General features: G+C 41.8%; 112 protein-coding genes, 5 tRNA genes and 1 riboswitch (1 of these 118 running past the window's edge). Of the genes, 80 read left to right on the forward strand and 37 right to left on the reverse strand.

Features of this window, described 5'->3' with window-relative positions; genetic code table 11:
- The 5 genes from DQW11_RS10795 to DQW11_RS10825 form a co-directional block, all read left to right on the forward strand.
- Window positions 1-232, forward strand: partial view of an NAD(P)H-dependent glycerol-3-phosphate dehydrogenase gene (locus tag DQW11_RS10795; RefSeq protein WP_113924080.1) — the 3' end only. 827 nt of this gene lie to the left of the window's left edge; 232 of the gene's 1,059 nt are visible here — the last part of the coding sequence; the start codon falls outside the window, past its left edge; it ends in the stop codon at window positions 230-232.
- A 121-nt stretch (window positions 233-353) separates the two neighbouring features.
- Window positions 354-1,643 carry an APC family permease gene (locus DQW11_RS10800; protein ID WP_113924225.1) on the forward strand — a complete coding sequence of 430 codons (1,290 nt, stop codon included), beginning with the start codon at window positions 354-356 and terminating at the stop codon, window positions 1,641-1,643.
- Window positions 1,644-1,724: 81 nt separating this feature from the next.
- Window positions 1,725-2,405: a hypothetical protein gene (locus tag DQW11_RS10805; RefSeq protein ID WP_113924081.1), complete on the forward strand. Its 681-nt coding sequence runs from the start codon at window positions 1,725-1,727 to the stop codon at window positions 2,403-2,405.
- A 1,066-nt stretch (window positions 2,406-3,471) separates the two neighbouring features.
- The gene (locus DQW11_RS10820; RefSeq protein ID WP_113924084.1) at window positions 3,472-4,308 is read left to right on the forward strand and encodes a purine-nucleoside phosphorylase; all 837 of its coding nucleotides are present in this window, start codon (window positions 3,472-3,474) and stop codon (window positions 4,306-4,308) included.
- A 22-nt stretch (window positions 4,309-4,330) separates the two neighbouring features.
- A complete protein-coding gene (locus tag DQW11_RS10825; protein WP_113924085.1) occupies window positions 4,331-5,134 on the forward strand; it encodes a purine-nucleoside phosphorylase in 804 nt (267 codons plus the stop codon).
- Between the two features lie 182 nt (window positions 5,135-5,316).
- On the opposite strand, the gene frr is transcribed toward DQW11_RS10825, so the two are convergent.
- From frr to DQW11_RS10840, 3 genes are all read right to left on the reverse strand, one after another.
- Window positions 5,317-5,877, reverse strand: a complete 561-nt coding sequence (frr, locus tag DQW11_RS10830) for a ribosome recycling factor (protein WP_113924086.1) — start codon at window positions 5,875-5,877, stop codon at window positions 5,317-5,319.
- Between the two features lie 13 nt (window positions 5,878-5,890).
- Entirely contained in the window at window positions 5,891-6,601 is a 711-nt protein-coding gene (gene pyrH / locus DQW11_RS10835; RefSeq protein WP_113924087.1) for a UMP kinase, read from the reverse strand.
- Between the two features lie 103 nt (window positions 6,602-6,704).
- On the reverse strand, window positions 6,705-7,199 hold the full coding sequence (locus DQW11_RS10840; protein WP_113924088.1) for an acetyl-CoA carboxylase biotin carboxyl carrier protein subunit: 495 nt from the start codon (window positions 7,197-7,199) through the stop codon (window positions 6,705-6,707).
- A 50-nt stretch (window positions 7,200-7,249) separates the two neighbouring features.
- Between DQW11_RS10840 and DQW11_RS10845 the strand changes: the two genes are divergently transcribed.
- The 50 genes from DQW11_RS10845 to eno all read left to right on the forward strand — a co-directional run bounded on the left by DQW11_RS10845 (window position 7,250) and on the right by eno (window position 43,925).
- Entirely contained in the window at window positions 7,250-9,865 is a 2,616-nt protein-coding gene (locus DQW11_RS10845; protein WP_113924089.1) for a M1 family metallopeptidase, read from the forward strand.
- Window positions 9,866-10,018: 153 nt separating this feature from the next.
- Window positions 10,019-10,101 (forward strand) — tRNA-Tyr (locus tag DQW11_RS10850).
- Between the two features lie 51 nt (window positions 10,102-10,152).
- Window positions 10,153-10,225: transfer RNA gene (locus tag DQW11_RS10855), tRNA-Gly, on the forward strand.
- 34 nt (window positions 10,226-10,259) lie between these two features.
- Window positions 10,260-10,331 (forward strand) — tRNA-Thr (locus DQW11_RS10860).
- A 60-nt stretch (window positions 10,332-10,391) separates the two neighbouring features.
- Window positions 10,392-11,579 (forward strand): elongation factor Tu, encoded by a 1,188-nt coding sequence (gene tuf, locus DQW11_RS10865; RefSeq protein ID WP_113924090.1) that lies wholly within the window; start codon window positions 10,392-10,394, stop codon window positions 11,577-11,579.
- Window positions 11,580-11,693: 114 nt separating this feature from the next.
- Window positions 11,694-11,764 (forward strand) — tRNA-Trp (locus tag DQW11_RS10870).
- A gap of 18 nt (window positions 11,765-11,782) precedes the next feature.
- On the forward strand, window positions 11,783-11,971 hold the full coding sequence (gene secE / locus DQW11_RS10875) for a preprotein translocase subunit SecE (RefSeq protein WP_106566657.1): 189 nt from the start codon (window positions 11,783-11,785) through the stop codon (window positions 11,969-11,971).
- A gap of 13 nt (window positions 11,972-11,984) precedes the next feature.
- Window positions 11,985-12,542, forward strand: coding sequence for a transcription termination/antitermination protein NusG (nusG, locus tag DQW11_RS10880; RefSeq protein ID WP_113924091.1), 558 nt, complete (start codon window positions 11,985-11,987; stop codon window positions 12,540-12,542).
- Window positions 12,543-12,545: 3 nt separating this feature from the next.
- Complete coding sequence (rplK, locus tag DQW11_RS10885; protein ID WP_113924092.1) at window positions 12,546-12,989, forward strand: 50S ribosomal protein L11; 444 nt, start codon at window positions 12,546-12,548, stop codon at window positions 12,987-12,989.
- A 10-nt stretch (window positions 12,990-12,999) separates the two neighbouring features.
- The gene (gene rplA, locus DQW11_RS10890) at window positions 13,000-13,698 is read left to right on the forward strand and encodes a 50S ribosomal protein L1 (RefSeq protein ID WP_113924093.1); all 699 of its coding nucleotides are present in this window, start codon (window positions 13,000-13,002) and stop codon (window positions 13,696-13,698) included.
- Window positions 13,699-13,700: 2 nt separating this feature from the next.
- On the forward strand, window positions 13,701-14,237 hold the full coding sequence (rplJ, locus tag DQW11_RS10895) for a 50S ribosomal protein L10 (protein WP_113924094.1): 537 nt from the start codon (window positions 13,701-13,703) through the stop codon (window positions 14,235-14,237).
- 55 nt (window positions 14,238-14,292) lie between these two features.
- A complete protein-coding gene (gene rplL, locus DQW11_RS10900; protein WP_113924095.1) occupies window positions 14,293-14,676 on the forward strand; it encodes a 50S ribosomal protein L7/L12 in 384 nt (127 codons plus the stop codon).
- 153 nt (window positions 14,677-14,829) lie between these two features.
- Window positions 14,830-18,705, forward strand: a complete 3,876-nt coding sequence (gene rpoB / locus DQW11_RS10905) for a DNA-directed RNA polymerase subunit beta (RefSeq protein WP_113924096.1) — start codon at window positions 14,830-14,832, stop codon at window positions 18,703-18,705.
- A 47-nt stretch (window positions 18,706-18,752) separates the two neighbouring features.
- Window positions 18,753-23,066 (forward strand): DNA-directed RNA polymerase subunit beta', encoded by a 4,314-nt coding sequence (gene rpoC, locus DQW11_RS10910; RefSeq protein ID WP_113924097.1) that lies wholly within the window; start codon window positions 18,753-18,755, stop codon window positions 23,064-23,066.
- 69 nt (window positions 23,067-23,135) lie between these two features.
- Window positions 23,136-23,465: a DUF3467 domain-containing protein gene (locus DQW11_RS10915; protein ID WP_113924098.1), complete on the forward strand. Its 330-nt coding sequence runs from the start codon at window positions 23,136-23,138 to the stop codon at window positions 23,463-23,465.
- A 100-nt stretch (window positions 23,466-23,565) separates the two neighbouring features.
- Window positions 23,566-23,991 carry a 30S ribosomal protein S12 gene (gene rpsL / locus DQW11_RS10920; protein WP_113924099.1) on the forward strand — a complete coding sequence of 142 codons (426 nt, stop codon included), beginning with the start codon at window positions 23,566-23,568 and terminating at the stop codon, window positions 23,989-23,991.
- A gap of 18 nt (window positions 23,992-24,009) precedes the next feature.
- Window positions 24,010-24,477 carry a 30S ribosomal protein S7 gene (gene rpsG / locus DQW11_RS10925; RefSeq protein WP_113924100.1) on the forward strand — a complete coding sequence of 156 codons (468 nt, stop codon included), beginning with the start codon at window positions 24,010-24,012 and terminating at the stop codon, window positions 24,475-24,477.
- Between the two features lie 6 nt (window positions 24,478-24,483).
- Window positions 24,484-26,601 (forward strand): elongation factor G, encoded by a 2,118-nt coding sequence (gene fusA, locus DQW11_RS10930; RefSeq protein WP_113924101.1) that lies wholly within the window; start codon window positions 24,484-24,486, stop codon window positions 26,599-26,601.
- A gap of 13 nt (window positions 26,602-26,614) precedes the next feature.
- Window positions 26,615-26,920, forward strand: a complete 306-nt coding sequence (rpsJ, locus tag DQW11_RS10935) for a 30S ribosomal protein S10 (RefSeq protein WP_009183381.1) — start codon at window positions 26,615-26,617, stop codon at window positions 26,918-26,920.
- A 250-nt stretch (window positions 26,921-27,170) separates the two neighbouring features.
- Window positions 27,171-27,803 (forward strand): 50S ribosomal protein L3, encoded by a 633-nt coding sequence (gene rplC / locus DQW11_RS10940; protein ID WP_113924226.1) that lies wholly within the window; start codon window positions 27,171-27,173, stop codon window positions 27,801-27,803.
- A gap of 4 nt (window positions 27,804-27,807) precedes the next feature.
- Window positions 27,808-28,437, forward strand: a complete 630-nt coding sequence (gene rplD / locus DQW11_RS10945; protein ID WP_113924102.1) for a 50S ribosomal protein L4 — start codon at window positions 27,808-27,810, stop codon at window positions 28,435-28,437.
- A gap of 4 nt (window positions 28,438-28,441) precedes the next feature.
- Window positions 28,442-28,729 (forward strand): 50S ribosomal protein L23, encoded by a 288-nt coding sequence (gene rplW / locus DQW11_RS10950; protein WP_113924103.1) that lies wholly within the window; start codon window positions 28,442-28,444, stop codon window positions 28,727-28,729.
- 13 nt (window positions 28,730-28,742) lie between these two features.
- Window positions 28,743-29,567: a 50S ribosomal protein L2 gene (rplB, locus tag DQW11_RS10955; protein WP_113924104.1), complete on the forward strand. Its 825-nt coding sequence runs from the start codon at window positions 28,743-28,745 to the stop codon at window positions 29,565-29,567.
- Between the two features lie 2 nt (window positions 29,568-29,569).
- Window positions 29,570-29,848: a 30S ribosomal protein S19 gene (gene rpsS, locus DQW11_RS10960; protein WP_113924105.1), complete on the forward strand. Its 279-nt coding sequence runs from the start codon at window positions 29,570-29,572 to the stop codon at window positions 29,846-29,848.
- Between the two features lie 2 nt (window positions 29,849-29,850).
- Window positions 29,851-30,240, forward strand: a complete 390-nt coding sequence (gene rplV, locus DQW11_RS10965) for a 50S ribosomal protein L22 (protein WP_113924106.1) — start codon at window positions 29,851-29,853, stop codon at window positions 30,238-30,240.
- Between the two features lie 9 nt (window positions 30,241-30,249).
- On the forward strand, window positions 30,250-30,990 hold the full coding sequence (rpsC, locus tag DQW11_RS10970; RefSeq protein WP_113924107.1) for a 30S ribosomal protein S3: 741 nt from the start codon (window positions 30,250-30,252) through the stop codon (window positions 30,988-30,990).
- Between the two features lie 23 nt (window positions 30,991-31,013).
- On the forward strand, window positions 31,014-31,433 hold the full coding sequence (gene rplP / locus DQW11_RS10975) for a 50S ribosomal protein L16 (RefSeq protein ID WP_113924108.1): 420 nt from the start codon (window positions 31,014-31,016) through the stop codon (window positions 31,431-31,433).
- Between the two features lie 7 nt (window positions 31,434-31,440).
- Entirely contained in the window at window positions 31,441-31,635 is a 195-nt protein-coding gene (gene rpmC, locus DQW11_RS10980) for a 50S ribosomal protein L29 (protein ID WP_113924109.1), read from the forward strand.
- Window positions 31,636-31,642: 7 nt separating this feature from the next.
- Complete coding sequence (rpsQ, locus tag DQW11_RS10985) at window positions 31,643-31,906, forward strand: 30S ribosomal protein S17 (protein ID WP_113924110.1); 264 nt, start codon at window positions 31,643-31,645, stop codon at window positions 31,904-31,906.
- A 2-nt stretch (window positions 31,907-31,908) separates the two neighbouring features.
- Window positions 31,909-32,277 (forward strand): 50S ribosomal protein L14, encoded by a 369-nt coding sequence (rplN, locus tag DQW11_RS10990; RefSeq protein ID WP_113924111.1) that lies wholly within the window; start codon window positions 31,909-31,911, stop codon window positions 32,275-32,277.
- A gap of 2 nt (window positions 32,278-32,279) precedes the next feature.
- On the forward strand, window positions 32,280-32,624 hold the full coding sequence (gene rplX, locus DQW11_RS10995; protein ID WP_113924112.1) for a 50S ribosomal protein L24: 345 nt from the start codon (window positions 32,280-32,282) through the stop codon (window positions 32,622-32,624).
- On the forward strand, window positions 32,617-33,171 hold the full coding sequence (rplE, locus tag DQW11_RS11000; RefSeq protein WP_113924113.1) for a 50S ribosomal protein L5: 555 nt from the start codon (window positions 32,617-32,619) through the stop codon (window positions 33,169-33,171). Before rplX ends, rplE begins: the two co-directional genes overlap by 8 nt.
- Before the next feature lie 8 nt (window positions 33,172-33,179).
- Complete coding sequence (gene rpsN, locus DQW11_RS11005; protein ID WP_113924114.1) at window positions 33,180-33,449, forward strand: 30S ribosomal protein S14; 270 nt, start codon at window positions 33,180-33,182, stop codon at window positions 33,447-33,449.
- A gap of 85 nt (window positions 33,450-33,534) precedes the next feature.
- Complete coding sequence (rpsH, locus tag DQW11_RS11010) at window positions 33,535-33,930, forward strand: 30S ribosomal protein S8 (RefSeq protein ID WP_113924115.1); 396 nt, start codon at window positions 33,535-33,537, stop codon at window positions 33,928-33,930.
- Window positions 33,931-33,939: 9 nt separating this feature from the next.
- Entirely contained in the window at window positions 33,940-34,497 is a 558-nt protein-coding gene (gene rplF, locus DQW11_RS11015; protein WP_113924116.1) for a 50S ribosomal protein L6, read from the forward strand.
- Between the two features lie 5 nt (window positions 34,498-34,502).
- Window positions 34,503-34,853, forward strand: a complete 351-nt coding sequence (gene rplR / locus DQW11_RS11020; protein ID WP_113924117.1) for a 50S ribosomal protein L18 — start codon at window positions 34,503-34,505, stop codon at window positions 34,851-34,853.
- An 8-nt stretch (window positions 34,854-34,861) separates the two neighbouring features.
- Complete coding sequence (rpsE, locus tag DQW11_RS11025) at window positions 34,862-35,380, forward strand: 30S ribosomal protein S5 (protein WP_113924118.1); 519 nt, start codon at window positions 34,862-34,864, stop codon at window positions 35,378-35,380.
- 4 nt (window positions 35,381-35,384) lie between these two features.
- Entirely contained in the window at window positions 35,385-35,564 is a 180-nt protein-coding gene (gene rpmD / locus DQW11_RS11030; protein ID WP_232826722.1) for a 50S ribosomal protein L30, read from the forward strand.
- A gap of 2 nt (window positions 35,565-35,566) precedes the next feature.
- Entirely contained in the window at window positions 35,567-36,013 is a 447-nt protein-coding gene (gene rplO, locus DQW11_RS11035; RefSeq protein WP_113924120.1) for a 50S ribosomal protein L15, read from the forward strand.
- 4 nt (window positions 36,014-36,017) lie between these two features.
- Window positions 36,018-37,340 carry a preprotein translocase subunit SecY gene (secY, locus tag DQW11_RS11040; RefSeq protein ID WP_113924121.1) on the forward strand — a complete coding sequence of 441 codons (1,323 nt, stop codon included), beginning with the start codon at window positions 36,018-36,020 and terminating at the stop codon, window positions 37,338-37,340.
- Entirely contained in the window at window positions 37,337-38,110 is a 774-nt protein-coding gene (map, locus tag DQW11_RS11045; protein ID WP_113924122.1) for a type I methionyl aminopeptidase, read from the forward strand. Before secY ends, map begins: the two co-directional genes overlap by 4 nt.
- 2 nt (window positions 38,111-38,112) lie before the next feature.
- A complete protein-coding gene (gene infA / locus DQW11_RS11050; protein ID WP_009034195.1) occupies window positions 38,113-38,331 on the forward strand; it encodes a translation initiation factor IF-1 in 219 nt (72 codons plus the stop codon).
- A gap of 6 nt (window positions 38,332-38,337) precedes the next feature.
- Window positions 38,338-38,454, forward strand: a complete 117-nt coding sequence (gene rpmJ, locus DQW11_RS11055; protein ID WP_113924123.1) for a 50S ribosomal protein L36 — start codon at window positions 38,338-38,340, stop codon at window positions 38,452-38,454.
- A gap of 5 nt (window positions 38,455-38,459) precedes the next feature.
- Window positions 38,460-38,837, forward strand: coding sequence for a 30S ribosomal protein S13 (gene rpsM, locus DQW11_RS11060; RefSeq protein ID WP_113924124.1), 378 nt, complete (start codon window positions 38,460-38,462; stop codon window positions 38,835-38,837).
- Between the two features lie 15 nt (window positions 38,838-38,852).
- Window positions 38,853-39,251 (forward strand): 30S ribosomal protein S11, encoded by a 399-nt coding sequence (gene rpsK, locus DQW11_RS11065; protein ID WP_084118500.1) that lies wholly within the window; start codon window positions 38,853-38,855, stop codon window positions 39,249-39,251.
- A gap of 20 nt (window positions 39,252-39,271) precedes the next feature.
- Entirely contained in the window at window positions 39,272-39,874 is a 603-nt protein-coding gene (gene rpsD, locus DQW11_RS11070) for a 30S ribosomal protein S4 (protein ID WP_113924125.1), read from the forward strand.
- Between the two features lie 30 nt (window positions 39,875-39,904).
- The gene (locus DQW11_RS11075) at window positions 39,905-40,894 is read left to right on the forward strand and encodes a DNA-directed RNA polymerase subunit alpha (protein ID WP_113924126.1); all 990 of its coding nucleotides are present in this window, start codon (window positions 39,905-39,907) and stop codon (window positions 40,892-40,894) included.
- A gap of 6 nt (window positions 40,895-40,900) precedes the next feature.
- On the forward strand, window positions 40,901-41,395 hold the full coding sequence (rplQ, locus tag DQW11_RS11080) for a 50S ribosomal protein L17 (protein WP_113924127.1): 495 nt from the start codon (window positions 40,901-40,903) through the stop codon (window positions 41,393-41,395).
- A 126-nt stretch (window positions 41,396-41,521) separates the two neighbouring features.
- On the forward strand, window positions 41,522-42,619 hold the full coding sequence (gene carA / locus DQW11_RS11085; RefSeq protein WP_113924128.1) for a glutamine-hydrolyzing carbamoyl-phosphate synthase small subunit: 1,098 nt from the start codon (window positions 41,522-41,524) through the stop codon (window positions 42,617-42,619).
- Between the two features lie 22 nt (window positions 42,620-42,641).
- Window positions 42,642-43,925, forward strand: a complete 1,284-nt coding sequence (eno, locus tag DQW11_RS11090) for a phosphopyruvate hydratase (protein WP_113924129.1) — start codon at window positions 42,642-42,644, stop codon at window positions 43,923-43,925.
- 184 nt (window positions 43,926-44,109) lie between these two features.
- On the opposite strand, the gene DQW11_RS11100 is transcribed toward eno, so the two are convergent.
- The 5 genes from DQW11_RS11100 to DQW11_RS11120 all read right to left on the reverse strand — a co-directional run bounded on the left by DQW11_RS11100 (window position 44,110) and on the right by DQW11_RS11120 (window position 49,957).
- Window positions 44,110-44,817, reverse strand: a complete 708-nt coding sequence (locus DQW11_RS11100; RefSeq protein WP_113924131.1) for a gluconate 2-dehydrogenase subunit 3 family protein — start codon at window positions 44,815-44,817, stop codon at window positions 44,110-44,112.
- Window positions 44,818-44,827: 10 nt separating this feature from the next.
- Complete coding sequence (locus tag DQW11_RS11105; RefSeq protein WP_113924132.1) at window positions 44,828-46,570, reverse strand: GMC oxidoreductase; 1,743 nt, start codon at window positions 46,568-46,570, stop codon at window positions 44,828-44,830.
- Between the two features lie 139 nt (window positions 46,571-46,709).
- Window positions 46,710-47,723: an ABC transporter ATP-binding protein gene (locus DQW11_RS11110; RefSeq protein ID WP_113924133.1), complete on the reverse strand. Its 1,014-nt coding sequence runs from the start codon at window positions 47,721-47,723 to the stop codon at window positions 46,710-46,712.
- 49 nt (window positions 47,724-47,772) lie between these two features.
- Window positions 47,773-48,804, reverse strand: coding sequence for an iron ABC transporter permease (locus DQW11_RS11115; RefSeq protein WP_113924134.1), 1,032 nt, complete (start codon window positions 48,802-48,804; stop codon window positions 47,773-47,775).
- A complete protein-coding gene (locus tag DQW11_RS11120; protein ID WP_113924135.1) occupies window positions 48,794-49,957 on the reverse strand; it encodes an ABC transporter substrate-binding protein in 1,164 nt (387 codons plus the stop codon). The genes DQW11_RS11115 and DQW11_RS11120 overlap by 11 nt, the downstream gene beginning before the upstream one ends.
- A 118-nt stretch (window positions 49,958-50,075) precedes the next feature.
- Window positions 50,076-50,292, forward strand: a riboswitch (cobalamin riboswitch).
- A 288-nt stretch (window positions 50,293-50,580) separates the two neighbouring features.
- Here DQW11_RS11120 and DQW11_RS11125 point away from each other — a divergent pair.
- Window positions 50,581-52,428 carry a TonB-dependent receptor gene (locus DQW11_RS11125; protein WP_198669882.1) on the forward strand — a complete coding sequence of 616 codons (1,848 nt, stop codon included), beginning with the start codon at window positions 50,581-50,583 and terminating at the stop codon, window positions 52,426-52,428.
- Window positions 52,425-53,486 carry a YncE family protein gene (locus DQW11_RS11130; protein ID WP_113924137.1) on the forward strand — a complete coding sequence of 354 codons (1,062 nt, stop codon included), beginning with the start codon at window positions 52,425-52,427 and terminating at the stop codon, window positions 53,484-53,486. The genes DQW11_RS11125 and DQW11_RS11130 overlap by 4 nt, the downstream gene beginning before the upstream one ends.
- 81 nt (window positions 53,487-53,567) lie before the next feature.
- Here DQW11_RS11130 and DQW11_RS11135 read toward each other — a convergent pair whose 3' ends face one another.
- The 4 genes from DQW11_RS11135 to DQW11_RS11150 all read right to left on the reverse strand — a co-directional run bounded on the left by DQW11_RS11135 (window position 53,568) and on the right by DQW11_RS11150 (window position 57,372).
- The gene (locus tag DQW11_RS11135; protein WP_113924138.1) at window positions 53,568-54,491 is read right to left on the reverse strand and encodes an aspartate carbamoyltransferase catalytic subunit; all 924 of its coding nucleotides are present in this window, start codon (window positions 54,489-54,491) and stop codon (window positions 53,568-53,570) included.
- A 7-nt stretch (window positions 54,492-54,498) separates the two neighbouring features.
- Window positions 54,499-55,041, reverse strand: a complete 543-nt coding sequence (pyrR, locus tag DQW11_RS11140) for a bifunctional pyr operon transcriptional regulator/uracil phosphoribosyltransferase PyrR (protein ID WP_113924139.1) — start codon at window positions 55,039-55,041, stop codon at window positions 54,499-54,501.
- A 277-nt stretch (window positions 55,042-55,318) separates the two neighbouring features.
- Complete coding sequence (locus DQW11_RS11145; RefSeq protein ID WP_113924140.1) at window positions 55,319-56,968, reverse strand: transcriptional regulator; 1,650 nt, start codon at window positions 56,966-56,968, stop codon at window positions 55,319-55,321.
- Window positions 56,965-57,372 (reverse strand): EVE domain-containing protein, encoded by a 408-nt coding sequence (locus tag DQW11_RS11150; RefSeq protein ID WP_113924141.1) that lies wholly within the window; start codon window positions 57,370-57,372, stop codon window positions 56,965-56,967. Before DQW11_RS11150 ends, DQW11_RS11145 begins: the two co-directional genes overlap by 4 nt.
- Before the next feature lie 103 nt (window positions 57,373-57,475).
- On the opposite strand from DQW11_RS11150, the gene DQW11_RS11155 reads away from it, so the two are divergent.
- The 4 genes from DQW11_RS11155 to DQW11_RS11170 all read left to right on the forward strand — a co-directional run bounded on the left by DQW11_RS11155 (window position 57,476) and on the right by DQW11_RS11170 (window position 60,705).
- The gene (locus tag DQW11_RS11155) at window positions 57,476-59,182 is read left to right on the forward strand and encodes a helix-hairpin-helix domain-containing protein (RefSeq protein WP_113924227.1); all 1,707 of its coding nucleotides are present in this window, start codon (window positions 57,476-57,478) and stop codon (window positions 59,180-59,182) included.
- 12 nt (window positions 59,183-59,194) lie between these two features.
- Window positions 59,195-59,482 carry a hypothetical protein gene (locus DQW11_RS11160; RefSeq protein ID WP_113924142.1) on the forward strand — a complete coding sequence of 96 codons (288 nt, stop codon included), beginning with the start codon at window positions 59,195-59,197 and terminating at the stop codon, window positions 59,480-59,482.
- A gap of 108 nt (window positions 59,483-59,590) precedes the next feature.
- Entirely contained in the window at window positions 59,591-60,244 is a 654-nt protein-coding gene (locus tag DQW11_RS11165) for a YiiX/YebB-like N1pC/P60 family cysteine hydrolase (RefSeq protein WP_113924143.1), read from the forward strand.
- Window positions 60,245-60,285: 41 nt separating this feature from the next.
- Window positions 60,286-60,705: a hypothetical protein gene (locus DQW11_RS11170; RefSeq protein WP_113924144.1), complete on the forward strand. Its 420-nt coding sequence runs from the start codon at window positions 60,286-60,288 to the stop codon at window positions 60,703-60,705.
- Between the two features lie 32 nt (window positions 60,706-60,737).
- Here the strand turns inward: DQW11_RS11170 and DQW11_RS11175 are convergent, their stop codons facing one another.
- From DQW11_RS11175 to DQW11_RS11185, 3 genes are read right to left on the reverse strand one after another with little or no spacing between them, the layout of a single operon-like run.
- Complete coding sequence (locus DQW11_RS11175) at window positions 60,738-62,114, reverse strand: putative oxidoreductase C-terminal domain-containing protein (protein ID WP_232826723.1); 1,377 nt, start codon at window positions 62,112-62,114, stop codon at window positions 60,738-60,740.
- Between the two features lie 4 nt (window positions 62,115-62,118).
- The gene (locus DQW11_RS11180; RefSeq protein ID WP_113924145.1) at window positions 62,119-63,489 is read right to left on the reverse strand and encodes a Gfo/Idh/MocA family protein; all 1,371 of its coding nucleotides are present in this window, start codon (window positions 63,487-63,489) and stop codon (window positions 62,119-62,121) included.
- A 26-nt stretch (window positions 63,490-63,515) separates the two neighbouring features.
- The gene (locus DQW11_RS11185; RefSeq protein WP_113924146.1) at window positions 63,516-64,487 is read right to left on the reverse strand and encodes a DUF6807 domain-containing protein; all 972 of its coding nucleotides are present in this window, start codon (window positions 64,485-64,487) and stop codon (window positions 63,516-63,518) included.
- Window positions 64,488-64,563: 76 nt separating this feature from the next.
- Between DQW11_RS11185 and DQW11_RS11190 the strand changes: the two genes are divergently transcribed.
- Window positions 64,564-65,493 (forward strand): ThuA domain-containing protein, encoded by a 930-nt coding sequence (locus DQW11_RS11190; RefSeq protein ID WP_113924147.1) that lies wholly within the window; start codon window positions 64,564-64,566, stop codon window positions 65,491-65,493.
- A 215-nt stretch (window positions 65,494-65,708) separates the two neighbouring features.
- Here DQW11_RS11190 and tnpA read toward each other — a convergent pair whose 3' ends face one another.
- The 5 genes from tnpA to DQW11_RS11210 all read right to left on the reverse strand — a co-directional run bounded on the left by tnpA (window position 65,709) and on the right by DQW11_RS11210 (window position 70,817).
- On the reverse strand, window positions 65,709-66,158 hold the full coding sequence (gene tnpA / locus DQW11_RS11195; protein WP_113924148.1) for an IS200/IS605 family transposase: 450 nt from the start codon (window positions 66,156-66,158) through the stop codon (window positions 65,709-65,711).
- Window positions 66,159-66,239: 81 nt separating this feature from the next.
- Window positions 66,240-66,380, reverse strand: coding sequence for a hypothetical protein (locus tag DQW11_RS22260; RefSeq protein ID WP_157966097.1), 141 nt, complete (start codon window positions 66,378-66,380; stop codon window positions 66,240-66,242).
- A gap of 327 nt (window positions 66,381-66,707) precedes the next feature.
- Window positions 66,708-68,987, reverse strand: coding sequence for a xanthine dehydrogenase family protein molybdopterin-binding subunit (locus DQW11_RS11200; protein ID WP_113924149.1), 2,280 nt, complete (start codon window positions 68,985-68,987; stop codon window positions 66,708-66,710).
- Between the two features lie 25 nt (window positions 68,988-69,012).
- Window positions 69,013-69,471: a (2Fe-2S)-binding protein gene (locus DQW11_RS11205; protein ID WP_113924150.1), complete on the reverse strand. Its 459-nt coding sequence runs from the start codon at window positions 69,469-69,471 to the stop codon at window positions 69,013-69,015.
- Window positions 69,472-69,527: 56 nt separating this feature from the next.
- Window positions 69,528-70,817, reverse strand: coding sequence for a Gfo/Idh/MocA family protein (locus DQW11_RS11210; RefSeq protein WP_113924229.1), 1,290 nt, complete (start codon window positions 70,815-70,817; stop codon window positions 69,528-69,530).
- Window positions 70,818-71,019: 202 nt separating this feature from the next.
- Between DQW11_RS11210 and DQW11_RS11215 the strand changes: the two genes are divergently transcribed.
- Window positions 71,020-71,877 (forward strand): hypothetical protein, encoded by an 858-nt coding sequence (locus DQW11_RS11215; protein ID WP_113924151.1) that lies wholly within the window; start codon window positions 71,020-71,022, stop codon window positions 71,875-71,877.
- 322 nt (window positions 71,878-72,199) lie between these two features.
- Window positions 72,200-72,273, forward strand: a tRNA-Asn gene (locus tag DQW11_RS11220).
- A gap of 77 nt (window positions 72,274-72,350) precedes the next feature.
- On the opposite strand, the gene DQW11_RS11225 is transcribed toward DQW11_RS11220, so the two are convergent.
- The gene (locus tag DQW11_RS11225) at window positions 72,351-73,526 is read right to left on the reverse strand and encodes a Gfo/Idh/MocA family protein (protein ID WP_198669883.1); all 1,176 of its coding nucleotides are present in this window, start codon (window positions 73,524-73,526) and stop codon (window positions 72,351-72,353) included.
- A gap of 617 nt (window positions 73,527-74,143) precedes the next feature.
- On the opposite strand from DQW11_RS11225, the gene DQW11_RS11230 reads away from it, so the two are divergent.
- Window positions 74,144-74,923: a hypothetical protein gene (locus tag DQW11_RS11230; RefSeq protein ID WP_157966098.1), complete on the forward strand. Its 780-nt coding sequence runs from the start codon at window positions 74,144-74,146 to the stop codon at window positions 74,921-74,923.
- Window positions 74,924-74,961: 38 nt separating this feature from the next.
- Here DQW11_RS11230 and DQW11_RS11235 read toward each other — a convergent pair whose 3' ends face one another.
- Both DQW11_RS11235 and DQW11_RS11240 read right to left on the reverse strand, forming a co-directional pair.
- On the reverse strand, window positions 74,962-75,213 hold the full coding sequence (locus DQW11_RS11235) for a hypothetical protein (protein WP_113924153.1): 252 nt from the start codon (window positions 75,211-75,213) through the stop codon (window positions 74,962-74,964).
- Window positions 75,214-75,349: 136 nt separating this feature from the next.
- Window positions 75,350-77,443, reverse strand: a complete 2,094-nt coding sequence (locus DQW11_RS11240; RefSeq protein WP_113924154.1) for an acylase — start codon at window positions 77,441-77,443, stop codon at window positions 75,350-75,352.
- Between the two features lie 518 nt (window positions 77,444-77,961).
- Between DQW11_RS11240 and DQW11_RS11250 the strand changes: the two genes are divergently transcribed.
- Window positions 77,962-80,391, forward strand: a complete 2,430-nt coding sequence (locus DQW11_RS11250; RefSeq protein ID WP_113924156.1) for a TonB-dependent receptor — start codon at window positions 77,962-77,964, stop codon at window positions 80,389-80,391.
- A gap of 161 nt (window positions 80,392-80,552) precedes the next feature.
- Here DQW11_RS11250 and DQW11_RS11255 read toward each other — a convergent pair whose 3' ends face one another.
- From DQW11_RS11255 to DQW11_RS11275, 5 genes are all read right to left on the reverse strand, one after another.
- Window positions 80,553-81,047 carry a cupin domain-containing protein gene (locus DQW11_RS11255; protein WP_113924157.1) on the reverse strand — a complete coding sequence of 165 codons (495 nt, stop codon included), beginning with the start codon at window positions 81,045-81,047 and terminating at the stop codon, window positions 80,553-80,555.
- Window positions 81,048-81,189: 142 nt separating this feature from the next.
- Window positions 81,190-82,509 (reverse strand): prolyl oligopeptidase family serine peptidase, encoded by a 1,320-nt coding sequence (locus DQW11_RS11260; protein ID WP_113924231.1) that lies wholly within the window; start codon window positions 82,507-82,509, stop codon window positions 81,190-81,192.
- Between the two features lie 142 nt (window positions 82,510-82,651).
- Window positions 82,652-82,906 (reverse strand): CotH kinase family protein, encoded by a 255-nt coding sequence (locus tag DQW11_RS11265; RefSeq protein WP_113924158.1) that lies wholly within the window; start codon window positions 82,904-82,906, stop codon window positions 82,652-82,654.
- Window positions 82,907-83,224: 318 nt separating this feature from the next.
- A complete protein-coding gene (locus DQW11_RS11270; RefSeq protein ID WP_113924159.1) occupies window positions 83,225-85,606 on the reverse strand; it encodes an ABC transporter permease in 2,382 nt (793 codons plus the stop codon).
- Window positions 85,607-85,798: 192 nt separating this feature from the next.
- Window positions 85,799-87,256: a CotH kinase family protein gene (locus DQW11_RS11275; protein WP_113924160.1), complete on the reverse strand. Its 1,458-nt coding sequence runs from the start codon at window positions 87,254-87,256 to the stop codon at window positions 85,799-85,801.
- Window positions 87,257-87,426: 170 nt separating this feature from the next.
- Between DQW11_RS11275 and DQW11_RS11280 the strand changes: the two genes are divergently transcribed.
- The 3 genes from DQW11_RS11280 to DQW11_RS11290 all read left to right on the forward strand — a co-directional run bounded on the left by DQW11_RS11280 (window position 87,427) and on the right by DQW11_RS11290 (window position 90,701).
- Window positions 87,427-88,245, forward strand: a complete 819-nt coding sequence (locus tag DQW11_RS11280; RefSeq protein ID WP_157966099.1) for a helix-turn-helix domain-containing protein — start codon at window positions 87,427-87,429, stop codon at window positions 88,243-88,245.
- Window positions 88,246-88,507: 262 nt separating this feature from the next.
- The gene (locus DQW11_RS11285) at window positions 88,508-89,206 is read left to right on the forward strand and encodes a response regulator transcription factor (RefSeq protein WP_113924162.1); all 699 of its coding nucleotides are present in this window, start codon (window positions 88,508-88,510) and stop codon (window positions 89,204-89,206) included.
- Window positions 89,207-89,234: 28 nt separating this feature from the next.
- Window positions 89,235-90,701: a sensor histidine kinase gene (locus tag DQW11_RS11290; protein ID WP_113924232.1), complete on the forward strand. Its 1,467-nt coding sequence runs from the start codon at window positions 89,235-89,237 to the stop codon at window positions 90,699-90,701.
- A 484-nt stretch (window positions 90,702-91,185) separates the two neighbouring features.
- Here DQW11_RS11290 and DQW11_RS11300 read toward each other — a convergent pair whose 3' ends face one another.
- From DQW11_RS11300 to DQW11_RS11315, 4 genes are read right to left on the reverse strand one after another with little or no spacing between them, the layout of a single operon-like run.
- Window positions 91,186-91,629, reverse strand: a complete 444-nt coding sequence (locus DQW11_RS11300; protein ID WP_113924164.1) for a DM13 domain-containing protein — start codon at window positions 91,627-91,629, stop codon at window positions 91,186-91,188.
- Window positions 91,630-91,640: 11 nt separating this feature from the next.
- Window positions 91,641-92,303 carry a Crp/Fnr family transcriptional regulator gene (locus DQW11_RS11305; protein ID WP_113924165.1) on the reverse strand — a complete coding sequence of 221 codons (663 nt, stop codon included), beginning with the start codon at window positions 92,301-92,303 and terminating at the stop codon, window positions 91,641-91,643.
- The gene (locus tag DQW11_RS11310) at window positions 92,300-93,169 is read right to left on the reverse strand and encodes a hypothetical protein (RefSeq protein WP_113924166.1); all 870 of its coding nucleotides are present in this window, start codon (window positions 93,167-93,169) and stop codon (window positions 92,300-92,302) included. The genes DQW11_RS11305 and DQW11_RS11310 overlap by 4 nt, the downstream gene beginning before the upstream one ends.
- Before the next feature lie 47 nt (window positions 93,170-93,216).
- Window positions 93,217-93,660 carry a DM13 domain-containing protein gene (locus tag DQW11_RS11315; protein WP_113924233.1) on the reverse strand — a complete coding sequence of 148 codons (444 nt, stop codon included), beginning with the start codon at window positions 93,658-93,660 and terminating at the stop codon, window positions 93,217-93,219.
- 333 nt (window positions 93,661-93,993) lie between these two features.
- Between DQW11_RS11315 and DQW11_RS11325 the strand changes: the two genes are divergently transcribed.
- Complete coding sequence (locus DQW11_RS11325; RefSeq protein WP_198669884.1) at window positions 93,994-96,111, forward strand: beta-L-arabinofuranosidase domain-containing protein; 2,118 nt, start codon at window positions 93,994-93,996, stop codon at window positions 96,109-96,111.
- A 24-nt stretch (window positions 96,112-96,135) separates the two neighbouring features.
- On the opposite strand, the gene DQW11_RS11330 is transcribed toward DQW11_RS11325, so the two are convergent.
- The gene (locus DQW11_RS11330; protein ID WP_113924235.1) at window positions 96,136-96,744 is read right to left on the reverse strand and encodes an alpha-ketoglutarate-dependent dioxygenase AlkB family protein; all 609 of its coding nucleotides are present in this window, start codon (window positions 96,742-96,744) and stop codon (window positions 96,136-96,138) included.
- Between the two features lie 736 nt (window positions 96,745-97,480).
- On the opposite strand from DQW11_RS11330, the gene DQW11_RS11335 reads away from it, so the two are divergent.
- Window positions 97,481-97,846, forward strand: a complete 366-nt coding sequence (locus DQW11_RS11335; RefSeq protein WP_113924168.1) for a BlaI/MecI/CopY family transcriptional regulator — start codon at window positions 97,481-97,483, stop codon at window positions 97,844-97,846.
- Complete coding sequence (locus tag DQW11_RS11340; protein ID WP_113924169.1) at window positions 97,846-99,465, forward strand: M56 family metallopeptidase; 1,620 nt, start codon at window positions 97,846-97,848, stop codon at window positions 99,463-99,465. Before DQW11_RS11335 ends, DQW11_RS11340 begins: the two co-directional genes overlap by 1 nt.
- A 129-nt stretch (window positions 99,466-99,594) precedes the next feature.
- Here DQW11_RS11340 and DQW11_RS11345 read toward each other — a convergent pair whose 3' ends face one another.
- Window positions 99,595-101,250, reverse strand: coding sequence for a sulfatase family protein (locus DQW11_RS11345; protein ID WP_232826730.1), 1,656 nt, complete (start codon window positions 101,248-101,250; stop codon window positions 99,595-99,597).
- 317 nt (window positions 101,251-101,567) lie between these two features.
- Between DQW11_RS11345 and DQW11_RS11350 the strand changes: the two genes are divergently transcribed.
- The 4 genes from DQW11_RS11350 (at window position 101,568) to DQW11_RS11365 (ending at window position 105,913) form a co-directional block, all read left to right on the forward strand.
- The gene (locus tag DQW11_RS11350) at window positions 101,568-102,434 is read left to right on the forward strand and encodes a hypothetical protein (protein WP_232826724.1); all 867 of its coding nucleotides are present in this window, start codon (window positions 101,568-101,570) and stop codon (window positions 102,432-102,434) included.
- Between the two features lie 393 nt (window positions 102,435-102,827).
- The gene (locus DQW11_RS11355) at window positions 102,828-103,724 is read left to right on the forward strand and encodes a helix-turn-helix domain-containing protein (protein WP_113924171.1); all 897 of its coding nucleotides are present in this window, start codon (window positions 102,828-102,830) and stop codon (window positions 103,722-103,724) included.
- 377 nt (window positions 103,725-104,101) lie between these two features.
- Window positions 104,102-104,689: a hypothetical protein gene (locus DQW11_RS11360; protein WP_157966100.1), complete on the forward strand. Its 588-nt coding sequence runs from the start codon at window positions 104,102-104,104 to the stop codon at window positions 104,687-104,689.
- An 81-nt stretch (window positions 104,690-104,770) separates the two neighbouring features.
- A complete protein-coding gene (locus DQW11_RS11365) occupies window positions 104,771-105,913 on the forward strand; it encodes a helix-turn-helix domain-containing protein (protein ID WP_113924173.1) in 1,143 nt (380 codons plus the stop codon).
- A 295-nt stretch (window positions 105,914-106,208) separates the two neighbouring features.
- Here DQW11_RS11365 and DQW11_RS11370 read toward each other — a convergent pair whose 3' ends face one another.
- Entirely contained in the window at window positions 106,209-107,198 is a 990-nt protein-coding gene (locus DQW11_RS11370; RefSeq protein WP_113924174.1) for a WD40/YVTN/BNR-like repeat-containing protein, read from the reverse strand.
- Between the two features lie 579 nt (window positions 107,199-107,777).
- On the opposite strand from DQW11_RS11370, the gene DQW11_RS11375 reads away from it, so the two are divergent.
- The 3 genes from DQW11_RS11375 to DQW11_RS11385 all read left to right on the forward strand — a co-directional run bounded on the left by DQW11_RS11375 (window position 107,778) and on the right by DQW11_RS11385 (window position 111,413).
- Window positions 107,778-109,046, forward strand: coding sequence for a DUF5692 family protein (locus DQW11_RS11375; protein WP_113924175.1), 1,269 nt, complete (start codon window positions 107,778-107,780; stop codon window positions 109,044-109,046).
- Between the two features lie 187 nt (window positions 109,047-109,233).
- Window positions 109,234-110,415 (forward strand): BamA/TamA family outer membrane protein, encoded by a 1,182-nt coding sequence (locus DQW11_RS11380; RefSeq protein WP_232826725.1) that lies wholly within the window; start codon window positions 109,234-109,236, stop codon window positions 110,413-110,415.
- Window positions 110,416-110,555: 140 nt separating this feature from the next.
- Complete coding sequence (locus DQW11_RS11385; RefSeq protein WP_157966101.1) at window positions 110,556-111,413, forward strand: alpha/beta fold hydrolase; 858 nt, start codon at window positions 110,556-110,558, stop codon at window positions 111,411-111,413.
- Between the two features lie 205 nt (window positions 111,414-111,618).
- Here DQW11_RS11385 and DQW11_RS11390 read toward each other — a convergent pair whose 3' ends face one another.
- Entirely contained in the window at window positions 111,619-112,839 is a 1,221-nt protein-coding gene (locus DQW11_RS11390; protein ID WP_113924178.1) for a DUF5692 family protein, read from the reverse strand.
- Between the two features lie 202 nt (window positions 112,840-113,041).
- Window positions 113,042-114,202, reverse strand: a complete 1,161-nt coding sequence (locus tag DQW11_RS11395) for a baeRF7 domain-containing protein (protein WP_113924179.1) — start codon at window positions 114,200-114,202, stop codon at window positions 113,042-113,044.
- A 401-nt stretch (window positions 114,203-114,603) separates the two neighbouring features.
- On the opposite strand from DQW11_RS11395, the gene DQW11_RS11405 reads away from it, so the two are divergent.
- Entirely contained in the window at window positions 114,604-115,074 is a 471-nt protein-coding gene (locus DQW11_RS11405; protein WP_113924181.1) for a hypothetical protein, read from the forward strand.
- Window positions 115,075-115,343 lie beyond the last annotated feature (269 nt).

Raw genomic sequence — 115,343 nt, forward strand, 5'->3', positions numbered from 1 at the left:
GGGCTACAGATTGGCACAAGGGGAGAAGCTCGATGATATTCTTGACACCATGGAAGAAGTAGCAGAAGGCGTAAACACCATCAAACTCATCAAAGCCTTTGTCGAGGGAACCGGAATGCGGGCCCCTATCACCGAAAACCTATACAAAGTCCTTTTTGAAGACCTTAAGATTGAAGAAGCATTGCAATATTTAATGAAGTATCCATTTAGCGTGGATGTGGATTTTCTTTAGTTTGGTTATTGGATTAAGGGGTTATTTGGTTAAAGGTTAATTGGTTATTGTTTAATTGTAGAAAGGTGAAGTTGGTTTGGTTGGGAGAATATGATTGAAAGTAATCACAAAAGAAGATAAATTGGCAAATTCACCCACAACACTCAAGCGCGGAATTCAAAGATGGGATTTGGTTTTTCTGATCATCAACTCCGTGATTGGGGCCGGGATTTTTGCCTTGCCTGCCAAAGTATTTGCCTTATCGGGAGTATATTCCATTTTGGCTTTTGTGGTTTGTGCTTTGGTCATGGCAGTTTTGATTTTGGTTTTTGCTGAAGTCAGTTCCCGTTTTGAACAGACCGGAGGCCCTTATCTCTATGTTCATACTGCTTTTGGGCCGATTCCGGCATTTATTATCGGGTGGCTGTTGATGCTGACGAGGTTGTTTAGCTATGCCACCCTGATCAATCTGATGGCCTTATACCTTTCTTTTTTTTCTGAAAGCTTCAACCAACCTGAAGTCAGGATAGCCATCATCATTTTCATAACTGCCTTGATTGCCTACTTCAATTGGATTGGGGTGAAAAATACTGCAAGGGTCAGCAATGTCCTGACTGTGGCAAAGCTTTTTCCTTTGGCCATGTTTATCATTGTAGGATTATTTTACATTGATTTTGACCTGATGAAAGGTCAGCCTGTTCCCACATTGAAAGATTTTTCTGCTTCGACCTTATTGTTGGTGTTTGCTTTTGGAGGTTTTGAGGCCGGTTTGGTCAATAGCGGTGAGATCGTCAATCCAAGGAAAAATCTTCCTTTTGGTTTATTGACGGCAGCGGCGGTCATCGCGGGGTTTTACATCCTAATCCAGGTTGTTTCTATTGGAACACTTCCGGATTTGGCCACATCAGAAAAACCACTTGCAGATGCAGCCACTGTTTTTATGGGTTGGTATGGGGGACTCTTCATTACGGTCGGTGCCGTTATTTCCATTTTGGGAACCTTGAATGTGCAGATTTTGAGCGGGTCTAGGTTGCCTTTTGCACTCAGTCAAGAAAATCAGTTGCCAAGGTTGTTTGGAAAAATCCACCCACGTTTTGCGACACCATATATTTCCATTCTATTTTTCTCTGCGCTTGTCGCTTTTGTGGCCATTGTTTGGGGATTTATGAGTTCGTTGGCAGTTAGCGTTATTTCGAGACTCATTCTTTATGCTTTGGTCTGTGCTTCCTTGATCAAACTTCGAAAGAAAAATCCTGAGGGTGACTTTTTCAAAATACCGTTCGGAAACTACTTTGCATTGGCTGGAATTGGGGCCACAATTTGGTTGCTATCAGGGACAAAATCTGAAGAAATCTGGGACACAGCACTTTGGACAGCTTTGGGATTGGTGATTTTTGGGATTCATCATTTTGCCAAAAATATTTCAAAATAATAAGGAATTATTCATACTAAGGACTCTTGATTTAATTCAAGTTTTAAGATATTTGCTGTTGAACCATAAAAGTCCCATCCTATGAAAAAAATCTTCACAACTATTTTTGTCATTACTTTTGCTCTTTCTGCCACTTTTGCCCAAACCAAAACAGTGACCACAGAGAACAAACCTTATTTCACTTCAGGAGGTGAGTGGATTTTCTCCACAGGAACCCTTCAAAACAACAACAACGTACTCAGGTTTTCTCCGGTCATCAACTTACAGACCCTCCTCAATTTTGACAAAAGTGAGTCTTTTGGCTGGTTTACTGGGGTAAATATCCGAAACGTCGGATTCATTTTTGATGAATCGGCTTCGGTCAGAAAGAAAGTAAGAAATTACAATCTGGGTATCCCTTTGGGCATCAAATTGGGTCACATGGATGACCGGTTTTTCTTTGCCGGATACGAGTTTGAAATCGCGATGAATTATAGAGAAAGGACTTTTGTCGATGAAGTGAGGACTGAAAGGTTCAGTGTATGGTTCAGTGACCGTGTCAATACTGTGCAACATGCTGTTTTTATTGGCTATACCTTGCCGAGAGGAACAAGTATCAAAGCCAAATATTACCTAACCTCGTTTTTCAACCAAGGGTTTACCGCCTCGGATGGAGATGGCGGCACTTTCCAACCTTATGCCGGATTGGATGCCAATATTTTCTACGTTTCCTTGAATTTTGCTTTGTTCAAAAAATGGGAATTGGTTGCTTTGGAGGATTGATTTTAATCTGGCCCAAACAAAGAAGCCCCGCCATTTGGCGGGGCTTTTTTGTTTTGAAAATTCTCAAGCCAATATACTTCCAAAAGGTGCATATTGTATCTACACTCAGCCTGTGATGGGGGACAGGGAAAAAACCTTCTTGGGTGAAGATTGGCGAAGGAGCTAAGATCAGTTTTTAACTACGCCTTTTTATTTTTTTGAATTTGTAATTCAATAAACTACAATTACCTTTCGATTAGAGGTTTTTGATTTGTATTCAATTTCAAATTGAATATGATAAAAGGGTGGAATTGCAAATTACATCCAGTCCTAGCATCAGGCGTTTGACTACACCCAGGTGGGGAGAAGTTCTTGATGCCCAAGTTAAAAAACTTAATTCGGGCGTAAAATTCGCGATTGATCAATCTAAAGAAGGCTAAAGGTTATGAATAAGATAATTGGAATTATTATATTAGTGGGAGTTTACTTTTTGGCTAGGGATGTTCTAAAAAAGGTCAAACCAGAAGATAAAGGAGAAGGTATAAAGATCGAAAAAATTAGAACTGGGGGTGGGACTTTGCTTTTACTGCTGTTAGCAATATTGCATTTAGTTACAGATGCTTCCTTTTGCGAGCTTTACCCTGCTTTTTGTGGTCGTTTCCCAAGCTTTTGCGAGAATTTCCCCTTTCTGTGCCGATGATTGTCCCTCTCTACCCTTGTGGACTCTATTTTTCAATAACCTGGGCCGCGGTGCATGGGGATTTGTTTAAGTATAAAAATCAGAGATGCACCTTGCCCGGGGCTAATAATATTTCGCCCACTTCGGGGCTGAATGTTGATAAAGAGTCGGGGATAGAAATTGGAGTGGATAACAAATTCTGTAATCTTAAACTTTTGAAAAAATTCTATTTTGGAACACCTGTGAGGAGGAAGATCCGCCGCGGCGGAACGGATCGGCGCAGGCATTGTTTGCGGATTGGATAGAGTTTTTAACCTAGTGTGGTTTACATTTTGTAGCCTGAATTATACTCATTATTTGTGGGTAACAAAATTCTCGAATTCCCTACCTTAGGGAAATTTTTAATCCATGACACAAGCATCTTCACCATCCTATTCTGAGCAAATACAGACTGCTTATGAATATATCCAAAACCTGTTTCCCAAATCCCCTCAGGTAGGCATTATCCTTGGTACCGGTCTGGGCCAATTGATCCAAAACATGGAGATTGAACTGGAAATCCCATATGATGCCATTCCTTTCTTTCCTGTTTCGACAGTGGAAAGCCACAAAGGAAAACTGATTCTTGGTAAGCTTTCAGGGAAATCTGTTGTGGCCATGCAGGGGAGATTCCATTATTATGAAGGGTACTCGATGAAGGAAGTGACCTTTCCCGTCAGGGTGATGAAAAAGCTGGGAATTGAGCAGCTGATTGTGTCCAACGCAGCCGGTGGCCTCAATCCTGAATATGGGATCGGCGAATTGATGATTATCAATGACCATATTGATCTTTTTCCTGAAAATCCGCTCCGAGGCAAAAACCTGGAGGAGTTTGGAGTACGCTTTCCGGATATGTCTGAGCCTTATGATTTGTCTTTGGTCCAAAAAGGTCTGGAGATCGCGGCTGCAAACGGATTGAAAGTCCATCAGGGAGTCTATGCTGCTGTACAGGGTCCCAACCTTGAAACCAAAGCGGAATACAAATACCTCAGAACCATCGGTGGTGATGCGATAGGGATGAGTACCATCCCCGAAGTCATAGTGGCAAGGCATATGGAACTGCCGGTATTTGCAATGTCTGCGATTACTGACCTTTGCTCTCCTGGAAAAGTCCGCAAGATCAGTCTTGCCGAAGTATTGGCCGGTGCTGCCAAAGCCGAACCTGGAATGAGTCTGATCATTAGGGAAATTGTAAAATCACTTTAATCATTATTTTCTGACGCATTCCATGCTGACAAAAGAACAGGCTGCAATTGATTTTTTGAAGTCACAGATAACGGAATATCCCGAAACTGCCATCATTCTAGGTTCGGGCCTTGGGGGATTGGTGGATGAAATCCAAGTTGAAAAAAGAATCCCCTATTCAAAGATTCCCCATTTTCCTGTTGCAACTGTTGAAGGGCATGGAGGAGATTTGATTTTCGGAAAGTTGGAAGGTGTGGCTGTGTTGGCAATGAATGGACGTTTTCATTATTATGAAGGCTATGAAATGGCCGATGTGGTTTTTCCTTTACGGGTCATGAAGTTGATTGGGATAAAAAAATTGATTGTCACCAATGCTGCAGGAGGATTGAATGAGGACTTTGAGGCAGGGGATTTGATGCTGATTGAGGATATGATCAGTCTTTTTCCTGATAACCCATTGCGTGGAAAAAATCGGGAGGTGTTTGGGCCTAGGTTTCCGGATATGAGCGAACCATTTGATCTAAGTTGGTTAGAAAAAACCAAATCCGAAGCCCTGAGATTGGGAATCAAGCTGAAAACAGGAACCTATATCGGACTGCAGGGTCCAAAGTTGGAAACCAAAGCCGAGATCAGGTATTGTAGGATTATTGGCGGAGATGCGGTAGGAATGAGTACCGTTCCTGAAGTCATTGCCGCCAACCATATGGGCATAAAGGTTTTGGGAATATCCGTGATAACCAATGAAAGTATCCCAAAAGTGGCCAAAGAATTTACCCATGCCGAGGTGATGTCTGTAGCCAATCAGGCAGGTAAGAAGTTGGTGGAGTTGGTGAAAGCTGTTTTGTGAAAATCAATTTTTTTCAAAAGGATCTTATATTGATTGATCCCGATGGCTACCGGGATCAATTAATATCTACCAAAACGTATATAAGCTTTCTTGCTACAAACCTTATAAAACTCGGATTAAAAAATCCTGTGCAGTGGCTATGGACTGTCGACCGTGGTCTGTGGACCGATTAATATTATTGATCAAACCGTCATAATTTCCACTTCTTTTTTGACAAGAAGCTCATCAATTTTGGTTGAATAACTATCGGTGAATTTTTGGACTGTATCTTCGGCCCTTTTGATTTCATCCTCAGAAGCACCTTCTTTTTGAAGTTTGCGAAGGGATTCATTGGTTTCTTTCCTCACGGTGCGAATGGAGATTTTTCCAGATTCACATTCATTTTTGGCTTGCTTCACCAGGTTTCTCCTTCTCTCTTCCGTCATGGGAGGAATCGTCAGGATGATTATTTCTCCGTTGTTTTGCGGTGCAAGGCCGAGGTCAGAGTTGACAATAGATCTTTCGATTTCATTGATCAGGTTTCTTTCCCAAGGTTTGATGGTAAGGGTTCGGGCGTCAGGAGTTGTTACTGAAGCTACTTGTTGGAGAGGGGTGGGAGCGCCATAATAGGCAACCATGATCCCGTCCAACAAATTCGGCATGGCTTTTCCAGCCCTGATTTTTACAAGTTCAGCAGCAGTATGGTTTACTGCTTTTTGCATCAGTTCTTTGGCTTCTTCCAGGTACAGCTGAATTTCTTCCATAATATAATCCGTATTAGTTTGAAGTGATTAATGTCCCTATGTCTTCTCCGATGACTATTTTGTCAAGATTGCCGGGTTTGTTCATATCAAAAACGATGATGGGCAGGTTGTTTTCCTGGCAAAGTGTAAATGCCGTCATGTCCATGATATTGAGATTTTTTTCGTAAGCTTCCTGATAAGAAAGCGAACTGTATTTGGTAGCGGTTTTGTCTTTTTCGGGATCTGCGGTATATACCCCGTCTACCCTTGTGCCTTTCAATACCACATCGGCTTCAATTTCAATTGCTCTCAGAGCGGCTGTTGAGTCTGTGGTGAAATAGGGATTTCCAATACCTGCTCCGAAAATGACAATCCTGCCTTTTTCGAGGTGTCGGATGGCCCTTCTTCTGATAAATGGCTCGCAGACGCTTTCCACTTTGATCCCTGACATCAGTCGGGTAAACATCCCTCCTTGCTCGAGGGCACTTTGAAGTGCCATGGCATTGATCAAGGTAGCAAGCATGCCCATATAATCACCCTGCACCCGGTCGATTCCGGCATTTTCTGCCTGCACCCCCCTAAAAATATTGCCTCCTCCGATGACGATGGCGATTTCTACCCCAAGGTCTTTGACACGTCGGATTTCTTGGGCATATTGTTCGAGTCTTTTGGAGTCAATCCCGTACTTTTTTTCTCCCATCAGCGCTTCGCCGCTAAGTTTCAGCAATATCCTTTTATACTTCATCTTTGGTTTTTAAATGTGAAAAAGAGCTAGTTTAATCTACTTGGTCATTTGATAAATCCGACAAATATAAAGCCTTCCATTAGAAATCTAAACCCATGACTTCTTAAAATTGGATCAGGACCTGATTTTTCTCCACGCTTTGTCCCTTTTTGATTTTGATGGCTTTGACGGTTCCGTCTCCGGGAGATTTCAGGATGTTTTCCATCTTCATGGCTTCAAGGATAAGTACTGCATCTCCTTTCTTCACTTCATCCCCTTCTTTTACCTTGATATCAAAAATCAATCCCGGCATAGGGGCTTTGATTTCCTTAGCGGCCTGTCCATGGAGGTTGTTCATTCCTAATTTTTCCAACAAAAGATCAAATTTATCCTTGAGTTTTATTTCGCAGGGTTTGTTGTTGAGTTTGAGCCTGACAGTTTTGGTTTCGGTATCCAAGCCCACCAATTCTAGGTTAAAGGATTGGTTTTTGTAGATCACATGGTAGTGTCTGTCACGGATTTCTTTGATGTCCCATTCTAGGATATTTCCGTTTACAGCTACCTTTTCTTTTGATTTTTCTACCTCAAAAAGCGAATTCTTGATACTAACTGAATACATTTCCTTTATTTTGCGCTAAAATATACAATTAATCTTTAAAAAGCATTTTCATGGTATTCAATAAACCCAAGGCACTTTTAGCTGTTTCTGTTTTCTTAATCTGGTCCTGTAAAAGTTCAAAACCGGTGGCAGATCCGGCAGAAAATGTTCTTTCAGAAGAATTGACTGAGGCTTCAGAAACAACCGTTCCCTTTGATTCTACTTCGATCAAAGCGTTGATTCCAGTCCTTGAAAATAAGATATCCGCTTATAAAGGTTCAGATACCAGACATTTTGACCTTTTGCACACAGCCTTGGACCTGTCATTTGACTACCAAAAAGAATGGGTAAACGGTGTTGCCGTCCTTACTTTGAAGCCTTACTTTTTCCCCCAGCGGGAACTTGTCCTTGATGCACAGGACTTTGATATCCATGTTTTTTCATTGATTGAAAAAGGAAAAGAAACAGAATTGAATTTCCGGTATGATGGACAGATTGTCACGGCTTATTTACCGCAGACCTACACTGCAAAAGACACCATCCAAGTCAGGATAAAATATACTGCCAAACCAAATGAGAATCCCGAATTGGGAAGTGCAGCCATTACTGATACCAAAGGACTGTATTTTATCAATCCCCGTGGAGAAGACCCCAATAAACCGACGCTGATCTGGACACAGGGAGAGACCGAACACAACTCCAAGTGGTTTCCGACCATTGATTCTCCCAATGAAAGGATGACCCAGGAAATCAGAATGACGGTTGATAAAAAATACAGGACAATCAGTAACGGTCAGCTTAAATCAAGTAAAGAAAATGCAGATGGGACCAGAACCGACCATTGGGTGATGGACTTACCCCATGCGCCTTATTTGGCGGCAGTGATTGTAGGTGATTATGTGGAGATCAGAGACGAATGGGAAGGAATGCCTGTGAGGTATTATGTCGAGAAAGAATTTGAAGAAGGCGCGAAGACGGTGTTTCAACATACACCTGAGATGATTGGATTTTTCTCCAAAATCCTTGGTGTCAAGTATCCTTGGCAAAAGTACGATCAGGTTGTTGTCCGGGATTTTGTATCGGGAGCGATGGAGAATACCACGATTTCAGTTTTCATGGAGGAACTAAACCTTGATGCAAGAGCAGCCATAGATTCGGAATGGGATGGAATCATCGCACATGAGCTTTTTCATCAGTGGGTAGGGGATTATGTGACCAACGAATCTTGGGCCAACCTTACTTTAAATGAAGCCTTTGCAAATTATTCTGAATACCTGTGGTATGAATACAAAAACGGAAAGGATGATGCAGACATGCACCATATTTCTGAAATGGAACAGTATTTTGAGGAATCCAAAGAGAAACAGGTTGATTTGATCAGGTTTTACTATGACAATTCAGAAGACATGTTCGATAGTCACTCCTATGCAAAAGGAGGGAGAATTCTCCATATGCTTAGGAGACATATCGGGGATGAGGCTTTTTTCGAAGCTATTAAGCTTTATTTGACCAAACACGCGTTTTCAAGTGTAGAAGTACATGACTTGAGAATTGCCTTCGAAATGGTTACAGGTCAGGACTTGAATTGGTATTTCAATCAGTGGTTTCTAGGTTCAGGTCATCCGACATTGGATTATGAGGTGGATTATAGCCAACCGGATAACTTACTCCTGACGATATCACAAAAGCAGGATTTAACCCCCACACCTTTATATAGGATTCCTTTTAAAGTGAGTTGGTACCACGAAGGGAAGAGATATGAAAAAGAATTTGTATTGGACAAAGCTTGGCAGCAGTTTGCCGTCGAAAACAAAGTTCCCGTAACTGAATTGTATGTGGATGAAGCCTTGGAATTGCTTGCTGAGAAAAAATCTTCAAGGGGCGCTGACCATTTCAAAAAACAGTTTAGTATTTCCAAATTGGGAGTGGCAAGATTCGAGGCATTGGATAGCCTGGCTAATACTTATGCAGATGATCCGGAAGTTGCCTCACTTGTTGGGAGAGGATTGAAAGATCCTTTTTGGGCAATCAGGGAGGCTGCCATCATGCACATTGCCCAGCATCCTGATTGGTTATTGGAGATTTCAGGTCTCGAGGAAAGCCTTTTGGCAATAGCGGAAACTGATCCAAAGAATACGGTAAAGCAAGGTGCCATTGAAATGCTGAGTTTGTTAGACCCTGATAAATATTCTCCTTATTTCATTAAATGGATGGACCATCCTTCTTATTATGTTGCGGGGGCAGCATTGGCAGCTTATTTGGAAAATGAAAACAATGCCGATAGGGGAGAAATGGCGGCAAAGTTTGAATCCGAGAAAAGCATCAGGTTATTAGTGCCCGTGGCTGAATATTACATCACCAATCTTATTCCAGGCAAAGCAGATTGGTTCAATTCTGTTTTGAGCAAACAGACAGGAGAATCGCTTTATTATTTTGTGGGATACTACAGCGAATATTTTGTTCAAAATCCGGGAGAGGGAAAAGAAACTGCCATTAATAATCTGTATAAAATAGCTAAAGAAAACAGTTCCAATTTTGTTCGCATAGGAGCCTTTATGGGTTTATTCGGATTCATTGATGAGCCCGGAGTTTTGGATAAGGCCAAAGAATTATTTTCACTGGAAAAGGATGAGTTAGCCAAAAGATATGAGGAATTTTTCCTCTCCCAATACCTTGAGAAAAATTAAATCATTGATTTTTATGGTATTAAAGTCGGTCTTCAAAAAATACTTTGAAATTTTCAGACATAATTTTGAATGTTTAGGAAAAGGGTATAATTTTGCCATCCGTTAAGAATACAAAAACCCAATTTGGGTTAATTTCTTAGCAAAAAATCAGTTGGGGGAATACCAAAGCGGCCAACTGGGACGGACTGTAAATCCGTTGACTTATGTCTTCACAGGTTCGAATCCTGTTTCCCCCACAAAGTGTGAATTGCAAAATATTTTATTACTTTTGCACAGCATTTTCAAAAGCGGGAGTAGCTCAGTTGGTAGAGCGGCAGCCTTCCAAGCTGCAGGTCGCGGGTTCGAGCCTCGTCTCCCGCTCTATGCTTTTAATAAAGCAGAGCGAATGTTACCAGCCGACGTAGCTCAGGGGTAGAGTACTTCCTTGGTAAGGAAGGGGTCACGGGTTCAATTCCCGTCGTTGGCTCTGAAACATTGAAAAATTAAAATAATTTATAACCTTAACTAAAACAGAGGATTTTCACGCATGGCAAAAGCAACCTTTGACCGTTCAAAACCGCACGTTAACATCGGTACGATTGGTCACGTAGACCATGGAAAGACAACTTTGACTGCTGCCATTACTACAGTTTTGGCGAAAAAGGGTCTTTCTGAATTAAGAGATTTTTCTTCCATCGATAACGCGCCGGAAGAAAAAGAAAGAGGTATTACTATCAACACTTCTCACGTAGAATATTCTACAGAGAAGAGACACTACGCTCACGTAGATTGTCCTGGACACGCTGATTATGTAAAAAACATGGTTACAGGTGCTGCTCAGATGGACGGTGCTATTCTAGTAGTAGCTGCCACTGATGGACCTATGCCTCAGACAAGAGAACACATCCTTCTTGCACGTCAGGTAGGTGTACCTGCCCTTGTTGTATTTATGAATAAAGTGGATATGGTGGATGATCCTGAGCTTCTTGAGCTTGTGGAAATGGAAATCAGAGAACTTCTTTCATTCTATGATTTTGATGGCGATAACATTCCTGTAATTGCTGGTTCGGCTCTTGGTGCACTTAACGGTGATGCTAAGTGGGAAGCTACAGTTATGGAATTGATGAATGCTGTTGATGAGTTTATTCCAATCCCTGAGCGTTTGATCGACAAAGATTTCTTGATGCCTGTAGAAGACGTATTCTCAATCACTGGACGTGGTACTGTTGCAACCGGTAGAATTGAAAGAGGTGTAATCAACTCTGGAGACGCTGTTGATATCATCGGTATGGGTGCTGAAGGTTTGAAGTCTACTGTTACAGGTGTTGAAATGTTCCGCAAGATCCTTGATAGAGGTGAAGCTGGTGATAACGTAGGTCTTTTGTTGAGAGGTATTGAAAAATCTCAAATCAGAAGAGGTATGATCATCTGTAAGCCAAACTCTGTGAAGCCTCACGCTCACTTCAAGGCTGAAGTTTACGTTCTTTCAAAAGAAGAAGGTGGACGTCATACACCATTCTTCAACAAATACCGTCCTCAGTTCTACTTAAGAACTACTGACGTAACTGGAGAAATCATGCTTCCTGAAAACGTTGAAATGGTTATGCCAGGTGATAACGTAACTATCGAAGTTAACTTATTGAACAAAGTTGCACTTGAAAAAGGTCTTCGTTTCGCTATCCGTGAAGGTGGTAGAACCGTAGGTGCCGGTCAGGTGACTGAAATTCTTGACTAATAGTCGTAGAATTAATAAAATCTCAAATGCGATCCTGAATAATTTTTAGGATCGCATTTGTATCTCATCCCATTTCTGACTACCTTTGCGTTCCTTTTGGGGACTTAAAATTCTACGGGCATAGTTCAATGGCAGAATAGCGGTCTCCAAAACCGTTGATGGGAGTTCGAATCTCTCTGCCCGTGCACAAAATGTAGTAAACCATGAATATTAAGAGTTTTGTTATCGAATCAATCGACGAAATGAAAAACAAGGTCACTTGGCCTTCGTATTCGTTTTTGCAAAACAGTGCTGTTTTGGTAATTGTCGCATCTCTCATTTTTGCTCTTGTAATTGGAGCGATTGACTTGGGATTCGAGAATCTAATGAAATGGTTTTACGATCTATTCTAATTGAATAATACTGATGGCTGAACATAAGTGGTACGTACTTAGGGTGGTAGCCGGGCAAGAGAAAAAAACCAAGTCTTACTTGGATAATGAAATTGTCCGTCAAAAACTTGAGGAATTTATTCCTGAAGTCTTAATACCCTCCGAAAAAGTTTACGAAATGCGTAATGGTAAAAAGAGAGTGCGTGAAAGAAATTTCTTTCCCGGCTATGTTTTGATCAATGCGGATTTGACTCACGGTGAAGCCAATCACGTTATTACAAGTATCCCGGGTGTTATCGGTTTCTTAGGTTCTAACCAGGGGGGAGCTTCCAAAACCCCTGAGCCATTGCGCCAGTCTGAAATCAACAGAATCTTAGGACGAGTTGAAGAGATTGATGAGTTTGCCGTGAAGCTTGATACACCATTTATAGTTGGAGAGACAGTCAAAGTAATGGACGGTCCTTTCAGTGGTTTCTCGGGTATTATTGAAGAGGTGTTCGAAGACAAGAAGAAATTGAATGTTATGGTCAAGATCTTCGGTCGAAACACACCGGTAGAATTAAACTTTATACAAGTAGAAAAACAAGATTAAGAAATGGCTAAGGAAATCACAGGTTATGTGAAATTACAGGTGAAAGGTGGCCAGGCAAATCCATCACCTCCGGTTGGTCCGGCTCTTGGTTCCAAGGGTCTGAACATCATGGAGTTCTGTAAGCAATACAATGCCCGTACCCAAGATAAAATGGGTCAGGTGTTGCCTGTTTTGATTACTGTTTTCTCTGACAAAACATTTGAATTCGTAGTAAAAACTCCTCCTGCTGCAAATATGTTGCTTGAGGCTGCGAAGGTAAAAAGTGGTTCAGCGGAGCCAAACAGAAAAAAAGTAGGTTCTGTTACCTGGGATCAGGTAAAAGAGATTGCTCAGGTGAAAATGCCTGACTTAAACGCTTTCAAAGTGGAATCTGCCATGAAAATGATTGCAGGTACCGCTAGAAGTATGGGTATCACTGTTTCGGGTAAAGCGCCTTGGGAGGTATAATAATACAAATATGGCTAAGTTAACAAAAAAGCAAAAAGAAGCTCTTTCTAAGTACGACTCAAGCCAGCTGTACTCCCTAGAGGAAGCTTCTTCTATCGTCAAAAAAATTACCAGCTCAAAATTTGATGCTTCTGTTGATATCGATGTCCGATTGGGCGTTGATCCAAGAAAAGCTGATCAAATGGTGAGGGGTGTCGTGGCGTTGCCACATGGCACCGGTAAGGACGTAAAAGTATTGGTGTTATGTACGCCTGACAAAGTAGAGGAAGCTAAAGAAGCTGGTGCTGATTATGTAGGTCTGGATGACTACATAGCTAAAATTGAAGGCGGTTGGACTGACGTTGATGTCATCATAACCATGCCTAACGTCATGGCTAAAGTAGGTAGACTTGGTAGGATTTTGGGACCTAGAGGCTTGATGCCTAATCCAAAATCCGGTACAGTTACTTTGGAAGTTGGAAAAGCTGTCAAAGAGGTAAAAGCAGGTAAAATCGATTTTAAAGTTGACAAATTCGGTATTATCCACGCTAGCGTTGGTAAAGTTTCTTTTGAGCCTGAAAAAATCCAGGATAACGTAAAAGAACTTATCAATACGATCTCTAAGTTGAAACCATCTTCTTCAAAAGGAACATATTTCAGGAGCATTCACTTGTCAAGTACACAATCTCCGGGAGTAAAAGTAGATAAAGGAAGTTTTCAAGGTATTTAATCATGACTAGAGAAGAAAAATTAGAAATAATCGACGGTCTTACCGAGAAGTTAAAGGAAAATCCCTACTTCTATATCACTGACGCTTCAGGGTTTACAGTGGCACAGGTAAATGCCTTCAGAAGAGCTTGCTTTGAAAAAGGTGTCGAGTACAAAGTTTTCAAAAATACGCTTATCAAAAAAGCGCTTGAAAACCTAGATACAGATTACACCGAATTTTCAGAAGTGGCTTTAAAAGGATTCTCAGGTATTATCTTCTCCAAGGAGAGTGGTAATCTTCCTGCAAAAGTAATCCTAGATTTCAGAAAGAAACTTGGAAAAAAAGAAGTGAGACCTTTGTTCAAAGGCGCCTCGATAGATTCAGGAATTTTCTTGGGTGAAGATCAGTTAGACATGCTGTCTAATTTGAAATCAAAACAAGAGCTTATTGGAGACATCATCGGACTTCTTCAATCTCCTGCCAAAAACCTTATCTCTGCCCTTCAAAGTGGACAGAATACGTTGGCAGGTCTTGTTAAGACACTTTCTGAGAAAGAATAAAATTTACAGTTATCAAATCAGTTAAAAAAAAATCAACAATTTAAATATTAATACAATGGCAGATCTTAAACAACTTGCTGATCAGTTAGTAAACTTGACTGTAAAAGAAGTAAAAGAATTGGCTGATATATTGAAGGACGAATATGGCATCGAGCCTGCAGCTGCTGCTGTTGCTGTTGCTGCTCCTGCTGGTGGTGCCGGTGCCGGTGCTCCTGAAGTAGAAGAAAAGACCTCTTTCGATGTAATCTTGAAAGCTGCTGGCGGTCAGAAATTGGCTGTTGTGAAGCTAGTGAAAGAATTGACCGGTCTTGGCTTGAAAGAAGCAAAAGAATTGGTTGATGGCGCTCCTAAAGCTGTAAAAGAAGGTATCGCTAAAGACGAGGCTGACGCTTTGAAGAAGTCTCTTGAAGAAGCTGGTGCTGAAGTAGAGATTAAGTAATTTGAATAACCTTTCCTTCTAGGCAAAGGTTAAGCAATAGGACCTGACTACATAGTCAGGTCTTTTCCTGTTTGTGCACAGGTAATAAATTGTACTATTCTAAGCAAAAATTGTCGCATTTAGTTATTCATTATCACTAAAACTTATACTGCCTTGGCTATCCAGAATCAAACCGTAAGGAAAAGTTTCTCATCTATTAAGGTAGTCAAAGACTATCCGGATTTCTTAGATATCCAATTACAATCTTTCAAAGACTTTTTCCAATTGGATACTCCCGCTGAAAGAAGAAGACAAGATGGTCTGTTCAAGGTATTTTCTGAGAATTTCCCAATATCGGATTCCCGGGAAAATTTCACCCTTGAATTTATTGACTACGCAGTCGATCCTCCTAAATATAGTGTGGAGGAATGTATCGACAGAGGTCTGACCTATTCTGTCCCTCTCAAAGCAAAATTACGACTTCTCTGTCACGATGAGGACAACGAGGATTTTGAAACTATCGAGCAGGAAGTTTTCCTTGGGAATCTTCCATACATGACAGAAAAGGGTTCATTCGTAATCAATGGAGCAGAAAGGGTAATCGTATCCCAGTTGCATAGATCACCGGGTGTATTCTTTGCACAAAGCAAACATACCAATGGCACCAAACTATATTCAGCCAGGATTATTCCTTTTAAGGGTAGCTGGATTGAATTTGCTACTGACATCAATAATGTCATGTATGCCTACATTGACAGAAAGAAGAAATTCCCCGTAACTACTTTGTTGAGAGCCATCGGTTTTGGTTCAGATAAAGAAATCCTAGATCTTTTCGGTCTTTCCGAAGAAATCGACGCAACCAAAAACAACCTTAAAAAAGTGTCAGGCAGAAAACTTGCCGCAAGGGTACTCCGCACTTGGGTTGAAGATTTCGTAGATGAGGATACAGGGGAAGTTGTTTCAATTGACAGAAATGAAGTTTTGTTAGAAAGGGATTCCATTCTGACAGATGAAGATATATCATTGATTTTGGACTCAGGCGCTAAATCCATCATCCTTCATAGGGAAGATGTGAACGTAGCGGACTTTTCCATTATCTATAATACGCTCCAAAAAGATAATTCTAACTCTGAAAAAGAGGCAGTTGAAGTTATCTATCGTCAATTAAGAAATACTGAAGCACCTGATGAGGCTACTGCCCGTGAGGTTATTCATGGTCTTTTCTTCTCTGACAAGAGATATGATCTTGGTGAAGTTGGTAGATACAGAATCAATAAAAAATTGGGATTGCAGATTGATCCTGAAAAAATTGTATTGACTACTGAGGATATCATCAGCATTGTAAAGTATTTGATAGGATTGATCAATTCTAAAGCTGTTGTCGATGATATTGACCACTTGAGTAACAGGAGAGTTCGTACAGTTGGAGAACAGTTGTACAGCCAATTCGGCGTTGGTCTTGCCCGTATGGCGAGAACAATAAGAGAAAGAATGAACGTTCGTGACAATGAAGATTTCAAGCCTGTTGACTTGATCAATGCACGTACATTATCCTCTGTCATCAACTCCTTCTTTGGTACCAACCAACTTTCTCAGTTCATGGACCAGACCAATCCACTTGCAGAACTTACTCACAAGAGAAGGTTGTCAGCATTGGGTCCGGGAGGTCTTTCAAGAGAAAGAGCAGGATTTGAAGTCCGTGACGTTCATTACACACACTATGGTCGTTTGTGTACTATCGAAACTCCTGAAGGTCCAAACATTGGATTAATTTCCTCTCTTTGCGTTCATGCCAAAGTGAACTCTATGGGTTTCCTGGAAACTCCATATAGAAAAGTGAAGGATGGTAAAGTAAGCATGAATGCCAATGATATTGTTTTCTTGACTGCAGAAGAAGAGGATGACAATAACATCGCACAGGCAAATGCTCCATTGGATGCCAATGGAATCTTTATCAATGAAAAAGTAAAAGCAAGATTTGAAGGCGATTTCCCGGTGTTAGAGCCAAAAGAAATCAGCTATATGGATGTTGCTCCCAATCAAATTGTATCTGTAGCAGCTTCTCTGATTCCATTCTTGGAGCATGATGATGCCAACCGTGCTTTGATGGGATCTAACATGCAACGTCAGGCAGTACCATTATTGAAGCCGGAGGCCCCAATTGTTGGAACAGGCTTGGAAGCGAAAGCGGCCACTGATTCAAGGTCATTGGTATTGGCTGAGGCTGATGGTGTCGTGGAATATGTGGACGCTAGCAAAATCACCATTAAGTATGACCTTACTGAGGATGATCTTTTGGTCAATTTCAGCGATGAGTATAAGACTTATGAATTGGTGAAATTCAGAAGAACCAATCAGGACACAACTATTAACCTGTCTCCTTTGGTTTTGAAAGGTGAGAAAGTAACAAAAGGTCAGGTACTTGTAGAAGGTTATTCTACCAATAAAGGTGAATTGGCCCTCGGTAAAAACCTGATGGTCGCTTACATGCCTTGGCAAGGATATAACTTTGAAGATGCGATTGTAATTTCTGAAAGGGTAGTAAGGGAAGATATTTTCACTTCAATTCACATCGAAGAATTCCAACTTGAAGTAAGAGATACCAAAAGGGGTGAAGAAGAATTGACTTCTGAAATTCCAAACGTTTCTGAAGAGGCAGTTAAAAACCTTGATGAAAACGGTATCATCCGAGTTGGAGCTGAGGTAAAAGAAGGGGATATCATCATCGGAAAAATCACACCAAAAGGTGAAACTGATCCGACTCCTGAAGAGAAATTGTTGAGAGCAATCTTTGGTGATAAAGCAGGTGACGTAAAGGATGCTTCTTTGAAAGCTTCCCCGTCATTGAATGGTGTGGTAATCGAAACCAAACTATTCTCAAGACCTAAGAAAGACAAAGACCTTAGAGCTAAATCCAAAGCAGAGGTAGAAAAACTTAAAGGGAAGTATGCAAAAGACCTTTTGGGAATCCGTGCGAAAATGATCAACAAGTTGGTCACTCTTCTTGACGGGAAAACTTCTCAAGGTATTAGACATAAGTTCGGTGATGAGATCATCAGTAAGGGAGTTAAGATCAATTTGAAAAATATTGAGCAAAATCTCTTCCCAGCAAAAAACCCTTACAGAGATGAGTCTAACTACAATGTTTCTGAAGAGGCTAACCTTATTTCTGATATCATCCTTGATGATTGGACTGAAGATGCACATACCAATGTGTTGATCCAAAAACTGGTCAAGAACTACGTGAATTCTAGAAATGAAATATCAGGTAGATTCAAGAGAGACAAATTCACACTTGAAGTAGGTGATGAACTTCCTGCAGGTATCGTTCAGCTTGCTAAGGTTTATGTGGCCAAAAAGCGTAAACTGAAAGTAGGAGATAAGATGGCGGGACGTCACGGAAACAAAGGTATTGTAGCCAGAATCGTAAGAGAGGAAGATATGCCTTTCTTGGAAGATGGTTCCCCGATGGATATCGTACTCAACCCACTTGGTGTACCTTCAAGGATGAATATCGGTCAGATCTACGAAACCGTTCTTGCTTGGGCAGGTATGAAGCTTGGAAAGAAATATTCTACTCCAATTTTTGACGGTGCTACCATGGAAGAAGTGTCCCACGAATTGGATTTGGCAGGTTTACCTTCCTACGGCAGAACTTATCTTTATGATGGGCTTTCAGGTAAGAGATTTGATCAGCCGGTAACAGTTGGTATCACTTATATGTTGAAACTTGGTCACTTGGTGGATGACAAGATGCACGCAAGGTCTATCGGACCATATTCTTTGATTACGCAGCAACCTTTGGGTGGTAAAGCCCAGTTTGGTGGTCAGCGTTTTGGGGAAATGGAAGTTTGGGCGCTTGAAGCATTTGGAGCATCACATGTGTTGCAGGAAATTTTAACTGTGAAATCTGATGACGTGGTGGGTAGAGCCAAGGCGTATGAGGCGATCGTAAAAGGTGAAAACCTTCCTAAGCCAAATATCCCTGAATCATTCAACGTATTGGTTCACGAGCTAAGAGGTCTTGCACTAGAAATTACCCTTGATTAATAAAATTTCAATGGGCCGCAAGGCCCTTCACATACTCTTCGACAATTATGGCGTTCAGAAAAAACAAAAAACTAAACAACGACTTTTCCAGAGTCACTATTAGTTTGGCCTCTCCAGAATCCATTCTGGATAGTTCACATGGTGAAGTAACGCAGCCCGAAACAATCAACTACAGAACCTACAAGCCTGAAATGGGCGGTTTGTTCTGCGAGAGGATTTTCGGTCCTGTAAAAGACTGGGAATGTCATTGTGGAAAATATAAGCGCATAAGATATAAAGGTATCATCTGTGACAGGTGTGGTGTTGAAGTTACTGAAAAGAAAGTAAGAAGAGAGAGAATGGGACACATCGAATTGGTGGTGCCTGTTGCTCACATCTGGTACTTCAAATCCCTTCCTAACAAAATCGGATACCTATTGGGTCTTCCAACCAAAAAACTGGATCAAATTGTCTATTACGAAAGGTATGCGGTCGTTCAAGCTGGTCTAAAAGCTGAAGACGGTGTGCAATATCTTGACTTCTTGACTGAAGACGAGTACCTGGATATCATGGATAAGCTTCCAAAAGAAAACCAGATGCTTGATGATGATGATCCAAATAAATTTATTGCCAAAATGGGTGCAGAAGCAATCGAAATGCTTTTGTCCAGATTGGATTTGGATGACTTGTCATACAGCTTGAGACATCAGGCAGCTACCGATACTTCTCAGCAGAGAAAAGCTGAGGCTTTGAAAAGACTTAAAGTAGTTGAAGCATTCAGAGAAGCCAGAACCCGAATTGAAAACCGTCCTGAGTGGATGGTCGTAAGGATGGTCCCTGTTATTCCACCAGAATTGCGTCCATTGGTTCCTTTGGATGGCGGTAGGTTTGCTACGTCTGATTTGAATGACCTTTATAGAAGGGTAATTATCAGAAACAACCGTCTGAAGAGATTGATAGATATCAAAGCCCCTGAAGTCATTTTGAGAAATGAAAAAAGGATGCTTCAAGAAGCTGTCGATTCTTTGTTTGACAATTCAAGAAAAGTAAATGCCGTAAGATCGGATGGTAACCGTGCTTTGAAATCTCTTTCAGATATGTTGAAAGGTAAGCAAGGCCGTTTCCGTCAAAACTTGCTCGGTAAAAGGGTTGATTATTCAGGCCGTTCGGTTATCGTCGTAGGACCTGAATTGAAACTTCACGAGTGCGGTCTTCCAAAAAATATGGCTGCTGAGCTTTTCAAACCATTTATCATAAGAAAACTGATCGAAAGAGGTATTGTAAAGACAGTAAAATCCGCCAAGAAAATTGTAGACAGAAAAGATCCTGTAGTTTGGGATATTCTTGAAAACGTTTTGAAAGGTCACCCTGTATTGCTAAACCGTGCTCCAACTTTGCACAGATTAGGTATCCAGGCTTTCCAACCAAAATTGATCGAAGGAAAAGCTATCCAGCTTCACCCATTGGTTTGTACTGCATTCAACGCCGATTTTGACGGTGATCAGATGGCGGTCCACGTACCACTTGGACATGAGGCGATATTGGAAGCTTCGACTTTGATGCTTTCCTCACATAACATCCTTAACCCTGCTAACGGAGCGCCTATCACGGTTCCTTCTCAAGACATGGTTCTTGGATTATATTATGTAACCAAAGGAAAGAGATCCACTCCTGAGGAAATTGTTCTTGGAGAAGGAATGACTTTCTATGGTGAAGAAGAAGTGATCATCGCATTGAACGAAGGCACGATTTCCCAACATGCATTTATCAAGTGTAAAGTACATGTAAGGGATGAAAATGGCCAATTGGTTGAAAAAATCATTGAAACTGTAGCAGGTCGTTTGATTTTCAACCAGTTCGTTCCTGAAGTGGTGGGTTTTGTCAATGAGTTGTTGACTAAGAAAAAACTGCAGCAGATCATTTCTGAAGTTGTGAAGATTTGTGGTGTTTCCCGAACAGCCCAATTCCTTGATGATATCAAGCACCTTGGATTCCAGATGGCATATGCCGGTGGATTGTCCATGGGATTGAATGATGTAATTATACCTGTTGAGAAAGATCCATTGATCGCTAAGGCGAAAGATGAGGTTGATCAGGTTTGGAACAACTACCTCATGGGTCTGATCACAGACAATGAGAGATATAACCAAGTAATTGATATTTGGACTAGAACGAACTCCTTCCTGACCAACATCCTGATGAAACAGATGGAAGAGGATAAGCAAGGATTCAACGCCATCTACATGATGATGCACTCAGGAGCCAGAGGTTCAAGAGAGCAGATCCGTCAGTTGGGTGGTATGAGAGGCTTGATGGCCAAGCCACAGAAAAACCTTCAAGGCTCTGTAGGCGAAATCATCGAAAACCCAATTCTTTCCAACTTCAAAGAAGGTCTTGATGTATTGGAGTATTTCATCTCTACACACGGTGCACGTAAAGGTCTAGCCGATACTGCATTGAAAACAGCGGATGCGGGTTACCTGACAAGAAGACTTGTGGACGTTGCTCAAGACATGATTATCTCTGAAGAGGATTGTGGTACTTTGAGAGGACTAGTCGTTCAGGCTTTGAAAGACAATGACGAAATCGTTGAACCGCTTTCTGAAAGAATTCTAGGTCGGGTATCTGTACACGACGTATATGATGCGGTGACTGAAGAACTTGTTGTTCCTGCAGGAATCGAAATCACAGAAGAAATTGCCAGAAAAGTAGACGAATCTACCATAGAAGAAGTCGAAATCAGGTCGGTACTTACTTGTGAAACAAGAAGAGGTGTCTGCGCAAAATGCTATGGACGTAACCTTGCTACAGGTAGAATGGTACAAAACGGTGAATCTGTCGGCGTAATTGCCGCACAGTCCATCGGAGAGCCAGGTACGCAGCTGACATTGAGAACCTTCCACGTAGGTGGTACAGCATCCAACATTTCCGTTGAAGCAAGCATCACTGCCAAGTTTGAAGGTGTTGTTGAATTTGACGAGGAATTGAGATGGATTGATACTACTACCAAAGAAGGTGAACCAGTTTCAATGGTAATGGGTAGATCAGGTGAGATCAAAATCAACGATGCCAAGACCGGAAAAACTTTGGTTTCAAACCACGTGCCTTATGGTGCTACTTTGAATGTGAAGGATGGTCAAAAAATCGCTAAAGGAGATGCACTTTGTAAGTGGGATCCATACAATGCCGTTATCCTTTCGGAATTTGACGGTGAGGTAGAATTCGACTCTATTATTGAAGGAGTTACTTTCAAGGAAGTAGCCGATGACCAGACTGGATACAGAGAAAAAGTTATCATCGATACAAAAGACAAAACCAAAAACCCTGCTGTAGTAGTCAATTATGGCTCGGAAGAAAGTAAATCATATAACATCCCGGTAGGTGCTCACCTTTCAGTTGAAGCAGGTGAAATGGTTAAATCCGGACAAATCTTGGTGAAAATCCCAAGATCTGTTGGAAAAACCAGAGACATTACCGGTGGTCTTCCAAGAGTTACTGAATTGTTTGAAGCGAGAAATCCTTCCAACCCTGCAGTAGTTTCTGAAATCGACGGTGTGGTAACTTACGGTGGAATCAAAAGAGGTAACCGTGAAATCTTCATCGAATCTAAAGATGGTGTGAAGAAAAGATATATGGTGTCTCTTTCCAAGCATATCCTTGTTCAGGAAAACGACTTTATCCGTGCGGGTGAGGCATTGTCAGACGGAGCTATCACACCAAGTGATATCCTTTCTATCAAAGGTCCGACTGCAGTTCAGGAATATTTGGTAAATGAAATCCAGGAGGTTTACAGACTTCAAGGTGTAAAAATCAATGACAAGCACATCGAGGTGATTGTAAGCCAGATGATGCAGAAAGTTGAAATCCTTGACGCAGGTGACACAGGATTCCTTCAAAACCAAGTAGTTGATAAATGGGCATTCAGAGAAGAAAATGACAATATTCTAGACAAGAAAGTTGTCATGGATGCGGGTGATTCTTCTACTTTGAAACCGGGTATGATCATCACTTCAAGAAGATTGAGAGACGAAAACTCTAGCTTAAAGCGTAAGGATTTGAAACTTGTACAGGTGAGAGATGCTGAAACCGCAGTTTCTCAGCCAACTTTGCAAGGTATCACCGCCGCATCTTTGGGAACTGAAAGCTTTATCTCGGCTGCTTCCTTCCAGGAGACAACCAAGGTGTTGAGTGAGGCAGCCATCAGAGGCAAGCGTGATGAATTGTTGGGCTTGAAAGAAAACGTAATTGTAGGACATTTGATCCCTGCAGGTACTGGCCAAAGAGGATTCGCTGAGATCATTGTTGGGTCTCAGGAGGATTATGACAGACTTTCTGCAGAAAAAGAAAGGTCATATAACAAATCACGAGAAACAGTAAAATAAGTAATGATTCATTCATAAATAAAAGGCCTGTATCCCATACAGGCCTTTTTTCATCAAACCAAAATCACCATGGAAGACGGTAAAGGACAAAAACCAACAATCGATCAACAAATCAATGTTGAGCTTTCAGAAGAAGTTGCAGAGGGTATTTATAGCAACCTTGCTATGATAGCCCATTCCAATTCAGAATTTGTGATTGATTTTATCAGGCTGATGCCGGGAGTACCCAAAGCAAAAGTGAAATCAAGGATCATTATGACCCCAGATCATGCCAAAAGACTTTTGGCTGCTTTAAAAGACAACATCAGTAAATATGAACAGGCTTTCGGAAAAATAGAGGGAGGTTCAGAAGGACCCACCTTTCCACTAAATTTCGGAGGGAACTTTGGTGAAGCTTGACAAAAATATAACAGCTTAATTTTGTTTGTTTTACCTATTTGCATACCTTTGCAGTCCAAAATTCACAAGTTAAAGGAAGAAAAATAAATTTTATCAGTTAATGCCTACTATACAACAGTTAGTAAGAAAAGGTAGAACCACCCTTGAGACTACATCCAAATCGAGAGCTTTGGATTCTTGTCCTCAAAGGAGAGGTGTTTGTACCAGGGTGTACACTACCACGCCTAAGAAGCCTAACTCAGCGATGAGGAAAGTGGCCAGGGTAAGATTGACGAATGGTAAAGAGGTAAACGCCTACATTCCGGGTGAAGGTCACAATTTGCAAGAACACTCTATCGTATTGATCAGAGGTGGTCGTGTAAAAGATCTCCCAGGTGTACGTTACCACATTATCAGAGGTGCATTGGATACTGCAGGAGTAAAAGACCGTAAGCAAGGTCGCTCCAAGTACGGTGCTAAGAGACCTAAGCCAGGTCAAGCTGCTAAAGGTGCCCCAGCAAAAGGTGCTCCAGCAAAAAAGAAATAATAAAAACTAGTTAAAGAAATGAGAAAAGCGAAACCAAAGAAGAGATATATTCTTCCTGACCCGAAGTTCGGCGACACCTTGGTAACCAAGTTCGTGAACTGTCTGATGGTAGATGGTAAGAAGAGTATTGCTTACAAAATCTTCTACGACGCAGTCGAGAAGGTAGAATCAAAAGTAGGTGAGAACGGTCTTGAGGTTTGGAAAAAAGCGCTTAACAATATAACTCCAGCCGTAGAGGTGAAGAGTCGTAGAGTTGGTGGTGCTACATTCCAGGTTCCAATGGAAGTTAGACCTGAAAGAAAAACGTCCCTAGGTATTAAGTGGATGATCACTTACGCCAGAAAAAGAGGTGAGAAGACAATGATGGACAGGCTTGCAGGTGAGATCATCTCTGCTTCAAAAGGCGAAGGTGCTGCAGTGAAGAAGAAGGATGATACACACAGAATGGCTGAAGCAAACAAGGCATTCTCACATTTTAGATTTTAATCAGTAATGGCAAGAGATTTAAAATACACTAGGAACATTGGCATTGCCGCGCATATCGATGCCGGTAAAACAACTACTACAGAACGCATACTCTACTATTCAGGTGTCAGTCACAAAATCGGTGAAGTTCACGATGGTGCGGCTACAATGGACTGGATGGCACAAGAGCAGGAAAGAGGTATTACCATTACTTCTGCTGCGACCACTGTGTTTTGGAATTACAGAAAAAATAAGTACCAAGTTAACATTATTGATACCCCGGGTCACGTAGATTTTACTGTAGAAGTAAATCGTTCCTTGAGAGTTTTGGATGGGCTTGTTTTCCTTTTTAGTGCTGTGGATGGTGTAGAGCCTCAATCAGAAACTAACTGGAGACTTGCCGATAACTATAAGGTGGCCCGTATCGGTTTTGTTAACAAAATGGATCGTTCTGGAGCAAATTTCCTTGAAGTGTGTAAGCAGGTAAAGGAAATGTTAGGAAGCTATGCAGTTCCATTGCAATTGCCTATCGGTGCTGAGGATAACTTCAAAGGTGTGGTCGATCTGATCAATAACAGAGGCATCGTATGGAACGAGGATGATAAAGGAATGACTTTTACAGAAGTTCCTATCCCGGATGACATGCTTGAGGAAGTGGCTGAATACAGAGAACACCTACTTGAAGCCGTGGCTGATTACGATGAGTCATTGATGGAGAAATTTTTTGATGATCCGGACTCTATTACAGAAGCAGAGATTCTTTCCGCTTTGAGAAGAGCAACCATTGACATGAAAATTGTTCCAATGGTTTGTGGTTCTTCCTTCAAGAATAAAGGTGTGCAAACCATGCTTGATCTTGTTATGGAATTGCTTCCTTCTCCTTTGGACAAAGATGATATCATTGCTACAGGACTTGATTCTGAGGAAGAAGTTGTCATCAGACCTGACGAAAAAGAACCATTTACAGGATTGGCTTTTAAAATAGCAACTGATCCGTTTGTTGGTCGTCTTTGCTTTGTGAGAGCTTACTCCGGTATTTTGGAATCGGGTTCATATATCTTTAATAGCCGTTCAGGCAATAAAGAGCGTATCTCCCGAGTATTCCAAATGCACGCCAATAAGCAGAACCAGATCGAGAGATTGGTTGCAGGTGATATCGGTGCAGTAGTTGGTTTCAAAGACATCAAAACTGGAGATACTCTTTGCGATGAGAAACGCAAAGTTGTACTCGAGTCCATGGTTTTCCCAGAGCCTGTTATCGGATATGCTATCGAGCCAAAAACTCAGGCTGACGTTGATAAATTGGGTATGGCGATTTCTAAATTGGTAGAAGAAGATCCAACTTTACAGGTTCACACTGATCAGGAAACTGGACAGACTATCCTTAGAGGAATGGGTGAACTCCATTTGGAAATCATCATTGACCGACTAAAGAGGGAATTTAAGGTTGAGATCAATCAAGGTGCTCCTCAGGTTGCTTACAAGGAAGCTCTTTTTAGCTCAGTTGAGCACAAAGAGGTTTACAAGAAGCAGACAGGTGGAAAAGGTAAATTTGCCGACATCTTATTTGAACTTGGACCTAAGGATCCTGATCCTGTTACAAATGAAATTAAGCCAGGACTTGATTTCGTAAATGGTATCGTTGGTGGGGTCATTCCGAGAGAATTTATCCCGGCCATTCAGAAAGGTTTCAATGAAGCTATGAAAAATGGTCCATTGGCAGGATATCCTATAGAGTCCATGAAGGTTAGGTTGTTTCATGGTTCATACCATGACGTTGACTCCGATGCACTTTCATTTGAATTGGCAGCGAGAATTGGATTTAAAGAAGCAGCCAAAAAATGTAAGCCGCAATTGCTGGAGCCAATTATGGGTGTGGAAGTCGTTACACCAGACGAATACACAGGTCCTATTACCGGCGACTTGAACAGAAGAAGGGGAATGATGAAAGGAATGGATACCAAAGGTACTTCAACCGTTATCAAAGCCAACGTTCCTTTGTCTGAGCTGTTTGGTTATGTAACTGACTTGAGGACAAATTCTTCGGGTAGAGCTTCTGCATCTTTGACATTCTCTCACTATGAGCCGGTGCCAAATAACATTGCAGAGGGTGTGATTGCAAAAGTAAAAGGTGAGAAAGCCTAAATTTTGACAGAAAATGAATCAGAAAATCAGAATAAAATTGAAATCATACGATCACAGCCTGGTGGATAAGTCATCTGAGAAGATCGTCAAGGCGGTAAAAGCAACCGGTGCCATTGTGGTTGGGCCTATTCCTTTGCCTACAAAGAAAGAGAAGTTTACTGTGTTGAAATCACCACACGTAAATAAAAAAGCGAGAGATCAATACCAGCTTTGTACTTACAAAAGATTGGTAGATATCTACAGCAACAGCTCTAAAACTGTTGATGCATTGATGAAGATCGAACTTCCAAGTGGAGTTGATGTTGAAATCAAAGTCTGACAGACAAAACACATATTAAAGAGAAACCTGTACCGAACTGGTGCGGGTTTTTCTTTTGCCTTCGTCATTTAGAGTGTTTGCTTGGAATAATTAGCTGGGTTTATATAGTCAGCCAAATTTATTTTCGTAAATAATTGAAAATATTAAAGTTGGGATTTGTAAGCTGGGGGAAAAACCCTAACTTTGCAGTCCTTAAAAAAGTGCCTAGGCGATTAAACGCTTGGGTTTCAAGATTATTATACAACAGAAGATGTCTGGAATAATAGGTAAAAAAGTAGGAATGACTAGCATTTTCAGTGCCGATGGACGAAACGTCGCATGCACGCTAATAGAAGCTGGTCCTTGCGTAGTGACGCAAGTAAAAAATGTAGAGACAGACGGGTACAACGCTGTTCAATTGGCATACGGTGAGCGTAAAGAAAAAAACACGCCAAAACCGTTGATGGGCCACTTCAAAAAAGCTGGCACAACACCAAAACAGAAAGTTGTTGAATTCAGAGACTTCAGAATCGAATTTGAAGGTCAGGTTGATCTTGGTAAGACAGTGAAAGCTGACGAAGTATTCATCGAAGGTGACTTTGTGGATGCTATCGGAACTTCCAAAGGTAAAGGTTTCCAAGGGGTAGTGAAACGTCATGGTTTTGCAGGTGTCGGTGGTGCAACCCACGGTCAGCATAACAGGGCAAGACACCCGGGATCTATAGGTGCTTGTTCTTGGCCATCCAGGGTATTCAAAGGAATGAGAATGGCCGGTAGAACTGGCGGAGATAGAGTTAAGGTGATCAATTTGAGAGTCTTGAGAATCTATCCAGACAAAAACCTATTACTTGTAAGCGGTTCTGTCCCAGGTCCAAAAAATTCTTTCGTTATTCTAGAGAAGTAAGAAAATGGAATTAGCAGTATTAAAATATAACGGTGAAGACACAGGTAGGAAAGTTACTCTTTCTGATGACATTTTCGCGATCGAACCAAACGATCATGCGATCTACCTAGATGTAAAGCAATATTTGGCCAACCAAAGACAAGGTACCCACAAAGCCAAACAAAGGAATGAGATTGCTGGATCTACCAAAAAGATCAAAAAGCAAAAAGGTACCGGTGGAGCCAGAGCAGGTTCTATCAAATCCCCGCTATTTAGAGGCGGAGGTAGAGTTTTCGGTCCAGTTCCAAGAGATTATTCATTTAAATTGAATAAAAAATTGAAGCAATTGGCTAGAAAATCGGCATTGTCTTACAAAGCCAAAGAAAATAGCGTAATGGTTTTGGAAAATTTCTCTTTTGAGGCTCCAAAAACCAAAAGTTATATAGCCTTGTTGAATGGACTTTCTCTATCTGATAAGAAGACATTATTGGTTCTTCCTGAAGTAAACAAGAATGTTTATTTGTCAAGTAGAAATCTACCAAAAGCTAAAGTGACAACTGTAGACAGCGTAAATACTTATGAATTGTTGGATGCTGACAATTTGGTATTGTGTGAAGGTTCAGTGAGTAAGTTAGAAACCCTTTTATTGAAGTAAGAAGATGGCAACACTTAAAAAACCTTTGATTACCGAGAAGATTTCAGCAATGAATGAACAAGGTGTTTATGGATTTGCAGTTGAGAAAACTGCCACAAAGCCTGAGATCAAAAGAGCTGTGGAAAAGATGTATGGTGTGAAAGTTTTGGATGTCCGTACCATGAGGTATGCAGGAAAGCCAAAGACAAGATATACCAAAACCAAAATTGTTTCCGGCTTCAGTGCTCCTTATAAGAAAGCAATCGTAAAAGTGGCAGAAGGGGAAATAATTGATTTTTACGGAGAAATTTAATTGAATCAGAATCATGGCAGTAAGAAAATTAAAACCTGTAACCCCAGGAACCAGATTCAGAGTAGCACCGGCTTTTGATGAGATTACTACATCAAAACCTGAGAAATCTCTTTTGGCTCCGAAAACAAAGTCAGGTGGTAGAAATAACACTGGTAAAATGACCAATAGATATATTGGTGGTGGTCATAAGCAAAGACTTAGAATTATTGATTTTAAAAGAAACAAATTCGGCGTAATTGCTGAGGTGGTTTCTATAGAATATGATCCAAATAGAACAGCTCGTATTGCTTTGTTGCAATATGCTGATGGGGAAAAAACTTACATCATAGCACCAAACGGAATTAAAGTCGGACAGACTATAATTTCTGGCGAAAGTGTAGCTCCTGAGATCGGAAATGCGATGCATCTTGTAAATGTACCTTTGGGTACCATTGTTCACAACATTGAGCTTAAGCCGGGTAAAGGTGGCGCAATGGCACGTAGTGCAGGTGGATATGGTCAGGTAGTAGCAAGGGATGGGAAGTATGTGACTATCAAATTGCCTTCAGGTGAAATGAGACTTGTTCTCGGAACTTGTATGGCGACTGTCGGCACAGTTTCCAATGCAGACCATATGAACGTTGTACTTGGTAAAGCTGGTAGAAACCGTTGGTTGGGAAGAAGACCTAGAACAAGGGGTGTCGCAATGAACCCTGTCGATCACCCTATGGGTGGTGGTGAAGGTAGGTCTTCTGGAGGTCATCCAAGATCTAGGAAAGGTTTACTTGCCAAAGGCAAGAAAACCAGAAGCCCTAAAAAGTATTCTAACAAATTCATTATCAGCAAAAGAACCAAATAGATATGGCACGTTCATTAAAAAAAGGTCCTTATATAGAGCACCACTTATTGAAAAAAGTGGATGTAATGAACGAGACCGGAAAAAAATCTGTCATCAAGACTTGGTCAAGAAGATCAATGATTTCTCCGGATTTCGTAGGCCATACATTCGCTGTGCATAATGGCAATAAGTTTATCCCTGTTTTTGTTACAGACAATATGGTAGGACATAAACTTGGAGAATTTGCACCCACTAGAAACTTCAGAGGTCATATTGCCAAAAAAGACAAAGGAAAGAGATAATCATGGAAGCAATAGCAAGATTAAATAACGTTCCTACTTCTCCTCGCAAAATGCGATTGGTAGCTGACCTTGTAAGAGGTAAAAGAGTAGGTCAGGCATTAAGCATTTTGAAGTTTACTCCAAACAGTGGAGCTGCAAAAATCGAAAAACTTCTGCTTTCTGCTGTAGCCAACTGGCAAGCTAAAAACCCTGATGAGAAGATTGAAGAAGCTGATTTGTTTCTGAAAACAATCTTCGTGGACGAAGGACGCATGCTCAAAAGACTTAGACCTGCACCGCAGGGAAGAGCCCACAGAATTCGTAAAAGATCGAATCATGTAACTTTGATTGTAGATTCCTACAGTGCAAATGTTACCGCTGATCAAGTAGAAACAACAGAAAAATCTAATTAAAATCAGACTATGGGACAAAAGATAAACCCAATTGGTTTTAGACTTGGTGTAATCAAAGGTTGGGATTCCAACTGGTATGGCGGAAAAGATTTCGCTGAGAAGCTGTATGAAGATCAGCAAATCAGGAAATATGTTAACGCCAGGATTCCAAAAGGAGGAATCTCAAAAGTTGTCATCGAGAGAACTTTGAAGAGAATCACTCTTACCATCCATACTGCCCGTCCAGGAGTAGTTATCGGAAAAGGTGGAGCCGAAGTTGATAAGCTTAAAGAGGAATTGAAAAAATTGACCAACAAAGATGTTCAAATTAACATTTTTGAAATTAAGCGTCCTGAATTGGATGCAAAATTGGTTGGTGAATCTATCGCACAACAACTTCAAGCACGTATCTCATTCAGAAGAGCTATGAAGCAGTCTATCACTGCTACTATGAGAGTAGGTGCCGAAGGGATCAAAGTGAAACTTTCAGGAAGACTTGGAGGAGCCGAAATGGCAAGATCTGAAATGTACAAAGAAGGAAGAATTCCTTTGCACACATTAAGGGCAGACATCGATTATGCTGTTTCTGAAGCCAACACTGTTTATGGAATCATCGGCATCAAGGTTTGGATATTCAAAGGTGAAGTTTACGGTAAAAGAGATTTGTCTCCAAACGTAGGCGCAGCTAGCGAGCCAAAAACCAATGCTTCTGCAGCAGCGAGAGGAAAGAGAAGAGAAGGTGGTCCAAAGAGAAGAAAGAGAAATAACTAATTTTCACCCATAAGTGAGAAATCATGTTACAGCCGAAAAGAACGAAATTTAGAAAAATGCATAAGGGTAGGGTCAAAGGACTTGCTCAAAGAGGTCATGAACTTTCTTTTGGCAACTTTGGCATCAAATCCCTTGAGCCAGGATGGATTACCTCCCGTCAGATCGAGGCAGCACGTATTGCCATGACGAGAGCGATGAAAAGAGAAGGTCAGGTTTGGATCAGGATTTTCCCTGACAAGCCGATCACTAAGAAGCCTGCAGAGGTTCGTATGGGTAAAGGTAAAGGTGCCCCTGAATATTGGGTTGCAGTTATCAAGCCGGGAACAATCCTCTTTGAAGCAACAGGAGTTACTCTTGAAGTAGCAAATGAAGCTTTGAGATTGGCACAACAGAAACTTCCAGTAAGTACAAGATTCGTAGTACGTAGAGATTACGTAGGATAATAGAACTATGAAAAACGCCGAAATAAGATCACTTTCCGAAAGTGAAATCTTGGAACGCATAGCCTCTGAGCAGAGCAATTTGTCAAAATTGAACTTCGCACACGCTATCTCTCCAATTGAGAATCCCAATAAAATTAAGGAATCAAGGAAGTTGATCGCAAGACTGAAAACAACCTTGAGCGCAAAACAACTAGCTAAATAATAATAATATGGCTACTACTGAGAGAAATCTTCGTAAAGAAAGAACAGGTAAGGTAGTTAGCAACAAGATGGATAAATCCATTACTGTAGCTGTAGAAAGAAAAGTTAAACATTCAATCTATGGTAAATTTGTTGCTAAGACTACAAAATTTATGGTTCATGACGAGAAAAATGATGCTAATGAAGGTGACATTGTCAGAATTAGCGAAACTCGTCCGCTGAGTAAGAACAAACGTTGGAGATTGGTTGAAATAATTGAAAGGGCTAAATAATCATGATACAACAAGAATCCAGACTAGGTGTAGCGGATAATTCAGGCGCTAAAGAAGTGCTTGTAATCCGTGTGTTGGGAGGTACCAAGAAGAAGTATGCTTCCATAGGTGATAAAGTTGTGGTAACTGTTAAATCTGCTCTTTCCTCAAGCAACATGAAAAAAGGTACCGTTTCAAAAGCGGTTATCGTGAGAACGAAGAAAGAAATCAGAAGAAAAGATGGCTCTTATATCCGATTCGAGGATAATGCAGCTGTTCTTTTGAATAACAATGATGAGCCTAGGGGTACCCGTATATTCGGGCCTGTAGCCAGAGAGTTGAGAGAGAAGCAATTTATGAAGATTGTGTCTTTAGCCCCAGAAGTATTGTAATCATGGAAAGAAAATTCAACAAGCAACCAAAGTTGCATATCAAAACCGGTGACACCGTCAAGGTGCTAGCGGGCGATGATAAAGGCAAGTCAGGTAAGATACTTTCTATTGACCCTACCAAAAGAAGGGCGATAGTTGAAGGTATCAATATGGTGACCAAGCACGTTAAGCCAACTGCATCCAATCCTCAGGGAGGAATTGAGAAAAGAGAGGCTTCCTTACATATCAGCAACCTGATGTTGGTGGATCCTAAAACAGGGGAAACTACCAGAACAGGAAGAAAAGAAGATGAGAAAGGTAAACTAGTTAGGTATTCTAAGAAAACTGGGGAGGTGATCAATGGCTAATCCAAGAGTAAAAGACAGATATATTGCTGAGATTATTCCTGCTATGAAGGATAAATTTCAGTACAGTTCCGTAATGGAAGTTCCAAAGTTGACCAAAATTGTAATCAACAAAGGAATCGGTGCTGCAGTGGCTGACAAAAAGTTGGTTGACCAAGGTGTAGAGGAATTATCTCTTATTGCAGGTCAAAAAGCTGTTGCTACCAAAGCAAAGACTTCCGTCTCCAACTTTAAGTTGAGAGAAGGCATGCCTATCGGAGCAAAAGTTACTTTGAGAGGTAATAAAATGTATGAATTCCTTGACCGTTTGATGACTATCGCCCTTCCAAGGGTAAGAGATTTTAAAGGTGTCAATGACAAAGGATTTGACGGAAGAGGTAATTACACATTAGGTGTAACCGAACAGATCATTTTCCCTGAAATCAGCATCGAAAAAGTGAATAAAATTTCAGGAATGGATATCACTTTTGTAACGTCTGCCAAGACAGATGAAGAAAGCTATGCTTTGTTGAAAGCTTTCGGTATGCCTTTTATTAACAAAAATAATTAAGAAATATTATGGCAAGAGAGTCACTAAAAGCTCGCGAGCGTAAAAGAGAGAGCCTTGTAGCAAAGTTTGCTAAAAAACGTGCTCTTTTAAAGGCAGCTGGAGATTTTGCAGGATTGGATAAACTACCTAAAAATTCATCACCTGTTAGGTTACACAACAGATGTAAATTGACAGGTCGTCCCAAAGGATACATGAGGAAGTTTGGAATCAACAGGGTAACCTTTAGAGAAATGGCTTCAGCTGGAAAAATCCCAGGAATTACTAAGTCTAGCTGGTAAAAATTAAACAAGAGTTTTTATTCTAAAAATCATTGTGTAACTTTGCACTCCCTTAGCGGGAAAGTGCAGTTAGACTAATATAATTATGACTGATCCAATAGCTGATTATCTGACAAGATTGAGAAATGCCATCAAGGCAACTCATAGAATCGTTGAGATGCCTGCTTCTAACATTAAGAAGGAGATCACGAAGGTGCTTCATGATAAAGGTTATATCCAAAACTATAAATTTGAAGAGAATGGCCCTCAAGGAGTCATCAAAATAGCTTTGAAATATAACCCATCTACGAAACAAAATGCCATCGTAAGCCTGAGTAGAGTTAGTAAGCCGGGTCTTAGAAAATATGTAAAACATGAAGATCTTCCAAGAGTCATAAATGGCCTTGGAATCGCGATCCTCTCTACTTCAAAAGGCATTATGACCGATAAAGAAGCCCGCACCGAAGGTGTAGGAGGAGAAGTACTTTGCTACGTTTATTAATATACCGTCATGTCTAGAATAGGTAAAAAACCAATAAATATACCAGCGGGTGTTACTGTAGACGTAACTGCATTTAATGCAGTTACTGTTAAAGGTCCCAAAGGTACTCTGAGTAGGGATGTGAATCCCGACATTGCTGTGAAGGTTGAGGGTAAAGAAGTTATCCTCGAAAGACCCACAGATTCTAAAAGACATAAGTCACTCCACGGACTGTACAGGTCTCTGATCAACAATATGGTAATTGGTGTATCTGAAGGATACAAAAAAGACCTTGAACTTGTAGGGGTGGGTTATAAGGCGTCTAACCAGGGTCAAGTTCTTGAACTTTCTCTTGGTTATTCACACAACATCTTCTTTGCTTTGCCTGAGTCTGTTTCTTTGAAAACTGAGACTCCAAAAGGTAAAAATCCTTTGATTACACTAGAGGGTATTGATAAAGAATTGGTTGGTCAAATTGCCGCCAAAATCAAATCATTGCGTAAAGTAGAGCCTTATAAAGGTAAAGGTGTACGCTTTGTCGGAGAAATTGTTAGACGTAAGGCTGGTAAAACTGCCGGTAAAAAATAATTAATATGGCCTTTAATAAGAATTTGAGAAGACTCAGAATCAAAAAAAGTATCAGAAGAAAGATTTCTGGTACTGATTCAAGACCTCGTTTGTCGGTTTTCAAAAGTAATACCGGAATTTATGCGCAGTTGGTAGATGATCTTAAAGGTCATACCCTTGCTCATGCATCCTCTAAAGAATTGGGATCTGTTAACAATGCAAATGTTACTGTTTCCAAAGAGGTTGGTAAAAAGTTAGCAGAAAGAGCTGTAGCAAACGGTGTCACTGAAGTTGTTTTTGACAGAGGTGGTTACTTATATCATGGTAATGTTAAAGCTCTTGCCGATGGTGCAAGGGAAGGTGGCCTTAAATTTTAATAGATATTATGTCTCAGGTAAAAAGAAAACCAATTAGGGCAACGGATACTGAATTAAAAGAAAAAGTTGTTGCTATCAACCGAGTTGCCAAAGTGGTAAAAGGTGGTAGAAGATTTTCATTTTCAGCTATAGTTGTGGTGGGTGATGGAGCAGGTGTTGTAGGTTATGGACTTGGTAAAGCCAATGAAGTGACTGATGCCATCACAAAAGGAATTGAAGATGCAAAGAAAAATCTTGTGAGGGTGCCTGTTTTAAAAGGTACAATTCCTCATGAGCAATTAGGAAAATTTGGTGGTGGATTTGTTCTTATCAAGCCTGCAGCTGCCGGTACCGGTGTTATAGCCGGTGGTGCAATGCGTGCTGTTTTGGAAAGTGCCGGCGTTACAGACGTATTGGCAAAGTCTAAAGGTTCATCAAACCCTCACAATGTGGTAAAAGCAACTATTGATGCCTTGGTGCAATTGAGAGATGCTATCGCTGTTTCCCAGCAAAGAGGTGTTAAAATGTCAAAAGTTTTTAACGGTTAAGAAGATGGGAAAAATCAGAATTACTCAGATAAAAAGTACCATAAAAAGACCTAAAGATCAGAAAGCTACAATCGTAGCCTTAGGACTTGGTAAAATCAACAAGACTGTAGAGATTGAATCAAATCCTGCAATTGCTGGTATGGTCAGAAAAGTTAGTCACCTTGTAAAAGTGGAGGAAGCTTAATCATGAAATTACATACATTAAAACCTGCGGAAGGTTCGGTCAAATCTAGTAAGAGGATCGGGCGTGGAACAGGATCAGGAAGAGGCGGAACTTCAACCAGAGGTCACAAAGGAGCTAAATCCAGGTCTGGATATAAATCAAAATTAGGATTTGAAGGTGGTCAAATGCCACTTCAGAGAAGAGTTCCTAAGTTTGGATTCAAAAGCCTTAACACAATTACACACAAGCCATTAAATTTGGATGTAATCCAAGCCTTGGCAACAGAATTTAAATTAGATACCATTACCTTTGATACTTTGGTAGAACATGGCTTGGTTTCTAAAAAAGATGTTGTAAAAGTGTTAGGTAGAGGCGAACTTACAGCCAAATTAAATGTAAGTGCTCACCTATTCTCTGCTTCAGCTGTTGAAGCCATTGAAAAAGTCGGCGGAACAGTAAACAAGATTTAAATAAATGAAAAAGTTTATCTCAACAGTTAAGAATATCTTTTCTATTGAAGATCTAAGGATCCGGATATTAAATACAATAGGTTTTCTTGTTGTTTTTAGGCTTGGTTCTTTTATTGTATTGCCGGGGGTAGATCCGTCTAAACTTGGTGATGCGCCAGAAGGTATATTCGGTTTGATTGACACATTCTTAGGTGGTGCTTTTAGTAATGCTTCCATATTCGGTTTGGGTATCATGCCTTATATTTCTGCTTCAATTGTTCTTCAGTTATTGACTGTTGGAGTCCCGTATTTTCAAAAACTTCAAAAAGAAGGAGAATCGGGTAGAAAAAGGATCAATCAGTTTACAAGGGTTCTCACTATTCTGATCACCATTGCACAGGGTGTCGGCTATATCACCGCCACAATTCTCCCTACAGGAGCTGTTATGGTTGGGACAACGCTGTTTATGTTCAGCTCTTTGGTGCTTCTTACGGCAGGTACTATGTTCTGTATGTGGCTTGGTGAAAAAATCACTGAGAAAGGAATCGGAAATGGTATATCTATGCTCATCATGATTGGTATCATCTCAAGATTTCCGGGAGCAATTATCGCAGAGGTTCTGTCCAAGGGTACATCCGGGATGTTGTTGTTGTTGATTGAAGGAGCCGTTTTGTTCTTTGTCGTTCTTGGCGTAGTTGCTATGACGGAGGCTACAAGGAGAATCCCTGTTCAATATGCCAAGCAGGTTGTTGGTGGAAAGGTATATGGAGGTCAAAGACAATACATTCCGATTAAAGTAAATGCTTCAGGGGTAATGCCTATTATATTTGCTCAGTCGTTGATGTTTTTACCTGCACTAATCGCGCAGATATGGTCTTCCGAAAGTGATATAGCAAACTACATTGGAAGCACCTTTAGTGATTTCACTTCATGGCAATACAATTTGGTTTTTGCTACAATGATTATTCTTTTCACCTTCTTCTACACAGCAATTACAGTTAATCCTGAGCAAATAGCTGAAGATTTGAAAAGAAACGGTGGTTTTGTACCGGGAATTAAGCCAGGTGCTCCGACTTCAGATTTCATTGATAATATCATTTCAAGAATTACCCTTCCCGGTTCATTGTTATTGTCCCTGATTGCCATTTTACCTGCCTTTGCAATTATTGCAGGAGTAGGCGGTGAATTTGCCCAATTCTATGGAGGTACATCTCTATTGATTATGGTTGGGGTAATCATGGATACCTTGAGACAAATAGAAAGTTATTTGTTGATGAGGCATTATGAAGGAATGATGAAGAGTGGTAATATGAAAAACAATCCTACCAATTACGCAGCTGCGGTATGATTCATTACAAAACTTCCGAGGAAGTTCAGATAATCAAACAAGGTGCTCAAATATTAGGAAAGGCTCACGGTGAAGTGGCCAAATATATTAAAGAAGGGGTAAAGACCTCTTTTCTTGACAAGATAGCAGAGGAGTATATCCGCGACAACAGCGGATTACCTTCTTTTAAAGGTTACAATGGATTTCCGGCTGCACTTTGTATTTCAGTAAATGAAGTTGTGGTGCATGGTTTTCCAGGTAATTATGTTTTGAAAGATGGCGATATAATCTCAGTAGATTGTGGAGTCTTTCACCAAGGTTTTCATAGCGATAGCGCTTATACTTACCCTGTCGGTGAAGTTTCTCCCCAAGTATTGTCATTGCTCAAAGCAACGAAAGAATCCCTCTATTTAGGAATTCAAAAGGCTGTTTTCGGAAATAGGATTGGAGATATCGGATTTACTATCCAAAAATATGTTGAGGCCAAGGGATTTACAGTAGTAAGGGAATTGGTTGGTCATGGGTTGGGTAGACACCTACATGAATCTCCTGAGGTTCCAAATTATGGTAAAAAAGGAAGTGGGCCCCTGTTAAAAGCAGGTATGGTCATTGCCATTGAACCAATGATTAATCTCGGAACCAGGAACATTGTTCAGGAAAGAGATGGATGGACAATCAGAACAGCAGATAAAAAACAGTCAGCCCATTATGAGCATACTGTAGCGATATTTGAGGATAGAACCGAAATTTTGACTACACACCAATATATAGAGGAAAATTTCAAATTCTAAGTATGGCTAAACAGACATCTATAGAGCAAGATGGGACAATCGTTGAAGCATTGTCAAATGCAATGTTTAAAGTGGAACTTGAAAATGGGCATCAATTGATCGCACATATATCAGGTAAAATGAGAATGAATTATATCAAGATACTTCCGGGAGATAAAGTCAAATTAGAGCTCTCTCCGTATGATCTTTCTAAAGGTAGAATCGTTTACAGATACAAATAAAATGTCATGAAAGTTAAGACATCAATCAAAAAGAGAAGTGTTGACTGTAAAGTAATCAGAAGAAACGGAAAACTTTACGTAATCAACAAGAAGAATCCTAAGTTTAAACAAAGACAAGGTTAATCATTATGGCAAGAATTGCAGGTGTTGACATACCAGACAACAAGCGCGGTGAGATCGGCTTGACCTACATCTTCGGAATTGGTAGGAGTTCAGCGAGATCTATCCTGAACAAAGCGGGAATTTCTTTCGATAAGAAAGCAGGTGAGTGGAATGATGATGAGTCTACCGCTATCAGAACTATCATTGCGGATGAATTCAGAACCGAAGGTGCACTTAAGTCTGAAATCCAATTGAACATCAAAAGATTGATGGATATTGGGTGCTACAGGGGGTTGAGACACAGGAAAGGTCTCCCTGTTCGTGGTCAGAAGACCAAGAACAACGCAAGAACAAGAAAAGGTAAGAGAAAGACTGTTGCTAACAAGAAAAAAGCAACTAAATAAATCTTGAATTAGATTATGGCTCAGAAAAGAAACGATAAAGCTAAAGGTAAAAAAAGAGTAGTTAAAGTAGAGGCTGTTGGGCAAGTCCACATCAAAGCTTCTTTTAACAATATCATCATCTCTATTACCAATAATTCTGGTCAAGTGATCTCTTGGGCTTCTGCCGGTAAAATGGGTTTCAGAGGCTCCAAAAAGAACACTCCCTATGCTGCACAAATGGCCGCTCAAAATTGCGGACAGGTAGCATACGACCTTGGATTGAGAAAAATTGAGGTTTTTGTAAAAGGACCTGGTGCAGGACGTGAGTCTGCCATCAGAACTTTACAAAATGTAGGTCTGGATGTGACTACCATAGTGGACGTGACGCCACTGCCACACAATGGATGTCGTCCTCCAAAACGTAGAAGAGTATAATTTCTTAAAGAAGATATATAATGGCAAGATATACAGGTCCAAAGGCAAAGATCGCCAGAAGATTCGGTGAGCCTATCGAAGGATATAGCAAAGCTCTCCAAAAGAAAAATTACCCTCCCGGAATGCACGGAAGAGGTAGAAGAAAGAAACAGTCTGAATATGCTATCCAGCTTGCTGAAAAGCAAAAAGCTAAGTACATCTACGGTGTACTGGAAAGACAGTTTGCTAAAATGTTTGATATTGCGTCCAGAAAGCAGGGAATTACAGGTGAAAACCTTCTCCAGTTACTTGAGTCAAGATTAGACAATACAGTTTTTAGATTAGGTATCGCGCCAACAAGAAGAGGAGCAAGGCAACTTGTTTCGCACAAACATATTCTTGTCAATGGTGAACTAGTCAATATTCCATCCTATACCTTGAAGCCAGGTGATGTTGTTTCTGTAAGAGAGCGGTCAAAGTCTCTTGAAGCGATCACCAATAGCCTTGCAGGTAGAAGTACACGTTATTCTTGGTTAGAGTGGGATAACACCTCTTTAGCAGGTAAGTTTGTATCGATTCCAAGCAGAGATGATATTCCAGAGAATATCAAGGAACAATTGATCGTCGAACTTTACTCTAAATAATTACTTTCAGACTTAAACAGAACTATTGATATGTCCATATTAGCATTTCAAATGCCCGAGAAAGTGGTAATGGAAAAAGCCGATGATTTTCACGGTCTATTCACCTTTAAGCCTCTTGAAAAAGGTTACGGGGTCACCATCGGTAATGCCTTGAGGAGAATCCTTTTGTCCTCATTAGAAGGTTATGCGATCACTTCTGTGAAGCTTCCTGGGGTAGTACATGAGTTTTCTACAATCGAGGGCGTTGTTGAAGATGTGACTGATATCATTCTGAACCTCAAACAAGTTAGATTCAAAAAAGTCCATGATTCAATTGATGGAAAAATAACTGTTGAGATAAAAAACCAACCTGTTTTGACTGCCAGAGATATTGCCAAGTTCACTTCTTCATTCGAAGTCCTGAACCCGGAGTTGATCATCTGTCATCTTGACGACACCAAGAGTTTTGAAATTGAACTGACAGTAGAAAAAGGTAGGGGTTATCTTCCTGCCGAAGAATCCAAACCAAAAGAGCAGATATTCGGTGTAATTCCAATCGATGCAATTTTCACTCCTATTAAGAATGTGAAGTACAGCGTGGAAAACACAAGGGTTGAACAAAAGACTGACTTTGAAAAGTTGATCTTAGAAGTCACAACGGATGGATCAATCCACCCAGAAAAAGCCCTTCAGGAATCAGCAAAAATTCTAATCCAGCATTTCATGTTGTTCTCAGACCAGACTATGGTCCTTGATTCTACAGGGATTTCTGAACCTGAGCCAATTGACGAAGAATTCTTGCATATGAGAAAGCTTCTAAAAACTCCATTGAGTGATTTGGATCTTTCTGTAAGAGCTTTCAACTGTTTGAAAGCTGCTGATGTCAGGACTCTCGGAGACCTTGCCAAATTGGAAATTTCAGATATGATGAAGTTCAGGAATTTTGGAAAAAAATCCCTTGCTGAATTAGAGCAGTTGATTCAAGAAAAAAGCTTGACTTTTGGAATGGATTTGTCTAAGTATAAACTTGATGAAGAATAATTTAAAATGAGACACGGTAAGAAATTCAACCACCTTGGCAGGACAGCCAGCCATAGAAAAGCAATGCTTTCTAATATGGCCACTTCCCTGATTCTTCATAAGCGTATTTCTACGACGCTTGCCAAGGCAAAGGAGCTAAGAAAATATGTAGAGCCTCTGATTACCAGAGCCAAAGAAGATACAACCCACAATCGAAGAGTAGTTTTCTCTTACCTTCAAAATAAAGAAGGTATCAAAGCACTTTTTGGTGATGTTGTAGAAAAAGTAGGAACAAGAGCTGGCGGTTATACCAGAATCATCAAAACAAACTTCCGACTAGGTGATAATGCAGAAATGTGTATTATTGAATTGGTAGATTTTAATGAATTGATGTTGAAAGACGCACAGCCGGCTAAGAAGACAACGAGAAGAAGCAGAAGAAGTGCTCCAAAAGCTACTGATTTTACAGAATCTCCTGTCGCAAAGGCTGATGACAGCAAAGAAGAAAATACCGGTGAATAATTCATGTAGGTAATTCTAAATATAAAGGGATTGGACTTTCGTTCAATCCCTTTTTTTATTTCAATTCTAAATTACCAAGGCTAATAATTCAAAATTCCTTAACTTTGGCGAGTCCAAAAAATCACGATGAATAAGCAAAAAGCAACTCTTCTATTGGCTGACGGTACAATCTTCCATGGTACATTAATTGGAAGTAAAGGTACCAACGGTGGTGAAATTTGTTTTAATACAGGTATGACAGGATATCAGGAAATCTATACTGACCCTTCCTATACCGGGCAAATTGTTGTCACTACCACCTCCCACATTGGAAATTATGGTGTCATCGATTCTGAAGTTGAATCCGACCATCCTACCATTGCAGGTATTGTGGTAAACAGTTTTTCTGAAGTATTCAGCCGACTTGATGCAACTGGTTCCCTGCAGGATTATTTGGTCCAATACGGTATTACAGGTATTGCGGATATTGATACCCGAAAGCTTGTACGGCATCTTCGTTCCAAGGGAGCCATGAATGCCATCATCAGTTCTGAATTTGAAAATGACCTAGCAGGTCTTAAAGCCGAACTGAACAAAATCCCTGATATGAACGGATTGGAACTTTCCTCACAAGTGTCTACGGACGTTCCTTATTTCTTTGGAGATGAATCTTCAGCCATCAAAGTGGCATGTCTTGATTTTGGAATTAAAAGAAATATCCTTAGGAACTTGGCTGATCGTGGGGTTTATTGTAAAATTTTCCCTGCAAAGACTACTTTGGCGGAAATGGAATCATGGAACCCTGACGGTTATTTTCTTTCAAATGGCCCGGGAGACCCCGCGGTTATGGAATATGCAGTGAATACAACCAAAGATATTTTGGCTACCAATAAACCGCTTTTTGGGATTTGTCTTGGTCATCAAATCTTAGCCGAAGCCTGTGGTATTTCTACCTATAAAATGCATCATGGTCACCGTGGGCTGAACCATCCGATCAAAAATCTTCAGACCGGTAAAAGCGAAATCACTTCGCAAAATCATGGTTTTGTTGTCAATAGAGAAGATGTGGAAAAGAGTGATATCGTCGAAATGACACATGTCCATCTTAATGATAATACAGTTGCAGGAATTAAACTGACTAATAAGCCTGCTTTTTCAGTACAATACCACCCTGAGTCCTCACCTGGGCCACATGATTCAAGATATCTATTTGATGATTTTATCTCTTTAATAAATAAAAATTAACAACTCTTAAACCTTTAACATTATGACATTGATTCAATCGATTCATGCAAGACAAATTTTAGATTCCAGGGGTAACCCTACAGTCGAAGTTGATGTTTACACTGAAAACGGAGCTTTTGGAAGGGCTGCAGTTCCAAGTGGCGCATCTACTGGAATCAGTGAAGCAGTTGAGCTCCGTGACGGAGATAAGACGAAATATCTTGGAAAGGGCGTGTTAAAAGCAGTTTCCAATGTGAATGATATCATTGCGCCAGAATTGGTGGGTATGGATGTATTCGAACAAAACCTAATTGATGAAATCATGATAGGTCTTGATGGAACTCCCAATAAAGGTAAGCTTGGTGCCAACGCAATCCTTGGTGTGTCCTTGGCAGTTGCCAAAGCAGCAGCTATGGAGTCCGGTCAACCACTATACAGATACGTAGGCGGAGTTAATGCCAACACGCTGCCTGTTCCAATGTTGAACATCATTAACGGTGGATCACACTCTGATGCTCCTATTGCCTTCCAGGAGTTTATGGTAAGACCGGTTGGTGCTTCAAGTTTTTCAGAAGCCATCAGGATGGGTGCTGAAATTTTTCATCACTTGAAAAAAATCCTTCACGATAAAGGACTTAGCACAGCGGTAGGCGATGAAGGCGGTTTTGCTCCTAATTTTTCAGGAGGTACTGAAGAGGCTTTAGCATGTGTTTTGGATGCGATCAAAAATGCGGGTTACAAAGCAGGTGAAGATGTCACTATAGCCCTTGATTGTGCTGCGACAGAATTTTACAAAGACGAAAAATACGATTATACCAAATTTGAAGGTCCTAACGGAAAAATCAGGACGAGAGAAGAGCAGGTTGCTTACTTGACCGAATTGACTCAAAAGTACCCAATAGACTCTATCGAAGATGGATTTGCTGAAGACGATTGGGCAGGTTGGGCGATGCTTACTGCCAAAATAGGAGATAAGGTCCAATTGGTCGGAGATGACGTTTTCGTAACCAACGTCAAATTTCTGGAAAGAGGGATTAAGGAAAAATCAGCCAACTCTATCTTGGTGAAGGTTAACCAAATCGGAACTTTGACAGAAACATTGAAAGCTGTTGCAATGGCCCATAAGGCAGGATTTACTGCTGTAATGTCACATCGATCAGGCGAAACCGAAGATTCGACAATTGCTGACCTAGCAGTAGCAACCAATTGTGGACAGATCAAAACAGGTTCTGCATCCAGATCTGACAGGATGGCAAAATACAATCAATTGCTAAGAATTGAAGAACAGTTGGGAGAATCAGCTATTTTCCCTAGTAAGAAAAAGTAATCAGTCCATAGACCACGGTCGACAGTCCATAGCCTTATATGGATTTTCAATCGGAGAATTATGTGTTTTATGGCAAGAAAGCTTACGCACGTAAAAAGTAAATGCGTAAATCAATTTAAAAAAAAAGCAGCTGAGAAGCTGCTTTTTTTTTATCCAAATCTCTGCTAAACGAAAGAAAGTCATTCTACCCAATCAGATTCCCTTCATCGTCCCAAACAGCGACAGTTGCCCTGTCTTCAGGTTTTAAATAAAGCGGAATGTATTTTTCCTCATAGGCAAATCCGTGCTTTTTCATAACTTCCTCGGGGACGCCATCCCAGACATTCGGTTTATTTCCGACATATCCCAAATAGTTGAATCCAATTTCAGAGGTGAAATATCCGGTAGAAGTAAGGTTCCTAAGCATGTTGAAGAACTTGACGCCGCCTTCCATTTCAGGTTTTGCTTTTTCAGGCCAAGCGATCAAGTCAATGATTTCCATTCTTTCAGATTCAGAAAGTTCCAGGAATTTTTTTCCATAATTGTCATCGCTGTAGTGGTCAAGCCACATGAGTCCACCGCGCATCGGTGTTTGATAGGCAGTATAATCTTTCATCATGAATTCAATGAAATCAGGAACACCTGCATCAGTTGCACTTCCTGAATCCTCACCGGCAGGCATGATTATATTCACCAGGACATCCAGTTTTTTTCTTTCCTCTTCAGTGAAGAATGTTTCGGAAAGTAGCTTTTGGTCTCTGATGTTTTCCGCTTCTATCCTGCCACCCATCGTACCGCCTGAAATTTGGGGGCTCAAATCAGCTGCCTTATCCTCCGGCTTACAATTGGTCAAAAGGAATCCGGATGCCAAGGACCCGGCAAAAAGGAGTTTGAGATTGTCTCTTCTGTTCATAGCTCCTGAATTATATATTTTTCTTTTTCAATTCACTGATGATAAAATCTGAAGTTCTCCAAGACAAGGCCAAAATCGTCCAGGTTGGGTTTTTGTCAGCTTGGGAAACAAATGGTCCTGCATCTACCACAAATAGGTTTTTACAGTCATGGGCTTGGCTGTTGCTGTTCAAAACAGAAGTAGCAGGATTATTTCCCATTCTTGTGGTTCCTACTTCGTGGATAATCCTTCCCGGAGTAGCTAGCCCATACATGGTATCAGCTCCCGGTTTTTGACCCAATAGAACAGCACCGGAATTGGTGAGGATTTCCTCAAAGGTATCCTGCATGTGTTTTGCCTGCTTGATTTCTTGGTCTGACCATTTGTAATGGAATCGCAGCACAGGTATGCCGAATTTGTCAACCACATTTGGGTCGATTTCGCAATAATTGGTTTCCCTTGGAATACTTTCACCCCTTCCCGACATACCCACCATAGAACCATAGGACCTACGGATATCTTTTTTCAATCCTTCCCCATATCCGCCATTTGGACTTGGATTGCCAAATTCATCCTTCAGATATTTTCTCATGGTATCCATTGAAAAGCCTATGCCATAAGACGGCATGGACATTCCTCCCCAATATTCGATGTGGTACCCGCGGGCAAAATCAAGATTTTTATTGTCAAGCCACCAGGGTGTATAGACGTGCATGCCACCTACGCCATCTTCGTTGTATCTTTCTCTATCGACCAGATCAGGGAGAATTCCCATTCTGTCTGCACCTGTCGAGTCATGTAGGTATTTGCCAACTACACCGCTGCTGTTACCGATTCCGTTTGGATGTGTTTTGGACTTCGAGTTAAGCATAATCCTGGATGATTCGCAAGCGGATGCACCTAGAACGACCACTCTTGATTTGAGCTTGTATTCTTTCATGTCCACTTTACTGATATAGGATACGCCTGTAGCTTTTCCGGATTCATCGGTAGTGACAGCCCTTACCATGGCATTGGTGTACAATTCCACCTTGCCTTTTTTCATGGCAGGTTTGATCAATACCGTTCCTGAAGAAAAATCCGCATATGCCTGACAGGCCCTGTTGCATTGGTTACAGAAAAAGCAAACTCCCCTTTCATTGTTGATCGGACGGGTAAGCATAGAAAGCCTTCCGGGAATTACCGGCATATTGGCTTTTTTGGCACCTCTCATGATAAACATCTCGTGGAGTCTTGGCTTTGGAGGTGGGAGGAAAAATCCATCCGGCTCATTATAAATCCCCTCTTTTGATCCAAATACTCCTATGAGTTTGTCTACTTTGTCATAATAGGGCTTGACATCATCATAGCCAATCGGCCAATCATCACCCATCCCATCAATACTGCTTCTTTTGAAATCATTGGGTCCAAAACGGAGAGAAATCCTGCCCCAGTGGTTGGTTCTGCCTCCAAGCATTCTCGACCTGAACCAGTCGAATTGAGTCCCCTTTACATTGGTATAGGGTTCACCTTCTATGTCCCAACCGCCAATAGCCTGGTCAAAATCTCCAAAGGGCCTGATCCTTGTTCCACTGCCTCTTCTCGGAGATTCCCAAGGTGGTCTCAATTGGGTCCTATCTTCCTCTTTAGCCGGGTCAAAATCGCCTCCTGCTTCCAGAACAGCTACTGATAGACCTGCCTCAGAAAGAATTTTGGAAGCCATACCGCCACCGGCACCGGAACCTACGATAATCACATCATAAGCTTCTCCGGATGATTTGATTTCAAAACTCATGTTTTATAAAATTTTTATGTTTGTCTTACAAGTTAAATAAAAAAATCTAAAATTTACAAACCTCCATTTTGGAAAAATATAGAAACTCAAGGTTTTCTGAGTACAAATTTTGAGTATCTATTTCAAAATCTAGGTTTCTCTATTTTTTCCTGGTATAACCCAAAGTGGTGAGATGGTTAATTAAGGAAGTGATGGTGTCAAATTTGAGTATATCTGTACTTTCACTTAGATAAAAACCAATTTGAATGCCCTCTGTTTTGATAGTAATGGAATTGATCTCGGGCCCGATATCATTTTTTCTCAAGGCGAGTTTTACCCACTTCACCATATCTTCAGGACCATCTATGTGGGGATATTGAAATTCTGCGGAATCCCGCACTTTGCCATCAGATTTGTCAAAATGGAGTCGATCATTGGGAAGCAAGAGATCGATTTTTCCTTGGAGAATCAGATCTTCCGGACTTCCACAGACCAAAGGCAAGCCGCATTGCATCAGCCAAAATTCATCTGCTGTATCAATGGCAATATCAAGATCATGGGTTACTACGAGCACGGCTTTGTTTTCGTTCTTTGCAATATCCCGCAGGAGGTGCATGATCTCAAACCTGTTGATGAGGTCTAAATGAGCTGTTGGTTCGTCCAAAATCAAAATTTCACAATTCTGGGCCAAAGCCCTTGCGATCATGACTTTCTGCAATTGCCCATCACTGAGCTCATTCATTGGCCTGTCCTCAATATAATTGATGTGTGTTGATTGGATAGCCTTGTCAATTTTTTGCTGATCTTCCACAGATAAATTTCCCAACCAACCTGTGTGCGGGATTCTTCCCAAAGACACAACTTGCTTTACGGTAAGATTTGCACTGTTGATTTTTTCGGTGAGAACTACTGCGATTTTTTTGGATAAATCCTTAATTGAAATGGAATTGGTAGGTTTTTTATCCAAATAAACCTGATTTTTCAAAGCAGGAATCTGTCCCATGATTGTCTTGATCAAGGTGGATTTACCAACACCATTTGGACCAAGCAGACAGGTGAGTTTTCCCTTTTCTAATGAAAAGGAAATATGGTCTGCAATGACATTGGATCTGCTGCCTTTTTTATAACCTAATGAAAGATCGGTTGCCTGCAATATGGAATTTTGAATTGACAAGGTTAATTATGTTAGTTACGTTTTTTCAAATCTCAAATCTCTCATCTATTTAAAACTCCTTACTGAAATTCCTCCTCAAAATCAACCAGATGACCATTGGCGCTCCTACCAATGAAGTGACTGCATTGATTGGTAAAGTCTGCGCACTTCCGGGTAACTGACTGATCGTATCACATGCCAATAGTACTGCAGCACCGATCAAAGCAGAAGCCGGAAAAAGAACCCGGTGATCTCCTGTTTTGAAGACAAGCCTCGCCATATGGGGGACGGCAATGCCGATAAAGGCAATAGGCCCACAGAATGCCGTCACTGATCCTGCCAAAATCCCAGTGCTGACAATCATCGCCCAACGCAGCCGGTGGACATTGACTCCCATACTTTCCGCATAAGCTTCCCCGAGCAACATGGCATTGAAAGATTTGAGATTGACCAGCAAAGGGAGTAAACCTAATAAAACTGAAACAAGGAATGCAACAAGCTGATCAGGTTGGGTACTTCCAAGACTTCCCATAGACCAAATGGTAAACATCTTCAGTTGGTCAGCCCCCGAAAAGTACGACAATACTGAAATCAAAGCTGAAACTGCCGAGCCAAACATTAAGCCCACGATCAGCAATGTCATGCTGTCTTTTACTTTCCAAGCGGTGAGACTCATCAGCAAAAGGACCAGAATAGATCCTAAAGTGGCAGAAAGCACAACAGCCCAAATCCCAAAACCACCTGAATACATGGACCAACCAAAAGCCGATCCTGCCATAATCAACAATGCTACGCCCAACCCGGCCCCAGAACTGACCCCCAATACATACGGGCCAGCCAGAGGATTTCTGAAAAATGTCTGCATCTGAAGCCCGCTCAGAGAAAGCCCGATTCCTGCCAAAATGGCTGTAAAGGCTTTGGGTATCCTATAGCCGATAACAATGGTTTCCCATGAGCTTTTTGAAAATTCTCCCCCGATAAACCTCCCCATCACTTCTTGAATCGGAATCAAAACCGACCCGCTCGCCAGATTCACTGCGAAAAGCAGCAGGCAAATCAAAATGCCTATAAGAAAAAGGAAATACGTGGGTTTATTTTTCATTCAGTTTGGTGTAAAAATAAAGGGAATATTCCGGCAAAAGGTCCGGGTATAAGATTTTGATCAAATCCCGAAGTATCAAATCGGGCCTCAAATATCCAAGCTCAAAGTATTCCAACCCACCGGTTACCCCTTTTTTTTGGGTGTAAGTATAGACATTACCCTGTTTGAAGGCATCGAAATGTTTATACCTAGGATCTGCATTTTCCATTTCTTCCAAAGTTTTGAAATCAGCCGCTCCCATCCAAAAGTCTGCTTGAAGTGCTTTTTCCAACACATATTCATAACTCAACTGCGCGCTTCCTGTTCCTTTTTGGTCTTTGAAAAGGTAATCACCTCCTGCTGCTTCCAGCAATCTTGCTCCCCAAGAGTCTGCTCCCGGTACATACCAGATGTCCTTATACATGACTCCTGCCATTACTTTTGGTTTGTTTTCCGGTAACTCCTTTACCAAATCCGAAGCTTGATTATAATCGGATTGGATTTGAGAAAATACGGTATTGGCTTCTTTGGATTTCCCCAATAATACGCCTGTAAATTTGATCCATTCTGCCCTTCCCAAGGGATGTTGCTCTACATATTCCCCATTTAGTATTGCAGGAATCTTGGCTGATTTGAGAATTTCAAGGTTCTTGAGGTCTTCTCCCAAGGTAGAAATCATCACCCAGTCGGGATCGAGTTCTATGATCTTCTCAATATTCGCCTGCGCCCCGGAGCCGAGGTCTGTCACTTTTCCGGCATCAATCAATTTTCTTGTCTGTGGGGATGAAATCAAATCTAGGTTAGGAAATCCCATCAATAGGTCCGAAACACCCAAATAGTCCAGATGAGGAACCTGTGTCGTGGAGGTCAGCACCACCTTCGATATTGGCAGTGAAATAGCGGCGTCAAACCCAGTCTCATCCAATTTCAAATCTGGAATTTCTTTGACCAAATAACGAAAAGGAGGATGTTTATCCGGAAATGCCTGTCGGACCTCAACCACTTTAAATCCTTCCCCCTGAAAAACAGCAAAGCCCGTTGCATATGAATTTGGGATTTCGACCAAGTCCAATTCTTTGATTTCCTTTGGAGATTGACAGGAAAGCAGGATTAAAAAAATGGAGAAGATGAAATAGGGAATAGAAGAAAAAGAGTGAAGTAGGGAGATTTTCATCTTGTAATTGTCAACAAATGTTTTCCAAATATAACACCCGAAGCCAAAGTCTATTTTCTATTGTGGTTTTTGAACAAAAAAATCTCCCATACAGCCCCTTAAAAAATTTCTTTAGCTATGTTTGTGACAGAATTATGGTTCCCGAACCTGCATCAGGCTCTCGGGATGAAAAGGGAATTCGGTGAAATACCGAAGCTGTCCCCGCAACTGTAACCCCATCCCGATCAACCCGGGATAGTGATTTACCCACCTCCTTTGCCATTGTGCGCTGCGGCGTGCGAGAAGGCCGGTAAATCCAGGGAAGCCAGGAGACCTGCCATTTTTCATCATGTTCAAAGCTTTCGGGTGAAAGGCTGAGGAAAAGGCAGTTGGTTTATCACAAAAATGATTAGGATGAAAGGGACTATCCGTTGATAGCTTTCCAATGTTGGATTTTGAATTTTTTTCATTCAGAATTCTTCATTCTTAATTGTTTTTATAAACCATTAGGTTTTCTTCTCAATCATTTTCCACAAAAGGCTTTGGGTTAAATAGGTGTTGATCTTCATTTAATTCAAAAGATTTTGGTATTCTTGGTTGTATTTATGTTTCAAGCAATTCTTAATCAGGAGGTTAAACCTGTAATGGAAAGTAAGGTTGTTAATGAAACTGAAAAGACACATCAAGACACGGTCGCTTTATCCCCGGTGGAAGTTTTTTCTCCTCCTCTCGACAAATACACTTTTGGAAGTACCATTCAAAACATTTCCGAATCAGACCTTGCAATCTTCCAAGGATTGCCTTTGTCGGATTTTCTCCAACAAAGAACCGGACTGTTTCTTCGTCAATATGGATCGGGAATGTTATCCGCCCTTACCATGCGTGGGACATCTGCCGGACACAACGCTGTCTTTTGGAACGGCCTTCCCATCAACAGCCCTTCGCTTGGGCAGTCGGATTTTTCGATTTTTCCGGTAGGTGGTTTTGACAATGCTTCCATCCATTTTGGAAGTGGAGGAGCACTTTATGGCACGGATGCCATCGGTGGGGCAGTCCATTTGACCAATAAACTTAAATTTGGCGAAGGTCATCAGGTTAGGATTGGGTCGGTATTTGGGAGTTTTGGGAGATGGAACCAACAAGTAGAATATTCCTTTTCGGATAAAAAATTCTCTGCAAGAACCAGAATCTACCGCAATTTTTCTGAAAATGATTTCCTCTTCCGAAACATTACCAAAATGGGTACCCCGATAGAAAGACAAAGCCATGCACGGCTTGAGCAAACAGGAGCAATGCAGGACTTGGCTTGGAGCATCAACCCCAAAAATCTCATCAGCACGTCTGTGTGGTGGAATGAAACCAATCGGGAAATTCAACCGCTGATGGGTTCCAATACCATTGATTTTCAATCAGACCGAAACCTGAGATGGGTTTTGGATTATTTCCATTTTGGGAAAAATAAAGTCTGGAATCTAAAAAGTGGCTTGGTCAGGGATGATCAATTATTCAATAATTCATTCAATCAGACCATCCAATATTTTCTTGCAGGAGACTTGGATTGGGAGATCAGCAATAAATGGAATTCAAAATCCGGTCTTAGGATAACAGAAATCCAGGGTAATTTGAGCACTTATCAGGCAAAAGAATCCCGGGTCGAATTGTATCAATCCACCAATTTTCGGCCTTCAGAAAGATTGGGCTTTTCTGTCAATCTCAGGCAATTGGTTTTTGAGGGAAACTTGGCCCCATTTACACCAAGTGTCGGAGGGGAATGGAAAGTATGGAGAAATGAGTCACATCAAATACATTTCACTTCCAATTTGGCTAGAAGTTTCAAAGTTCCGACATTGAATGACCGTTTTTGGGTTCCGGGTGGCAATCCTGAATTGCAATCCGAAAAGAGCTGGAGTGCGGAATCAGGCATAAATTACCTTTTCAAAAAAGAGAATTTTGAACTTTCCCAAAAGATTACGGTATACAGAATGAAGGTAGACAATTGGATCATTTGGCTTCCCAAAGGAAATGTCTGGAGCCCCGAAAATATCCGTGAAGTTCATAATTCCGGTTTGGAATATGGATTGGAAGCAAACCAAAAAGCCGGAGAATGGGATCTCCATATGAAAGTTAATTATGCCATGACCCGTGCCATCAACCAAACGGATATTTCAGAAAATGACCGTAGCAAAGGAAATCAACTTCCCTATACCCCTTTGCATAAATTCCAGTCAATAATTATGGTTGGGAAAGGGACATTCAGTACATTTCTGAATTACCAGTTGGTAGGAGAGCGGTTTTCAGGAACAGATGGCTCCGGGAGATTAGACCCATACCAGCTTTGGGACTTGGGAGGGAATTGCAATTGGTCAATCCGAAATCTGAATGGAAGCCTGGGTTTTCAAATCAACAACTTATTCAACACCGACTATCAAGTCATGCCATTGCGTGCGATGCCGGGGAGAAATTTTCAACTCAATTTAAATGTAAGAATATGAAAAATTTACGCTTGCTCCTGCCACTGATCTGGCTTACATTTTTTGTCGCTTCCTGTAACGATGATACTTCAGGTCCTTCAGATATCCCTGTTGGTGAATTTGAAAAAGGAGTTCTGATCATGAATGAAGGTGCTTTTGGTGTCAATGACGGAGAAGTATATCACTATGATCCATCTACCGGAGTGATAAAAGAAGATATTTTTCGGACCAAAAACAGCAGACCTTTTGGGGGATTGATTGAGGATATGGTCGAAGCTGAGGGGAGAATGTACCTTGTCGCCAATACAGGGAAGGTGGAAATTGTAAATCCAAAGGACTTTAGTCTTCTTGGAGGCATAAGTTTAGGCTTGAATATTACCAGGTCTTTGGTTTCTGTCAACCAAAAGCTATTCATCAGCGATTGGGGTCCATATGATGCCGGGTTCAACAATCTTAATTCCTATGTTGCAGTGGTAAATGACCTTAATGGAGGGCCAATCGCTAAAAAGATAGCTGTTTCAAGCCGTCCTGAAGGAATGATTGTGGCGGGAAATTTTATTTATGTAGCCTGTACTGCGGCCAAAAAATATGATGTGATTTCCATTGCTTCAGAAACTGTAGCAGCCAGCATTGCGGTGGAAGGAAATCCAACCCGGTTTTTGGAAATCGAAGGAAGGTTGTTTTTATATGCCCAGGATGATAACAATGCGATTTTTCACGAAATCAATCCAGGAAATTATGCCCTTGTAAGGACTGTTAAAATCCCTTTGGCCAACCCAACTCCAATAGTCACCTTGGGAGAAGGGAGTGAACTGTTTATAGTCACCTCTACGGGTTTTCCGGATTATACTGATGCAGTGGCAAAAGTATCCGTCAATACCGGACAAGTCATCAATGGGTCTTTTTATACAGGTTCAGGGCTATACGGGATCGGATTCAAGATTGAAGGAAAGGAAATTTACGTAGCGGAGAACAATGGTTTCCAAGGAAAGGGCTCAGTTTCCATTCTCAGCGCGACAGGTCAAAAAGTCAAAACTTTGAGTGTAGGGAAAGGCCCCTCTGGATTTATCTTTAAGTGATCAAAGGGGAGATTTTGGACCGATAGACTCATTTTGATAGAAAAAAATAGAGTGAAATCTTAAAGTTTCACTCTATTTTTTCTATTTAGCCCCCGCAAGCAGATACAATACCGCCATCCTGATTGCGACTCCATTTTCAACCTGCTGGAGGATGATAGAATGTTCGCCATCTGCAGCGTCCGAATTCAGTTCCACTCCTCTGTTGATAGGGCCCGGGTGCATGACCACGATTTTTTTATCAAGCTTGTCAAGCATCTTTTTGTTGATGCCAAAATAAAGCGAATACTCTCTCAGGGAAGGGAAATATTTGATCTGTTGTCTTTCAAGTTGGATGCGGAGGACGTTTGCTACATCGCACCATTCAAGTGCCTTTTGGACATCATATTCCACTTTGACTCCGAGACTGTCGATGTGTTTTGGAAGTAGGGTAATCGGTCCGCAAACCATGACTTCGGCACCGAGTTTTTGCAGACAGAAAATATTTGAAAGTGCTACCCTTGAGTGGAGGATATCTCCGATGATGGCAACTTTTTTTCCTGCCACATCTCCAAGTTTTTCTCTGATTGAAAAAGCATCTAAAAGTGCCTGGGTAGGATGTTCATGTGTCCCATCTCCTGCATTGACTACATTGGCTTGGATGTTTTTGGCAAGAAAGTGCGGTGCACCAGGACTTGCATGTCTCATCACGACCATGTCCACTTTCATCGAAAGGATATTATTGACCGTATCGATGAGGGTTTCTCCTTTTTTGACAGAACTGTTGGAAGAAGAAAAATTGATCACATCGGCAGAAAGCCTTTTTTCGGCTAGTTCAAAAGACAATCTGGTACGGGTAGAATTTTCAAAAAATATATTCGCAATGGTGATGTCTCTCAGTGAGGGGACTTTTTTGATTGGGCGGTTGAGGACTTCTTTGAAGTTGTCCGCAGTCTCAAAAATCAGTTGGATATCATCTGCGGTGATGTCTTTGATGCCTAATAAGTGTCTGGTGCTGAGTTGTGACATGTGTTGTTTATGCTTTTTCTGTTATCCAAATGGCATCTTTTTCAAAGCCTTTTTCCGCCCACTCTACGGAGACATATTGGCTTTCAAGGGTATTGACTTTCACGCCGCAATAATCCGGCATAATAGGATAATCTCTGGTGTATTTTCGGTCGATCAAGATCATCAGTTCCACTTTTTGTGGCCTGCCAAATGCTATCATGGCATCCAAAGCGGCCCTGACAGAGCGCCCCTTGTACAGGACATCATCTATCAGCACAACTTTTTTACCCTCGATCAGAAAATCAATTTTGGTTTCGTTTGCTTTAAGGGGAAAATCCCTTCTTCTGAAATCATCCCGGTGAAATGTCGCATCTAAATATCCAAAAGGCACTTTTACCCCTGCGATTTCTTCCAATAACCTGACAATCTTATCCAAAACTATCGGTCCACGGGGCTGTAAGCCTAAAAGTACGGTGTTGTCAAAAGTATCGTGGTTTTCAATCAACTGATGGCAGAACCGTTTGAGGATGATGGCGATCTGCTGTTGGTCCAGAACAAGTCTTTTTTGCATGGCTTTGCTTTGGGAGCAAATATAAAAAGTTTCAAGGTGTTTGGGTTGAAAAATTTGAAAATTGAGGATTTTGATTGTCCGCTTCTTTGCTAATTGCTAAAAATATAGATTAAAGCTGCGGACAATCAGTCCATAGTCGACAGACCATAGCCACTACAATTGTACTTCACTCCGAGTTTTTAATTGGTTAGTGTAAAAACTTTCACAAGTTGGGAATTTTTGGATTCCGAAGGATGGAGACTGCCCACTGAAAACTGCCCACTGATTCCTCCGAATCTCATTTCTTGTCCAAATCCTCATCCTCCTCAGGCACATACAGGTCTCCGTCTACCTTGATTCTGGTCAGAAAAAAGACCTCTTTGATCTCCTCCTTATTTTCAGCATTCATAAACCGGATTTTCTGCTTCCCGGTCAATAAAAAGTAATTGTCGATCCAATGGGTAAGGGAAAGACTGCCTTCCTGTGTTTCTCTCAACCTTTCGTTTTCATCCATCAATTCAATTTCGAAAGACTGGTTTTGAAAAATCACTTCACCATTTTTGATATAACTCATGTACATCTGGTTGCCGTCCAAGTACATGTAGTGGATTTTTTCCCCATCAAAACTTACCTCACCATATTTGCCGGGCACATTGACAGTTTTATTGAGAAGGTCTAGGGCATTGTCCCAAATTACTTCTCCTGCTCGGTTTAAATACAGGAAATAAGAGGATACAAATTCATATTCACCTTCCTCCTGCCAAGAATAGGAGTTTCCATACCTCGAACCCGGAAAACTGTTTGGATACCGGCCCTCCCCGTAACCTATCTGATCCATCATTAGTCTGTTGGCACTATACCGGTAAGCTTCATTGGCATAAACTCCGTCTCTTGGGATATAGCGCGGATTTGTAGCCAAAAAATGATCACTGTATACCAAATATCCCTCATCCAAAGTAATGACTTCCCGGGCCGAAAAAACCGGTTTGATGGATGGTGTTTTTCCTTTGGCAAAATATTTTTCGAGTTCCTGAAGCTTTTTTTCCTTTTGTTTTTCTTTCATATAATTGAAGAAATTGGGGAAATTTTCTAATGTCAGGTATTTTATATTATATTCTCCAAATTCATTGACATCGGCAAGGTAGATTCCCTGATAAGATTCTCTTTTTCTGCTTCCAAAAGTACCGATGATGGATTGTTGGTAATTTTGAATCGGAGTGAGCATACCTTCTACGAGTTCGAGGTCTTGGTCTTTGAGTTTATCGATGACCACTTCACGGATTTTATTGCCATTGTCATCAAAAGTCATCAGGGAAATCTGCTTCATTTTGTATTTATCCCTCCTGCTGACCAATAAATCCAAGACACCAAATTCGCTTTCTTTTTTCAGTTGGAGGATTTTGGTGTCTTTGAAATAAACACCCTGTACCGTGATGAGATTATTGTCTGCAATATCATAAATCTGAACGATGGGCCTGACGTCAACCGTGCCCATGAAAATCGCACTTCTGTTGAGAACAAAAAACTCCTGAAGTTCCATGGCATAGATATTTTCAAGAGGGATTTCTTTTGCGACCTCGCTTTTTAGGTCTATTTCTATGAGGTACCTGTCCGAAGTCGCCACTGTACCTTTTTGCATCAGGATGTAAAGAAAATCTCCCTCCAGGTCATACCCTGTCAAATCAAATCCATCCCTGATTCTGATTTCCTTGAAGCTATCCGATTTGAGATTGAAGTCAGTCAAAAAATATTGGAGATTGGATTTCAGGTTCAATCCCTTTTCAGGTTGGATGCGAAATGCAATCAACCCACCTTGTCTTGGTATGACAATGAAATTTTTTTCATTAAAACTGGTCGGAACCTCAAACCTGTCCACATACATCAATTGTGGAAAAGCTGAAAAAACCAGCGTTAGTGTAAAGAGCAATGTCAAAATGAGTTTTTTCATGAACCAAGTTTAATGATATGGTCAAATTGGGATTTTTCTACCGGCATGGTTGAAAGCCTCGATTGCTTGACCAAATGTAAAGTCGCCAATAAATCGTCTGCCTTTATTTGATCTAATGTTACGGGTTTTTTCAATTTTTGATGTGGTTTTATTTTCACAGCCACCCAGCCTTTGTCCTCGCCGTTTTCCAGATCAGGAAATGCTTCTTCTGATACCTTGGCCACCCCGACAATTTCTTTGTTTTTGCCGCTGTGGTAAAAGAGTACCAAATCACCGGTTTTCATTTCTCTCAAAAAATTGCGCGCTTGGTAGTTGCGGATTCCATCCCAAATATCTTCTCCTTTGGAGAAAAGGTCCTCCCATCCATATTCACTCGGTTCTGATTTGACTAGCCAGTAATTCATATTTGGGTTCAGTTTTACATGTGTCAAGTTAAGGCTTAACATTTTATTTTGAAACAATTATTGATGACATTTGTCTATCTCAGGAACAAACATTTTCAAGATTTTGGACCAAAAATCAATCCTTCGCCTTCTCAAACGCAGCATCCAACTCATGGAACTGCATGATAAAAACTCTTTTAAGATCAGAAACTACCAATCTGCGCTCAACAACATTGACAGGAATGACATCACAGTCACAGATAAGTCTGTGGAGCAATTACAGGCAGATGCAGGTATGGGCAAAAGTATTGCTGAATTTGTTTTTTCTCTGGCGACCACCGGAATGCATCCCTATTTGGAGGAACTTTTGTCAAAAACACCTTCTGGGATTTTGGAAATTTTGGAGATCAAAGGTCTTGGTCCAAAGAAAGTGAAAGCGCTTTGGGAAGACTTGAACATCACTTCTACCCACGAATTGCTTGAAGCCTGTCAAGCCGGTCAGGTGGCAAAGGCAAAAGGATTTGGAGAAAAAACGCAGGAAAGCATCCTGGCTTCACTTGAGTTTAGGGAAGCCAATCAAGGGAAATGGCTTTATGCGGATATAGAAGGTATAATGGGTGACTTTGGCACAAAAATCAAAGGACTTACAGGAGTTAAGGAAGTTGTGACAGTGGGGGAATTTGCACGGAAAGCGGAAATAATTGAAAGGGTAGAATGGCTTGTCGCCACCGAAGACCACGCCGATACGGTTGCCAGGCTTTCCGGTTTGGATAATCTTGAACATAGTAAAAAATCCTCAAGTCCTTTCAGATGGAGTGGGAAAATGACCGAGCCTGAAATTAACCTGATCATTCATTTTGCGAAGCCATCGCACTTTGTGGAAGAAAAAATAGTGAGGACAGGTACCAAATCCCACTTGTTGTACCCAATAGAGGGAGAAAAAACAATGATAGAAGTACTTCGGGAAAATACCCCGATTGCTTCCGAGTTGGCGTTTTTCGAAAAAGCAGGATTGCCATGGATTCCCGAGGAACTGCGGGAAGGTTATCTGGAATTTGATCTGGCCAAGGCCGAAAAAATCCCTCAATTACTTGAAGACAAGGATCTGAAAGGGATTTTGCACAACCACTCTACTTACAGCGACGGCAAGCACACTTTGCGGCAAATGGCCGAATATTGCAAGGAATTGGGCTATGAATACTTGGGTATCTCTGACCACAGCCGCACGGCCTTCTATGCAGGAGGTTTGGAGATCGAAAAAGTGCAGAAGCAACACCAAGAGATCGATCAGTTGAACAAGGAGTTGGCGCCCTTCCGGATCTTCAAAGGAATTGAGAGTGATATCCTCACCGATGGCAGTTTGGATTATCCTGAGGAGGTTTTGGTAAGTTTTGACTTTATTGTTTCCTCCATCCACTCCAACTTGGGAATGGACAGAAAAAAAGCAACTACGAGATTGATCAATGCGATCATGAATCCATTCACGACCATATTGGGCCATCCTACCGGAAGGCTATTGTTGAGAAGGGAAGGCTATCCGATTGACCATAAAGCGGTCATTGATGCCTGCGCAATCCACAACGTCGTCATCGAAATCAATGCAAATCCCTGGCGCCTGGACTTGGATTGGAGATGGGTAAACTACGCCATGGACAAAGGGGTGAAGCTTTCCATCAATCCTGATGCCCACGAAATGGAAGGCTATGCGGATATGAAGTACGGTGTGATCGCGGGTAGAAAAGGAGGATTGACCAAAGACATGACCTTCAATGCCATGTCAGCCGATGAAATCGGGAAATATTTTCAGGACAGAAAAAGTAAAATCAAATAAAAGATAAGAAGGATGAAGTGGTTTGATAAAGATGAGAATCTGCTCTTGCAGCGTTCTTTTATTTTTGGGTTGACTGGCATAGCACTTTGCTTGGTCCCGCTTTTTAATGGGTACTTTCAGTTTTTGAATGCTCCGATGGGACCGCTCAATGGGGTGGGATTGTTGTTGCAGTTTTTTGGGTTGAGTATCGCCATCATGGTCTTGCGAAAAAGAAAAATCTCCGAACAGGCCAAGGACAAAGCCAAAAAAATGATCTTGGTGTTGGGAGTAGCTTTGGTGTTCTTTTTTATGGTGATTTAGTTGGTCAAATAGTCCATGGTCCAAAGTCCACGGCAGTTCTTTTGAAAGTATTTGATTTATTGGGTCTAAAAAATAATGTTAACTGACTTGATCGAAAACTGATAATCAATGAAATTTTTGAAAAGCCAATTATTCTTATTGGGAGTCATGATTTTGTTTTTTTCATGTAATGAAAAAGAATTCTCCTGGCAGCAAGGTGATATCCTGTTTCAAGACGGGGATTGTGGAGATTTCTGTGAAGCCATCCGGAAAGTAACTGAGGGATATCAGGGCATTGAGTTTTCGCACAATGGCTTGCTGATGCAGGAAAATGGCGAGTGGTTTGTACTTGAGGCGATCGGAAAAGGAGTAAGCAAAACACCCTTGGAGGAATTCCTCAACAGGCATCTCGATGAAAGTGGAAAGCCAAAAGTTATGGTCGGCAGGCTAAAACCGGAATACCAACATTTGATTTCGACAGCCATTTTGGAAGCCCAAAAGCACCTTGACAAACCGTATGATTCGGCTTTTGATTTTGAAAATGAGGCGTATTACTGTTCTGAATTGATCCACTTTGCCTTCAAAGCCGCAAACGGAGGTTCGGATCTTTTCCACCCCAAACCCATGACCTACAAAGACCCTGATACAGGGGGTTTGTTTCCGATTTGGGAAACCTATTTTCTAGAATTAGGGATCCCAATTCCCGAAGGAAAACCTGGTTTGAATCCAGGCGGAATGTCCTTGGAACCTATTTTGGAGATGATGGAAATTTACCGGAATTGATTTATTTTTAATCTCATTATTCTATTCAAACTTTCAAAGCCATGACTGAACTGCTCAATAAACTCAATTTCAAACCTGGTATGAAAATCTTTGTGGCCAATTTCCCTGAGGAGTTTATCTCTGTTGTGGAGGATTGGGTGGAAAAAGAAGTTGTCATCGTTGAAACTCCCCAAGAGGCTAATTTTTTCTTACTTTTCGTCCAAACTGAGAATGAAATCTCTGCTAATTTGGAGGCCGTCAAAAATTTCGTTCAGAAAGATGAGGTGCTTTGGATGGCATATCCCAAGGGAAGTTCAAAGAAATATAAAGCATCGATTAACAGAGATTCAGGTTGGGAATCTCTGGGACAGCATGGTTTTGAGGGAGTACGTCAGGTAGCACTTGACGAAAATTGGTCTGCGCTGCGCTTCCGAAAAGTGGAATTTATCAAGGTGATGGTTAGAAAGAATAGATTGACTTGAGTGGTCACGATGGGTTCAAGTTGAGAGGTTTTTCACTTCCTCGCCACCTCCAGCGCCTTGGTAGTTGTATAATACTTCACAATCATGTTGGGAACTTCCCAATCGGGCATTTTTCCTGATTCATAATATTCTAAAAACTTCTCCGTGACCTGTCCAAAATGAGCTTCATGCCCGATATGGTAGCTCTCAGGAATGACAATCAGGTATTCACCGTTTTCTTGTTTTTGAAGTCCAAGCCCGGGGTATTTGACTTGAAGAGTTGAGGCTATTGCATTTTCGAGTTCTTGGTCTTGACCTTCCAACAGTGCCACATACAAAGTCGGTTTGAAATTTTCCTCTTTTCCCTGCCTGATAATGAGGTTTGCTTTGGTTCCGCGCATCATGCTGTAATGCGTATCTCCGGCACCTTCCGGCGCCTCAAAATTCCAGATGACGCTGACTTTGGCATGCTTTCCTTTAAGTGTGTAATTCATCTCTCCATTGCAAAAGACTTCAAGATTTCCATTTTTCAGGTTCTTTTGCAAAAATTCCGGAAACGCGGTTTTGCCTGTGACTTTGCTGAATTCATCCAAAGTCAGAGAAGTGGGCCATCTCTTGGCAGTCAACATCTGCACATCGATGGTGTCCAAGATGACCTCTGGAAAAGCTTCCCATTGGATCAGATCCACCAAGTGTGTTGTCACATCGACAATCCCTTCCCCTTCTTTGGTCACATCAAAAAACCAATCGGGACGCACCAAAGGATTTCCGGAAACGTACTTGAAAAAGTGGTGGACGCTTTCTTTGGTAATTGCAGGATTTTCTAAGCTACCGTTTTCCAATTCTCCAAAAACAGCTGGCAACATAGAAAGCTCCCGCTGAAGTAAGGAAGCGATCTCAAACCGCTCGGTCATGATGTCATACAGGAGGAGATTTTTTTCTGAAGCTGCTTCAAATGCACTCACCAATTTCTGAAAACCTTCCTGATTGATGACGAGAGGCTTGTCAGCATAGACATGAATTCCATTGGCAATGGCAGCGCTGATGTAGTTGATTTTTTGGTCATTCTTTCCGGCCACGACCATCACATTGCCGGGCTTTTTGGAAATCATTTTTGCCAAATAATCATCCCCTTTTTCCACTTCTATGTTCCATGCTGTCGGGGATTCCTCGCGAGAGTTGTAGCCTGCGATCCTCTTGATATAGTCATCCAATTCTGCCCCTTCAGGTGCAAAGACATACACAGTCGAATCAACCTGAGGGTACATGGTCTTGTGGATGAGCCCTGCATGGAAATGCCCCGGGTCAAGACTCATGATCGTTACTTTGCCTTTATCCGAAAGTTCCATTTTTTCATTATTTGGAGCACTGCAGTATTGGAAGAAAATCAAAAAAGCCAAGAATGGAATAGTGAGAAAACGCTTTTTCATCTGATTAGACTTTGATGTGATCTGTTCCATATGGTTCACGCTGTGGCCTGCTTAAGTGGGAGTTTGCCTCCTCGTCATTGACAAAGCGTTCCGCTTTTGGATCCCATTCGAGTTTCCTTCCCACTTTCATGGCAACATGGCTGACTAGGCAAACAGAACAGGCACGGTGACCGATCTCGGCAGGGGAGAGTGGTTGTGCACCGGATTGGATGCAATCGAGCCAATTGCCGTGGTGTTCTTCGCTTTCGTATAAGTGTATTTCTCCCGCTCCGATTTCGGATTGAAGGATTTTTGGATCTGAAGCATCCAAAGCTTTGGCATTGTTTCCTTGTGCGACAGGGTCACTTGCCGATGCGGTATAATTTCCTCTCGAAACCCAAATCCATCCCTCCGAACCCTCATATCGGATTCCATTGGGATATCCGCCGCTTGTAAGCATCGTGATGCCGTTGTCATATTCTGCTTTGACCATAAAGTCACCGTGGACATTCCAAAGTCCCGAGCGTGGAAACTCAGCAACAGCTTCGATGAAACTTGGTCCTGTCAGTTCAGTGTCCATTCCCCAAGCCGCTGAATCAAAGTGATGCTGTCCCCAACCTGTAATCATTCCTGCTCCATAATTTTCATGACGGAGCCAACCCGGACGGCTATAGTCATGCTGAGGGTGAACGCCGATTTCGGTGTAGGGTACTTCCGGCGTAGACCCAAGCCACATGTCAAAATTCAGGTTTTTCGGGATCGGCATTGCAGAAGCTCCAGGTCCTGATGGATCACCGGGCAAGCCAATCCTGACAGTGTGCAGATTTCCGATCCTGCCGTTTCTGACCAATTCCGCAGCGCGCCTGAACTGAAAACTGGAACGTTGTTGGGTCCCAAGTTGCAGGATTACTTTGGTTTTATTGATGGTTTCCACGAGTTGCCGTCCTTCCTTTATGGTCAGGGAAGTTGGTTTTTGGAGATAAATATGTTTGCCAGCCAAAGCAGCTTCCATGGCAGGTTGGGAATGCCAATGATCCGGCGTGCTGATGATGACGGCGTCAATGTCTTTGTCTTGGAGCATTTGATGGTAATCTGCATACTGCTTCACGGCAAGATAAGGACTGCCCATTTTTTTGGTGTAATACTGCTCGATCAGTTCCTTTCCTTCACGCATCCGTTTGCTGTCCACATCCGAGACGGCCACTATCCTGGCCACATCATGTTGCCATGTCCCGGGCAGGTCATGCTCCCTTGCGATCCGGCCACATCCAATCTGACCTATATTGATTTTGTTACTTGGGGCATTTTTCCCAAAAACGGAAGAGGGGACGATCGTAGGGAATCCGATGATTGCTGAAGCCATGGCGCTGTTTTTTATAAAGTTTCTTCTTTTCATGAGGAGGAGCTAAGGTTAGATTGTGGTCATTTTTTTGAGAAGGCTTTCCAATATTCGTCCGCTTCTGCAGCCGTCATTTTTCCGTCAAAGACGACCATTCTGTAATGAAGTGTATATTTTTTTCCCGGTTGGATATCCCATGATTGATGACGGATGGGACAAAATTCGATGAAGACATTTTCTTTTCCTTCATTGGAATCTTCCGGCCAAACCCTCATCGGTTCGGGGTGTGACCTGTTGTCAGGATGACTGAGAATTAGAATGCCGCTTTGACCTGAAGGGGATGAACTTTCACCCTGTACGATCAGCCATTTTGCAAAAGTCCCGTCTGCCGTTTTTCTGTCATTTCCTTCGGAAGTCAAAATGGTACTGTTTGTGTGGTCCCACTTTTCCGTAGCACGAAAACCAATTCCTCCACCGTATCGATAAGCTTCCAACATGACGCTTGTTTTCAAGGGGGTTGAGATCGTCGTGGAATAATCGACAAGATACCTTTCACCTTCCTTGTTCCAAACACGGATGGTTAGGTCTTCCTCCAAAGCCAACTGTGGGCCTTTGGGAGCCAATAGATCCATGTGGTTTTGCCTGACTACCAATTCTGAAAACTTGGAATTTATTTTCTTGGAGATGACTTTTTCAAAATCCACTCTTCCTTTTCCATCTCCAAGGTTCCAAAAATCAACTTCCCTACCTTCTATAGTGGTTTTGGTCCATGGTCCCCATATCCCATAATGGTGGTAGTGATCCGGCGGCTGTATTCTCGAAAGTACTTGACCCGAGGGGGAGGCAAGGGGATGGATAAATCCGGATTTGCTGAACTCAGGTTTGACACCGGCGGGTACTTCTGCTTTTGCTGTCTGATAAGTCAAAAGGAGTTGGCCGGCTGCGTTAAAATCTATTCCGTTTGAAGTTTCTTCCATAGTTATCTTTTGGGAAAAAGCATTGCCGATAAAAATAAATGAAGCGAAGGTGATAAATAAAAGTCTTTTGAATATCATCGGTTTTTAGGTTATTGGGAAGTGTAATTTATTAAATTCCACAAAAAATTTAGCCACCGTTTATCCGATTTCACCAATGAATAGAAAGATTGTATCAGTATTACTTCTTTTGCTTCAGGTTTCTTGGGCGCAGGGACAGGGCCTTCCTGAAGTAAAGCTGGACCAAACATGGAAGGAAAAGATTTATGGACTTGCTCCTGAGAAAGCCACTTTTCCTATTTCTGAGAAGAAGAAAATCCTTGTGTTCTCCCTCCATACAGGATATGAACATTGGGTGATTCCGCATACGGAGCAAATGATCAAGATAATTTCTGAAAAGAGCGGTGCTTTTGAGGTCTCAGGAAGTAAGGATATCAGCATGTTTGAAGCAAAAAACATAGCTAAATATGACGCCATCGTACTCAACAACACCTGCTCGAAAGGAGATCACCGCAACCTTTTTTGGGATAAACTTCGAGCGGATTCAGATGCTGACAGCGCTGTGTTGATGAAAAAAGCACTTCAGATGGAAGAGAATTTACTTCAATATGTTGAAAAAGGCGGAGGCTTATTATTGGTACATGGGGCGGTGACGACCCAAAACAATTCCCGCGCTTTCAGCAAGTTGGTGGGGGCGAGTTTTTATTACCATCCGCCGCAGCAAGCCATTCAGATAAGGTTGGCCGATCCAAAGCATCCTTTGGTGCAGGCATTTCCTGCCACAGGTTTCAACCATGTCGATGAACCTTATTTTTATAAGAATGCCTATGCAGATTTGGATTTCAAGCCTTTGCTGTACTTCAACAACGCAGAGATTACCAATCAGAAAAACCCATTGACCGAAGGAAAAACTTATGTGGCCTGGATCAGGTCACAAGGAAAAGGTAAAGTGATGTATTGCTCACCTTCCCACAATGCGCAGAGTTTCGAAAATCCGGATTTGCTCAGGTTCTATTTGAACGGGCTACAATATGTGGTCGGAGATGTGGAATGTGACGAGACGCCGATAGGGAAGGGAAGCCTTTGAGGGATTGGTTCAACTCCTCCAGAGTTGTCAGGTTCATCCTGGTTTGCTCATCCACGGGTTTCACCCGCGGTTATTATTGTGGAAGCCTTTCCAAGGCTTCTTGGTTTTCAGGTCAGGAGCAAGTACGGAGTACTTGAAAAACAATAACCCCCAATGTAATTGGGGGGGCAGAGATATGTAAGGGGACGGCCAACTCTGAAGGAGTTGAACATCTTCTATTTGAAAAGATACTCCTCTTTAAACTCAATTTCATGTTCGATCAATAGCCTCTTGTATTCATCATAAAAGGATTCTTTTTTATGGTGTTCTTTTTGATTTTTGATGTATTCAACAATATTTGGTTTTTCTTTACTTGAGCAGGTAAATGCACCATAACCTAGAGCCCAACCATCCCAATTGGGAAAATCAGGATTTTCCTTCATCCAATTGCTACTTGCAATTTTGATATCCTTGATGAAGTCTGCTAAACCATGACTTGGATGTAAATCAGTCAAAATATGAATGTGGTCTCCGATTCCATTTATTTGGTATAGCGTGCAGTTTTTATTTTTGGTGATCCCACGGATGTATTTATAAAGGTCTAGACAATGAGTTTCAGGAATTGTGAATTCTCTCCGTTTTGTACCAAAAACCAAATGATAAATGATCTGTTTGTAACTGCTCATATTTTAAAAAGGGTAGGAATAAAATGAAATTAGTTAAATATTGTAAATAATTCAACTCCTTCAGAGTTGTCGCAGACACTTTTATTTGGTTGGCCCACGGGTTTCACCCGCGGTTATTATTGTTGAAGCCTTTCCAAGGCTTCTTTTGGATTCAGCGATTTCTTGCAAATCTTCCTCATTGATAGGGATTTTGTTCAACTCCTCCAGAGTTGTCCGTTTCATGATAGTTTGCTCATCCACGGGTTTCACCCGCGGTTATTATTGTTGAAGCCTTTCCAAGGCTTCATTCGGATTCAGTGATTTCTTGCAAATCTCCCTCATTGATAGGGATTTTGTTCAACTCCTCCAGAGTTGTCCGTTTCATGATATTTTGCTCATCCACGGGTTTCACCCGCGGTAATTATTGTTGAAGCCTTTCCAAGGCTTCTTTGATTTTCAGGTCAGGAGCAAGTACGGAGTACTTGAAAAACAATAACCCCCAATGAAATTGGGGGTTATGAGGAAATCCGAAGAAACACCAACTCTGAAGGAGTTGAACTTGCCACACATTTAAGCCTTAAAAGGCAGCTCATAGATCCTTTCTCCTGTCAGCTTGTACATCGCATTGCACAAAGCCGGGATGTAAGGAGGTACCGGAGGCTCGCCGACACCCGTTGGTTTTTCCATACTCTCTATAATATGGACATGGATTTTCTTGGGTGATTGGGGCATCCTGATGATCTGATAGCCGTCAAAGTTGTTTTGCTGTGGGATTCCATTTTCGAAAGTGATGGCTGAAGTGGTCGCCAAACTTGTCGCAAACTGTGCCCCGCCTTCAAACTGCGAGCGGATTCTATCTGTATTGACTCCGATGCCACAATCCACCGCATAGAAGACTTCAGGGATGGCAACTTTTCCCGAACTGTCTTTTTCCACTACCACTATACAAGCAACATAGGTCAGGAAGCTCTTGTGTGCTGCAAAGCCAACCGCTTTTCCCTCTGCCAGCTTTTGGTCCCAATTTGCTTCTTTGGCAACCCTTTCAATCACTTTTTTCATCCTTCCTGTATTCCATGGAAATGTTTCTATCGGTTCGCCATAGTTTTCATATTTCCCGTCAGTTTCAGGTTTGAACTCCAGATTGCGGTCCTCACCGAGCATCTGAAGGGCGTGCTTCACGGGATCGATACCTCGTGCTTCAGCGATTTCATCCATCATACATCCGATGGCAAAAGCGTGGTGGATATTGCTCACCGACCTCAGCCATCCGATTCTCGTATGTGCTGTTGACTCGTGGGTTTCAATTTTAATATTTGGCACATCATATGGAAAATCCGTACAGCCCAAACCCAATTCACCATCAGAGGGATGAAGTTCAGTGGTACTGCCTGTTGCTCCGATGGCGGGAAAAACAGTATGGTGGTTCCATCCGGTGAAGTTCCCGTCTTTGTCAATCGTCGCTTTGATCCTTTGGGCACTGTGTGAGTGGAAAAAGTCAAAATGGAGGTCGTCTTCCCTTGTCCACTGAACCCTGACAGGTGACTTGGCGGCCTTGGAAAGGATGGCTGCTTCCACCACAAAATCAGGCTTGGATTTTCTTCCAAATCCTCCTCCGAGAAGTGTGACATTCATCTTTACCTTATCCAGATCAAGTCCCAAAGCTGTTGCTACTGCCTGTCTTGCCCATTGGGGATGCTGTGTAGGTGCCCAGATTTCACAGATGCCGTCTCCTTGGTAATGGGCGATGGCAGCAGGTGGCTCAATGGTAGCATGTGCATAGAAAGGAGCCAAATAAGTTCTTTCCAAAACCTTTCCTGCAGCCCTTTGCGCTGTCGAAAAGTTGCCTCTTTCCCTTCTGACTTTTCCGTCCTTGGCAGTACTTTGAAGCATTTCTTCCAATTGTTTGGCAGAATTGTAAGTTTGGTTTGGTCCCAGATCCCATTCTATTTCCAATGCTTCCCGGCCTTTCATCGCGGCCCAGGTATTGTCGGCAATGACGGCAACACCCTCCAAGGCTTTGTCCAATCCCGGAGGAATTCCCGCGCCTTCGATCTTCACTACCCTATTTACTCCCGGCACTGCCAGGGCTTTGGCATCATTGAAAGAAATGACTTTAGCGCCGATGACTGGACTTCTACGGACCACAGCTACCTGCATTCCCGGCAGATCCACGTCAGCACCAAAAACCGCCTTGCCTGTAGTGATATCCCTGGCATCATAAATGGTGACGTCTTTGCCGATCAGTTTATAGCTTGAAAATTCCTTCAAAGTGATACTTGCCGGATCTGGCAATGGCATGTCTTTGACCTCAGCTACCAAGTCTCCAAAGTCGATTTTCTTGCCTGAAGAATGGATGACCTGCGAATTTTCCGTATGGCATTCAGCGGGACTTACCTCCCATTTTTTGGCTGCGGCGGCGACAAGCATGTGTCTTGCCGTCGCCCCAGTTTTTCGCATGGGTTCATAAAACATCCTGACAGAAAATGAACCGTCGGTGTTTTGGTTTCCATATTTTTCTTCATCGCCTTCGGCCTGCACGATTTTCACCTTAGACCAATCCGCACCCAATTCGTCGGCCACTATCTGAGGCAGGGAGGTCCGGATGCCCGTACCCATTTCAGAGCGGTGTGCGACGATGATGACTTCATTGTCTGAGGTAATGCTGACAAATACATTGGGGGCAAAAGTGATGGTTTCACCTTTGGGTCCGGCACATTGGAAATTGACTCCCAAAAGGAATCCTCCGGTAGCCAGAGAACTGAGTTTCAAGAAATCCCTGCGTGAAGGAACAAAGACTTCGCTTTTGTCTTCAGCTTTTTTGTTTTTTAAAAACGGGAAGTTCGGCATCATATATTTTGATGTTTTGGGTTCAGGATTAAAGGGATTTGGATGCGGTGAGTATGGCTTCTTTGATGCGGTTATAGGTACCGCAGCGACAGAGGTTTCCTGCCATGGCTTCCTCGATTTCAGCATCTGATGGGTTGGGGCTTTTCTTAAGTAAGGCAGCCGCATTCATGATCTGACCTGTTTGACAATAGCCGCACTGGGGGACTACATGCTCCACCCAAGCGTCCTGAAGGGGATGATGGCCTTCCTTATCCAAACCCTCGATGGTGGTGACTTTCCTTTTTCCAACTGTGGAGATGGGAGTACTGCAGGATCTGATGGCTTCATCGTCCAAATGTACCGTGCAGGCTCCACATAGCGCTTGCCCGCAACCGAATTTGGTCCCTTTCATCGAGAGCAAATCCCTTAAAACCCAAAGCAGTGGCATGTCCGGATCAGCGGTCACTTCCTGGTTTTTTCCGTTGACAGATATTGTGAATTTTTCCATGGTGGTTGGATTGGTCTTTGTTATTTTTTGGGTAAAAGTTTATGATTATTACAAAATTAAGCTCCGATCAGGTTCCATTTTTCCCTGTATGGTCTGAACAACAATTCATTGGCAGCGTCATCTTTTAGGAACAGTTCTTTCTTCGCATCCCATTTCAAAGATTTTTCCTGTTTGTAGGAAATCAGTGCCAAATGCATCGGCAGGGTCATACCTCTAGCATATTCAAGATTGGATTCAGGTTGCTGACGGGATTTGACCGCATCGAGAAAATTCTGTTGGTGGCCCGGAGACCTTGGGATGGACTTGGCGATTTCTGGAATATCAGTCAAAGTTTGGCCATTCATGTGGATGGCCATGGTACTGTAATCACAGATCAGGTTTCCTTTTGTGCCTTCGAAATAAGCGCCTATTCCCATTTTGTCGGCACCTTGCACCGGTGGAGGCGTGGAGGTCCAATGGATTTTGAGTTTTTTGAATTTGAAATCCACGTCGATCCATTTTGGAGTATCGCCGACACCGTCAGATTTTTCTCCTTTGGCCGAAATGGATTTCAGGCCGCTTGGCGCAATGGACATCCAGACCACATCAGCGATATGACACCAAAAGTCCTGAAATACTCCTCCCGAATATTCCATAAAATAGCGATAAGTGAAATGACATTTTTCAGGGGCATATTCTGAATAGGGTGCGGGCCCTAGCCACATGTCCCAATTCAGGTTTGGTGGAGGGGTTTGATAGTTGAGCTTTTCGATGATCGGGGGTTCGCCGGTTTTCCAAAGCCTCACTGTTTTGATTTTTCCCAACTCCCCGGATTGGATGATCTCGGCCACACGGTGGTAATTGTCTCCGGCATGGATCTGAGTGCCCAATTGGAAAACCCTGTTGTTTGACTTTTGCGCAGCCAACATCAACTGTCCTTCTCTCAGTGAATAGGAAAGCGGCTTTTCTCCATAGACATCTTTGCCTGCCTGAAATGCCAAAATGGCGATCTGTGCGTGCCAATGGTCCGGAGTGGCGATGGTGACAGCATCGATATCCTGCCTTTCCAGAACTTTTCTGAAGTCGGTATAAATCTGGGCTTTGGTATCAGGATGGATTTTTTTGAGTTGGGTCAAAGCTTCCTTGGCGTGCTCTTCATCGACGTCACAGAGGGCGACGATTTCAGCTTCGGGTAAGTTGGCAAACCAATTCATATGTGCCAACCCCATTCCCCCCAATCCGATATGGGCAATCCTGACCCTGTCAGAGGCGGCTGCTTTCAGACCCTGGAATGGTAAAAACTGAAGTCCCAAAGCAGTAAGGACAGAGTAGCGTACAAAATCCCGCCTATTGATATGTTGACTCATAAGATTGGTTTTTTGGGTTGGTTTTAGGGTTTTTGAAGAAGGCCCTTCTTTTAATTTCAATATAAATAAAAAAAATGTGTGATTTTTATCTCCTTCCTCAAGATTGGCTTTTGTTTATATTTATTGGATAATAGAAATATAAACGGGGAACAGATGCCATAAATGGCTGATAACCAATTTTGAAAATCGGAGTTGTAAAGGTATGGTAAAGAGGTTTTTTGATTGGCAGATTGGAATTTTCGATTTATTGGATGAACACTGGGAAAGTGAGTCTGTATCCAAATGGATCAGCAACATTGTCGTGATGTTTTTTGTAGGAGGTTTGCTGATGGGACTGCTTTCCTACCTTAATATTCTCCATTTTGGGGAGAAGTTTACTGCCTTCTTTGCAATAGAACTGGCTTTCAACGTGCTTTTGGTATTTGAAGTGTTGGGATTGATTTTTTTGATTCCAAAGTCTGTGGCGGATTCTGTCGGAAAGCAGTTTGAAATAATTTCCCTCCTCTTGTTGCGGGATGCTTTCAAGGAGTTTGGACATTATCTGGGAGACATGACCTGGGAAGTTGGGTTTTTGATGGAACTACTTCCCATTGTGTCCGATGCCTTTGGCGCGGTCGTGATTTTTTTGATCACAGGGCTTTTTTACAGAGCACAGAAGCATATCCGAATTACCAGGACCTACGAAGAGCAAAAAGGATTTGTGTCTATCAAAAAGTTAATGTCTATTTACCTGACGGCTTCTTTTATACTTTTGGGGATTTATGACATTTTCACGGCCTACCAAACCCATGAGTTTATTTACAGTATCAAGTTGTTTTATACCTTGCTTATATTCACAGATGTGTTTATCCTGCTGTTTTCATTGCGGTACACGACCAAATACTATAACCTTTTCAGGTATTCCTCCTTTGCCTTGGCGACGATATTCCTGAGGCTGACCTTGTCTGCCCCTGCTTATTATAATGTTTTGTTGGCGGTGATTGCCGGCTTGATGGTTTTGGGAGTTACTTATATTTATAACAAGCTTTTGATGAAACAAGTGGTTGAAGGGAAGGAATGAGATGTGATGTGGGTATCCGCTTATTTGCCAGAAACACTATATTTTTCTTCAAGCGGGACGGAAGACCGAAGTCGGAAGACGGATGTAGCGGGCTATTAATTCCCAGACCAGAATTAGAATAGATATCATATTTCTAGGCATCATTACTTTCATAAATGGGGAAATGGGAAGAGGAATTAAAAATAAGTCCCTGATTTATAGGAATAATTAAGTTGCAGTTGATAATATTCCAATTTTTTTGTGGAGTCAGTTTGGAAAAAATGGCTTAACCTGCTAATATTACATCACCTTAGACCAAAGGGTCTAATAAAACCAATAAAATTCCTCCTTAGCTCAGTTGGTTAGAGCACATGACTGTTAATCATGGGGTCCTAGGTTCAAGCCCTAGAGGGGGAGCAAAAAGCCTCAAATCGCAAGATTTGAGGCTTTTTCTTTTATTGATATTTTAGCTCTTCCCGATAATTATCGGGAGATTAGAGTACTGTATTAAGGGGATATTTAAATTCAGAATGAAGATTGACTTTTGTCCCTGTTGCTGAAGATTTTCGTGCCGCTTCCATAATTTCAAGAACATGCAATGCATGCTCAACATTGATTTTTGGTTCGGTTTTGTTGATTATGGATTCAGCTACTTTTGTGGCGCCCTCTTGCCAAACATAACCGCCGGTCTCTTGATGATATAAAGTTGCTGGATGATCGTAGGAATCATCCAAATAAACACCGTTGGTTTCCCAATCGTAACCGATTAATCTCAAATTCCCTTTATCCCCAAAAATCTGAATGGAATGCAATTGTTGACCATGCGCCTCATGGCCATGAGGATCAAAATAATTGAATCCACACATCACATGGCTTATAATTCCTTTGCCATGATCCATTAATATGTGGGCATTGTCCTCTACTTCTACTTTTACCAATCCTTTTTCATAAATCATGCGCTCAGGATTGACTATACTGGTCATTGCCATTACTGATAAGGCAGGACCAAGTAATCCGGTTAAGGTTGCAATATTATAGACTCCAAGATCTGGCATACTTCCACCATCTTTTTCATAAAAGAAAGAAGACCAATCTGGGCCGGTATGCCCATATTGACCATGGGCACTGGCAATTCTTCCTAATTTCCCTTCTTGAATACATTTTGCCATAAATGAAAATTGCGGACTATTTACAACAGCCGGAGCTCCCCATAATCTCAAATTTTTACTTTTTGCCAATTCTAACAAAGCTTTACCTTCAGCATAAGTGGTCGCTATTGGTTTTTCACTCCAAACGTGTTTTTCAGCCATTAATGCTTTTTTATTCAAGTGTCCATGTTGTTGCATGTCAGTAAGTGTGATCATCATATCAAAAGGCACTCCCTTGAGCATGTCATCTATGTTCGGATAGGTGGCTGCATTTACCTTATATTCTTGATTTTGAGCCAATGCCCGCTCATATTTGATGTCACATAGACTCACTATTTCAATGAGTGATGAACTTTGTAAATGTGGGATATATCTGTTGCTAACACTTCCGCAACCTATCACACCTATCCTGAGTTTTGAGCTTTTGGATTCCTTTGCAAAAGATTCTAAGGATGATAGAAGAATGGCTGCACCTGACATTGCTGTCATTTTCAAAAATTCCTTACGGGAAATTTCATTCATGGCTTTTTTTTAATTTAAAAATACATAGTAATAAGAAATCCTGTATTGCTCGATAAAATAAAATCAAGGATATAAATTGAAGATTAAGTATAATACTTTCAGTTTTTTTACGACAAATTAAGAATGGCATCAAATGGGTAGATATAAGTTTTTCATTATTTTGGGTCTAAAGTGCAAGCAATCTGCTTCAGCTTCTGTCAATAGGGGGAGCAAATAAGCCTCAGAGAAACCTGAGGTTTTGTCTTTTGGAAAGGCTTCAGAACATTATTCTGAGTTCTTTTCTTTTTTAGGGGATTTGGTCGCATCAAAAATTCCTTAGCAAATTTGGTGATAAAAAGTGCTTATTTTGGTGCTTTTTTATCTAGAGCAGGCAAAACGATGGCAACTTTTTAGCGTGCCGAAAGCCACAACTTCAAACGTTATGGCAGTTATATAAATCCATTTCATTATTCCTTTGATTTGATAAACAGATATTTTCACTCAAATAACTTTGAACAAAGTTTTTAATTTAGGAAATATAGGGTATGAAAAAATGGTTTTTACTTTCACTGATCCTGATTTTCCCCCGGTTTTCACTCTGCCAAAACGGAACAAATTCGATAAAACACGTGGATAAGATGAACTTAAAAGGGGCTGTCAAAACTATTAAACACACTGCTTATGAACCGATAAGTATTGAATCCGACAGCATTAACCTGCTAAAGTTCGACTTTTTTGGCATGCATAATTATATCCATAAATTCGATAAACAAGGTTGGCTTCTTGAAAAAACTGAATTGAAACTTAGGGAAGATCAGCTAATTCCTTCTGGGATTTGGACCTATGACTATGATGAAGAACATCGGCTTGCCAAAGAATCTTACATTTTTGATGCAATTGACGGTTCTGATACAGCAACCTTCGAATATACTTATCCTTTTGATAGCTTAACTACTGTTGTTGAAAAACGAAAAGGTGAATTCCAGAGAATCTATCACTATATACTAGAAAACATGACCGAAGAATTTATCACCATCAACAGTGATATTTCTTATATTAGTAAATCTTTCTTCGAAATGGATGCCCAAAGAAGAATCATAAGAAAAGAGGATTACAGCAATGTTTCCAGACTACAAAATTTGACCATCAATTTTTATCAAGATGAAATTTTCAGGACACCTAATAAGGTCTTGATAACCCACTTCAAAAGTGGACAAGTTTATCTCACTGAAAATCTACTCGATGAGCAAGGTAATATTACCAGTCAAAAAAATATCTCTTTGAATACTGGAGAATTCAAAACAACAACCTATATGTATATTTATGATACAACTGGCAATTGGATAGAAAAAAAAGAATTTATTGACAATCGCCCAAGAAAGGTCTTTCGTAGAGAGATTGAATATTTTCTGAATTAAACACGTTCTAAGCTATAATTTGAATAGCAATTCATTCCCTACACCACCCTCGTCTCAGAATACAGATCGTATGCAGCTACCAAAAGTTGATGGTCCGGAGCCTGACCATAGCGGGCAAAATTTTTCAGTTCGCTCCGCTGTTCGATATATACCGGGATGTAGGTGCGGTCCAGTTCATCCCAAATGACCAATAGATAGGCAAAAGGTGTTTTGCTTAATCGGCCTTTTGCGAGCCATTCCTCAAAAACCGATTCATCTAACGCATTGGGATAGCTTGGGCCTTCAAACATGATTTGATTGTTTTAATATGAATTTCAAAGATAAGGATTGGTTGAATGATCCATTCCTAAAGGTAATAAATGAGGTCTTGCTGAAATGTGGGTAATTTGAAAGTTTTTTCCCCTCACCAGAAGGTAAAAAATCAAATCACTTCTTACCTCCCGGATTATAAATCTCTTTCGCTGTTTTCAGGACCTCGGCCTTATCCAAAGTCATCGGTTTCAGCTTTTGACCGAGGAAAAGTTCCATCTGATCATCAAAGTGGGGGCTGTCAGGGTCATTGCTTGCTCCGAAGACATTGATTGTCTCGATCTTTGGAAGGCCTTCCCCAAAGCGAACCATCATAATATAGGACTCCCCCTGTGTGCCTTTTCTCATCCCGTTTTCCCAAGGCAATGAACGCATGGCTGTAATCACATCGTCGATTCCCTGCAACGGTAGCGCCTTGTCTCCTCTTACCAGTTTTTGGTATTCCCCTAAAGTCACCAATTCCTTTCCAAAATGGGTGTTGAAATGGTCTTTGGTAGCTTTGAGACTTTCTACAGATTCTTCTTCTGTAAGTGTGGTTTCCCAACTCCTCCCATTTTCAGCAAATTTGTCCCACCAATAGTAATAGACAAAAGCAAAAACTGCCGCACCTTCACTGTCGATTCCCGAGCGTTTATCCCACTTGTTAATGGCTTCGATCTGCTTGGCGATTTCGGGATATTTGCTTGGGTTTAGGCCAAAAAGAGATTCCATATTGGTACGGAAAGCCAGTTTTTCAGGCAATTGTCCATCATACTTGATTTCTTTGAAACGCTCGTAGGAAATCCTCCCCGTGTCGGGCATCAATTCACGGAATCGGGTCGATCGGTTATTGTCCCGCAATAGGTAATCCATGGATTTGGGGTAATTGTCCGGATTGAGATTGTCAGCCAATCCACTCGCCTTAAAAGGAGAATGGTTGGTGTTGAATAAAAATCCCGAAGCGGGATTGAATTGTTGCGGCAGATCCTCAAAGTCATGGTAGCTGGTCCACAGGGCTTTTTTGGTATTTCCGGCTACCGTTCCGGTGAAATCAATGGATGGTTCTCTGATGGGGATCAGGCCATTGCTGACATAAAAAATTGTATCATACTTGTCAGCGTATACCGTGTTGAAACTTGTCAGTTCCATCCGCGACATGGCTTCACTGAATTCTTTAAAATTCCTCGATTTGTTCATTCTCCACCATTGCTCCGGCGCACCGATTCGCTCCAAGGCACCCAAGCGGATTGAAAATGTTCCTTGTTCAGTAACCAAGGTTGGACCGTAAATGCTTTTCCAGATTTTCTTTGGAAAGGGAATCGTGATCAAATCCCAAAGTTTTACCCGAAGCCAAACTGTTTCTTCTTCCAATTCCAGCCATTCCCCATCTACTAGGTATTGATCCTCATTTTTTGGATTGATGTCCAATTGGTACAGATCCAAGAGATCAGGGAAATTAACCGTGTGCGCCCATCCAAGATTTTCATTTACTCCGTGAAAAATCATCGCTCCACCCGGAAAAAGTCCCCCAAGAATATTCCATCCTTCCTCTGAGTGGAGGTGTGCTTCATACCAAGCTACAGGTCCGTCTAGGGGTTGGTGGGAATTGATGGCTAGAAAAGCCTCACCGGAGTCTGTTCGGGAAGAGTGAATGGCAATTGCGTTTGAGCCTTTTGGATCGGCATCAAATGGTACGGTTTCTACTTTTCCGGAGACGATTTGTTGGACCGCCCGATCTGCTCCGGACATCTGGGCAAGGGAGAGAATATATGCCGCCGTTATTTCTTTGGTATTGACAGGAAAAGCTTCTTTGAATAAAACTTCCTCAGGATGTGCCAATGCAAAGTCATTCATTCCTGCGGCGTAGGCCTCTAAAATCGCTTTGAATTCCTCTGAATAGGCCGATTCATATTTGGCCTCTGCGATTTCAACGGTTTGGAGTAAATGTCCAAAAAAATCCACAGCAGCTCCGTCTTGCCCATAAACCCTTCCCAACATTCGCTTCCCGGCAAGCAATGTTTTTTGGATAGTTTCAAAATCATCTTCGGCATGTGCCCAAGCCAAACCGTAGGCGACATCTGGATCTGTTATTCCAAAAATATGTGGTACACCAAATTCATCCCGAGCGATTTGGACTTTGGAGGTATCCCAACCTGAATGATTAAATGGGGAGTCACAAGAAAAAATTAAAAAGGGAAAGAGCAGGAAAAGCCCGGTTCGGAATAATTTCATAGGGTGTCAGTCGCTGGTAAGAATGGCATGCAAAATGCGTTTTTATTACAAACAAAAAAAACAGTCGTCTGTCAGTTGTTAAGAGATGAAAAAAAATTTCCTCGTTGAATGTTGTATTGATTTTTTTTCCCATTATTATAAGCGATTCATCAGTTGGGCAAGTTTATATCAATGAAAATTTGTCAATGGTTTTGTGTGAAAAAATCTTGTAAATAAACAGGACCGGATCTTTCGCACCAGATCGATTTTTTTAAATACTCTCAAAAAGAAATTTTCAAAACCCCTCAAAAAAGTAGATACTTTCAAAAAACATAATAGGATTTTTATTTTGCGATTCAATTTTTTGATGTCTTTCATTCAATCAATACCACAGCGTAAATAGTGTTTCCATCGCCTTTTTGGCCAATTAAATTATTTTTTTTTAGAATTGATCTAAATAAATTTTGGATAAAAAACAGGCATTTATTAATATTGTATTCTTATTTAAAATTAATCCAAATAAATACGATACATAAAACATGAAACTGGTTTTTACGATTGTAATCGCTTTTGTCTTGGGCCTGACTGCTTCATTTGCCCAAAAGAATATATTGAAAGGGAAAGTTTTGGATGAGTCCAAGCAGGCTGTTCCCGGTGTGGCGCTGATGTTGGAAGGTACCGTGAGGGGAGTGCAGTCTGACCTTTCGGGCGGTTATACAATCAAGGATATTCCCGAGGGAGATTATATCCTCAAAGTCAACATGCTCGGCTACAAGGAAGTCAGCATTCCATTTAGCATTGCGCAGCAAGAAAACAAAGTGTTGGACATCACCTTAAAAGAGGCACCGCTTTCCTTAGATGCTTTTGAGTTCACTGTCAGTAGAGGGATTATGGGCCAAGAGCGGCTACCTGAAGTGGACCGTTTTCGGATCAATGCCGGAAAAAAAAATGAAGTTATCAGGGTGGGAGAGATCAATGCCAACCTTGCGATGAACAATAGCCGTCAAATATTTGGAAGAACCCCAGGTATTTCGATTTGGGAAAATGACGGTTCAGGAATCCAGCTTGGAGTAGCATCTAGGGGTTTGAATCCAAACCGCTCTTGGGAGTTCAATGTACGAATGAATGGATATGACATCACTCCCGACCCCATGGGGTATCCGGAGGCTTATTACACTCCCCCCATGGAAGTGGTAGAACAGATTGAAATCGTCCGTGGTGCTTCTTCCATCCAATATGGTTCCCAATTTGGAGGATTGATGAACTTCGTCATGCGCAAGCCTGACAAATCCAAGCGTTTTACCTTCGAGACGTTGAACACTGTGGGTAGCAATGGGCTTTTTAGCACTTTCAATTACCTCGGGGGAACAGAAGGAAAATGGAGCTATACAGCCTATTACCAAAAGCGGGTTGGAAATGGCTGGAGAGAAAACAGCTATTTCAATACCGACCATGCCCATTTGGAAGTCAATTATGCTGCCAACAACCGCCTGATGATCGGTCTGGAAATGACTTACATGGACACCGAAAGCCAACAGCCGGGTGGTCTGACCGATGAGCAGTTCAAAACTGATCCCAGATCAAGTTCACGGGAAAGGAATTGGTTCAGCACGCCTTGGTTTATCCCGGCTTTGACGGCAGAATATATACTCAGCGAAAACACCAAGCTGAGTTGGAAGACTTTCGGGACATTTGCAGAAAGAAACTCTGTGGGTTTTATGCGTCCCATAAACCAAGAGGATGATTTGGGCAACAGACAGGTGGACAGGGATTTCTATACCACCTACGGTTCAGAGATCAGGATGATCACCGAGTATTCATTGTTTGGCAAAGCAAATACCTTGGCAGCCGGGCTTCGATATTTCAATGGCTTTATCGACAGAAAGCAAGTGGGTGCAGGAGACAATGGCAAGGAAATGAACTTTGGCCTTATTGACGGCGGGATTTTCAGAAGGGATTTTGACTTTACCAATATCAACCAAGCTGCCTTCGCAGAGAATGTGTTCAGGTTTTCGGAAAAATGGTTGCTCACCACCGGTTTGAGATATGAGAGAATATCATCCAATATGGAAGGATTGTTCAATATCGTCAATGACCAAGAACAAGTATTGCTTCCACAAAACAGGACCAGGAATTTCCTTTTGGTGGGTATCGGATCTGAGTATAAAATTACCCCATCCATGGAGTTTTACTCCAATTTTTCCCAAGCTTACAGGCCTGTGCTGATATCGGACCTTACCCCTCCGGCTACTACAGATATCATCGATGAAAATTTGCAGGACTCAAGGGGTTTCAATTTTGATCTTGGATACCGGGGTGCCATTCAGAATTGGATGAAGTTTGATGTGGGGTATTTTTATCTGAACTACGCGGACAGGATCGGGACTATTGCTGTACAGGATGAAAACGGTGCGATCTCACAGTTCCGTACCAACTTGGGCAATTCAGTCAGCCAGGGTTTTGAGGGATATGTTGAATTTGACCCTATTTCGGCCCTTACCAAAACTTCCAAATTTGGATACCTTCACCTGTTTGCTTCCCTTGCTTTTGTGGATGCCCGATACGGGGATTTTGCCACGACATCTGTCAAAGACGGCGTAATCGTCCCCGGCAACCTCAAAGGAAATAGGGTAGAAAATGCCCCCCGAAAGATAAACAGGTACGGAGTGACTTACCGCTATGATAGATTTTCAGTGACTTGGCAATTGAGTGATATCGGAGATGCCTTTTCCGATGCTTCCAATACAGTAACGCCCAATGCGGCTGCCACTGTTGGATTGATACCCGCTTATCGGGTCCAAGACATCTCAGCATCCACTGACATCAAAAACCGCTACATATTCAAAGCAGGAATCAACAACCTGACCAATGAAATGTACTTTACCAGAAGGGCGGGCGGCTATCCTGGACCAGGAATTATGCCGGGTGAAGGAAGAACTGTTTACTTTACTTTTGGATTGAAATTTTAAGGAGAGGACTCTTCTTATCGAGGAAGTATTTTCAGGCTAGGTTTACTTCCAATTGTTTTCTCATGAGTTTCAAAAAAAAGTGCCCTAAACATATTTAGGGCACTTTTTTTAGTTAAATATAATTGGACTATTCGGACAAAGAGAATTCGGGGCTTTAGGAATCACCTTCCAAAATCATCCTGAAGCCTGACAATATCGTCTTCATTGGACGGATTGGAAGCATCCGTATGTTGCCAAATCTCCGCCACCACTCCCCAATCTTCCAAACCTATCAACCTGTGCCTTTCCCCTTGTTGGAGCTTGATTTTGTCTCCTTCCGAAAGGGTCTTGATTTCATTTTGCACATCAGTCATGCTAGTTCCCACTGCTACTTTTCCTTTGATGCAGCGCCAGATTTCTGCCCGGCGGAAGTGGTATTGCCAACTCAATCTTTTCTCGGGGGCTACCAAAAGGATTTTTGGGCTAAGCATTTCTGATATTTTCAGGGATTCAAAATCCTCCTCCGGGAAAAATTGAGCGGCAAATTTGGAAGCTTGGTCTTCATTGATCACCAAAAACCCTCCCCAGGGTCTTTGTTTGTCTTTTTTGACAATTTCAAATCCCAAACCTTCAATATACTGTTCTGTTTGTTCAAAAATCTCTTCTTTAGAATTCATTATTTCTAAGTCAAAATTGGTGCTGATGATAAAGTGTTCAACTTGTAAAGGAAAGAATTTTTTGAATTTCTCCTTATTTATTTCGAATCGGTGATAAATATAAAGAGCATTTTGAAAAACCGACCCAAGGATCTCCTCACGTCTACTTTTTCTTCTGCGCCGCCAGCCATTCCATGATGGTAACAGGGCGTCCGTTGAGCATTACAGGAGAGCCATCCAAATCCGTCCTAGCCGTATTGGCATGGGAATAAATCCACGACCAATGTCCGTTGTAACGGTAATTTTCACCACCATAAAATCCCGTGATGTCTGTCACGTTATCGTAGTAGGACAAAATCACATTTTTTGCGCCGGCCTGTTTTAGTCTTTTGTAAAGCGGAACGACTGTTTCCTCTGGTTTGGTGGTCCCGTCATCTTTGGCATGGATAAACCACATCGGTACGTTTTTGATTTTCTGTAGCTGTGCGTCACTTACAAACTCATTAAAGTAAGCCAAAGCACTGATATAAGCGCCTGCAAAATAGTCCGGGTTCTCCAAAATCAGTTTGAGAGACATATAGCCCCCATTGGAACAGCCCCCGACATAAATTCTCTTCGTATCGATATTGGGGTTTTTGGTTACAAAATCTTGGATTAAAGCGAAGACACCTGCATTATAGATGTCGTTGTCTTTTCCGCGGGTCATGCCCTCTGCCGCCTGCATCCAAAAGGTGGGTGCTTGGGGTACCAAGACATACGCCCCGCCAAAAAAAACCTGAATTTCCGGTGACGCGTAATTGGCTGCTTTGTTGCCTAGCAGAGCGGTGGTGGGGTCGTTGCCCCCTTCGCCGCCACCGTGAAGCCAAATGATCAGAGGAACTTTTGACTTGATGTCTTTAGGTGCAAACGAAGCGTAAGACATGCTGAGACCGTTTCCGTATTGGAATGTTTTTGATAAATCATATTGATCTACTAGGGGCATGATTTTGCCTTTGGAGTTATTCCAAACTTTTCCCGTTTTGTTGTGGAGGATGGTCATTTTGTAATCCACCCAATAGTTAGAGCCGCGGTTATTGATCCTAGTGTATTGGAAAGGTGATCCAAGTGGCGTAACCGGACCAACTGCCAAAACCAAAGTGATATTTTTGCCTTCTGCCAACCTGTTTCCATTTTCATCCGAAACATAAGCATATACTACTGACCGGGTTCCGGAAGCACTTTCAGCCGGAATTTCTGCTCCCTCCAAACTCCGGGTTGCGAATACTTGGTATTCTGTTGCGTTTGCATCCTTGACGGACTCTTCCAAGCTGAGGATGACTTTGTTCACAGCGGGTCCCCAATCAAACCCTTCCACTACCCATCTATACTCTCCAGGTGTAGCCAAAGAATTTGTTTGATTTTCATTTGGATCGGAAGCTGTGGCACCAAAAGAAAAATGGCCAAGCAGAGAAGTCAATAAGAGGAGGAGATAAAACTTTTTCATAGGAGATACAATGGGTTTGGTTTGAAGAGTAAAAGTTAAATCAAAGGATTGGGGTTGGATAGGGGAATTACAGGAATGGGAGGTTTGGAGATTTGAAGAAAAAAAACCGGCAGGTTTTGAAAACTGCCTGATCAAAAATCTTCTAAAAAGCCCCAATCTTCCCATCCATCCAATTGGCGCGTTGACTCAGAAAATTCTGAAGGTCAAGGACGGATTGGTCATAGGTTCGGTCTGCGCTCACTTCCCACTTGGCATAGTTGCGGGTTACGGCATTATTGTCTTGAAGATACCTTGAAGTGTCGGATACCAGTTTTTGGAGGTTTCCATTGCTCAAGGTGGTGCTTCTTAAGTTGGTCCAACGGGTTTTGACCGCCTGGCGAAAAACCCGGTCTTCCATGAATCGCCCCCCCTTTAAGGACTTTGGTTGTCTTTTTTGATAATTTCAAATCCCTATTCGTTGATTTCCTTTACGGTTTCCTCCAATATTTGATTTAGGACTGGCTTGTTTATTAGAACTTATTTAGTGCTAAAAAATTGGTCTTTATGGACAGGGGTGCATATCGGAGTGTTTTGAGGAGCATTACCTCTTTTTATGTTTTTTTGAGATCAATCTTTGAATAAATTAAAACCTCCTTGACCGGATTAATTTTTGGCAAGGAGGTTTTGCAGTGGTGTATTGGAGTCTTGTTGGTTTTTAATGGTGATTTATATAGGGTTAAAGATCTTTAAGTGAATTTACAGGATTGTTGGTTGCAGCGCGGAGCGCATGGTAGCTAACAGTGCCCAAAGCCACAAATGATCCCGCCAGCAAAACGTAAAGAAAGACAATCCAAGGAAATGGGATATGGTAAGCGAATCCCGAAAGCCATGTGTTCATGGAATACCAGCCAATTGGTGCTGCAATCAACAAACCTACCAATACCAATTTGAGAAAATCCTTGGACATCATCACTACAATACTTCCCACTGAAGCGCCTAAAACCTTTCTTACTGCCACAGATTTTTTGCTCTGTTCGAGAGAAAAAGAAGCCAATCCAAAGAGACCTAGACAGGATACAAAGATGGCCAAGCCGGAAAACAAACCAAAAAGTTGACCCAACCTCTTATCTTGATCGAAAAGCTTGTCAAAAGTTTCATCAAGAAACAAGTATTCAAATGTATGATCCGGAGCAATTTTTGCCCAGGTATTCTCAAGTCCGGCTATGGTTTCTTCTAGGTTTTCTGTTTTGACCTTGACTGCCAAAAATGTAGTCTCAAACTGATCATTGAGTATCATAACAAGAGGGTCAATTTTTTCTTCAAGATGTTTGAAGTGAAAATCTTCAACCACGCCGACAATTTTACCGGGACTTTCGCTTCTTTCTCCAATGTCCATGAGTTTGCCGATGGCATCTTCGGGATTTTGCCAGCCAAAGAATTTGGCAGCAGTCTCATTGATAATAAACTCTTTCCCAAATTGTTGGCTTTCTGGATGAAAATAATCTCCCGCTTTCATTTTCATGCCTAGGGTATTCAACAAATCTTCGTCACCGCTAAAGAAATACATGTTTTCAGGTTTTTTATCCTGGATGTTTTCATGCCAAAACATGGTTGTACGCACCATTTTTCCTGGAATTTCCAACATCCTTGAAGCACTTTCTACTCCGGGAACATTCATGAATTCGTTCTTTAAGGTCAAGACCCCGATAGAATCCTGCGGAAGCAATGTTACCAAAACCTGTTCTCTATCGAAACCCATGTTTTTGGTCATCATGAAATCCAACTGCCTGTAGATAATGAAAGTACCTGCCATGATGACAAAAGCTACCGCAAACTGGAAAACGACCAAGGATTTCCGTAAAGTCTGACCTCTCAGATTTGTAACCAAATTGCCTTTAAGTACTTCCACGGGCTTGAAATTGGAAAGGAAAAAAGCAGGGTAAGTACCTGCCAATACCCCTACAAAAAAGGTGATGATAGCAAAAACAGGCAACACAAAGCCATTTTCAATAGGGTTGAATTCAATTTCTTTCCCGGATAATTCATTAAAAAATGGAATGATAACCGTCAAAATCAGCACAGCCAAGGACAAAGAAAAAAAGGATATCAGTATAGACTCACTCAAAAACTGGAAGATGAGCTGGCTCCTCTTTCCTCCAGCAACCTTACGGATACCTACTTCACGTGCCCGCTTCAGAGACTGGGCAGTAGTGAGGTTCATGAAATTGATACATGCTATGACCAAAATGAAGAAAGCAATGGCAGACATGATATACACGGTTTGGATACTGCCATTGGGTTCGATCTCTAAGCCTCTATTGGAATTGAGGTGGATGTCTGTGAGAGCCTGGAGTTCAAGGTCATTTTTTGGGTCTTCAGGGGTCAATTCCTGGAAGGTATCCATAAACTCTGAAATTTTTACCGAATATTCTTTGGTATCGATTCCTTTTGGTAATACAAGATAGGTGTAATGGTTTGTCAAATAGCTAAAGCCATTGGGAGAACCAGGGCGCATCGGTTCAAAATTCCCTGATGAAACCAGGATTTCTGGGTGAAAGTGGGAATTTGAAGGGACTTCCTCCATGATTCCTGTGATTTTATAGGCTTGGTTGTCGTGAGATAAGGTTAATGTTTTGCCTATTGGATCTTCTATTCCAAAAAATTCATTCGCTTTTTTAAGCGTTAGAACCATGGAGTTGAGTTCCATCAAGGCTTGCTTAGGATTGCCGCTTAGAAGCTTAAAGTCTAAAACATCAAAAACAGAGGAATCAGCAAAAAATACCCTTTCCTTTACTTTGGATTCAGATTCTTCGCGGGAAACATACATATCGGATGGTTTGACCCTTGAATAAGCTTCGATTTCAGGAAAATTTTCTTTCAGTATTTCTCCAATCGGAAATGCGGATATCGCCCAATTATTGGCTTCAAGATTTAGTACCAACCTGTATACCTGGTCTGCACGGCGGTTTTGCCTGTCATAGTTGAGTTCAAATTGAACGAAAAGGACAATCAAAACACAGCAAGCCATACCGATTGCTAGCCCAATAATGTTGATGGAGGCATGTAGCTTGTTTCGCTTGAGATTTCTTAGAGCAATAAGAATGTAATTTTTGATCATGGAGATTAAAAGTTTTCCCTAATGAATGCCAATGTCCATGCCAGCCCAAAAAATCGATTTTGACTAGAAATTACATGTTTTTGAAATGTAAATGTGCTCGATATCTCACTATTTCGTTCGCTGATGGACAAATTGGTTTAGGCATAGCCCAGACCAGTAAGGAATTAAGGGTCTGAAAGGACTTTGTTTTTGTTAAAAAGTCCCGATTTTTCCATCCATCCAATTGGCGCGTTGACTGAGAAAATTCTGAAGGTCAAGGACGGATTGGTCGTAGGTTCGGTCCGCACTCACTTCCCACTTGGCATAGTTGCGGGTGACAGCATTATTGTCTTGAAGGTACCTGGAAGTGTCGGAAACCAGTTTTTGGAGGTTTCCATTGCTCAAGGTGCTTCCTCTTAAGGTCGTCCAACGGGTTTTGACAGCTTGGCGAAAAACCCGGTCTTCCATTAACCGGTTCCACCAAAACGGCATCATCCAAGGATCTTTGTTGACATAGTTATTGTAATTGATCACCCAATCATTCATCGGAATCCTATCTCCCTCGTCAAAGCCAATATTGAAATCCCAAACAGGTCCCATGGCAAGCTTGCCATCTCTGTCTTTGACCAAATAAGTACTCAGGCGGTACGCATCGACATTACGGCAAAGCTCATTGATGATAAAATAATCCACAAAACTTCCGATGTCTATATAATCCGCATAACTCCTTTCGCCTGCACCAAAATCATCCTGCAATAAGGCAGTTTCGAAGTCTTGCAAATAATCGGCGATATAGATTTTTTGGGCTTCGGTGATATCTTCCGCTTTTGGGTATTCGTACATGAAGTAGGTCTCCAAATATTGGTCTGCATGATAGGGTGGTGCAAATGCCGGGAAAGTGACGGGTTTTCCAAAAATATCAAAACCACTGCGAAAGCTGTTTTGAGAGGTATATCGGGCATCGTCATCCCAATTGTTGAGAAAGTAGGAGAGAGGTTTGCCATCATGTTCAGGCCCGGCATCGGCCTTGTCGATTTTGAGGATATAGCCACCTGTCAGGTTGGTGGAGGATGTATTCAGTGATTTGATGTCAATCCGTTGACTGTCTCGCTTCAGCTTTTCACACAAATAATACACGCCCATATATTCTCCATTGACTTCAATTTCGACAAACTTTCCCCTGCTTGCATATTTCCCCATCTGATTGGAGATGTCATAGGCGACCTGGTTATACATCAAACTTCTGTCCCAAATGTACTTTTCGGATTTATTCACAACATGGCCGATAAGCCTCCAATCTTCTTCCTTTGGAAGACCAAGGATAGTAACATCCACTCCTTCGCCTGCTTCGTCTATAGTTTCGAAGTTGAATCCCTTTTTGTCAGACAGACGAAAAGAAGTCTTGCCTCGGTATTCAATGTCGATCAGTTGGGTTTGGAGAAGTTTTTTCTCTTGGTAGATTTTCATTTGAGCTTGCACTCCCGGTTCATAAGGAATCGAAGCACCACGGGTGTCTATCACGACATAGGGTATCTCGCTATCTTCAGTATCGATGGCAAATACCTGTCCGTCGTCACCCTTTGGGATAACTTCAACTGGTTCCTGGCATCCTGTCCAAATGAACAAACTGATGACCCCAATCCAAAAAACGTTTCTAAATGAACTTTGCATAATTTTTAAATTTTGGAAACAAAATTAGTTGATTTTCACGGAATGCCATGAGCTAAGGTTGTGTGGTGGATTAATTCCAAACAATCCGATTTGGAATCAGTTTTGTATTTGGCGTAAAGATGGCGCATGCCTGACGTTTTAATAGGATTTAGAATAAAAGATATTTGGCCGTGAATCCAGAAGAAAAAATCAAATCCCTGAGGCTTGCCAAAGGACTTACCCAACAGGAATTGTCAGACCAAAGCGGCATTTCCCTGCGGACCATCCAAAGAATAGAAAACGGGGATGTCAAACCCAGCCTTTATTCTTTGAAGAAACTATCCGAGGTATTGGAAGTGGATTTGGTTGGCTTTTTTAAGGATTCCGAGAAAAAAATCAATGTTCCAAATTCTAAACTTTCCAAAACCATGAATGGCTTATTTTCCTCTTTTACCTTGTACAGAATTCCCCTGTTAGGATCGCTTTCGCTTGTCGGATTGTCTATTTTGTCATTCTTGTTTTGGCCAGATGGAAGACCAAATGAAAGTCAACCATCCCAAAATTATGCCTTTGAAGTAGCCACGGTGAATTGTGGGTCTGAGACGGAGTGCGATATTGAAGTGACCAAAAAAGATGCTTTGGGGAATATTCTGTGGCAAAAAACCTATGGCGGGACAAGTTATGACAAGGCATCCCAAATCCTTCCCACCGAAAATGGCGGCTGTACGGTACTCGGTTCTACCAGTTCGTTTGGCGCAGGAAATTATGACGTGTTGCTCCTGAGTGTCGATGCATCAGGCGAGCTACTTTGGCAAAAAACGTATGGAGGATTTTTTAATGAATATGGAGAAAAATTTGAAGTCGCGGCTGATGCAAATGGTTATTTGATTGCTGGCACCCAACAAACTTGTCCCGGTTCAAATGTATCCGCAGATTGCAGGGATTTCATCTGGAGTTTTGAGGTGGACGGAGAGGGGGAAGAAAAGGGAATGAAGCTGATCGGCGGATAAATCCTTGGTTTTATACTAACAAGATACCCGGATATTGGAAGCCTCCTCAAGGATGGATTCCAAAATCCGGGTTACATTTTATTGAGGAATGGAAAGGCACGGGGTCATTGGAACCAAAAAAACTCATCGATAAGGTTCACGTTTTTAGGCTAATTCGTTTAGCACAAATAATTCTTTTTACTTGAAAATTCCCTCAGGGCCTTTCGTGATACTTTCGTGAATATTTCGATTTACTTTTATCGGTATTTACAACATGGTAATTATGAAAAAGGTACTGGTAGTCGAAGATGACCCTAATATCAGCCAACTCATTCAGATTCATCTCAGGGACCTGGGCTATCAGATTCAGGTGGCTAACAATGGAAAGACCGGATACGATCTTGCTTCTTCGGGTGCGTTTGACCTGATGATTTTGGATATCATGCTCCCTGAAATGGACGGTCTGAGTATCTGCCAAAAGCTCAGGGCATTGGATAATTTCACTCCTATCCTGATGATCACAGCCAAATCCGAAGAAATCGATAAAGTAATGGGATTGGAATCGGGTGCCGATGATTACATCACCAAACCTTTCAAAATCAGGGAATTTATAGCCAGGGTCAAAGCCATCATGAGAAGGCAGGACCAATTTGTCCTCTTGAGCAACAGGAATGAGGATGCCGTGCGGTTTGAAAATCTGGAAATCGACGAAAAAAGGAGAAAAGTCTTATTGAACCAAAAAAGAATTGACCTGACTCCAAAAGAGTTTGATTTGCTGATGCTTCTGGCCAAAAGCCCCGGAAGAAGTTACAGCAGGTCAGAGCTTTTGGAACTGATCTGGGGATATGATTTCAGTGGCTATGAACACACTGTCAATGCCCACATCAACCGGCTGAGGTCAAAAATCGAAGTTGATGCCAACAATCCAAACTTTATATTGACAACATGGGGCATCGGTTACCGCTTCAATGACGAATGGTAAAATCCCCTTAAGAATTAAATTAGATGGTATGAAAAGTCTATTTTGGAGAATATCCTTGGTTTTTACCTTAGTCATGATGGTGGTAGGCTTTGCGTATATCATGATCACTACAGTCGCATCCAAAAACTATTTTCTCGAAACCACACAAAAACTGAACGCTTCAGTAGCTGAATACCTGGTCAAAGAAGCGCCGCCTTTCAAAAACGGTAAAGTCAACGAAGAGGCTTTGGGTGTAATCATGCATTCCATGATGGCTGTCAATCCGAGCATTGAGGTGTTTCTTTTAGATCCTGAAGGGGAAATACTTTCCTTTGTGGTATTGGATTCCAAGGTCAAGCTCAAAAGGGTAGATGTCAAACCTGTAAAGGAGTTCATCGCATCCGGCGGTTCCAGGTTTGTTCTCGGAGATGACCCAAGGGCAAATGGGTATCAGACCATTTTTTCTGCGACAGAGGTCATCGAAGATGGCAGACTTTTGGGGTATGTCTACATCACTTTGGCAAGCGAAAAATTTGAAGAAGTAGCAGCAGGTCTATTGGGAAGTTATTGGCTCAAATTGACACTGAATTCTTTCTTGATCACGATGGTCATTTCATTGATCATTTCTTTGTTGCTGACGGCGCTGTTGACAAAGAACCTCCGGGAAATAGTCAAAACGGTAGGTAAGTTTAAAGATGGAGACCTTCAGGTAAGAATTCCCCAGATGAAAGCCAATTCTGAACTTTCCGTACTCGCCTCTACTTTCAACCAAATGGCAGACAATATTCTGCACAATATGGAGGAGCTCAAAAAAGTGGACAGCCTGAGGAGGGAATTGATCGCCAATGTATCCCATGACCTCCGCAATCCTTTGGCTGTGATCAACGGATACGTCGAAACCATGATGATCAAGGGTGATCAGCTTACTGAATCCGAAAGAGAGCAATACCTGAAAATCATCTCCGATTCCTCAGAAAGGCTCACCAAACTGGTAGCGGATTTGTTTGAACTCTCCAAACTGGAATCCGGTCAGATGCAGTTAAAATTGGAGCCGTTCAGAATCCAGGAATTGCTTTTTGATGCCTGTCTTAAATTTGAACTTTTGGCCAAAGCCAAAAAAATAGACCTTGTCGCAGACATTTCCCCTTCCCTCCCTGTGGTGAAAGCAGATCTATATTTATTGGACAGGGTTATTCAAAACCTGATTGATAACGCCGTCAAATATTCTCCAGAAAACGGACAGATAATCCTCAAAGCATTTTATTGCCAGACCACTTACAAAGTCTGTGTCAGTATCAAAAACACCGGTTCGGGAATTCCCCAAAAAGACTTGGCCTCACTCTTTGAGAGGTATTATATGGTGGACAGGGATAAAAAAGGAATCGAAGGGTCAGGTTTGGGTTTGGCAATTGTCAAAAAAATATTGGAAGTCCACGATTCAAACATCCAGGTCTTTTCTGATTCTTCCACATTTACCGAATTCGTTTTTGAACTTGATCCCATGAGGACCAATTAAAGGGAAAGGTTTTTAAAAGGCTTTAGGAATTATGAAACTTGGACTCTAACATGGATTCTTTACCATTCTTGAATGTAGGATTCCATTTTAAGCTAACCTGTTATAGGGCTGAAAAGAAATTACCTGACTTAAGCCCCTTCTTGAGATAAAAAAAGGGAGATGAATCTTCATCCCCCGTTTTTTATAATAAATAGACCAAACAAAATGTTACATGTGCATCCGCATTGTTGAACGTCCCCGACTAATTCCGAAATTTTCTACTATAAAACTGAACTCCATATGTTTGAGGTGGGGAGGAATGACGGCGGACCGGGCCGGCCCAGGCCTTGTGCGCGGATAGGATTCTGCCGTCTTGGCTTTTTTGGCTACTTTTTTTGCTAAGAAAAAAAGTAGCTGTAAAATTGATTGACCGATTTCCTGAAGCCCCAAGAAAATCTTTATAGTTAATTTTGTTACGTGCATTCATGCGAATACTCATAAAATTTTATTCCAATAATGCATTTCCAAAAGGAATGGCTGCGGCTCCGCACCAGATGATACCGTGTGTAAACTTATCGTCTTTATTGCCCTGAAGTTCATAAAAATGAGCCCCCGGCCTGTTTGCCAATCCCAACAACTGGAAACTCCCGCTTTCATTCAGCCTCAAAGAAGAGGAGGTAGACAGGTAGACAGTGACCGTACCGGTAGAAAACTTGGTAGTGAAATTGTCACTCAGAGAAATGTAAAATTTTCCCGCCTGATCCCTTACAAGTTGGACAGTTCCCCTTGTCCCTGCGCCGCTCTGGTTTGATAAGGTGCCGCTCTTGAGCACTTCAAGAGGGCCGGTTACCTCAACCATGTCATCATCCATCGGAATTTCTTCCGACATGTTTTCGCAGGACAGCAGAAAGGCCGTCATCAATACTAAAATCATACTTAAGTTTTTCATGTTGATATAGTTTAATGGTGAATATTTGACAGGCTTCTAAAAAGAATCCGGTCTCTTGAATAAATGATTTTCTTTTTGGTTTTAAGTTCATTCATGACTGTAGTCACGGTTTGCCGGCTGGTATCGGCGAGTTTTGCAATGTCTTCATGGGACAGCCAAATTTTTAGCAAAGTTTCATCTCCAAATTTCTGACCTGCTTTTTGGGCAAGGTCCAGGAGAGTTTCCTTAATGCGGTAAGCCGCATCTTTGTTCAAAAGCCTTTTGTGCCGGAGATTTAATTTTTTAAAATCCTCCAAAATAAGCGCTGATAGACCTGCAACCGAATTGGGATAGGTCTCCAAATTGATTTCGGAGAGTTTGATATAATGGACTTCGGTATCATCAGATAGGGTGATGGCAGAATTATTAAAATGTATTTCAGGATGGAATAAGGCGTCCCATTCACCAAAAATCTCTCCTTCAGTTTTGATGGCATGGATTACCTGTTCACCGGACTCAGCCAATTCACACAGCTTCACAGAACCGCTTTTTACCATAAAAAGCTTGTTTGCCAAATCTCCCTGCCGGTATACTGTCTGGAATTTCCCCAGTTTCTTAAAGGGCAGAAACATCAATCCTGTTGGAAAGTCCTTTTTCCCGGAGGTATAATCGGATAATAAATTGATGTGATTCATTCTGTCGGAGGTTTGAGGTTATAAAAGACACCCAATCCAAAGACACCGCCTGAATAGATGTTTTTTCTATCAAACAGGAGGTCATTGAAATTGCGGTAAGTTAGACTCAGGTGGAATTCTTTGTAGACCGGGGCGCTAAGACCCAAACTGTAACTTGTGTATTCCGTGCCGTCCCCTCTTACAAAATCAGTCACTTCGGTAATCTCGTCAACGGAAGTAAGTCCGTTCATCCGGACATTGAACCAAACTTTGTCGGCAATCTTATAACCCAATTCCACCCCAACAGCAAACTGATCGCTGAATGAAATCCCATCATATTGTGTCCGATAATTGTATGACCCAAATAAGGATCCATAAAAAGGGATATCCCCCAATGCAAATGAAGTGGCCAATGTAGTCCAGACATTGAATTCCCCGTCTCCGCTCGGAAGATTGATTCTTTCAAAGTCGTTGACCGTACTGTTGGCAAAATTATTGGCCCTGCCAATCGGGATTTCGGGAGCGACGCTGATGGCCAAGGGAAAGTATTTCTTGAGCAAGGAATGTTTGAATTCCAGTCTCAGGTCGCCGAGTCCTGAGACAGTTTCGGTAGTTTCAAAACCGTTGAAGTTCTGCAAAGGCAGATTGGTGATGATGGTAAATTTGTCAGTCACCCCATATTCCCCATAAAAGACGATGCTTTGCTGGTGAAATCTGTTGGTAACGAGCCTTTCGCCATCAAGGGTGAAGTAATCCTTGGAATTAAATGACGAAAATGAGGTCTGGAAAAAACCTTCGCCTTTTGTTTTTGTCCATCCACTCTGACCACTTGCTTCCTGTACCACAAACACCAATGCCAAAATCTGGAAGAGTTTTATATTTTTCATGATGGGAGAGTTAAGCACCCCGGGTACTCCGGGATGCTGTTGGGTAATTATTGCAACCTTGCGTTTCCGAATGGAATGCCCACCGATCCGCACCAAAGTATGACATGGGAATATTTCCCTAAATCGGCTCCTGATGGTATTCTGAAGAAGTTTTCACCTGCATTTCGGACAGGACCTACCAACAATAAATTTGGATTGCCATTTCCCGGATCGGGAGTAAAAGTATCAGAGGTAGAGAGGTAAACCGTCACAGTTCCCGTAGCCAAGGCTGTCCGGAAAGCATTGTTGAACGCCAAAAAAAACGTTCCTTGTGTATCGGTACCGATAGTGGCTGTACCTGTACTTCCTGCGCCGTTTTGATCTGTGAAAGTACCGGAACGCTGTACTGAAAGGGTCCCGTTTGGTAATGTAGAATCGATGATTATCGGATCTGTGTCATCGGAACATGCGGCAAAGATGACCACCGCTAGAAATAGGATTATTTTTTTCATGATAGTTTTGATTTTGTTTTGATCAAAATTGCCCATCAGTTATCACAAAAAAATCACGAAAAAGTAAAGTTTGAATTTTTCGTTTTCATAAAAGAAAATCCAATTGGGGAAGATCTAAATTCTTGGATGTTTTGTACGGAAAGCACCTATTTTTTTCAATTTTCACTGAGTGCCATTTTGATAAAAATATATCAAGTTGGAGAAAAAACACTGAAGATCGGATAAATTCTGCTTTCAGTCCCAATTTGTAGCCAAGGGTATATTCAATCTCTTTTTCTTTTTTTCAGAATGGAAATAATTAACTTGGAATACCCAAAATAATCTCTCCATCCTATGAAGAAACTAGCCTGTTTTTTAATCCTGAGCACCTTGTTTGTTGCATGTTCCCAAACTGACTCTTCTCAGGAATCCACTGTAAAATCCCATTATCTTGTCAACCGCGCACCATTGGAGCCCACCCCTTACCTTGAACTGCCCCTCGGAAGTATCAAGGCCGAAGGTTGGCTGCAGGACCAACTTCAGCGGATGGCCAAAGGACTGACCGGACACCTGGACGAGGTTTACCCCGAGGTGGTAGGTGCGCGCAATGGATGGCTTGGCGGAGATGGAGATGGATGGGAACGGGGTCCCTATTGGATAGATGGTCTGTTGCCATTGGCTTATATCCTCGATGATGAACGCCTCAAGGAAAAAGCACAAACCTGGATTGAGTGGACGCTGAACAATCAGGCGGAATCCGGCTACCTTGGACCAATTCCTTTTGAAACCGAACCGGAAACCGAAAAAGGAATCCAAAAAGGGCCAAGGGAGGATTGGTGGCCGAAAATGGTCATGCTCAAAGTCCTGCAGCAATACTATCAGGCTACAGGCGATGAACGGGTAATAGCTGCTTTGACCAAATATTTCCAATACCAATTAAAGACCCTCCCTGAAAAACCGCTGGATTATCTTTCCCTTTGGGCAAACCGCAGGGCAGGAGATAACCTGATGGTCGTCTATTGGCTGTATAATATCACCGGAGATGCATTCCTGTTGGAATTGGGGGATTTGATTCAGGAACAGACTTTTCCCTGGCAGCAGATTTTTACCAATGCAGAAAATGCGGTCCAATTTCAGGATATCTGGCATTACAATAAAATCAAGCGCTTTCCTTTTGATCGGGAAGAAATCGGGAACCTGACCCTGTCAAAAGTCCCCGGACTGCATACCGTCAATGTCGCCCAAAGCCTCAAGCAGCCGATGGTTTATTTCCAAAAAAGCAAAGACTCCCAAGCTTTGCCTGCTGTCAAAAAAGCACTTCAAGACCTTCAGCAATATCACGGGCAGGCACAGGGAATGTATGGAGGCGATGAACCCCTGCACGGAAATAATCCTGTTCAGGGAGTTGAGTTGTGCTCCATCGCCGAAGAAATGTTTTCTCTGGAAACCATTCTCAAGATAACCGGCGACATGGAATTTGCGGACCTGCTTGAAAAAATCACCTACAACGCCCTCCCGACTCAGGTTTCGGATGATTACCAGACAAGGCAATATTTCCAAGCCGCCAACCAGGTAGAACTCACCGATCAGCTTGAAACTTCCTATGAGAAAACCAACCATGAGGGGACGGATTTTGTGTTTGGGGTGCTCTCCGGTTATCCTTGCTGCACGACCAACATGCACCAGTCTTGGCCAAAATTTGTACAGAACCTATTCTATGCGACGCCGGATGGAGGAGTGGCTGCTTTGCTATATGCCCCGAGCAGCGTAGAAATGACCGTTGGCCATGGAGCCACGCTCAAAATCAAAGAAACCACCGGATTTCCTTTTCGTGAAACCATCCATTTCGACATGGAGCTTTCGGAAGAGGCATCTTTCCCTTTTCACCTCAGGATTCCGGCTTGGTCCCATAATCCCAAAATTGAGGTCAATGGGACCGAAGAGAAATTTGAAGTTACCGGCCAAGTGGCTGTGCTGAATCGGACTTGGAAGAGTGGTGACAAGGTTACTTTGACCTTGCCTATGGAATTGAAGTACTCAACCTGGTATCGGGACTTGGTTTCTATTGAAAGAGGACCTTTGGTTTTCAGTTTGAAGATCGAATCTGAAAATAAAATCAAAGACAGAAAAGACCGATTCCGTGCCTTTTGGGAAGTTTTTCCGAAAAGCGATTGGAATTTTGCCCTTGAAGCCAACACCCTTTCAAACCTGAGCAGCAATATCGAAATCATCGAAAATGACTGGAACGGTGAATTTCCATGGAATCTGGAAAACGCGCCTATCGAGCTGAGATTAAAAGGTGTTCATATACCGGAATGGAGAACCGTCAAAAGTGCGCCACAGCTCCCGGAAAACCTGCCTAAAAGCATGTCTTTGAATGAAGTAACCCAAAGGCAAAAGGAGATTACTCTTGTTCCTTATGGCTGCACAACGCTCAGGATCACAGAATTTCCGGTCGTCAAAGTAGAATGAACCATGGAATATTGCGTTTTTGGTTTAGCCAACTATCGTCCTGAAGGTCAGGTTGACTCTTGGTCTTTTGACCAACTTGGTAGGAGGTAGTCGGTGGAGCCAATGCGTTTGGGTTTTGCCTGCCATCACGAGCAGGCTTCCGTGTTCGAGAATCAATTCCACTTTCTCGGCGGTTTCTTTGTGTTTGAAGGCAAATTTCCGCTCGGCACCAAAACTTACCGAACCGATCGCGCCGTCTTTTTTGAGGTCTGTTTCCCCGTCGCTGTGCCAGGCCATGCCTTCCTCTCCGGTATGGTAGAGGTTGAGCAGGCAGGAATTGAAAGTCTCCCCGGTTTCCTTTTCGATGGCTTCTTTAAGCATCAGCAGTTCCTTGGTCCAAGGCAGGGCGGTCTTGGTAGCATTGGAGTAAGTGTACTCAAACTCCCGGTCGCCGTACCAGGCTACTTTACGCTTGGTGATGATCTTTTTCCCAAAAATGTGTGCCTCGTCATTTTTCCATTCGATGGTATTGAGGAGAACCTCATAGTAAAAATCAGCTTCTTTGGGAGTGAAAATTTTCCCATAATAATTGACGATCCCTTCTTTGGGGAGCAGGTTTTTGGTTGGGTTGGTACTTGGTTCGAAGAGGTTCAGATTCATGGCAGCAAGTTGGGAATAAAAAATATAATGGTAAAACAACCCTTAAGGTTTTGGATTGGGGCTGGTTTTTTAATGCCAATATCGGGAGGTGTTTAAAAAATATATATCAGTATTGTCTTATGTACCTATCTATTTTCAAAATTTTCTATCTAATACAAAATCTTATAGGTTTGAGGTGGGGAGGAATGATCCCGAAGCTTAGGGAGGCCGGCTCCGGCCTTGTGTGTGGATAAGGGATTAAAACGCGAGTTTTAATAGCCTGATTGTGCGGTAGGCCATCTTGTTCCGAAAGCTTTCGGAATTGGCTACTTTTTTTGTCAAGCAAAAAAGTAGCTGAAAAAAAATAGGATCGATTTCATTTAGCTCTAAGAACATTTTTAAAGTTCATTATGATTACCCGGTTTTATACCATTAGCCAAATATCAATTTTCTTCACCTCGGCAAGCTCGGTGAACGGATAACTTTAAACTTGAGGGGGAGAGAGAAATGCGGCAAAGCCGCATTTCTCTCTCCCCCAATTAAAATCTTTAAATCCCGGTGGTCGAGCCTGCCGAGACCATTCCGTAAGAAATCGCATACTGGTTAGAAGGCGGATATACATCAAGTTTATTTTATTAAAGTCCGAAGTAAAAATTTCCAATTGAAGAAATCTGAAACAAAAAAATCAATCTACACTTGTAGATTTAAAATTAATATCTACATTTGTAGATATCGAACTTAAAACTAGACAATGAAACTTTCCCCAACCGAAGAAGAACTCATGAACCATCTCTGGAGCCTTAAAAGGGCTTTCATGAAAGACCTTTTGGATGCCTATCCAGAACCAAAACCCGCATCGACGACAATCTCAACTTTGCTAAAACGGATGCAGGAAAAGGAATTTGTTGCGTACAAGACATTTGGAAATTCACGTGAATACTACCCCCTGGTGACCAAAGAAAATTATTTCTCCAAGCACATCAATGCGCTTATCAAAAACTTCTTCAATGATTCACCGGCTCAGTTTGCCTCTTTTTTTACAAAAAAGACCCAACTCAGCGATGAGGAACTCATCGAAATCAAAGCCAATATTGACAACCTCTTAAATAAAAAATAATGGCACTTTACTTCATCAAATCCGCGGTCTGCCTGCTTCTCCTTCTGTTGTTTCACCGTTTGGTGTTGCAGAAAGAGGCCATGTATCATTTCAACAGGTTTTACCTCCTGTTTTCAGTGGTGGTGTCATTTCTGATACCTTTAAATACCATTGAAGTTGCTGGTATACAGCCGCTGTTTGAACCAGAAGTGCCAACCGAATTTGTACCTGCCGTGGAAAGCTTGGGAATGCAGCCGGTCGTTTCCCAAGCTGAAAAAAGCTTAGATTGGAAGCTGGTTTTGACCCTTTTTTATGGATTGATCACATTTGCATTGTTGGTCCGGTTTATAAGGAACATCAACATTTTATTTGAAAAAGTAAACCGGAATGTTTTGATAAAATACCGCGGGGAAAACCTCGTGATGCTCCGTGAAGATTGCCCTCCCTTTTCTTTTTTGAAATATATTTTTGTCTCCCATTCAGATTTTGAAAGCGGAAAATTTACGGATGCGATATTGATTCATGAGTCCACCCATGTGCAGGAAAAGCACAGTTGGGATAACCTTTTGGTCGAATTTCTTTTGGTTTTCTTTTGGTTTCACCCGGGATTGTATTGGGTCAAGACCGCCATCAAATTGAACCATGAATTTATCGCTGACCAAGCTGCATTGAAAATTATTCCTGTCGAAAAATATAAACTCGAGCTTTTATCCATGGTTTTAACAGGACAAAATTTTGGCTTGGCAAGTAGTTTGAATTTTTCACTCACCAAAAAAAGACTGGAAATGATGAAACATGACACCACAAAATCGATGAAATGGCTCAAAATTATGGCCGTGCTCCCGGTACTCGGGACTTTGGTTTATTTCTTAAGCGAACGGGTCATTGCCCAGAACGGTGAAGGAATGCCCAGAACGACGACTTATCTTGATCTAGGAGGGGATAAAAGAGATGATGTTGACATTCATTTAAATTTTATCGAAAGCGGCGTTGTATCAGTTGACGATAAAACCTATCCATTGGCCCAGACTAGTGAGATTCTCCAACAAGTTCCCAAAAAGGAAAATGGCCTTGTTGCGAGAGTATCAGTAAACCAAGGCATTTCTACCGGAGATGTTTTTGATTTACAGATGGCGCTTTTTGATAATGGTGTAACCCACGTTGAATTGGTTAAGTCTGAGAAAAAAACAGTTCTTTCCGACTCAGTTCCATCAAGTAAAAAAGATTTGTATTACGAACACACCACCTTTTACATTCAAGATAAAAACGGCAACAAAACCCAGAAATTCTATTCCGATCTTTCTGAATCTGAAAAAGCAAGATTACCAGAACCACCCCCTGCACCAAAAAAAGCAAATCCATCTTCCGAGACTTTTGAAGGTTGGAAAGATTCAAAGATGTTTGCAATTTGGTTAGATGGAATCCACATTCCAAACTCAAAATTGGATGAAATGAATGCTTCACAAATTGTACATTTTTTTTCAAGTAAAATTTATAAAAATGCCCTTTCAGAAAGGTTTCCACAGGATTACCAAGTATATCTATATACAGATGAAGGGTTCGATAAGGCTTTTGGTCCTAATTCTGATTTACCCATAAAACCTTTGGGAGGGTACACAATTTTGTATACTTATGATTAGATTTCAATTGAAAGGAATTATCCGCCTTTTTTCAATTTAACCATCAATTCATCTGAATAGCCCACTTCCACATTTTCTGTTTTGCCGGAAGCGGTGATGATGGTTAGTTTGAATTTTCAGTCAGCTGCCTTATTTGGACGGGTTTTGATCTATTTTTCTCCTCCTTGCTTTGATTTCTTCGACTTTTTCTTTGGTCACCCCAAACACCTTTCCGTCTGAGGCATCTTTCATCAGGTCGTCGATATAGCGTTGACTGAGTTGGGAATTGTCCTTGTATTTTGTCCTCAGTGTTTCCAGCCGCTTATGAAGATCTTCCCTGATCTCTGCATAGGCCGGATCTTCGTAGACATTGCGGAGCTCCATCGGATCCTTTTTCCGGTCGATCAGTTCCCATTGGTCTTCGACATAATAGTAATGGATCAGCTTGTACTCCTTTGTCACGATGGCATAATGGCGGTTGACCATGTGCTCTGCGGGGTATTCGTAGTAATGGTAGTACACGGCATCCCTCGTCCAATTCTCTTGCTGTCCTGTGAGAAGCGGAACCAAGCTTTCCCCCTGCATGTCCTCCGGTGCTTGGACGCCTGCAGCCTCCAGGAATGTCTGGGCAAAATCAAGGTTTTGAACCAGTTCATCTGAGCGGGTACCGGCCTTCACCTGCCCCGGCCAAGCCACCAAAAGCGGGGTTTTGAAAGATTCATCGTAGATGAAGCGCTTGTCATACCAGCCGTGCTCCCCCAAATAAAAACCCTGATCCGAAGTATAGACGATGATGGTATTCTCCATCAGGTCATTGGCTTCAAGGTAATCGAGAAGCCTTCCGACATTTTCGTCAACAGCCTGGATGGTACCGAGATAATCCTGCATGTACCGTTGGTATTTCCATTTCATCTTGTCCTGATCGGTCATGGAGGGATAAGCTTTTTTGAAGTCTTCATTGACTTTGGAATAGGCCTTCATGAAATTGGCTTTTTGGGAAGGAGTGAAGCGGCTGTACTCATATTCATAGCGGCGTTTGTCAAACCCGATTTCGGGTATGCCCAATTCATCCATCACTTCAGGAAAAACCTTATTGTCTCCCGCCCAACTCATGTGCTTCAGGATATTCATCTCTGCCTCTCCTGCCGGCGAAGTCCTGCCTGCATAATCATCAAAAAGTGTAGCAGGCTCCGGAAAAGTCCTCGTCGTGAATTCCTCCAAATGACGCTCAGCCATCAGCCAAGACCTGTGTGGCGCCTTGTGTAGGTACATCAGCATAAAGGGCTGCTCCGCTTTTCGTTCATTTTGGAGCCAATCCAAGGTCATGTCCGTCACGATGTCCGTCACATAGCCGTTTATGGTGATATTGCCTTCGTTTTTGGTGATAAATTCCGGATTGTAATATGCCCCCTGACCGGGAAGTATTTTGAACTGGTCAAAGCCTTTGGGATTGTTGCCAAAATGGAGTTTGCCAAACATGGCGGTCTGGTAACCTGCTTCCTGAAGGAGCTGTGGAAAGGTCACATTGGTGGTGTCGAAATGGAAATGGTTGTCCACTTTCCCGTTCATATGGGAATGTTTTCCGGTCAATATTGTCGCCCTGCTTGGCGCACAGATCGAATTTGTCACGCTTGCATTGGTAAATAGCATACCCATTTTGGCTATCCTGTCGATGTTGGGAGTCTGGATCAGGCGGTCATCATAAGCGGATATGGCTTGGTACGCATGGTCATCCGACATGATAAAAATGATATTGGGGCGCTTTGGAGCCTGCTTTTCTTCCTTTGCAGCATTGCAGCCAATCATGGCGACCGGGATTAAAGCCAAGAACAATTTTAATAGTGACTTCATAATAACAGGTTTTTGGGGTTCTTTAAAATTAGAAAAACATTCCTGAAAAGCTTTGCAACATCCTGTCAATTATAGGAATGGACAGTTTATTATTGGATTGTGGCCAAATGGATAATGACGGCTGACATCCTTGAATAAACCATCTGTATTTTCCCTCATCTTCTCATTGTTTGAAAATCGTAATTATTACTTTGAAAAAAGTTAAAAATACCTTTTCCCATTTGGTAAATTTGTAACATCGAAAAAAGTAAAAAGCATTCACAAACAGGAACATGACGCAGTATTTCCAAAATTTAGGAGAAAAACCATCGCCAAACCAACGGGAAGGATACTATTTGATTTTTGGTTTCCATAAGTTGGCCTTGATAAAAGCGATGATCCTTTTGGTGTTTGTTCTATTTATAAGTACGGGTGTTTTTGCTCAGGATAATTCCGGAAAAGGACCAAGCTATTTCCGTGGCAATATCAGTGTGACCAACAACGGACTTTCTCTCATTCCGGCATTTTCGCTTGGGAGACCTGCAGCGATTTTCGAAATGTCGATGGGCGGCGAAAGGCTGAGTTTTGATCCCGAACTGCGTTTTGCTTTGGATGGAAAGCCCTGGTCTTTTATCTTTTGGTGGCGGTACAAAATCGTCAAGTCCAGTAAATTTAACCTGCATGTCGGCGCGCATCCGGCATATATTTTTACGACTACCATGGAGCCTGATGCAAATGGTCAAATGGTCGAAATCACCAAGACCCAAAGGTTTTTTGCAGCAGAAATCTCGCCCTCCTATACCATCAGTCCAAAAACCAAACTGAGTTTTCTCTACCTCGCAGGGAGAAGTTTGGGCAAAGTCCCTTATTCACTCAATCAATTTGTGACCATTGGGCCTTCATTTACCAATATTCCTATTTCCCAGAAATATTTCTTCAATGCCAGGCCTCAGGTGTTTTACCTCAAGATGAATGAAAAAGATGGATTCTTTGCCAGTTCATCCATGGTCATAGGCAGGAAAAATTTCCCGATATCTCTGGGAGGAATTGTCAGTAAAGTGATAGTGTCTGAGATTGAAGTGGACAACTGGATCTGGAACATCAGTCTGATCTATTCCTTCAACAATGAATTTGTCAAAAGATCGAATCCGATATTATAATTGATATATAATAGAAATATAGTAGAAATAAAATTGATATATGGGTGAGATCGATATTGATGGATACTGGATATATATTGATATTGGTTGGAGTCAAAGAAGAAATATGGTGGAAATAAATAGAAATAAAGTAGAAATAGGTTGCGGAACTTAAGCCTCAATTTCTGCCACTCAGGCTTGATGCTTAAAAATTATATCGCCGAAGGCTTATATCAATATATATCGCGAAGCATGTATCTTTCAAATATCGCCGCAGGCATATATCAATATATATCGCGAAGCTTATATCATTCCTATATCGCCGCAGGCATATTTCCATTTATATCGGGAAGCATATATCGATCAATATTTAGAAAAAAGTTTCTAACATATCAGACATCTGAAATAAAAAAAATGAACAAACCTGAATCGCTTGAAGAATTTTACAAAAGGAAATTCAATTGGCTTCCTGAGAATATCAGGAACGACATCGGGCATTTCAACATGTTCCGGTTGGAACCTTATTACCAAGGAAAAACCACCTCTATCCCTTACAGAAGACGGGATTTCTATAAGGTCATGTTGGTCAAGGGCAAAAGTGAAGTATACTATGCAGATCAGGTTATCGAGGTCAAAAAGCAGGCATTGGCATTTTCCAATCCTTTGATCCCCTACAAATGGGAGCACCATGAGAACCTGAAAGGCCAATACTGCATCTTCAACCAACATTTCATGCATGACTTTGGCAACATCAGCCAATATGAAATCTTCCAGCCAACCGGCAACCACGTCTTTGAACTTTCCGACCAACAGGTGGAGGAAGTAGAGGCGGTTTTTAAGAAAATGGAAACCGACTTCAGCTCAGAATACAAATACAAGTATGACAGTATCCGAAGTCTGATCTTGGAACTTATCCATTATGGCCTCAAGCTGCAGCCCAATACCTTGGCCGACAGACAGCCATTCAATGCCGCCCAAAGGATATCGGCCATGTTTTTGGAATTGCTCGAAAGGCAGTTTCCCGTCGAGGACAACCATCCCCAAATCGACCTGCGCTCAGCTTCCGAATTTGCTGAGCACCTCAATGTCCACGTCAACCACCTGAACCGTGCCGTCAAGGAAACCACCGGTAAAACCACCTCTCAGGTGATCGCTGACCGACTGATACAGGAAGCCAAAGTCCTGCTCAAACACAGCAAATGGAATGTTTCTGATATTGCCTACGCTTTGGGATTTACCGAAGTGACCCATTTCAACAACTTTTTCAAAAAACACCTGCAGACCAGTCCATTAAAATTCAGGGCCGGATAATAACTCCTTAATTTTTTTCAACCCCGAAGCTTTTGACCACCGACAGATCAAAGGTCAGATGGTGAACCAACATCTTAAACCGGATCCTAGCTTGGTCAAATGTTCTCTCGATTTTTTTAAAAAGGGGACGCTTGGCTGAATGGGATTTTACTTTGTGTGACCACAGGATTTGTAATTATAACCTGGGTGAGAAATTTCTGTCTTTTGCCAACTTTTGGACGTTCTCCTTGTTAGGTCTCAAATTATTTGAGACCTCAAAATATTCCATGTTAGGTCTCAAATCATATTTTAAGTCGATTGGGGAAAAAGTCTGAGTTTACTTTGGACATCAAATCAGACACAGGTGTGTCAGAAAAAACTTAAAAACGAAAGAAAAAATGAAAACACTCACGCTCCTCGCATCTATGCTTTTTGCTACCGTATTGATGGTAAAAAACGAAAAAATCGAAATCGCCTCTATGAAATCCGTAGAACTCACTTATCCGGAATTTGCTACTTATGACGTCAACCTGAGCAACTCCTCAGGAACCCCAATTGATGTTTCGGTCATTAACCCCATTACCAACAAGCAAGTAAAGGGTTTTGGCCTTGGCGCATACGGTAATGCAACAGTCTCTGTGGACAAAAACCACATCCTCAAGCTCAGGAATAATTCCTCGAAAAACATGAGTCTTTCCATTGATTTTGTGAAGAAGGAGCCTGATACCTACAATCCCGAAAATGCCCCCACAGTGAATTTTACCCTACACAATTCTTCTCTCAAATCAATCCCGCTGATCATACCAAACGTAATGAACCCAAACCTGTCCCCCATGTCCAACAGTGGCGTTTCCCTCAAAATGGGTCAGAAGATTTACTATAAAATCGGTTCAAAAAAAGTGGTGATTCTTACCGTGGATGATTCTATTCAACCGGGAGACAAAATTGATGTAGCCAAATTGATCCGAGACATCAAAAAAGATTGATAATTTAGATCCCAAAGGTTTGAAGTAAGCCAACCCTCCAATGGTTGGCTTACTTATTGCCACACCTCTCATTCCAAATACATGTCAATTTATACCACACCCCTTCAGTTCGGATATTTTTTCAGCCTTTTACTCTGGATGCTACTCCTCATCAGGGGCTACAAAAACCAACGGCTGTCAGACAAACTACTTGGTTGGATCATGTTTATCCTTGCTATGGAATTGCAGGATTATACCTTTGGTTTTGCGGGGATTAATTTCCTTTGGGATGAGTTGAATGGCTTTCCCAGAAGTGTGAGCCTGTTGTTTGGTCCGATCGTTTATTTCTATTTTTTGGCCCAGACCAACCGTTCTTTTGTTCTCAAAAAGACCCATTCATGGCATTTTCTTCCGTATGTGGCATACTTTGTTTATAAGCTTTTCTTCTTTTTGCAAGGACCTGAAAGGGTAGAAATCCTGCACCAATCTACCCTAGACCTTGTCATGACTTATGTGCTGAGGATCTGTCTGATTGTTTCTTTTATTTATTACTTGTCTAAATGTTCGTCCATTTACAGAAAATACAGAAAGTGGAGCCTCGATCAGTTTAGCAACCTCGAGCTTATCGATTTCAGATGGTTTCGAAATTTCATTTTCTCCATGATTGTTTGGCTGATTTTCAGGGAAGTTATGCTAGTGATAGATGTGATTTTCAAGTTGGATTTTTATCAGGATTGGTGGTGGAACCTCGCCTTGGCAGCTGTCGCCATATATATCGGTCTGAAAGGTTTTTCCCAGAAGCAGCCTGCAAGGATCAGTTTTGACCTTGATAAAGTTGATGATTTTACAAAACATGAACCTTCGGTTCTGCCGGAGAAAACGGTCAGTATCAAAGGTGTGGATCCGGAAAAGGTTCAAATAGCCAAAAAGCTTAAAGAAATCATGGAAAATGACAGTCTTTATCTTCAACCTGAATTGAATCTGCAAGAACTTGCTCAATACCTACAGACCAATCCTGCCCTTCTTTCGGCAGCCATCAACCAGGTTTTTGGCAAAAATTTCAATGAATATATCAATGGCCTCAGGATTGACGAATTTGTCAGAAAGTACAATGCAGACAGCAACCGTAGGTTTACACTGTTGTCGCATGCCATGGATTCCGGCTTCAATTCCAAAGCAACTTTTAACCGGGCCTTTAAAAAAATAAAAGGGAAATCTCCTCAGGAATTTTTGAATTTTCACTAAAAGAAAGGAAATGAATCCCAAAAAACCATCATTTTTTTTCAGGGATTGATGAATAATGAATGAAATTCAGTAGCAGCATGTCCTTGAATAATTGCCGCCTGCTTTTGCCGTATTGCCACCTGCTTTAGCTGGTGGTTGAAAAAAAAGAGAGGCACTTGGGCTTTAGCCAAAAAGGTTAGATAGAATCGGTAAACCCACCAGTTTTGATTAGACCATTGTCTTATTTAATAAGAGTGGATATTATAACAAGTAAGAAATCATGACGATTAGATCTTTATTATTTTGCCCCTTTTTTTTACTTTCCTTTGGACGTAGTTACAATCAGAGTCCCATTTGATGAAATCAGGTTGGTAACTGCGAAATTTGCGGGCAGTCCCTCACTTGATGGTTTCCAGTGAAAATCTGATTTTCCTTTTCTATACACCCCATCCCACTGACCTGCCAAAGCGATGCCATTTTGGTTAAGTACATTGAAGGTATATAAATCTTCAGGCAATCCTTCCTGTGCCTTTTGCCATACCATCCCATCCTTTGAGGTCAATAAAAGTGCCGTGTAGGTCATGGCGTAGATTTGATCTACATCCGAATTGATATTGTGAACACTGTGATTGGGAAGGATATTTTTCCATTCCCCGGAAGCATCTTTTTTAAAAATTCCTTTGCTTGTTGCCAAATAGAGTTCATGATCAAAGTCAGTTGCACCATTGACCTGCAAAGAGGGCTGTCCAAATTCCAATTTCCAAGAATCGGAATCTGACCCAAGGGAGTAAAAACCGTCATTAGTACAGACATAAAGGATATCTTCAAAAATTAAAAACCTCCTGATAGTTGTGTCTCCCAATCCTGAGTTTTGGGATGTCCAGGATTTGCCTTGGTCAGTGGAATAGAATACTCCCTTATATTGGGTACCTACATAAATGGTGTCATGATAGAACATAATCGCTCCAAGATTTCCTTCCAGGATAATTTTATCTGTGGGAATATTATACCATAAACTGTCTGCCTCGCTGAATAAAAAAACACCCATATCTTTGGTCGCTATTCCAATTTGGGTTTTGGATACGGCAACACCACCCAATCCGATGGAGGAGTTTTGGGGAATGCCCGAACTTACATTTTTCCAGGTATTTCCATTGTCAAAAGAGAAATAGACCAACCCTTTTTCATTTGATTGGTTTCCAAAAATGGTTATTAAAGGAGCTTTTTCCGAGAGGACAGTATTTGGATTTGGTTCCTTGCAGCAGCATAAGGCTAATATCAAAACCGGAATCAAGTTATACTTCATTCAAATTGATTGTTTTTGTTTGGAATATACAAAGGAAATGGAATTATCCTGCCCCTTCCACTATCCCGGTCTCCTCCACAGTCAAAGCTAAACTCAGGGCATTTATTTGCTAGTAGAGGCGGAAAGTAAATCCCAAAAAACAAAAGTGTGGGATTTCATACCGATAGCTATCGGCACCAACCGGCGCATGCTTGAACCTCAATGCTAAAAGGCAATTGACCAAGCCGAGGGGGGACTACTTGTAACAGCCGACTGATTTCAAAAACCACTTGGCTGGTACTTTCTACTACATTTCAATATTCAACCTTCAACAAATAACCCCAAGAAGACATTGAATATCTCTCGTCTAATTATGTTTGATATTTGAATTTGAGTCATTTTACAGAAAGTAGAATATGTCACTGTTTTGAGAAAAAATAGAATCAAAAACTTGTAAAACAGCTTTTTTTTAAATTAAAAATTTATTTATATTTCTAAGGAAAAATTAATTTGAAATCCTCGTAATGATTTCTTCACATTTAGTTTTTTACTGTGATCTTTTTATTTACTCCATTAACCATAACTTAACAAAACAGTAACATGAGAAAAAGTACCAGTTTTCATTGGCTTCAAAACCTACTTAAGCCAATGCTGTTCCTCCTTCTTTTCGGGGGAATCATTTCACCTTTAATTGCTCAGGAAAGGGCGTCTTTAGAAGGCAAGTATGCAGTTACCCGAAGTGACAATCAGGTCTTCATCTTTAGTTTCAGCAAGGATGGAACCGTTATTGTAACAAAGAAAAACTCGGAAGACAAAGATTTCAAAGAAAAACAGAAGTATGAATTGAATGGAGACAAACTGACCATCACCCCGATTTGGCCTCCGAGTGTCATCGACGATTTCAATGATGTCACAATGACCAAAGCAGGAGAGGGTTTGTTCACTTTTTCCAAAGATGGACTTGATTATGAAGTGCAGGAGCATTCCAATGTGCCTGCCATCATACATGTATCGGCGGTTTTGATTGTTTTGCTGATTTTCAATTACCTCTGCAGATGGTCCAAATGGTTTGTTTGGGCTACCTGTGTGATTTTGCCCCTTTACCTTACCATTTATGTATGGCCCATCACCACTGTTGGTACTGCGGTAGACACCTGGTTTCACGTAGCCAAGGTCTGGTCAGCCCTCGCCGGTTCGGTGTTTTTCACCCTGGTCAGGTTTACCAAATTGAACAATTACAAATGGGCAAAATTTGTAGTAGCAGCCATTTTGGCCATCAATATTGTGGAAGCTGTCATGAGGGATTTTGAATTGGGTACCGGATTTGGAGGGATTTACCATTACCTCAACGGTACAGCCGGCATCCTTTGTATCATCACGCTTTCCGGATGGTTGACCATCAAGGCAGACGATTCAAAATTCAAAGACATGGTTTGGCCGGACATGACCTTGCTTTGGATCATCGCTTATGACGTTTGGAACTGGAGTTATATCTGTAACTGTATCCCTGAGCACGGTGTCATGGGTCTGATAGTGCTTTTATCCTGCACCATTCCTGCCTTTTATAAAGTAGGCACATGGCTTCAGGCAAGGGCTTACACTTTATCTGCATACATGATGTACATCATGAGCGGTTCCAAATGGATCAGCCATCCATTGAACAATGTGTTGCTTCCGGATGATCCTACTTTTATCATCATTTTGGCTATGCTTAGCCTTGGGCTCAATGTTTATAATGCTTATGTACATTTTGGCATGATGATCAGGAGAAAAGCATGGGGATTTGGTCAGCCGGTGTTGACCCTAGCCGAGCAGGAGGCAATAGTGGCCACCAACAAAACCTTCCCGCATTTTATCAAAATGGCCTAATAAAAAGGATAATTCCTCTCTAGCTAGGATTTTACTAAACATAAAAGGCTACCGAATCGAGGGTAGCCTTTTTTCTTCATTCCCATTGAAAAAAACAGGCCTGTTTTTTTATTCACTTTTAAATCACATGATGATGAATAGCCAAAGAATTTTATTGTTCATTCTGTTCCTTTTTAGCTTTGGGACAATGTCTTTCAGCCAGGATATGGATTCCATTCCCGAAGGAAAAAAAGAAAAGAAAGTGACCATCATCCCCATGCCGGTCATTGCTGCCAATCCGACCACAGGTTTGGTTTATGGTGTTGCCCCGGGATTTAATTGGTTCAATGGCAATCCCGAAACTACAAGTATGACAAGTTTCCTGGGGACTTTTCTCTATACCCAAAAAAACCAGTTGTTTCTCCAGGTAAGGGGAAATATGTTTTTGGAGAATGACAGATGGCTGATGATGACTGACCTCAGGTTCAACCTCAACAGTCAGCCTACCTACGGACTGAGTACAGATGCAAGGTATGCCTACCACACTGTCATTGGCGAAGATGGAGAGGTATCAGATGACCTGGTCAAAGGTCCACCGGAAAACGAAATGATGGGTTTTGACCACTTCAGGTTTTACCAGACCGCTTTGAGGCGGTATGCAGATACCAGGTTTTTCTATGGGGTCGGATACCATCTGGACATCATGTCCAATATCGATGACAAGCAATTGGACCTGGATGCAGATCCTCCCAGACTCACCTACCACTATCAATACCAAACCCTGAAAGGAATGCCTCTTGAAGGCTATACCCAATCGGGTGTTTCTTTAAATGCGTCTTTGGATAGCCGTGACAATGTGGCCAATCCCTATGACGGCCGTTTGGTTTTTGCCTCTTTGAGACTCAATCCCGAGTTTTTGGGAAGTACCGAAGGAGCAAGCCAACTTTGGCTGGAATACCGGGATTATTTCAACCTCAACCCCGAAAGACCCAGAAATCTGATTGCAGTGTGGGCTTATGGTTGGTTTGTGACAGGAGGCAAGGTGCCTTATATGTTTTTGCCTGCGACAGGTTGGGACATGTTCGGTAGATCGGGAAGGCCCTATACCATGGGGAGGTTTAGGGGAGAAGACCTGACCTACACAGAAGCAGAATGGCGGTTTCCTTTGCAAAAGACAAAAGACAGATTGGGAGGTGTGGTCTTTGTCAATGCCACTTCTGCCAGCAGCAGGACAGACAATGTGAAGCTTTTCAGTCACTTCCAGGCTGGTTACGGCGCTGGTTTGAGGTATATGATCAGTCCAAAAAACAGGGTCAATATCGGATTGGATTACGGAAGGGGAATCCACGGTGCATCGGCCATTTTTCTCAACTTGAATGAAATGTTCTAGAATTCAGACTAAAATTTTTACCTAAATCATAAACGATCATGAAAGTATCCAACATAAAGATTTGCATTTTCCTTATGGTTTCATTTTTATTTTTGAGCATGTCAATATCATTTGCCCAGGATCATTTGTTAAAAAAAGGAATGACGAGCCATTTCATTGAAACCAACGGAATTAAAATGCATTATGTCAAAGCAGGCGAAGGCCCTAAGTTGGTTGTGATGGCACATGGGTTTCCGGAGTTTTGGTATGGCAATTATAATATTCTGCAATCCTTTATCGGGAGCAAGGAATATACTGCTGTAGCTCCTGATATGCGGGGGTATAACCTGACTGACAAGCCCGGGGAAGTAAAAGCCTACCAAATAAAAAATATGGTGGATGACCTGGCGGGAATGGTAAAAGGTCTTGGTCATGAGAAATTTTCCCTAATTGGACATGACTGGGGAGGGATTGTATGTTGGGTTCTGGCAATAGTACATCCTGACCTTTTGGAAAAATTCATTATAATCAATTCTCCCCATCCGGCGATCTTTGCAAGAGAGATGAGGGAAAATCCGGCGCAGCAGGCAGGGAACAGTTACACACAGATGTTCAGGGCAGAAGGTTCTGAAGCAAAACTCACAGCCAATGATTTTGAAATCCTGGTCACCATGATGATGTCGGAAGGGTTAAAATCCGGCGTATTTACCGAAAAGGACAAAAAAATATACAGAGAGGCTTGGTCTCGCCCCGGTGCTTTGACCGGAGGGCTTAACTGGTATAGGGCTAGCGCCCAATATGGCTACGGTTATGATATAAAGGATTTTTCGGTCAATGTCCCGACACTTGTTATCTGGGGCATGGACGATGAGTTTATCCTCAGTTCCAACCTAAATGGATTGGATGGATTCGTACCTGACCTGACCATCCAAGAGGTGGAAGGAGCCACTCATTGGATCATTCACGAAAAACCAGATTTGGTCAATAGGTATATTAAAGAGTTCCTTTCCAGGAATTAGGAAACTGCAACGTGGACATTCCTAAAAGCATATGTTGACGGAATGAAATGTTTTGGAATATAATTAGAGCAAAAAAAAGGCTATCCCAAATCAGGATAGCCTTTTTGATTGCCTGCTTTTTTGAGCCTCAAACTTTTAAAACAGAGATTGTGGATGGTTTAGTAATCTTTATCAATCAATATCTAATATCAATCAATATCAAATTTTAAAGCACAGATTCGCTTTGTCCTACTTCCAGATTGGCAGGAGCTTTTCCTGTAAATCTCCACCTGTAATGAAGCACAAAATAAACCACATTAAAGGCCAAGCTGACCAAAGCCATGATCAATACGAGGTTTTCAGACCTTGGCATCGGGATCACAAAAGTCAGTCCCAAGCTGTTGTCTGCAAAGGCTTTGAAGCTGAAGAGGTACATCATATAAATCGCCAAAGTAAATGCCCTTGCCTGAAGGTAGGTTCCTTTTTTGATCCAAATGGCAGCTACTGTCGGCGCCAACAAGACGATGAAAGAAAATGCAACGGTATTTGGGAAATTGATATAAACAAAGGTGATGTTCCATACATCATAGGCCAAAATCCAAAATGTCGTCATTCCCGGCCACAGCATGTCATGGGGCTTTTGCTCGTCTTTCTTGACGCCCTTCCATCTCGATATGGTAACCATACACAATACGCCGGCAATGCCATTGATGATGTTAGGCAAATCCGGTTGGGAAAAATCCTGCAATACCGCCTCAGCAATGTTGATGGCCAAGATCAACATGACCACAAATTTTGCCCATGTTTTTCCATCAATGTTGTGAAACCTAAAGAAGGTCGTAAAAACACTTCCTGCGACGGCAGAATACAGTTTGATCCACCTGAACCAACCGTCAAATCCGGCTTTCATCCAATGTGGGATCAAGACTATGGGAAGAATGAAATAAAGCAAATAAGAGACGCCCTTGTAATATCTGGAGATTTCATTGCCCACCATCAGGATAATAAACAGAAACACCAAATGCATCCAAGACCAGAAGGGTTTGCTTTTGCGGATTTCTACGTCTGTTTCGCCATCCACATGTTTGAACTCGTATCGGGTGTCATCGATGTAGGTGATGGTCCTGTCTGAAAGTTCTCCGATAGGACCGGAAGCATCGCCGGACAGGACAATGTTTGACCCTTCCATCGACCAATTGAAAGTCTGCTTCAGTTTGCGGACAGTCATGCTTTTTTCAATATCGACGGTGCCGTCTTCCTTGAATTGAAAATCATACACCAGGCCGCTTCCCTGGGAATCGACCATCGAACCTTCCAAAGTTCCAATCCATCGGCCATGATCGCCGGGAAGACTTTGGGCTTGTGCAAAGGGAATCCCCGCAAGCACGAAAAACATAGCAAACAGGAAAACTGATAGGGAATTCCTTGCAAAATTGAAATTGGGCATAATTTTTATTGGTTAAAGGGTGGATGTAAAGAATATTATTTCAATCAAATTAAGGATTTAAATTTAAAAACAGGGCCTGGTCTATAATTATTTTGCAAGGCTATGCTTCGAGATTTGTCAGGTGAATGGATTCGGGAAAACCGTTTTCAGCAAAAAATCAAAAAGAGTTGCCGAGGATAGGGCAACTCTTTTTGGCAAACTGTTACAGCGGATATCTCAAGATTCCTGCGATGGCGCTGCTTTCATCCGGCATCATGTCAGGTTCTACGAGGTAGACCTTGCCTTTGAAATCAATGACCCTGGCAGCAGCCTCATCTATCAGACAGTGCATTCCCGGTTCTTGGGTTTCAGAAAGGACGATTTGGTGGGCACTTTCATCATAAGTCCCCCACAGATGCTCATGGTCTTTGTCCACCAAAAGTGTGTCTACTGCTCCTGTCAGTGCCGCCTTGATCAGTTTGAGTTTGTCATTGTTGATCGCAAGACCATTGGCGAGGTAAGAACCGAAGCTTTCCTTTCTTTCAAGTCTTTCTGTTTCAAAATAAGGCGCTGCGACTTCCCATGATTTGGCATGGAGAATCATCATGTCATTGTGGTTGAATGCTCCGGTGATCTTGCCCTCCTTCAGGTATCCGTAACTGTTTGCCTCCCTGTATATCGGGGCAAGGTATTCCACCCCTGCAAGGTATAGCGGCAAGGGGTTACGGTTAAGAACCGGAACCAATTTATTATTTACCCTGTGGAAAAATTGGAGTAAGCGCTTTTTTCTCTCCTCGTCGGAATTCTCGCTATGACCGTGGAACTGCGATCCTGCCCCCGCACCCCTTGCCTGAAAACCTTTATCACCCCTTGCTTCTTCTTCACCTTCTGTAAAGGAAGAGGCGATATCTTCCTCATCTAGTTCCTGAATTCCGTTTCTCGTCGCTTCATAGAGGTAGATATGGTCAAGGTTCAATAACAGTAAATAATAGTGACCATCATCCGAAAGCTCAGGAATAATCGGAAGAAGCATCGGTTTGGATCCGATAAAATGGCTGCTTTTCTGTACTTCAAGGGGTAATTGAAAAACCTCCATTTCCCCATCATGAAGGAAGACGGCCAACATGTCGGAATTGTGCTCCCAAAATTCATCGTTATCTAAAAGTTCATTGGCAGGAGCAAGTATTCTGTCGGCCTCTTTCCAAGCCAGACCCTTTTCTGAAGTAAGTCTGTTGTTGATCTCCTGCAGTTGGTTTTTGAAATGGGTTTTGTCCTCCCTGTAGGCAGTAGTACTCAACCGGGAGGTCGGTGTGTAGATAGAGACGAAAGGATAACCCGATTTTTTGGAAAGGGCAATAAATTCTTCTTTGTCAAAAATTCTCATTTTGTTTGGGGTTTATGGATGGTTTAAAATTATAATTCAGGATCCTGTATTTGAATATAAAAGATGAAACAATCTATGAAAAAACCCAAAATAATATGCTATCAAATGCATAAAAAGTTATAAAGAAATCAATTTTTGATAGAAAGGGAGTGAAGTTTCCTTTCGGATTTTGTGGCAATATTCCGATACTGAGAGAAGAAGGTCGGAGAGATAAACCAAAAGACAAATCCCAAATTCTAGGAATCCCAAAAACCCTCCTTCCTACGGTATTTTTCGACATTGAACTAACATTCTTAAAAATTTTTACCTAAACCCTTGTTTATTTCCTGTCCAATAACTACATTTTGTTCTAAGTACTATGTGCTTACAGTTCAATTCTTTCATTTTAAACAATCAAATCAATGGAAAATCGAATCTCCATCGAGATCCCACCGGCGGATCTCCAGGCCATCAAGGCCGCTCTCCAACAGGTACAGGGCCTGTTGGCACCCTATGTCGTTGCACTCACACCCGAGCAACGCAAAACCATCCCCAAAATGAGTGACGGCACAGAGCCTTTTGTGGACAAGGTCATGGACTATGCCGTCAACAATGCGGAGTTTCTCCCGCCCTTTGTCAATCAGGCCGAACTCCAAAAAGATTGGAATGCTACCTCCAATCTGCTTCCTTTACTCAGGATGGTAGATCAGATCAAAGACACCATGAGCGATACCGCCATGCTTGCAGGGTCTGAAGCCTATAAAGGGGCCTTGAGTTATTACAATTCGGTAAAGCAAGCCGCAAAAATGAATGCGCCCGATGCCAAAGCCATCTATGAAGACCTGAGAAAGAGGTTTGAGAAGAAAAGCAAAAGCGGAACCGGTACTGTCTGATGGTGCCAAAATTTGATTGATTTGTTGGATAAACCCTTTTTAGGCCGGACCATTTGGTTCGGCTTTTTTTATTGCCAACCACAAAAAACCAAGAGGGTACTTCCCAATCCCGACAATGCACCTAAGAGGCTCAGCGTTGAAGCAATTAGGTTCAAGCGTAAACCAAATAGGCGCAACGTCCGAGCAAAAAGCCGCAAGCGTGAACCAAAATGGCTCATCGTCGGAGCAATTAGGCGCAAGCGTGAACCAAAATGGCGCAACATTGAAGC

Source organism: Cognataquiflexum aquatile, assembly GCF_003316845.1.
GTDB lineage: Bacteria > Bacteroidota > Bacteroidia > Cytophagales > Cyclobacteriaceae > Cognataquiflexum > Cognataquiflexum aquatile.

Coding starts and splice junctions, on each gene's coding strand:
- DQW11_RS10805 (WP_113924081.1), top strand. CDS start 1,725: ATGAAAAAAATCTTCACAACTATTTTTGTCATTACTTTTGCTCTTTCT.
- DQW11_RS10820 (WP_113924084.1), top strand. CDS start 3,472: ATGACACAAGCATCTTCACCATCCTATTCTGAGCAAATACAGACTGCT.
- DQW11_RS10825 (WP_113924085.1), top strand. CDS start 4,331: ATGCTGACAAAAGAACAGGCTGCAATTGATTTTTTGAAGTCACAGATA.
- frr (WP_113924086.1), bottom strand. CDS start 5,877: ATGGAAGAAATTCAGCTGTACCTGGAAGAAGCCAAAGAACTGATGCAA.
- pyrH (WP_113924087.1), bottom strand. CDS start 6,601: ATGAAGTATAAAAGGATATTGCTGAAACTTAGCGGCGAAGCGCTGATG.
- DQW11_RS10840 (WP_113924088.1), bottom strand. CDS start 7,199: ATGTATTCAGTTAGTATCAAGAATTCGCTTTTTGAGGTAGAAAAATCA.
- DQW11_RS10845 (WP_113924089.1), top strand. CDS start 7,250: ATGGTATTCAATAAACCCAAGGCACTTTTAGCTGTTTCTGTTTTCTTA.
- tuf (WP_113924090.1), top strand. CDS start 10,392: ATGGCAAAAGCAACCTTTGACCGTTCAAAACCGCACGTTAACATCGGT.
- secE (WP_106566657.1), top strand. CDS start 11,783: ATGAATATTAAGAGTTTTGTTATCGAATCAATCGACGAAATGAAAAAC.
- nusG (WP_113924091.1), top strand. CDS start 11,985: ATGGCTGAACATAAGTGGTACGTACTTAGGGTGGTAGCCGGGCAAGAG.
- rplK (WP_113924092.1), top strand. CDS start 12,546: ATGGCTAAGGAAATCACAGGTTATGTGAAATTACAGGTGAAAGGTGGC.
- rplA (WP_113924093.1), top strand. CDS start 13,000: ATGGCTAAGTTAACAAAAAAGCAAAAAGAAGCTCTTTCTAAGTACGAC.
- rplJ (WP_113924094.1), top strand. CDS start 13,701: ATGACTAGAGAAGAAAAATTAGAAATAATCGACGGTCTTACCGAGAAG.
- rplL (WP_113924095.1), top strand. CDS start 14,293: ATGGCAGATCTTAAACAACTTGCTGATCAGTTAGTAAACTTGACTGTA.
- rpoC (WP_113924097.1), top strand. CDS start 18,753: ATGGCGTTCAGAAAAAACAAAAAACTAAACAACGACTTTTCCAGAGTC.
- DQW11_RS10915 (WP_113924098.1), top strand. CDS start 23,136: ATGGAAGACGGTAAAGGACAAAAACCAACAATCGATCAACAAATCAAT.
- rpsL (WP_113924099.1), top strand. CDS start 23,566: ATGCCTACTATACAACAGTTAGTAAGAAAAGGTAGAACCACCCTTGAG.
- rpsG (WP_113924100.1), top strand. CDS start 24,010: ATGAGAAAAGCGAAACCAAAGAAGAGATATATTCTTCCTGACCCGAAG.
- fusA (WP_113924101.1), top strand. CDS start 24,484: ATGGCAAGAGATTTAAAATACACTAGGAACATTGGCATTGCCGCGCAT.
- rpsJ (WP_009183381.1), top strand. CDS start 26,615: ATGAATCAGAAAATCAGAATAAAATTGAAATCATACGATCACAGCCTG.
- rplC (WP_113924226.1), top strand. CDS start 27,171: ATGTCTGGAATAATAGGTAAAAAAGTAGGAATGACTAGCATTTTCAGT.
- rplD (WP_113924102.1), top strand. CDS start 27,808: ATGGAATTAGCAGTATTAAAATATAACGGTGAAGACACAGGTAGGAAA.
- rplW (WP_113924103.1), top strand. CDS start 28,442: ATGGCAACACTTAAAAAACCTTTGATTACCGAGAAGATTTCAGCAATG.
- rplB (WP_113924104.1), top strand. CDS start 28,743: ATGGCAGTAAGAAAATTAAAACCTGTAACCCCAGGAACCAGATTCAGA.
- rpsS (WP_113924105.1), top strand. CDS start 29,570: ATGGCACGTTCATTAAAAAAAGGTCCTTATATAGAGCACCACTTATTG.
- rplV (WP_113924106.1), top strand. CDS start 29,851: ATGGAAGCAATAGCAAGATTAAATAACGTTCCTACTTCTCCTCGCAAA.
- rpsC (WP_113924107.1), top strand. CDS start 30,250: ATGGGACAAAAGATAAACCCAATTGGTTTTAGACTTGGTGTAATCAAA.
- rplP (WP_113924108.1), top strand. CDS start 31,014: ATGTTACAGCCGAAAAGAACGAAATTTAGAAAAATGCATAAGGGTAGG.
- rpmC (WP_113924109.1), top strand. CDS start 31,441: ATGAAAAACGCCGAAATAAGATCACTTTCCGAAAGTGAAATCTTGGAA.
- rpsQ (WP_113924110.1), top strand. CDS start 31,643: ATGGCTACTACTGAGAGAAATCTTCGTAAAGAAAGAACAGGTAAGGTA.
- rplN (WP_113924111.1), top strand. CDS start 31,909: ATGATACAACAAGAATCCAGACTAGGTGTAGCGGATAATTCAGGCGCT.
- rplX (WP_113924112.1), top strand. CDS start 32,280: ATGGAAAGAAAATTCAACAAGCAACCAAAGTTGCATATCAAAACCGGT.
- rplE (WP_113924113.1), top strand. CDS start 32,617: ATGGCTAATCCAAGAGTAAAAGACAGATATATTGCTGAGATTATTCCT.
- rpsN (WP_113924114.1), top strand. CDS start 33,180: ATGGCAAGAGAGTCACTAAAAGCTCGCGAGCGTAAAAGAGAGAGCCTT.
- rpsH (WP_113924115.1), top strand. CDS start 33,535: ATGACTGATCCAATAGCTGATTATCTGACAAGATTGAGAAATGCCATC.
- rplF (WP_113924116.1), top strand. CDS start 33,940: ATGTCTAGAATAGGTAAAAAACCAATAAATATACCAGCGGGTGTTACT.
- rplR (WP_113924117.1), top strand. CDS start 34,503: ATGGCCTTTAATAAGAATTTGAGAAGACTCAGAATCAAAAAAAGTATC.
- rpsE (WP_113924118.1), top strand. CDS start 34,862: ATGTCTCAGGTAAAAAGAAAACCAATTAGGGCAACGGATACTGAATTA.
- rpmD (WP_232826722.1), top strand. CDS start 35,385: ATGGGAAAAATCAGAATTACTCAGATAAAAAGTACCATAAAAAGACCT.
- rplO (WP_113924120.1), top strand. CDS start 35,567: ATGAAATTACATACATTAAAACCTGCGGAAGGTTCGGTCAAATCTAGT.
- secY (WP_113924121.1), top strand. CDS start 36,018: ATGAAAAAGTTTATCTCAACAGTTAAGAATATCTTTTCTATTGAAGAT.
- map (WP_113924122.1), top strand. CDS start 37,337: ATGATTCATTACAAAACTTCCGAGGAAGTTCAGATAATCAAACAAGGT.
- infA (WP_009034195.1), top strand. CDS start 38,113: ATGGCTAAACAGACATCTATAGAGCAAGATGGGACAATCGTTGAAGCA.
- rpmJ (WP_113924123.1), top strand. CDS start 38,338: ATGAAAGTTAAGACATCAATCAAAAAGAGAAGTGTTGACTGTAAAGTA.
- rpsM (WP_113924124.1), top strand. CDS start 38,460: ATGGCAAGAATTGCAGGTGTTGACATACCAGACAACAAGCGCGGTGAG.
- rpsK (WP_084118500.1), top strand. CDS start 38,853: ATGGCTCAGAAAAGAAACGATAAAGCTAAAGGTAAAAAAAGAGTAGTT.
- rpsD (WP_113924125.1), top strand. CDS start 39,272: ATGGCAAGATATACAGGTCCAAAGGCAAAGATCGCCAGAAGATTCGGT.
- DQW11_RS11075 (WP_113924126.1), top strand. CDS start 39,905: ATGTCCATATTAGCATTTCAAATGCCCGAGAAAGTGGTAATGGAAAAA.
- rplQ (WP_113924127.1), top strand. CDS start 40,901: ATGAGACACGGTAAGAAATTCAACCACCTTGGCAGGACAGCCAGCCAT.
- carA (WP_113924128.1), top strand. CDS start 41,522: ATGAATAAGCAAAAAGCAACTCTTCTATTGGCTGACGGTACAATCTTC.
- eno (WP_113924129.1), top strand. CDS start 42,642: ATGACATTGATTCAATCGATTCATGCAAGACAAATTTTAGATTCCAGG.
- DQW11_RS11100 (WP_113924131.1), bottom strand. CDS start 44,817: ATGAACAGAAGAGACAATCTCAAACTCCTTTTTGCCGGGTCCTTGGCA.
- DQW11_RS11105 (WP_113924132.1), bottom strand. CDS start 46,570: ATGAGTTTTGAAATCAAATCATCCGGAGAAGCTTATGATGTGATTATC.
- DQW11_RS11115 (WP_113924134.1), bottom strand. CDS start 48,804: ATGAAAAATAAACCCACGTATTTCCTTTTTCTTATAGGCATTTTGATT.
- DQW11_RS11120 (WP_113924135.1), bottom strand. CDS start 49,957: ATGAAAATCTCCCTACTTCACTCTTTTTCTTCTATTCCCTATTTCATC.
- DQW11_RS11125 (WP_198669882.1), top strand. CDS start 50,581: ATGGAAAGTAAGGTTGTTAATGAAACTGAAAAGACACATCAAGACACG.
- DQW11_RS11130 (WP_113924137.1), top strand. CDS start 52,425: ATGAAAAATTTACGCTTGCTCCTGCCACTGATCTGGCTTACATTTTTT.
- DQW11_RS11135 (WP_113924138.1), bottom strand. CDS start 54,491: ATGTCACAACTCAGCACCAGACACTTATTAGGCATCAAAGACATCACC.
- pyrR (WP_113924139.1), bottom strand. CDS start 55,041: ATGCAAAAAAGACTTGTTCTGGACCAACAGCAGATCGCCATCATCCTC.
- DQW11_RS11145 (WP_113924140.1), bottom strand. CDS start 56,968: ATGAAAAAACTCATTTTGACATTGCTCTTTACACTAACGCTGGTTTTT.
- DQW11_RS11150 (WP_113924141.1), bottom strand. CDS start 57,372: ATGAATTACTGGCTAGTCAAATCAGAACCGAGTGAATATGGATGGGAG.
- DQW11_RS11160 (WP_113924142.1), top strand. CDS start 59,195: ATGAAGTGGTTTGATAAAGATGAGAATCTGCTCTTGCAGCGTTCTTTT.
- DQW11_RS11165 (WP_113924143.1), top strand. CDS start 59,591: ATGAAATTTTTGAAAAGCCAATTATTCTTATTGGGAGTCATGATTTTG.
- DQW11_RS11170 (WP_113924144.1), top strand. CDS start 60,286: ATGACTGAACTGCTCAATAAACTCAATTTCAAACCTGGTATGAAAATC.
- DQW11_RS11175 (WP_232826723.1), bottom strand. CDS start 62,114: ATGAAAAAGCGTTTTCTCACTATTCCATTCTTGGCTTTTTTGATTTTC.
- DQW11_RS11180 (WP_113924145.1), bottom strand. CDS start 63,489: ATGAAAAGAAGAAACTTTATAAAAAACAGCGCCATGGCTTCAGCAATC.
- DQW11_RS11185 (WP_113924146.1), bottom strand. CDS start 64,487: ATGATATTCAAAAGACTTTTATTTATCACCTTCGCTTCATTTATTTTT.
- DQW11_RS11190 (WP_113924147.1), top strand. CDS start 64,564: ATGAATAGAAAGATTGTATCAGTATTACTTCTTTTGCTTCAGGTTTCT.
- tnpA (WP_113924148.1), bottom strand. CDS start 66,158: ATGAGCAGTTACAAACAGATCATTTATCATTTGGTTTTTGGTACAAAA.
- DQW11_RS22260 (WP_157966097.1), bottom strand. CDS start 66,380: ATGAAACGGACAACTCTGGAGGAGTTGAACAAAATCCCTATCAATGAG.
- DQW11_RS11200 (WP_113924149.1), bottom strand. CDS start 68,987: ATGATGCCGAACTTCCCGTTTTTAAAAAACAAAAAAGCTGAAGACAAA.
- DQW11_RS11205 (WP_113924150.1), bottom strand. CDS start 69,471: ATGGAAAAATTCACAATATCTGTCAACGGAAAAAACCAGGAAGTGACC.
- DQW11_RS11210 (WP_113924229.1), bottom strand. CDS start 70,817: ATGAGTCAACATATCAATAGGCGGGATTTTGTACGCTACTCTGTCCTT.
- DQW11_RS11215 (WP_113924151.1), top strand. CDS start 71,020: ATGGTAAAGAGGTTTTTTGATTGGCAGATTGGAATTTTCGATTTATTG.
- DQW11_RS11225 (WP_198669883.1), bottom strand. CDS start 73,526: ATGAATGAAATTTCCCGTAAGGAATTTTTGAAAATGACAGCAATGTCA.
- DQW11_RS11230 (WP_157966098.1), top strand. CDS start 74,144: ATGAACTTAAAAGGGGCTGTCAAAACTATTAAACACACTGCTTATGAA.
- DQW11_RS11235 (WP_113924153.1), bottom strand. CDS start 75,213: ATGTTTGAAGGCCCAAGCTATCCCAATGCGTTAGATGAATCGGTTTTT.
- DQW11_RS11240 (WP_113924154.1), bottom strand. CDS start 77,443: ATGAAATTATTCCGAACCGGGCTTTTCCTGCTCTTTCCCTTTTTAATT.
- DQW11_RS11250 (WP_113924156.1), top strand. CDS start 77,962: ATGAAACTGGTTTTTACGATTGTAATCGCTTTTGTCTTGGGCCTGACT.
- DQW11_RS11255 (WP_113924157.1), bottom strand. CDS start 81,047: ATGAATTCTAAAGAAGAGATTTTTGAACAAACAGAACAGTATATTGAA.
- DQW11_RS11260 (WP_113924231.1), bottom strand. CDS start 82,509: ATGAAAAAGTTTTATCTCCTCCTCTTATTGACTTCTCTGCTTGGCCAT.
- DQW11_RS11265 (WP_113924158.1), bottom strand. CDS start 82,906: ATGGAAGACCGGGTTTTTCGCCAGGCGGTCAAAACCCGTTGGACCAAC.
- DQW11_RS11270 (WP_113924159.1), bottom strand. CDS start 85,606: ATGATCAAAAATTACATTCTTATTGCTCTAAGAAATCTCAAGCGAAAC.
- DQW11_RS11275 (WP_113924160.1), bottom strand. CDS start 87,256: ATGCAAAGTTCATTTAGAAACGTTTTTTGGATTGGGGTCATCAGTTTG.
- DQW11_RS11285 (WP_113924162.1), top strand. CDS start 88,508: ATGAAAAAGGTACTGGTAGTCGAAGATGACCCTAATATCAGCCAACTC.
- DQW11_RS11290 (WP_113924232.1), top strand. CDS start 89,235: ATGAAAAGTCTATTTTGGAGAATATCCTTGGTTTTTACCTTAGTCATG.
- DQW11_RS11300 (WP_113924164.1), bottom strand. CDS start 91,629: ATGAAAAACTTAAGTATGATTTTAGTATTGATGACGGCCTTTCTGCTG.
- DQW11_RS11305 (WP_113924165.1), bottom strand. CDS start 92,303: ATGAATCACATCAATTTATTATCCGATTATACCTCCGGGAAAAAGGAC.
- DQW11_RS11310 (WP_113924166.1), bottom strand. CDS start 93,169: ATGAAAAATATAAAACTCTTCCAGATTTTGGCATTGGTGTTTGTGGTA.
- DQW11_RS11315 (WP_113924233.1), bottom strand. CDS start 93,660: ATGAAAAAAATAATCCTATTTCTAGCGGTGGTCATCTTTGCCGCATGT.
- DQW11_RS11325 (WP_198669884.1), top strand. CDS start 93,994: ATGAAGAAACTAGCCTGTTTTTTAATCCTGAGCACCTTGTTTGTTGCA.
- DQW11_RS11335 (WP_113924168.1), top strand. CDS start 97,481: ATGAAACTTTCCCCAACCGAAGAAGAACTCATGAACCATCTCTGGAGC.
- DQW11_RS11340 (WP_113924169.1), top strand. CDS start 97,846: ATGGCACTTTACTTCATCAAATCCGCGGTCTGCCTGCTTCTCCTTCTG.
- DQW11_RS11345 (WP_232826730.1), bottom strand. CDS start 101,250: ATGATTGGCTGCAATGCTGCAAAGGAAGAAAAGCAGGCTCCAAAGCGC.
- DQW11_RS11350 (WP_232826724.1), top strand. CDS start 101,568: ATGACGCAGTATTTCCAAAATTTAGGAGAAAAACCATCGCCAAACCAA.
- DQW11_RS11355 (WP_113924171.1), top strand. CDS start 102,828: ATGAACAAACCTGAATCGCTTGAAGAATTTTACAAAAGGAAATTCAAT.
- DQW11_RS11360 (WP_157966100.1), top strand. CDS start 104,102: ATGAAAACACTCACGCTCCTCGCATCTATGCTTTTTGCTACCGTATTG.
- DQW11_RS11365 (WP_113924173.1), top strand. CDS start 104,771: ATGTCAATTTATACCACACCCCTTCAGTTCGGATATTTTTTCAGCCTT.
- DQW11_RS11370 (WP_113924174.1), bottom strand. CDS start 107,198: ATGAAGTATAACTTGATTCCGGTTTTGATATTAGCCTTATGCTGCTGC.
- DQW11_RS11375 (WP_113924175.1), top strand. CDS start 107,778: ATGAGAAAAAGTACCAGTTTTCATTGGCTTCAAAACCTACTTAAGCCA.
- DQW11_RS11380 (WP_232826725.1), top strand. CDS start 109,234: ATGTCTTTCAGCCAGGATATGGATTCCATTCCCGAAGGAAAAAAAGAA.
- DQW11_RS11385 (WP_157966101.1), top strand. CDS start 110,556: ATGACGAGCCATTTCATTGAAACCAACGGAATTAAAATGCATTATGTC.
- DQW11_RS11390 (WP_113924178.1), bottom strand. CDS start 112,839: ATGCCCAATTTCAATTTTGCAAGGAATTCCCTATCAGTTTTCCTGTTT.
- DQW11_RS11395 (WP_113924179.1), bottom strand. CDS start 114,202: ATGAGAATTTTTGACAAAGAAGAATTTATTGCCCTTTCCAAAAAATCG.
- DQW11_RS11405 (WP_113924181.1), top strand. CDS start 114,604: ATGGAAAATCGAATCTCCATCGAGATCCCACCGGCGGATCTCCAGGCC.